The sequence below is a fragment of the Priestia sp. RMT2NF4 genome (assembly GCF_047872835.1).
GTDB lineage: Bacteria > Bacillota > Bacilli > Bacillales > Bacillaceae_H > Priestia > Priestia zanthoxyli.
Map to the genome: position 1 here is coordinate 57,672 of NZ_JBLQZO010000004.1, position 115,343 is coordinate 173,014.

Genomic DNA, 115,343 nt, shown 5'->3' on the forward strand with positions numbered 1-115,343 from the left:
TAGAATTTTATCTCTATATATAAATCACTTACTACCCTTGAAATAAACTTACTAGGATGACATCTTGACCTTCTTTTGCGTAGTCGTCCATGTACCGCGACTTGGGCTGCGAACTAAATCATTATATGCTAACACATTCAAGTCACGCTGAATGGTTCTTGGTGTAATACCAAATTCGTCTACGAGCTCTTGCGTTGTAACTGTTCCATTTTTACAAATGAACATATAGACCGATTTGATACGAGTTAGCATTCGATTAGTTGAAGGTTTCAAAAAACCACTTCCTTATTCGTTTTTCGTAAGGCACAACTTCTTTATAACTCTGAGATGTCAAGCACTATTTCAGTCCTTATTCTTATTGTACACAAAATCGACAGAAAAATAAAAGAGAAAACGCAAATTAACACAATATTTACAAAAAATGATATAAATATGTAATCCTTTCGTAACATCTCCTTCCTCTATTTGCACATTTTTTATAGTATATGTAAACAATAAACAAATAGAATCCGTTTTTATCGATTGTGCCTACAAATTATTTCCCGGAATTTTGACTCTGTAAACCTTTGATATGAAAGGAAAGAGACAATTATTTCTTTCTATATAAAGGTATGATAAAGTTAAATTTACCAATAGTAATGATAGATACAATCTGTAAAAGCAGGCAAAGGAGGCACACAGATGACAGCAATTAATTGGAAAGAGGAAGTGCAAAAAAGAGAAGCTGAAATTCTAGCTGAGACGCAGCGTTTTTTGCAAATTAAAAGTGTTTTGACAAGCACAGAAAAAAAAGAAGAGCCATTTGGACCTGGAGTTGCTCAAGCGCTTCACTTTCTTTTAAACAAAGGAAAAAATGACGGGTTTTCCGTCAAGAACGTAGACGGATATGCAGGTCATATTGAAGCGGGAGAAGGAAAAGACCTTCTTGGCATTTTGTGTCACGTAGACGTCGTTCCTGAAGGAGACGGGTGGTCGGTTGATCCATACGGCGGTGAAATAAAAGACGGGAAAATTTTTGCTAGAGGAGCAATCGACGATAAGGGCCCGACGATGGCTGCTTATTATGCGATGAAAATTGTGAAAGATTTAGGGCTTCCTCTATCTAAGCGGGTTCGAATGATTATTGGAACGGATGAAGAAAGTGACTGGAGATGTGTGGACCACTACTTCAATCATGAAGAGATGCCAACGATGGGATTTGCGCCGGATGCGGATTTTCCTATCATTTATGCTGAAAAAGGCATTACAGATGTAGAAATTCGCCAGCAGCCCATTGAAGGAACAAAGGGAAGCGTCCAGCTTACATCATTTGTCTCTGGGCGACGCTACAATATGGTTCCTGATCTTGCAACAGCTGTTCTTGAATTCCATAGTGAAACGGATATTAAAAATAAATATGATCAATTTTTAAAAGATAAGTCTTTAAAAGGTTCAATAACCGAAAAGAGCGGTGCGTATACACTTACTCTAGAAGGAGTTTCAGCACATGGAAGCGTGCCTGATAAAGGGAAAAATGCTGGGCTTACACTTCTTCGCTTTTTACACACATTAGAACTTGATGAACAAGCTAATCAGTTTGTAGGTTATGCAAATGCGTATTTAGTCCAAGATGCACTAGGAGAAAAAATGGGCTTAAATCGCAAAGATGAGGTCACGGGTGATTTAACGATAAATGTGGGAATCATGTCTTATAATCAAGAAGAAGCGGGGCACTTTGGCTTAAATATTCGCTATCCTGTATCAGCTCATATTGACGATATTATTGATACGATTAAAGAAAAAAGTGAATCTTATCAAATGACTATCAAACATTTTACAGATTCTAAACCACATCACGTCGATCAAAAACATGAGCTTATTCAAACGCTTCAAAAGGTTTACCAAGAACAAACAAATGAAGAACCTACGCTTATTTCAATTGGAGGAGGAACATATGCCAGAGCATTAGAAGCGGGTGTGGCATTTGGACCTCTTTTCCCAGGCCGTGAAGAAGTAGCGCACGAAAAAGACGAGTACATGGTAATTGAAGATTTGCTTCGTGCAACAGCTATTTATGCACAGGCTATTTACGAATTGGCTAAATAAAAAGAGGTTGAGACATAACGAAACGAATCCAATTTAAAGGTGAATAACTAGGATACATGAGCTGGACTGTTTGTGACACCGCAGTTGATTTCCATGCAAGGCTTCGCTTTCCGCGGGCGGCCGCTGAGTCTCCTCGTCGCCTGGGCTCCTGCGGGGGCTCACCTGTTCTGCTTTTCCCGCAGGAGTCTTCGCCTTGCCCTCCAATCAACTGCTAGAAGTAACGAAACCGATGAACCTACATTCACCATCACAAAAAAACGAACCATGAATCAAACATGTTGATCAATGGTTCGTTTTTCATTTGGGCTAAAATCCTTTTGTTCCAGCCTCTTTATTATTCATATGAGAATAGGTCGCTTGATAAATAACGTTCACCTGTATCGCAAGCAATACATACGACCACTTGATCAGGAGATAATTTTTTGGCTACCTCGATAGCAGCATAGCACGCAGCGCCAGATGAAGGACCGACTAAAATCCCTTCTTCAGAAGCTAGGCGTCGCGTAATATCGTAGGCTTGTTCATCTTTAATTTTTAAAATTTCGTCGTAAACCTCTATGTTAAGCGTATCAGGAATAAATCCAGGGCTTGTTCCTACAAGCTTGTGCTTTCCAGGTCTTCCTCCAGATAATACAGGAGACCCAGCTGGTTCCACAACATGAACGGTCATATTTGGGTAGTTTTCTCTTAGGACTTCACCTGTGCCCGTGATCGTTCCGCCTGTTCCAGCAGTAGCAACAAAAGCAGATAGGTCTTTTCCTAAATCGTTCATTGCCTCAATAATTTCCTTAGCAGTCGTTTTTCGATGTGCGTCAGGGTTTGCATTATTTTCAAACTGCATGGGCATAAATGCATTTGGAATTTCTTTTGTAAGCTCTTCTGCCTTGCGGATTGCGCCAGGCATTTTTTCATCGCCAGGTGTTAGAACAACTTCAGCACCATATGCTTTTAACAAGTTAATTCGTTCTTGAGTCATCGTATCGGGCATGACTAAAATAGAACGATACCCTCTTGCTGCTGCATTCATAGCTAAGCCAATACCTGTATTTCCGCTCGTTGGTTCAATAATGGTGGAATTTTCATTGAGCAAGCCTGCTTTTTCAGCTTCCACGATCATATTAAAAGCAGCACGGTCTTTTACACTACGGCTCGGATTAAAAAATTCTAGTTTTAAGTAAACGGATGCTCCATCTGCTGGTTGAAGACGATTCAATTTAACAAGAGGTGTCTCGCCAATCAAATCAGCCATATTGTTAACAACTTTCATTTTTCTCATCCTTTTCTTATAAAAATTCTCTGTATTATTTCTATGATAACACAATTTCTTATTTTTTAAGCACATGACAAATTTTCAGAAAAACCTCTCTATTTGATCCAGAAAACCTTTAAAATAAATCTAGCTCTTTTTGAACATGACAAATTGGGGAAAGATAATGAAAAGAAAAGGAGGGATTTGATGAAAAGTGATCAACACTATTTTATTGGAATCAACGTGCCAGTCTCCATTGCATATCAGGCAGAAAATTGGGCAAAAGAATTAACACCTTTTCCTTTTAAACAATGGACATACCCTGACGATTATCATATAACACTACAATTCTTAGGATTTGTAGATAACAAAAAGGAAAAGCTGATTAACCGCTTAAAAGAAGTAGCCTCCCGTCATTCAAGTTTTTCACTGCAGACCGTTCAGTACGATGTGTTCGGTGCGTATAACAAGCCTAGAGTGCTTTATGTAAGCCTTAAGCCAAATGATAAGCTTGTGAATCTACAAAGGGATATACAAGCTGTATGGGGAGACCTAAGCGGCTTATACGAAAAACGTCCTTATCGTCCTCATATTACGATTGCAAAGAAGTGGGGAGGGGAAGCCGGGCTTTCGGAAGAGCAGTTAAAGCAAACGTCGGTTGAAGAACAGTTTCAAGTAAGTTCATTTGCCCTTTTTGAAGTTCATCCTGCTAGCAAACCTAAATATAAAAAAATACTATCTTTTTCATTGCAGTCACAGTAGCATATGAACATACAAGCATGGAGAGAGGTTATTTAAAGATCACTCTTATTAAAGGAAAGAAAACGCCGATGATAATAGAGAAACAATCGGTGAACCAAGTGTTAGAGGAATTTTAATTAGGGGATTGATGTAAACGTGGCGCAGCTACTTAAGGTGCAAGATTATATTTCCCGTTATGAAAAAGACGTTTATCACTACACGTCTCAGTTTAATCATTTAAAAAAACATAATTGGAAGAAAGCGAAGCAATTGTTTGAACAAGGGCTATTACATGGCCCTCCTGTAAAAGAAGAAACAAAAGCTCAACGTTCATTTTTGCAAAAAGCAAAAGAGCGGTTTAAAAGGAAAAAAGAAACGCTTGAAGTGGAAGAAGCGTTCTCTAGCGATAGCGTGGAAAATCAAGAGCTATTGAGGTTTACAACTCTTCCACGAACAGCGGAAGATTTGAAAATATTGTTTTTAGAAAATGTATTTGATCTTCAAATGAAATGGGCTACATCCACTTTATTTGAGTTCTCGCAAGCAGATCGTAAATATTACCATGATGAAGCTCTCCGTTATTTTATTCAGCGCTTTCCTGATACGTATCTCGTGATGTACAAGCCTGTTTTCCTGATTAATAAAGCTCCGGTAGAAGGGGATATCATTATTGTTACTCCAACGGAAACCCTCTGTATTTGTTTAATAGAAACATATAAAAGTGCTGTTTTTCAGTATTCAAAAGAAAATTTTTGGACAGAGTTAAGAGGAAGAGATCAAAAAAAGATATTAAATCCGTTAATTGGGTTAAATCGAATGGAGCAAATTGTCCGAAGTATCTATCGTACTCACGATATTGAACATAGCGTAAAGAAAATATTACTAAGCAGAAATGGATACATTGACTACGCTGCGGAGCCTTATCAGGTTGAATTTGTAGATGCTAGAAAGTATGAAGAATGGTTTTATGAACTTAGGAAATCTAAAGCGCCTTTAAAGTTTAAACAGATGAAAGCAGCTCAGGTACTGCTCGAACACAGCCAGAGTATTTATTTTGACCGGGAATTCGAAGCAGATGAATAATCCGAACATTCATGCTATGAAAGTGCTTTCGTTTTTGCGTTTGCTACATATAATGCTACTAAAGAGGTAATTGGCATAAGGAGGAGAAAAGGATGACTGGTGATAATAAGTTTCAGGCTTATTTAGATCAAATAGATCGTATTACTGTTTTAGTTCCAACTTCTTATCATGAAGGTCAAATTGATTTTTTTGTGATTAAAGGTGCACAAATGCATGAGACCATCTCTATTGAAAACGTACATGAATTAGAAGGTTTTATCAAATATGAAGGTAAGGTTGAAGAGAGCATAGAAATTGGACATTCGTACGTTATCTGTGATAATCACGGGGAGAAAGTTCCGTTGCAGGTAGGGGCTGTTATACGAACAAAAGAGTTTGATGAAAGATTTTATTATAATCAAAATGATTTGGGTGCAGCCTTTTATTCAGATCATATTATGATAAAAGTCTGGGCCCCGACTGCATCAGCAGTGGTTTTAAAATTAATACATGCAAATAGCGGAGAAGAAGAACTGTACGTTATGACTCGTCAAAGAAAAGGCGTATGGGAAAAGGAACTTCCCTTAGATAAAGAAGGGTATTATTATCGATTTTTAATAGATGTAAACGGTCGGACAAATGAAGCGGTGGACCCTTATGCCGTTGCAGCTACAGCAAATAGTGAATACGGAGTTCTGATAAATCTTCATACAGCCTATGTTCATCCCCATGAAAAGCCGCCTTTCCTTCAGCCAACGGATGCCGTTATTTACGAAATGCATGTTCGAGACTTTTCTATTCATCCTTCAAGCGGGATAGAAAAAAAAGGTACGTACCTAGCTGTTACTGAATCAAGCGGTCAGCCAGGTAAACCAACAGGCCTCCATTATTTAAAAGAGCTAGGAGTGACCCATCTTGAATTTCTTCCTATTAACGACTTTGGCGGAGTAGATGAATTAAATCCTCATGCTTCTTATAATTGGGGGTATAATCCATTGTTGTTTAATGTGCCGGAAGGAAGCTACTCTGCTGACCCTTCAAATCCCACCACTCGTATTGTTGAAGTGAAGCAATTAATATCAACGCTTCATCAACAGGGATTCCGTGTTATTATAGATGTAGTTTATAATCACGTATTTGTACGAGAAGAATCACCTTTTGAAAAAATTGTTCCGGGCTATTATTTTCGACATGATGAGTTTGGGATGCCTTCGAACGGGACGGGAGTAGGAAATGATTTTGCTTCTGAACGGAAAATGGCGCAAAAGTTTATTATCGATTCAGTATTATTTTGGATAAAAGAGTACGATGTTGATGGTTTTCGTTTTGACCTCATGGGGATTTTAGATATAGAAACGATGAAAATCATTCGGGAAAAAATAAATGAAATTGATTCTACTATTTTGGTGTTTGGCGAAGGCTGGGATTTAAATACGCCTCTTCCCCACACTCAAAAAGCAATGATGGCGAATGCCCGCCAAACACCTCAAATCGGCTATTTTAATGACCGCTTTCGAGATTCTGTAAAAGGAAGCACGTTCGATGTGTATGAAAAAGGTTTTATCAGCGGGAATATTCATCAAAAAGAAGCAGTGCAATCTGTGATAGCGGGTAGCATTTTGGATAAAGAAGACAGTCCCGCTTTATTTATAAATCCAGCACAGTCAATTAATTATGTTGAATCACATGATAATCATACGCTGTGGGATAAGTTAACGAATTCAAACGGAGAAGAAGACGAAGACACTCGTAGAAGTCGTCATCGCCTTGCTACTGCTATTGTGCTTCTTTCACAAGGCATACCGTTTCTTCATAGTGGTCAAGAGTTTTACCGCACTAAAAAAGGCGTAGAGAACAGCTATAATTCACCCGATGATATTAATGCACTCGATTGGAATCGAAGAAGGGAATTTTCTTCTGATGTGAATTGGGTTCAAGAGCTGATTCGTATTCGCAAACAGCACGATGCATTTCGCTTGGGGGATGCTTCAGCGATTAGGCAGCATGTCTCTTTTCTAAACACGCCGAAATCCGTTATTGGCTATTGCTTATCAAACGTATTGGCTTACGGTCCGTGGAAGAATATTATTGTGTTTTTTAATCAAGGCCTAATGGAAGAAAAAGTAGTTTTGCCAGAAGGACCATGGAAAATAGCACTTGATCATTGTAAAGTATATAAAAATGGGTATCCTACTATAGAGGATAATGCTATAAATGTTCCAAAGCTTAGCGTTCTTATTTTATTTCAAACGTAATTATTGTCTTCAACCACTTGACGAAAAAAGTGTGATGGAGATAATATTTATAAAGGATGGCTATTGATACATATCCTCAATAGCCGTCTTTTTTATTTACTAAGAAAATAACGTCATGATGTCTTAATAGATTGCTTTATTGAGTGAAATTTTTAAACGAAATGTGTGTGTTGAAATTGAAGGTGAATTGGTTGGAAGATATATTAGGAAGCGAATGGGAAATTACTCCTGCTGGCGGAGCGACAGGAGAAGCTTATTTTGCAAAATTTCAAGACCGAAAGCTTTTTTTAAAGCGTAATTCATCACCTTTTTTAGCAGTATTGTCAGCTGAAGGAATTGTACCGAAGCTCGTGTGGACAAGACGAATGGAAAATGGAGATGTGATCACAGCTCAGCACTGGCTAGATGGTCGAGAATTAAAACCAAAAGATATGAATTCGAGTCGAGTGACAGAATTGCTTAGTAAAATTCATCATTCAAACGAGTTATTAGATATGTTGAAAAGGTTAGGGAAAACACCGCTTCTTCCCGGAGACGTGCTAGCCGATATTCTAGAGAACGTGGACGAGCGACTTCAAAAAGAGAGTATTGTAGAGCAGGGAATCAGCTATTTACAAGCAGAGCTTCCGTCCATTCAGACAGATAAATATGTGGTATGTCACTGTGATGTGAACCACAATAACTGGATGCTTGGAGAGAATACGCAGCTATATTTAATCGATTGGGACGGAGCGATGATTGCAGATCCTGCTATTGATTTAGGTTTATTGCTTTATTGGTACATCAATCCATCTCAGTGGGAAGAATGGCTTGAGCATTATGGGGTTGAACTAACTGAGAACTTGAAAACGAGAATGAAGTGGTATGTGATAAGTCAAACCATTTTATTCATTGAATGGCATCGTTCGAAAAATGAACATTCTGAAATGAATTACTGGCTTGAATATCTTCGGATGTTGCTCGTCAACGACATTCAAGCACAGTAGCAAAGGTTATGACAAGGTAGATAGTTCTTGGACCCATTGTGATAAATTTTGTTGATTGGTTTGAATATGTTCGTCTAAATGAGCAGCACTTTTTGCATCTTGCGTGTATTTATAAACGTTTTGTAGTGTTGCTTGTACGTCTGTGCTAGCATATCCTTTTGCTAACATTGATTGAATTAAACGTTCAACCTGTTCACATTCCGCAACCGTTCCGCAGCAATCACTTTGATGATTAGATAAAATATCTTTTACTATATTCATTTGGTGTTCGGCATTTAAAGGCATTAAGCATCATCCTTTCTCGTATGATGCTCTTATTTTTTTCTATCTAAACACAATTATGCATGAAAATGTCGGTTGTTTCGAATAACCGACATTTTCAATGCGTCAAAATAAATTAAAGAGGTGCAACATGAGATTACGAAACAAACCTTGGGCAAAAGATAAAATTGCTGAAAATCCCCAATACGTGGTTCCAAATCCAGCGGAGTATAAAGGAAACTGGAAAGAAGTTTTTGGAAATGAAAATCCTCTTCATATTGAAGTAGGAACAGGAAAAGGCCAATTTTTAGTAGGGATGGCTAAACAAAATCCGCATATCAACTATATTGGAATTGAAATGTATGAAAGTGTCATCTTAAGTGCTCTAGAACGATTGATTGAAGAAGAGCTTCCAAATTTAAAGTTGTTGAATGTAGATGCTAACCATCTTAGTGAGTTTTTTGCAAAAAATGATGTGGGTCGCGTTTATCTCAATTTCTCTGATCCATGGCCAAAAAAGAGACATGCCAAGCGCCGCTTAACATACAAAACGTTCTTAAGCATGTATGAAAATCTGCTGGTTGATGGTGGAGAAATTCACTTTAAAACAGATAATCAAGGGCTATTTGAGTATTCATTGACAAGCTTTTCAGAATATGGACTTCTTCTCAAGTACATTAGCTTAGATTTGCATAAAAGCGATTTTGAAGGCAATGTTATGACGGAATATGAAGAGAAATTTTCACAAAAAGGCAGCCGCATTTACCGCTGTGAAGTAAAATACCTGAATGAAAAAGACTGAGTTCCTCAGTCTTTTTTTGTTCAAAAAGAGAAGGGGATAGTGATAAAATAAAAAGGAATATAATGGAGGTGTAAAATGGAAACGCTAACAATAGGCGAATTAAAAGTTACATGGCTTCGTGGAGGGAATAATCATTTAGATGGAGGGGCAATGTTTGGTGTTGTTCCAAAAGAGCTTTGGACAAAAAAATATCCCATTTCAGACGGGAATCGAATTCCCATGAGGACTGATCCTTTGCTCGTTCAAACTGAAAAACACCTCATGTTAATTGATGCAGGTATAGGAAATGGGATGTTGGATGAGAAAAAAAAGCGTCATTTTGGCGTAACGGAAGAATCATTTATTGCTGAAGACTTACAAAAGTTAGGGTTCACGTGCGAAGATATTACTCATATCATTATGACGCATCTCCACTTTGATCATGTGTCAGGCTTAACAAAATGTATCAACGGAAACTTTTCCTCTGCTTTTCCAAATGCAAGAATTTTTGTTAGTGACATCGAGTGGAATGAAATGAGGAATCCTAATATACGTTCTAAAAATACGTATTGGAAACAAAATTGGGAATTTATTCAGCATCAAGTAATAACATTTAGCGACAAAGATGAAATTGTGCCTGGAGTAACGGTTCATCATACCGGCGGTCACAGCGATGGTCATGCTGTAGTTATATTAAAAGGAAACAATGACATCTTAGTGCACATGGGCGATCTTTTGCCAACACATGCACATCAAAATGTCTTATGGGTAATGGCATATGATGACTATCCAATGACTTCGATTGAACAAAAGCAGCAGTGGTTAGCTTATGCCTATGAGCATCAAGCTTGGCTAAGTTTTTATCATGATGCTTTTTATCGAGCTGTAAAATGGGATAACAAAGGAGAAATAGTTGACGAAATTAAACGGGTGTATTCAGCGTCAATTCAATAATAGCACCGCTTTTTTTATCAATGAAAAACTCGTAATGTTCCTGTTTTGCATCACGTGTTCTGATAATTCCACCTGTATAACCATAAAAAGAGAGACCATGCTTTTGAATGACCTTAGTCGTCGTTTCAATCCATGAGCCGTCGATTGCCCCATTTTGTTTAAAAGCGCTTTTAACAATCGTAAGGGCTTCCGATGAGGAAATTGACGACGTTCTTTTTTGAATAATATAAGCGCTTGCAAATCCGACTGCAGCTCCTGCTATTAGTTGAGTCCATTTCACGTTATTCACCTGCTTTTTAAGGATATGTTTTCATCATTATATCAAATTGTCGAATGCTTTGTTAAGTTGAGTCATAGAAGAGAAGGACGGAACTAGCAACTATTTCCGGTTTTCGATACAATAAAGAAAATGATACATAAAGGAGAGTATATATGAACAATGAAACGCTATCTCTATTTAAAACATTAACGGAGTTACCAGGTGCCGCTGGAAACGAACATCAAGTACGTTCATTTATGCGCTCGCAAATTGAACCCCTTGTAGATGAAGTCATTCAAGATGGGTTAGGAAGTTTATTCGGCGTTCGCTATAATGAAGAAAAAGGTCCTAAAGTAATGGTAGCAGGACATATGGACGAAGTAGGATTTATGGTTACGTCTGTAACTGATAAAGGAATGCTTCGTTTTCAAACTCTAGGAGGATGGTGGAGTCAAGTACTTCTAGCTCAACGCGTCCATGTTGTGACAAAAAAAGGTCCTATCACCGGCGTAATTGCTTCTATCCCTCCCCATTTATTAGACGAATCACAGCGCAACAAGCCAATGGCCATTAAAAATATGATGATTGATGTGGGCGCAGATAGCAAGCAGGAAGTAGCAGAAATGGGCATTCGTCCTGGCGATCAAATTGTACCGATTTGTCCGTTTACGCCAATGGCAAATGAAAAGAAAATACTGGCAAAAGCATGGGATAACCGCTATGGGTGCGGACTTGCGATTGAATTATTAAAAGAAGTAAAAAATGAAAAATTGCCAAATATCTTATATTCTGGAGCTACTGTTCAAGAAGAAGTAGGACTTCGCGGTGCTCAATCAGCTGCGAATATGATTAAACCGGATTTGTTTTATGCACTAGATGCTAGTCCTGCTAACGATACGTCAGGCGATAAAAATGCATTTGGACAATTAGGAAAAGGCGTATTACTTCGTATCTTTGACCGTACGATGGTCACACATAGAGGAATGAGAGAATTTATCTTAGATACAGCTGAGACAAACAGCATCCCTTATCAATACTTCGTTTCTCCAGGAGGTACGGATGCAGGGCGCGTTCATACTTCTAATAACGGAGTTCCTTCTGCAGTGATCGGCGTATGTTCACGTTATATTCATACCCATGCATCTATGATTCATGTGGATGACTATGCAGCTGCAAAAGAATTATTAGTCAAACTTGTACGCTCTACAGACCAAACAACGCTTGATACGATTAAACAAAACGGATAAAGAAGAACAAAGCAGCTGCTTTTGCGGTTGCTTTGTTTCATCATGACAGGAGAAAAAAATGAAAATTGCAATCGGAACGAAGAACCCAACAAAAGTAAATGCAGTAAAAAAAGTATTTGGAGATACTTTTACATATGTAGAGGTAGACGTGCAGTCCGGGGTGTCACCACAGCCTTTTTCTGATGAAGAAACCATCCAAGGAGCGATTAACCGCGCGCGTGCTGCTGTCAAAGAGACAGGTGCTGATATTGGCATTGGACTTGAAGGAGGGGTACAGGAAACGCCTCATGGCTTATTCCTTTGCAACTGGGGAAGTCTTGTTACCTCTAAGGACCTTGAACCGATTTTAGGTGGAGGAGCTCGTATTCGGCTTCCTGAAGCGGTAGCCGATATGCTTCGTCATGATAAAAAAGAATTAGCCGAAGCTATGGAAGTGTATACAAACCAAAAAAATATTCGAAAAAAAGAAGGAGCAATCGGCATTTTCACCAATGGGAATTTAGATCGGACTTCTATGTTTTATCAGGTTGTTTTAATGCTAAAAGGACAGCTGGATTTTAGGACAAATCAAGCTGTTCAATAGGAAATTTCTTTGTAACCCTTTATAATAGAAAAGCATCAGTGTATGATAGTTGCAACAACTCATATACTATGTTTTGATGTAGAAGGATTAAAAAATGTATGGGGCTTTAGCCGTTTAAATACGAAAGTAAAAGAAAAAGTGGAGGAAAGAAAAATGGAAAAAATGCAAACAATTGAACAATACAAAGAAATTATTAAAGAAGGAAAACATATCATGATGTTTTCAGCAGACTGGTGCCCAGATTGCCGAGTAATCGAGCCTGTGCTTCCAGAAATTGAGGCGAATCATAGCGAGTATACATTTCATTATGTCGACCGCGACGACTTTATCGATCTTTGTGCAGAATTAAGCATCTTTGGCATTCCAAGCTTTGTCGGTTACAGCAACGGAGAAGAAACAGGGCGTTTTGTCAGCAAAGACCGTAAAACAAAAGAAGAAATTGAAGAGTTTATTAACGGCTTAAATGCATAAATCAAGTGAAGACTGATAGCGATCTACAGCTATCAGTCTTCATACATAAAAATGAGAAAAGGAGGCGTAAATATGGCGAAAATGAATAGTCAAAAGATGAGAAAACTACTAGAAGAGCGATTAACGGGTGCGGATTGGTCATTTTTATTTGATCGTGAAAAAGATACGCTGCGCGTTGAACATCAGGAAACGAAAAAAGGTGTAACCATTTCTTTACCCGGGCTAATTGCAAAATGGGAAGAAAAAAAGGAAGCGGCTCTAGATGAAATGGTATATTATATAAAAGAAGCTCTTCGTGTTATGAACGATGAACAGCAGGTAACGGGAAAAGAAAAGCGCATTTATCCAGTTATTCGCTCAACGTCTTTTCCGGATAAATCGAATGAAGACGTGCCGTTGATTTATGATGAACATACAGCTGAAACACGCATTTATTATGCGCTTGATTTAGGCAATACATATCGTCTATTAGATGAGAAACTAATTCGTAAGGAAAATTTAGATCTATCCGCAGTGCGGGAAATGGCTAAATTTAATCTTCGCTCTTTGCCGATTTCACATAAAAAAGATACGGTAGCAGGCAATGACTTTTATTTTGTAAATCAGAACGATGGATACGATGCAAGCCGAATTCTTAACGAGGCATTTTTGCAAGATTTTGCTTCTAGTGTTTCGGGCACAATGGCTGTAGCAGTACCTCATCAAGATGTGCTGATTCTAGCTGATATCCAAAACGAAACGGGTTATGATATTCTTGCGCAAATGACCATGAGCTTTTTTGCAAGTGGACGTGTACCCATCACAGCTCTTTCATTTTTATACGAAAACGGTGAGCTAGAACCTATTTTTATTCTAGGAAAAAATCGCAGTAAAGGACGGGACTAATTATGAATCTTTTTTATAATAAAGAAGGTATCGGCGATACGTTAATCGTCAAGCTAGAAGATATTGCAATTGAAAATCGCACGTTTGAAACAAAAAGCGACGTTGTGCGTATCTTTGATCAAAAATCAAATACAACGGCTGGCTATAACATCTTTCATGCTTCTTCTAAGTTAAAAGTAGAGGGAAATGGTTCTCTTGAATTAACAGAAGAAATGGTGGAAGAAGTAAATCGTGTACTTAGCGAAAGCGGTTTTGAAGGTAAACTTGAAGTGGATTTATCTCCTAAGTTTGTAGTTGGATATGTTCAAGAAAAAGAAAAGCATCCAAATGCAGATAAGCTAAACATCTGTAAAGTAGATGTTGGCACAGAAACACTTCAAATTGTATGTGGAGCACCAAATGTAGACGTAGGTCAAAAAGTCGTCGTAGCAAAAGTAGGAGCGGTTATGCCAAGCGGTATGATCATTAAAGATGCAGAGCTGCGCGGTGTACCTTCTTCAGGCATGATTTGCTCTGCTAAGGAGCTGGCGCTTCCGAACGCTCCTCAAGAAAAAGGGATTTTAGTACTTGAAGACAAATATGAAGTAGGTCAGCCTTTTCAAGCATAAAAGCAGAGTGTGATACTAATTTATAGGGCAAAAGCAGGATGTTTTTTTACACGTATATTTCAAAGCGTTACAGTTGCTGAAAAGCAATTGTCAATTCTTAAAAAGGTTTGATAAAATTAAAAGCCACTAGTATAGACTAGTGGCTTTTTTCGCGTTTAATTATGAGTGCTAATTAAACATGAAAAAATATTTTTGCAAAGAGGAATTTTACTGTATAAATAAGGGAAGCAAAATAGTAGATTTTATAGTAAGAGTTCAAGCATACGTGATAGAATGATAAATGAAAAGATAGTATATATATCCATCTCAGAGAATACTTTGAGGCCAAAGGTAAATAAAGGATGCATGGATAGCTTTTTGTAGATGTCGCAGCACTGCGATATAAGAGGCTAAACGAAGTAAGATAGTCTGATAGAAAGAGTGATAAAAATGGGTTTTGTACGAAAAGTAATGGATTATTTACTAGGATACGAAGTGAAAGAAATCGTTGTAGACGAACATGGAAATACAACGGAAGAATACCCTTTAAATAGAGAAAAAACAATTCCTAAAAAGAAGGCTACTAAGCCTAAACAAATGCAGTCAGTTCATCAAAAGCCAGTGATGAAAGCAGCGCCAAAACCTTCTGTTCCACACTCGGCCAGAACGCAAAAGCGGAATTACAGTGAAGAGCAGCAAGATGTTCATACAAAAGTAGCTTATCAATACCCAAAAGGAACGTTTCGTTTCCCTTTAATTGATGATACGGGAGAAGCAAAAAAGGCAGCAGCTCCTAAAAATGAACCAAGGCCTGTAGCAAAAAAGGCACCGGCTCCGTTTTATCAAGAGCCTGTTCGCAAGTCGGCGCTAACGCAGCCTAAGTCAGTATCTCAGCCGTTAAAAGCGGTATCTGAAAAGAAAGAAGCGATTCCGCAAGTAAGAAAACGTCCGTTCCGTCCGACTGAAATCCCTTCACCTGTTTATGGGTTTAATAAGCGGCCTTCTAATGTTGTACAAAACGGAAGTGAGGAAGTAGTAGAATATGAGCTTCCGAGTACACAGTTATCAAAAGCAGCGTTTGAAGATGAAATTTACCGACGAGCGATGAATACGTCTGTTGTAGAGCCGTTAAGAAAACCAGTTTCTAAGCCTATAGCGGAAGAAGCACAGATTCAAGAAACGGAAGAAATGATGCAACTGTCTTCTCAGCGTTTTGCTCAGTGGAAGCAATATGAGGAGAATCAAAAAGAGAAGATATCATTTCCTGAAGAAAAGCCAAGTTCTTCAGTAGCCGTAAAAGAACAGGAAGAGGTTCCAACTTTTGAAGAATCACATGCGGTCGAACCGTTAGTGGCAAAAGAGAAAGCTACCGACTGGGATTTGGCGGAAGAAACAGCAGTAGCTGAAGAGGCTCCAATTTCAAAGGAAACGCCTCCGTTTGAATCATCCGTTTCTTTCCAACAAGAGATCGGAAATGAAGCTGAAGAGGCAGAAGCAGAAACGTTGATGGAAGAAAGCCCAGCGTTTTTACAAGCAGAAGAAGTAGAAGCACTAAAGCCTAGAAAGAGAGAAGAAGTTCCAGCCGCTGAAAAAGAAAGTGACGTCATTCTAGAAGAGCCAACAAACAGTGTTCATGTTGAAGCAGAACATGAGCTGAATTCTGAAAGTTTACATCCATCGCAACCCGCAGCTGATGAATGGCAACCAGAAGCGGTATCCGCTGTTGTGCACCGAGAGCTTGAAAATTCAGTGATAAAAGAGGAAGAGAGCAGGATGCAAGAAAGTCAAGAGTTACAAGGACAAGTACAGCAAGAGTCAGCTGTAGAACCTCTTGTACCTGCAGAACAGCCAGGGAATGCTGAACGAGCTCGCGGTAAGCGATTAGTGCCTTTTAACGTAATGATGCTGAAAAAAGACCGCACAAAGATGGATAACAGCGCTCGAGAAAAAAGTCAGCCGTCCCAAGGTTCATACCAAACGCCGAAGGCAGAAGCTCTGCAAAAAAAAACGGAAGTAAGTAGGCAAGAAGAAGTTCACGGTGAAAAAACCGAAGAAGCGGTTCCGCAGGCTTCATTAAAATCTGAAGAACCTGTAAATGTAAAAGCTTCTTCTCCTTATACATTTCCTGGAATGAACTTGCTTAACATTCCTCCAGCTGCTATTGAAGAAGATAATCAATGGGCGGATGAGCAGCGTGAGCTTTTGGATATGACATTAAAAAACTTTAACGTTCGAGCTAAGGTCGTAAACGTCACGCAAGGTCCTACCGTAACCAGATTTGAAGTACATCCTGAACCCGGTGTGAAAGTGAACAAAATTACGAATTTAACAGATGATATTAAACTGAGCCTAGCCGCGCGTGATATTCGAATTGAAGCGCCAATTCCAGGGAAAAATACGATTGGAATTGAAGTGCCAAATCGTCAAAGTAAGCCGGTGTTAATTCGCGAAATTTTGAGGCATCCTTCTTTTAGAAAAGATAACTCTCCTTTAACGGTGGCGTTAGGGTTAGATATTTCAGGAACGCCGGTTGTGACTGACTTGAACAAAATGCCTCACGGTTTAATTGCTGGAGCGACGGGGTCTGGTAAAAGTGTGTGTATTAATACCATTATCGTCAGCTTGCTTTATAAAGCTGCGCCACACGAAGTCAAGCTTATGTTAATTGACCCTAAAATGGTTGAGCTAGCTCCTTACAACGGCATTCCGCATTTAGTCAGCCCGGTTATCACGGATGCGAAAGCAGCTACTACAGCTTTAAAGTGGGCAGTAGAGGAAATGGAGCGCCGTTACGAACTGTTTGCACATGCGGGCGTACGTGATATTACAAAATACAACGAACGTGTAAAAGAACATAATGAAAAAAGCGGGGAGCTGCCGTATCTAGTTATTATTATTGATGAACTTGCCGACTTGATGATGGTATCTCCAGGGGAAGTAGAGGAAGCTATTTGCCGTATTGCACAAAAGGCAAGAGCGTGTGGCATTCACTTGTTGCTTGCAACGCAGCGTCCTTCCGTAGATGTTATTACAGGCTTAATTAAAGCAAATGTGCCAACGCGTATCGCATTTTCTGTTTCTTCGCAAGTTGATTCACGTACAATTATCGACACAGGAGGAGCAGAGAAGCTATTAGGTAAAGGTGATATGCTGCTTCTTGAAAACGGATCTTCTAAAAGCGTTCGAATTCAAGGGAACTTTGTTTCAGATGAAGAAATTGATCGCGTTGTAGATCATGTCAAAAAGCAAATGAAGCCAACATACTTATTTGATCAAGAAGATTTGTTGAAAAAGCAGCAAAGCTTTGCTTCAAATGAAGAAGATGAGCTTTTCTATGAAGCATGCGAGTTTGTGCTAGACCAAGGCGGTGCATCTACTTCCAGTCTGCAAAGACGCTTCAGAATGGGGTACAATCGCGCAGCGCGCCTAATTGATATGATGGAGCAGCAAGGAATTATTTCAGAAGCAAGAGGAAGCAAGCCGAGAGATGTACTCATTACCGAAAACGAGCTTCAGGAAATGGAAAGTCAAACAGCCACTTCTACATTTTAAGCTGTTTTTCTGCATGTAGGTTAAAAAAAGAGGCTATGCAAAATCAGCAGGATACAGCTTTATGTGAGCTAACGCTCTGTCACTGTATCCGCCGCCTCTTTTTTTCCTCCTTTAAGTTCGTTTATACAGAATTTGAGTAGGGATTTTGGAAGAAATCCATCAGGAAAAAAAGGAAAAGGTTTGTCAGAACTAGTAAAATGATTTACTATATGTAAGGATAATGTGTGTTTTGCTTTTTTAGCATGTGATAGTTTGCTATCATTTCTCACCAGCTGAAACATATGAGCTGAAGGCGTTTAAAGAGGACAAACCAAAATAATTAGAGTACGAGTGAAGAGTAATGACAGAAGAAAATCATGAACTGATTAACTTTAATGAAATTCGTGAACAAAAGCAGCTTCAGTCTGATAATGCTATTTGCGACTTTTACAATCAATATTTCTTTTTTGTGAACCGCTATACGAATATACGAGAAAAAGTGCGGGCTTCACATCTATTTAAAGAGTTAGTAAACTTGCCTCATGAGGCGGCTCTATCTGATTCCCATGAACAATTATTTTTTCAGTGGTTTGCATTTGAATATGTAACCATTCAGGGGAAAACCCTGCTGCAGCTGTTTTTAGCTGATCAGGCGAAGCAGAAAACAGAGTCGTTTTTAATTCAAGGAGCCTTTTTTTTGACGAGTGTACTAGAGCCAATTATTGTGTCTAAAGTACCTAATTCGTTTTTCTTAAAAGGATATACCCCATTGACAAATGAGCAGGTTATCATCAAAGATGTAAGAGGAAGATTTGCAAATTTAGAGGAACAACAAGTAATTTGGATTCGAAAAATAAAATCAATCGGATATGACGTGTTAATTGACTCTTTCTTTTTAGGACATAAACAACGCATTGAACAGTTAGTAACCCAATATAATGACAAAAAAAATGCAATGACATGGCGATCGTTTTTAAAACAGCAGGCTATATACTATGTGATGAAGCCAAAATAAAAGGCCGTTTCGCAAGGGAAGAGAGTAGAAATGGAGTCATGGAGTTATGTTATAAGAAGTGATATAATGTACGAATGTTATCGTGAAATCAGCAATCAAACGACATTTATATACGTTTGTAAGAGCAATTCTAGATAACCGTCATATACTGTCTTACAGATAGACGAATGTTGGAGGTTCTTTATATGACAGTTTACCATTTTGTAGGTATTAAAGGAACAGGAATGAGTGCGCTTGCGCAAATCCTAAACGATATGGGCTTTCAAGTTCAAGGATCGGATATTGAAAAAGAAATTTTTACGCAAAAAGCACTAGAACAGCAGGGAATTCCTGTTTTACCATTTGATAAAAATAATATTAAAGACGGCATGACTGTAATTGCAGGAAATGCTTTTCCTGATACGCATGAAGAAATTGCAGAAGCAGCTTCAAAAGAAGGAGTCAAGCTTGTACGCTATCACCGTTTCTTAGGTGACTTTATGAAACAGTATACGAGTGTAGCCGTAACAGGAGCACACGGAAAAACATCCACAACGGGTATGTTAGCGCATGTGATTCAAGGAGCTGAACCTACTTCATATTTAATTGGAGACGGTACGGGTAAAGGTGTAAAAGACAGCAAGTATTTTGCGTTTGAGGCATGTGAGTATCGCCGCCACTTCTTATCTTATACGCCAGACTATGCAATTATGACGAATATTGATTTTGATCACCCTGATTATTTTGCCAATATCGATGATGTATTCAGCGCGTTCCAAGAGATGGCACTTCAAGTCAAAAAAGGAATTATTGCCTGTGGTGACGATGAACATCTTCAGCAAATTCAAGCGAAGGTACCTGTTCTTTATTACGGATTAGGCGAAGAAAATGATTTCCAAGCACGTAATATCGTAAAAAGCACAACAGGCACAACATTTGACGTGTTCGTTCGAAATACATTCCACGCATCATTTGAGATTCCAGGGTATGGCGACCATAACATCTTAAATGCACTTTCCGTTATTGCACTTTGTCATTATGAAGAAATTGACGTTGCTGTGCTGCAAGAGCGTTTTAAAACATATCAAGGTGTAAAGCGTCGTTTCAGCGAAAAGAACGTTGGCAAACAAGTGCTAATCGATGATTATGCACACCATCCAACGGAAATTAATGCAACGATTTCAGCTGCTCGTCAAAAGTATCCAAACCGTGAAGTTGTGGCTGTTTTCCAACCGCATACGTTTACGCGTACACAAACGTTCTTAGAGGACTTTGCAGCAAGCTTACAGCACGCTGATAAAGTATATCTATGTGACATTTTTGGATCAGCCCGTGAGCATCAAGGTAAATTATCAATTGAAGATCTACGAAGCAAAATCAGCGGAGCTGAATTAATTAATGAAGAAACAATTGAATCGTTAAAAGACCATAATGAAGCTGTATTAGTATTTATGGGTGCTGGAGACATTCAAAAGTTTGAAAAACTATATCAGCAAACCGTATCATAAAAAAAAGGCACTCTCCTGAGTGCCTTTTTTTTATTTCAAAACTCATTTTAAATTTTCAGGGTTTAACGCTTTTAATTCTTCAATGACAAATAGCCCGTCTTTACGAATCAACACGTCATCGAAATAAATCTCACCGCCACCGTATTCTGGGCGCTGAATCATCACCATATCCCAGTGAATATTTGACTTGTTTCCGTTATACGCATCTTCGTAGCACTCGCCAGGAGTGAAGTGGAAGCTTCCGTCAATTTTTTCATCAAATAAAATGTCTTGCATTGGATGTTGAATATACGGATTTACGCCAATCGCAAATTCGCCAACAAAACGAGCGCCTTCATCTGTATCAAAAATGCCGTTGATGCGTTCTGTATCATTAGCGGTTGCTTCAACAATTTTACCGTTTTTAAATGTTAAGGATACATTCTCAAACGTAAAGCCTTGATAGTTAGAAGGAGTGTTGTAAGAAATTGTTCCGTTTACAGAATCACGTACAGGAGCCGTGTATACTTCACCGTCCGGAATATTCATTTCTCCGGCACACTTCACTGCAGGAATATCTTTAATAGAGAACGTTAAGTCTGTATTCTCACCCGTTAAACGCACTTTGTCCGTACGGTTCATGAGCTCAACTAAAGCATCCATCGCTTTGCTCATTTTGCCATAGTCTAAGTTGCATACATCGAAATAAAAATCTTCAAATGCTTCTGTACTCATTTTAGCAAGCTGCGCCATTGAATCGTTTGGGTAGCGAAGAACGACCCATTTTGTTTTTGGAACGCGAATTTCTCTATGTACTTTTTTACCGATCGTATTCCCTTGGATTTTCATTTTATCTGCCGGAACATCTGATTGTTCAAAAATGTTTGAACCAGAACGTAAGCCAATATAAGCATCCATTTCTTTCATCACATTTGCTTCGAAGTCTGCCATCATATTGTACTGCTCTTCTTGTGCACCGTTTAAAAGAGCTCGGTCTACCGAATGATCTTTTAGCAGTACAAACGGGTAGCCACCGGCCTTGTACGCTTCATCTACAAGTGCTGTCACAAGCTCGCGCTGAAGTCCAAAGTTTTCGATTAATACTTTTTCTCCTTTTTGAAGGCGAACAGAATAATTAATTAAATTTTTAGCTAATGTTGCAATTCTAGGGTCTTTCATAAATAGTGCCTCCTTAAAATAACAATGATTGATGATTCACTTTCCATTGTACCCCACTGAGCTTATTTTGTTTGTTTTTATGCTTTAAAATCCTTTTTTTCTTTAGGAAGGGAAATAACTCATATATCGCGAAATAATGTAGCAATCTTCCCTTTTTATGAATAAATGCAGAGAGAATATGGTAAAGTTAAAGAGTCTATAGGGAATAGAAGGTTTAATTGTTTATAAAATTGGGAAAGTAGTTATAACAAGAAAGATGAAAATAGGAGGTGCCTTGCACAGATGGTTATTATTCTTTATTTAAGCGCTGCTATTGTTGCCATTGCGATTTTTTACCTGGTGGTTTCCGTGTCAAAAACATTGAAATCCGTTCAGCACACATTAAATTCAGTGGCAGGTACTTTAGACGGTGTAGAAAAGCAAATGACAGGAATCACAGCTGAAACAACTGCACTTTTACATAAGACTAATCTGTTAGCTGAAGATATTCAGCGTAAATCCGAAGCGCTGAACACAGTCGTGGATTCTGTTAAAGGCGTAGGTGACTCAATCCAAGACCTAAATAAGTCGATTAAAAGCGTATCATCAAGCGTTTCAGAGAAAGTAGAAGAAAATAAAGAAACTGTTGCTCAAGTCGTTCAATGGAGCAATGTTGCATTAGACGTATGGGAACGTATAAAATTAAGAAAACAGAAAAAAATTGACGCGGAGCCTGTACCTGTTGAAGTAAAAGAAAAAGCGGTTCAACGCTCACGCTCATTTTCATAAGGATGAACTTTAAAGGAGGAGACGCATATGTCAAACAAACCAAATAAACCAAACAACACTTCAAATAAAGGCTTTTTAGTAGGAACAGTGATTGGAGGAGTTGTAGGAGCTGCAACGGCATTATTACTTGCTCCAAAATCAGGTAAAGAGTTCCGTTCGGATTTAAATGAGCAGGCAGCTTACGTTCGTTTAAAAACAGAGCAAGCGAAAAACAGCGCTGTTGAAAAAGGACAAGGGTTTGCTCAAACGGCTAAAGAAAAAACGGCTGGTTTATCACAAACATTATCTGAGCAATCTTCACAAGTAGTAGACAAAGTGAAAAACTTCCGTAAAGTAGATCCTGAACACGAAGCATTACCTCCAACGAGCTTAGAAGTGCTTGCTGATGAAGTGGAGTCTCAAAGCAACGAAGACGTTCAACAGAAGCTAACAGAAGCTCAAAAAGCATTAGATGAAGTGGAAAGCACAGTGCCACGACCATAATAAAGAATCAAAAGCGTTTACCCTATAGGGTGAACGCTTTTTTTGTATGTAATTTAGGTTGGGTAACGGCAAGTAAATGTTAGTTTCATCAGAGGGATTTTAATTTAACAAGTTCTTTTCTTTCTATGCTGAAAATAACTTCACCTTATAAATAAATTCATTAGCATTATACATAAAGCTGAGCACTCTTTTTGTATGGAAACGGTCAAACCATGTAAACTTAAGAGTAAGTACAGAAAGGGTGAAAAAAATGAAAAAGATTTCAACAGTTGAAGAGTTCGAACAAGTTATTAAGGAAAACCATCGCTTTTTATTTTTAAAGCACAGCACGACGTGTCCAATTAGTGCAGCTGGTCATGAGGCATTTTCAGCGTTTGCTTCTAGTCATGAAGACATTCCTTCTTATTATCTTCATGTGCAAGATTCACGAGACGTATCCAACTATATTGCTGAAACGTATGGAGTGAAGCATGAATCACCTCAAGCGCTTCTGTTTGAAGATGGAAAAGTGAAGTGGCACGCTTCTCACTGGAACATTAACGAAGAAGAATTAGCGAAAAATGTAGCTCATTAATTGAAAGAGGCTGGTACAAAAGCAGTTTAGGTGAAGGAAGATCCGAACGATTAATCGTTCGGTTTTTTTTGTAAGCTGATTGCGGTTTCATCCACTTTTTCGTACAATAGATGTAGTTTAGCACATAAAAGCAGAGAAGCCCCTTACATATATCCTCCATCACCTATCATCTTATGTAGTAACCCTGCTAAACGGATTTTTTAAAATCAGTGAAAGGGTGGACGTACATGACGAATTCAGATCTTCAGCATTTGCGATCTCAAATTGACGAAGTAAATATGAAACTGTTAAAGCTTATTAATGAGCGAGGCGAGCTTGTTCAAGAAATAGGAAAATTAAAAGGAATGCAGTCAACCAAACGGTTTGACCCTGTTCGTGAACGAGCAATGCTTGATGCGATTTTAAGCAAGAATGAAGGACCGTTTCAAACATCTACGCTTCAACATATTTTCAAAGAGATTTTCAAAGCTCATTTAGAGCTTCAAGAAGATGATCATCGTAAAGCACTTCTTGTATCCCGTAAAAAGAAGCCGGAAAATACAATCGTTACGGTAAAAGGAGAAACAATTGGTGACGGACTTCAGCGTTTTGTAGCAGGACCTTGTTCCGTTGAAAGCTATGAGCAAGTAGCAGCCGTAGCAAAAGCCGTAAAGCAGCAGGGTGTGGGGATGCTTAGAGGCGGAGCCTACAAGCCAAGAACATCTCCTTATGATTTTCAAGGCCTTGGCTTAGAAGGACTACAAATTTTAAAAAGAGTAGCTGACGAATATGATTTAGCCGTTATTAGTGAAATTGTCGACCCCGCTGATATTGAAACAGCTGTAGAATACGTAGATGTGATTCAAATTGGTGCTCGTAATATGCAAAATTTTGAGCTGTTAAAAGAAGCGGGTGCGGTGAAGAAGCCTGTCTTATTAAAGCGGGGCTTAGCCGCTACGATTGATGAGTTTATTAATGCTGCTGAATACATTGTATCAAAAGGAAATGATCAGCTGATTTTGTGTGAACGAGGAATTCGTACGTATGAGCGAGCAACGCGAAATACGCTGGATATTTCAGCAGTTCCCATTTTAAAACAAGAAACTCATTTACCTATTTTAGTCGACGTCACGCATTCAACAGGAAGACGAGATTTGCTTGTTCCAACGGCTAAAGCGGCTCTTGCCATTGGTGCGGATGGAATTATGGCAGAAGTTCATCCAGATCCGGCGGTAGCACTTTCTGACTCAGCTCAGCAAATGGATATTCCGCAATTTACAGAATTTATGAAGCAGCTAAAACCTATATGTAACTTAAATTTATAAAAAAACGTAAAAAAGAAAAATTCGTATACTTTTATGACAAGTTTGAGGCACTTAATGGTTTCAAGCTTGTTTGCCTTTCGTTATAATAAAGATAAGCGAAATTATCACGTATTTTGAAAACAGTCGATAACTTTTGTCAAAATAGGAAAGAATAAGTGCAAATCCAAAAAACAAGAATTTATGAAATTCTCGTGAAACTTGTCGGAAAAAGGCGGTAAATACGTTGCGGTGAAGCACATAGTATCGTATAGTAGTTACAGATATTCGCTATCATTCTGTGAGTGCATATGATATAAATTCGCGATTCACTTTTTTTATTTACTTACTATACACCGTCTTTTACATTGTTACATATAAACTGGTAAAATTGTCTTTGCACACGTAATAATAAGGGCATAACAGGAATGATTTAGATGCATACAGGGTATCTAAGCTGTATGTAAGAGTGAAGGAGCTAGAAATAGCCATTCTATAAAGGAAGATGGATTTATATACGTAAATACAAGAAATGAAATAAGGATAAAATAAACGAAATGTTTTTCGATAAGGAGTGTTTGTTGTGAACGTAACAATTTATGATGTAGCAAGGGAAGCAAGCGTGTCGATGGCAACGGTTTCTCGTGTGGTAAACGGAAATCCAAATGTAAAACCATCAACTAGAAAAAAAGTATTAGAAACAATTGAAAGACTAGGCTATCGTCCGAACGCAGTAGCGCGTGGATTAGCCAGTAAAAAAACAACGACAGTAGGAGTTATCATTCCTGATATTTCAAATATTTTCTATGCAGAGTTAGCGCGTGGAATCGAAGATATTGCAACAATGTACAAGTATAATATCATCTTAAGTAACTCCGACCAAAATCAAGATAAAGAACTTCATCTTTTAAATAACATGCTTGGTAAACAAGTAGACGGAATCATCTTCATGAGTGGGAATGTAACGGAAGAACACGTAGAAGAGTTAAAAAAATCACCGGTTCCAGTTGTACTTGCAGCATCAATCGAATCAACTAACCAAATCCCATCTGTAACTATTGATTATGAACAAGCAGCTTTTGATGCAGTGCAATCACTAATTGACAGCGGTCATAAAAATATTGCATTCGTTTCAGGTACGCTAGAAGAACCGATCAATCATGCGAAAAAAGTAAAAGGGTACAAGCGTGCTCTTACTGAAAGCGGATTGCCTGTACGCGATTCTTATATTGTAGAAGGAGACTACACGTACGATTCAGGTATTGAAGCAGTTGAAAAACTATTAGAAGAAGATGAAAAGCCAACTGCTATTTTCGTTGGAACGGATGAAATGGCATTAGGCGTTATTCACGGGGCACAAGATCGCGGGTTGAATGTACCAAACGATCTAGAAGTTATCGGTTTTGATAACACAAGACTTTCAACAATGGTTCGTCCTCAGTTAACATCTGTTGTACAGCCAATGTATGATATTGGTGCAGTAGCGATGCGTCTCTTAACGAAATACATGAACAAAGAAACGGTAGACAGCAGCATTGTACAGCTTCCTCACCGCATCGAGTTCAGACAATCAACAAAATAATACCTGTGAATGAATAAGAACGAATCCAAAGTTCAGACACGGGGAGATAGAATATGAAAAAAATTGATATGCTCACACCTATAGGGATACTAATTGGTATCTCTATGGTTGTGTTTGGGGTTATTTCAAGTGGAGGAATGAGCGGTTTTTTAGCTTTTATTGATGTGCCATCGATTTTAATTGTACTGGGAGGCGTTTTTGGTACGCTGTGCGTGAGCTTTCCGTTAAAACAATTAAAAAATATGGGAAGAGTAGGGAAACAAGCGTTTCAATCGAAAGAAATAAACGTAGAAGAAATTGTAGGAACATTTGTACATTTATCGGAAAAAGCGCGTCGAGAAGGGCTTCTATCGTTAGAAGCAGAGCTTGAACAAATCGATGATTCATTTGTGAAAAAAGGTATTTTGCTAGCCATTGATGGAGTAGAACCAGAAATGATTCGAGAGCTGCTTGAAGCTGAAATAGCTGCAGTAGAAGAAAGACATATGAGAGGTCGAAGTATGTTTGAAAAAGCAGGCGATTATGCCCCCGCTTGGGGAATGATTGGGACGCTCGTTGGGCTAGTGCTAATGCTTAAAAGCCTTAATACCCCTTCATCGCTTGGGCCTAACATGGCAATTGCTCTTTTAACGACTTTCTACGGGGCGCTGCTTTCAAACTTGTTTTTTCAGCCAATCGCAGCTAAATTAGCTGGTAAAACGGAGCATGAGCTTTTTGTTAAAGAAGTGATTATTGAAGGTGTCATCGGCTTGCAGGCGGGGCAAAATTCTCGCTTTGTGCAAGCAAAGCTAAAAGTATTTGCCCCTGTTGAAAAACGAAAGCTGGAAGAAAAGAGAGAACACGTTCGTGAAGCGTAGAAGAAAAAGGTATTCGGCACAGTCGCCAAAATGGATGGTAACATTTGCTGATTTGGTGACGTTAATATTAGTTTTTTTTATTTTACTATTTTCAATGTCTAGCGTTGATAATCAAAAGTTTCAGACCGTTGTCAATTCGCTTACAAGCGGTGGCTCATTAGCTTCTGTAGAAAAGAGCCAGCAGTCTCAAAAGCTGGATAACATTTTAGCGAAAGTGCAAAATTACCTGAAGGAAAATAAGCTTCAGAATGTTATTACTGCTAAGCGAGATGAACGCGGAGTTGTGCTTATTTTACAAGAACAGGTGCTGTTTGAAACAGGACAGGCAGACATTTTGAAGAAAGGTACCCCTTTCCTGGATGAATTAGGAAGGTTATTCAGTACTATTCCAAATGATATTAAAGTAGAAGGTCATACCGATAATCGACCTATTCACACCTATCGTTATCCATCTAATTGGGAACTATCGGCAGCGCGTGCCAGCGGCGTCATACGTTATTTAACGAACCACTTTTCTCTTTCTGCTAACCGCTTTGAAGCACTTGGATACGGAGATACAAAGCCGCTTGTTCCGAACACGTCTAATGACAATTTACAAAAAAATAGACGCGTCGAAATTATTATTTCAGATCCCGAAGCACAGTGAAAAAGGCCATACGTTTGTATAGCCTTTTTTTAAGAATGAGATGTATGAGAACGAATAGGATAAAGAGCGCGCTCAAGAGTTTGAGCGTTTTTTTCTGTTATTTCTGGTTTTCTTGGAATTGGCTGATAGATATTAGGTTCATCATCCCACTGCGTGCAAATGGGGTGAGGCGATACTTTTGTCCATTTTTCAAGCCATGATAGAGGAAGCATGCCTTCTGCCTTTCGTTCAATCATTTCAAGCCAAATGAATGACCAAGCCCGAGGAACAACCCGCCAAATATCATAACCTCCTCCGCCAACCGCAATCCATCTTCCCTGACAGTATTCATGGGCAATTTCATGAGCAATTTTAGGAATCTCACGGTATATTTTCGTGGTGCCGCATAAATGAGTGAGCGGATCGTAATAATGAGAATCGGCTCCATTTTGTGTCAAGATAACATCTGGTTTAAAAAAAGCAGCTACTTCTTTTAAAGAGGTCTTATAAACGTCGAGCCAAGACTCATCTTCCGTATAAGCATCAACAGGCACATTAAATGAATAACCATAGCCTTCACTGTGCCCGCGTTCGTTAACGTTTCCCGTGCCTGGAAACAAGTAGCGTCCCGTTTCATGAATGGAAAGAGTACAAACGGAAGGATCGTCATAAAATGTCCATTGCACGCCGTCACCATGGTGAGCATCTGTATCGACATAGAGGACGCGCGCGTTGTACTTTTGCTGCATATATTTGATGGCTACCGCGCTATCGTTATAAATACAGAAGCCGGAAGCTTTTCCTCGAAAGCCGTGGTGCAATCCTCCTCCTAAATTTAGAGCATGCTTAGCTTTTCCAGTCATCACATAATCTACAGCCGTAAGTGTACCCCCAACTAAAAACGCACTGGCTTCATGCATGTTGGGAAACATAGGTGTATCTTCTGTTCCAAGACCAAAATCTGCTGCTTTTTCAACAGAAAGCTCGCCGCTTCCTGCTAATTTTACCGCTTGAATATAGCTAGTATCATGGACAAGCTGAAGTTCTTCATCAGATGCCATCCGCGGTAATACAATATCTTGATTGCCTAAAGCGCCAAATTCCCGTAACAGTTCATATGTTAGTTGAACACGAAGCTGGTTAAACGGATGATTATTGCTGAATTTGTACGAAAGAATATCATCTGAATAAATAAATACAGCATTACTAGTCATTACGTCATCTCCGGTAATTTAGGCCATAGCACCTCATAGCCGTTTTCTTTTAATGTATTTATACTAATCAATGGATTAATAGCTTGAATGCGAAGCACAAGGATTTTATATCGTTCATCTACATCAGGGTAGACAAGTACGCTTAAGATGTTTGTTCTCTTTGAACCAAAGAGGGATGTAACTTCAGCGAGCACGCCAGCCTTATTTTCTACTTTTATTTCAATTTGTGAACCTGGCTTATTAGTGCCAGTAAGCTGAATAAACGTATGTAGTAGATCTCTTTCGGTAACAACTCCTACTAACCGCTTGTTTTTTGTGACGGGAATACAACCGATTTGGTGTTCATAAAAAATGCTTGCAATTTCTTCAACAAAATCAAGAGGGTGAGCTGTAATGACTTCTGTTTTCATAATCATCCGCACGGGTTCGGATAGAAGAGCAGATGTATAAGTATTATCTAAAATAGATGGACTTGCATCTCTTACGTCTCGATCAGAAATGATGCCAACTACGTGATGAAGGTCATTAACGATAGGAATATGTCTAATCTTATGTGTATCTAAAAGTTTCATAGCTTCAGCAATCGTATGGTCGGGGGTTAAGGTAACGAGATCGGTTTTCATCATCTCTTCAACAATCATCAGACACAGCTCCTTTTCTTAAAGGTCAGCTCAATACATAAAGCGATTTCGAAAGCGCAGGCTATCAAATTCTTGTATGCTTTCTTGAGGGACTCTGCTCCCGATTCTTACCATCAAACAATTAGCAGGGTGGGAGCTAATCTCCGGATCATCTGTGGCAAACCACGTCAGTCCGCCTTTATTCATCATTTTCTCCATAATTTTGCGGTAATCCCACACATTTAGCCCTGTTCCTTTTAAATCCCAATGCCAGTAGTATTCTGTCGTAATGACAATATAATCTTCCATTGCATCATCCATCATAGATACGATAAGCAAGTTTTTTCCAACAGCGTAGCTGCGAAACGGGGCAGCTACCTCTATAGCTCCTAATTCGATTAAATTCTCCATATTTCCTTCCGACCATCGTTCTAGAGGATCGGGATATAAAAAGGTGACATAACCAATGATTGTATGATGATGACGAGCAATAATGATTCTACCTTCAGGCAAGTTGGCAATCTCGATCAATGCTTCTTTTTGCTGTTCAGGTGGACGAAAGGCCGTTAGTTGCTCATGAAAATCAAGTTGTTGCAAGGTTTGTGAGGAGACAGGTCCTTCAATAACAATTGCTCCAACCGCTGTTTTTAGTTCTTTCATATTGTATGTTTGGGAATGTTTCACATGAATCACCACCTTCAAGCAGTCTTATCTGTATTATAATACAAAAAAAACTCTACATTAAAGCGTTTTCAAAAAATTAAATAAAAGAAAAGGAGTTTTTTCAAAAACATAGAATAGGAAATTAAAAGAGATTCTTGTTAATTCGACACTTATATAACAAAGGTTGTCATATAACAAGGGAGACTATTATCCCAATTCCGACAAATAATTTTTATAAAATTGTGAAAAGTCTATTTTTGTTATATAATAGGTTTGTAAATTTTATACATAAGGGGGAGTTTGTGATGAAGGTGGAAGCGCTTCCTGTAATTGAAGGGGTATACAACTTACAGGACTACGATAAAACGTATCAAACCTTTGACTGGTCACAAGTGGAGAAGGAATTTTCATGGCATGAAACAGGTAAATTAAATGCAGCTTATGAAGCAATTGATAAGCACGCAAACTCTACGCGTAAAAATAAAGTTGCGCTTTATTATCGAGATGCGCAGCGCAATGAAAAATATACATTCAAAGAAATGAAAGAATGGTCAAACAAAGCCGCAAACGTGCTAAAACAAGCAGACGTAGAGAAGGGAGATCGTGTGTTTATCTTTATGCCTCGCTCTCCGGAACTTTATTTTGCATTGTTAGGCGCGGTGAAGCTTGGCGCTATTGTTGGGCCTTTGTTTGAAGCATTCATGGAAGGTGCAGTAAAAGATCGTTTGCAAGACAGTGATGCAAAAGTGTTAATTACAACGCCTGAACTGCTGAGCCGCGTTCCGGTGAAGGATTTGCCAGCTTTAAAACACATTCTCCTTGTAGGGGAAAATATAGCAGAAGAAGGCATTCAACTAGATTTTCTGAAGCGATTAGAAGCGGCGAATAAAGAGGTGGAGATTGAGTGGGTAGATAGAACAGATGGTATGCTGCTTCATTACACATCAGGTTCAACTGGAAAACCAAAAGGGGTGCTTCACGTTCATAATGCAATGCTTCAGCATTATCAAACTGCTAAGTGGGTGCTCGACTTAAAAGATGACGATGTGTATTGGTGTACAGCAGATCCGGGTTGGGTAACGGGAACTTCCTACGGAATTTTTGGTCCTTGGCTTGCTGGAGCAACAAATGTGATTGTAGGAGGACGCTTTAGTCCAGATGCATGGTATCAAGCACTTGAAGATTTTGGCGTAACGGTTTGGTACAGTGCGCCTACAGCATTTCGTATGCTAATGGGTGCTGGCGATGACTTAGTTAAACGCTATGATTTAAGCAGCCTCAGACATGTATTAAGCGTGGGAGAACCATTAAATCCTGAAGTGGTACGCTGGGGAATGAAGGTTTTCCAAAAACGTATTCATGACACGTGGTGGATGACTGAAACTGGAGGTCAGACGATTTGTAATTACCCGTCTATGAAAATTAAACCAGGATCTATGGGAAAACCTATTCCGGGTGTACAAGCAGCAATCGTTGACGATCAAGGACAAGAGCTTCCACCTTATCGAATGGGTAACTTAGCAATTAAAAAAGGCTGGCCATCTATGATGCATGCAATTTGGAACAACAAGGAAAAGTATGAGTCATACTTTATGCCAGGCGACTGGTACGTATCAGGTGATTCCGCGTATATGGATGAAGACGGTTATTTTTGGTTCCAAGGCCGAATTGATGACGTTATTATGACCGCAGGAGAACGAGTTGGTCCATTTGAAGTAGAAAGTAAGCTTGTTGAACACCCTGCTGTAGCAGAAGCGGGTGTCATTGGTAAGCCTGATCCTGTGCGTGGGGAAATTATTAAAGCGTTTATCGCACTTAGAGATGGGTATGAATCTTCAGATGAACTGATTGAAGATATTCGTCAATTTGTGAAAAAAGGGTTAGCTGCTCATGCAGCTCCACGTGAAATCGAGTTTAAAGATAAGCTACCTAAAACACGAAGCGGTAAAATTATGCGTCGCGTTTTAAAAGCGTGGGAATTAGATTTGCCAACGGGCGATTTGTCGACGATGGAAGACTAAGGAGTAAACGTTTCAATCTTTGTATGGAAAATAAGTGATTTTTATAAAGTTCAAACAGCCAGCTGTTTGAACTTTTTTTTGGACTTGAATTTTAAAATGAAATCATTCATAATTGTGGGGTGTAAACTTTTAAATAAAATAAACTGCAGTGATAGGAAGAAGTAATACTTGTCTCCCTGTTTAAGAGAGCTGATGGTTGCTGAAAATCAGTACATAGACAAATATGAAATACGTCCTTGAGCATCTTTTGTGAACTTACAGTAGCAAAAGACGGGTAGACCGTTACATCATTTAAGTGGGAAATAATTTATTTCCAAATAGGGTGGTACCGCGATATTTTCGTCCCTTCTTTTTTAAGAAGGGGCGTTTTTTATGTTGTTCAACAAATTGTAACGAGCAATTAGATAAAGGAGAGAATATAACATGGATATTTTACAAGATCTTGAGTTTCGAGGGCTCATTAATCAACAAACGGATGAAAAAGGTTTAAATGAACTTTTGAGTAAAGAGTCTGTTCGTTTGTACTGTGGATTCGATCCAACAGCCGACAGCCTTCACATCGGCCACATGCTTCCTGTTTTAATTTTGCGTCGCTTTCAACAAGCTGGACACCAACCGATTGCATTAGTTGGTGGAGGTACGGGTCTTATTGGAGATCCAAGCGGTAAAAAAGCAGAGCGTACGTTAAATGAAAAAGAAACGGTTGCTATGTTTAGTGAGCGTATTAAAGGTCAGCTTTCACGCTTCTTAGATTTTGAAGAAGGTGAAAATGCAGCGGTTATTGCGAATAACTATGACTGGATTGGCACGTTAGATGTTATTACATTCCTACGAGATATCGGTAAAAACTTTGGTATTAACTACATGATGGCAAAGGATTCTGTTCAATCTCGTATCGAATCAGGCATCTCATTTACGGAATTCAGCTACATGATTTTACAATCATATGATTTCTTGAACTTATACCAAACGTATAACTGTAAGCTTCAAATTGGCGGCAGCGACCAATGGGGAAATATTACAGCTGGCTTAGAATTAATTCGTAAATCAGAAGAAGATGCAAAAGCATTTGGATTAACAGTTCCGCTTGTAACAAAAGCAGACGGCACGAAGTTCGGTAAAACAGAAGGCGGAGCAATTTGGTTAGACGCTGAAAAAACAAGTCCGTATGAATTCTACCAGTTCTGGATTAATACAGATGATCGTGATGTTATAAAATATTTAAAATACTTTACATTCTTATCACATGAAGAAATTAATGAATTAGCAGCATCTGCAAAAGAAGCGCCTGAAAAACGCGAAGCACAAAAAGCACTAGCAGCGGCGATGACTACGCTTGTACACGGTGAAGAAGCTCTTGAGCAAGCCATTCGTATTTCGCAAGCTTTATTTAACGGAAGTATTTCAGAGTTAACAGCAGAAGAAATTAAGCAAGGATTCAAGGATGTTCCTTCTTACACGCATACAGGTGAAGATATTGGTTTAATCGATTTACTTGTAGAAAGTAAAATCTCTCCTTCTAAACGTCAAGCGCGTGAAGATATTTCAAACGGTGCGATTTACTTAAACGGTGAGCGTGAGCAAGATTTGCAAAAAACAGTAGGAGCAGAAGACCGTATTGAAGGTCAATTTACAGTAATTCGTCGAGGCAAGAAAAAATATACGCTTATTCAATACGCATAAAAAAAGGCCGAAAGGCCTTTTTTTGTATAAAGACAGTAAAAAAGCCGCTCCATAGGGAACGGCTTTTTACTATTAACGAGAGTAGAACTCTACGATTAGTGCTTCGTTGATTTCAGCAGATAATTCAGAACGCTCAGGTAAGCGAGTGAATGTACCTTCTAATTTCTCAGCGTCTACTGTTAAGTAGTCTGGTACGAAGTTGTTAACTTCAAGCGCTTCTTTCACGATTGAAAGGTTGCGAGATTTTTCGCGAACACCGATCACTTGACCAGGTTGTACACGGTAAGATGGGATGTCAACGCGTTTACCGTCAACTAAAACGTGACCGTGATTAACTAATTGACGAGCTTGACGACGAGTGCGTGCAAGACCCATACGGTATACTAAGTTATCAAGACGAGCTTCTAAAAGAATCATGAAGTTCTCACCGTGCTTACCAGTTAATTTACCAGCAGCAACGAATAAGTTACGGAATTGACGCTCAGTTACACCATACATGTGGCGTAATTTTTGCTTTTCTTGTAATTGTAAACCGTACTCAGAAATTTTCTTACGTTGACCTGGGCCGTGTGGACCTGGAGCGTAAGGGCGTTTTTCTAATTCTTTACCTGTACCACTTAGAGAAAGACCTAAGCGACGAGAGATTTTCCAACTTGGACCTGTATAACGAGCCATGATGACTCCTCCTTGTTTGTGTTTTTATTTTATGCAAAACAAAAACAGACACATTCTAGCGATATGCTCATTTTGTTTTCATGTACCATCGCTCTAGCAGCAGAGAGTTACACGATACACCATCTTTTTAAAAGAATTGCTACTTCTGTAAAACAACCTTTTAATGAGGAACAAAATGAAAAAACATAAAGAAGATTGTATAAGCTGCAATATTTCACACAACGAGTATTATAGGTGTTTCCTCGTATAAAGTCAAGGAAGATTGAAGATTAAAAGAATGTAAAAGAAAGGATATATTCATTTGAAGTATGAAAAGAGAAGAAAGAACGTAAGAAAACGGTGGTGATGGCTAATCAAACGTTTGTTTAATAAGCAAAAACCGCTGATTTGCAGCGGTTTTTTTTGCTTATTCATATTTAAAGAAAAGAAGTGAGTTCTTTGACGAATTCTTCAAGATACTGTTGATCGATTTCATCAAAGCGATTTTTGATTGGACTGTCAATATCAAGAACACCTAAAAGCTGACCGTCTTTTACAATTGGTACAACGATTTCAGATTGAGAAGCGGCATCACATGCAATGTGGCCAGGGAAGGCGTGAACATCTTCAATTCGCTCTGTTTTTTGATTTTGAGCTGCTGTACCGCATACGCCTTTTCCAAGTGGAATACGAACGCAAGCCGGCAGTCCCTGGAAAGGTCCAAGCACTAACTCCCCGTCTTCCATTAAATAAAAACCTACCCAGTTTACTTCATTTAAAAATTGATTTAGCAAAGCTGAAGCATTTGCTAGATTAGCAATCGTATTGCTTTCTCCTTCTAATAAGGCGCGTAATTGCTTAATTACTAATTCATAATCTTTTTGTTTTGAGCCGCTGTAGTTTTCGACATTAAACAATGTATTCTCCTCCATTCAACATAAGATTTAATGAATTTTTATCAGGAAACGTCAGTTTTAACGCTACTTTGTCGATAAAAGATTACAGGAACTAAAAAGCCTATCACGAATTATGTAGAGAGGCTACTAAAATCCTTTTTAAATACTGTAACGATTTCTACACAATTTTGCAATCATATGTGTTTTGTAAAAATAAATCGAAATGAGGTGTAGATAGATGGCTGTACAGTCAAAAACGAAAGAGAAAATTATTGATGCGGCTGTTTCTCTTTTTAACGTAAAAGGTTTTGATGGTACGTCGGTGCGGGAGATTGCAGGAAAAGCGAAAGTGAACGTAGCGAATATTTCATATTATTTTCATAGCAAAGAAGGATTACTTGAAAGTTTAGTGATTTCTTATTTTGAAGGTTATATTGGGGTGCTGGAGCAAGCATTCCAAGAAATGAAAAAGCTGTCTTCAACAGAAAGTATGATCGTAATGATTCGAGCTATCTTACATTACCAGCACGAAAATAGGCATATTGCCCGTCTTGTATATAGAGAAATCTCTCTTGACACGATTTTAATTCGAGAAGTTATGACTACGTATTTAACCAAGGAAAAATACTACTTAAAAACAATTCTTGAAAGAGGGATGAAAGAAAAGGAGTTTCGAAAGCTGCACGTTTCCTTTACAATCATTGAGCTTAAGGGCATGCTCTCTATGCCTTATCTTCATCCTCAGTATCTAAGTGAAGTTCTTCATATATTGCCTCACGAACCGTATTTTGTTCAGCAATATGCGATTGAGCTTGAGCAATGGGTGCACACAACGGTATGTTTGCCATATGAACGGACAAACAAACTGCGCGTTCAATTATCCTAAATGGAGCTCTCCATAGCCTTGGCCTAAATCCTTCGCACAGTGGGCGTCTGACCCATATACGAGAGGGATTTTTTTCTGTTGGGCTGCCTTTACGACAAAGGGAGCTGGATACGCTTCCTTGCACAAAGGTTTAAACAACCCTGCACCATTATAATCCAACGCCAGATCTTTCATTTTTATTTCATCGAGTATTGATAAAATAATAGGGGAAAGTGTGTCTTCATATGGAAAGCGAGTTTGAAATTTATGTACGAGTGTCATATGACCAATGCGCTTGGGCTTATAAACGCCTAAATTGGCCTGTACAGAGCGTAATACCGTGTTGTAATACTTATCATATACTTTGCTTACGCTGCCGAATTTCTGTACAATATGTGCAAATACGTCAGCGCTAAAATCTAGGCAGTCATATTCTTCTTCATATTTTAAGAAGTGAACCGAAAGGATGCTGTCATCAAGATAAGGACCATATTCGTTTAAGAACTCTGTTGTTTCGTGTTCAAATCCTTCAATAAAGTCAACTTCCAATCCGATATTAATACGAATATCGCGCTCAAATTCTTTTTTTACTTGCTGTACGTTTTGAATGTAGCGATCAAGTTTGTCAGGAGCCATTCCGCTGTCTCGATCAGGCGTCGGATCAATGAAGCTTTTTGGTAACGGAGCATGCTCTGTAAACGAAATCTCGCCAAAGTTCAGGGAAATCGCCTGTTCAACATATTGTTGCAATGAATCAGGCGAACCGTGTGGGCAAAATGGAGTATGAATATGTTTGTCAACTTTCATAAAAAATGCCTCCTTTTTTCTTCTTTTTCCATTGTAACGACACAAAGTGACTCCATGCCAATATTTTGTATAAAAAAATTTAATTTTTTGCTCAAAAGTTGGGCTTTACATGGTATCATAAAAACATTGACGCAAAAAAATTTAAAGGATTAAATTCACCCTTTTTATAAATAAGAAACTTGTCATGTAGAACGCACTGTAAGGGGGCTTAGTATGGAATTCATTATAGCACTAATCATACTCATTATCGGATTAGTTGTGTACGGAATGTTTTCACGTAAAAAGATTTATCAAGAAATTGATCGCCTGGAAACGATCAAAGTCGAATTAGCAAATACGCCAGTTGCAGAGGAAATTTCAAAAGTAAAAGAATTGAACATGACAGGTCAAACTGAAGAGCTATTTGAACGTTGGCGTGAGCAGTGGGATGAAATTATATCAACTAATCTCCCCAAAATTGATAAAGAACTGTTTGAAACGGAAGAAGCAGCAGATAAATACCGATTTAAAAAAGCGAAGCAGTTATCTATACATATTGATCAAGCCTTAGAACAAACCAAGATAGATATTGAAAACATACTTACTGAACTTCAAAATTTAATTGGTAGCGAACAAGATAATCGATATGATATTGAGGAATTAAATCAGCTTCACCGCCATGTGAAGAAAAAATTGCTCGCACATCGGTATTCCTATGGAAATGCTGAAAAAACGTTAGAATACGCAATTAATACATCTAAAGAGCAGTTTAAAAAATACGAGGAAGAGACGATTAACGGAAACTATCTTCAAGCACGTGAGATTGTTCTTCAATTAAAAACTGATTTAACAGCTATTGATTCGTATTTAGAACAAATTCCGAAAGTGTTAGTTGAGTGTCAGACCACTCTTCCTGTTCAATTCAATGAGCTGCTTGACGGGTTCCGCGAAATGAGTGAGCAGGGATATGTGTTAGATCATCTGCAAGTAGAAGAAACGGTAGAGCTTTTAAAACAAGAAACTGCTGAAATTATTGCAGATATTGAAGAATTATATGTGGAAGAAGCGATTACAAAACTAGATGATGTTAACGAACGCTTAGAGCAGTTATATGACTCACTTGAGCATGAGGTTTTCTCCTATCATAAAATGAACCGTGAATCTCATACGGTATCTAACTTCCTTCGTATGCTTCAAGAACGAAACCGTGAACTTCGTGAAGAAACGCTATTTGTACAGCAGAGCTATCATTTTAAAGAGCGCGATTTAGACGTATATTACAAAATGGATCGCGAACTAAAACGATTAACTAACTTGTACTATAATATTTCGGACAAGGTAGCGGAGCACAATTTAGCCTACAGTGTGATCCAAGAAGAACTCGAAGACGTTTCCAAACAGCTTAATCAATTAAAAGAATCTCAGGAATCCTATAGCGATATGCTACAAGCTCTTCGCAAAGATGAGCTCTCAGCTAAGGACAAAATAGAAGAACTGAAAGCTCAGTTGATTGAAGCACGACGCCTTATTCAAAAAAGCAACCTTCCCGGTGTTCCTGAAGAATATAAAGTGCAGCTTGAAAAAACGGTTCATATCTTAAATGAAGTAACCGCTAAGCTGAAAGAAAAACCGCTTAATATTCAAGCTGTTCAATCTTTACTTGAAGATGCTGTTGGTTTTGTTCAAGATACATTTGATGAAACAGAGGCAATGTTAGAGGAAGCGCGACTCGTTGAAAGAGTGATTCAATACGGGAACCGTTATAGAAGTACTCATCACTCGATTGCACAGTCTTTAGAAGAAGCAGAAGAAGCATTTCGTCATTATGAATACAAAGAAGCGTTAAAACAGGCATCTGCAGCTATTGAGCAGGTGGACCCTGGTGCGCTTGATCGCATACAGCGTATTGTATCTTCACAGAGTTAAAAAGCTCGTGTCCTTTGGACACGAGCTTTTTTATGATGCTTTTCTTTGTATACTATCCGTGTGATGTGTACCTCTTGCAATGCTAATAATATAGCCTATGAAGGCAGCAGCAACTGTTGGAATAAGCCAGCCAAGGCCTTGGCTATAAAGGGGCAAATAGTTTTTGAAAAAATCGTCTATGCTTGTTAAGATAATTCCTGCTGCTTTTAACCCGTCAAAAATGCTCAGAATCGAGCTAATGATTACGGCTGTCACATATACTTCTCGACCGAACGAAATGGCTCTTTCAATTAATGATAAAGCAATTAGCGTAATGGCAATAGGGTATACAAAGGTCAAAATAGGTATGGAAATAGAAATTAATTGAGTAAGCCCTACATTTGAAATAACAGCACTAAACAGCATTAAAATGACAACAAATGTTTTATATGACATGCTTGGCACCAGCTGCGTGAAAAATCGTGCGCAAGCAGAAGTTAATCCGATGGCTGTCGTTAGACAAGCAAATGTAATAGCAAGTCCTAAAATAATGGTGCCAAACGAACCGAATAATGTTGTAGCTACAGCTGTTAAAATAGCTCCTCCATTTTCTTTCATACCAATTGCTTCTACGCTTGAAGCGCCGACATACGCGAGAGAAAGATAAACGATAGCTAACCCAGCAGCAGCAATCAACCCGGCTTTGATACATACCGAAGCGAGTGTTCGTTCGTCCGTTACGCCTTTTTCCTTAATACTGTTGATAACAACGATGCCAAATACGAGAGCTGCAATTGTATCCATTGTCAAATATCCATCAATAAAGCCGCCCGTAAATGGAGAGGCTATATATTTGGCGTGAGGTTCTTGAAAAGAACCCATAGGTGTCATTAAACTTTTGATAGCTAAAAGAGCTAATACTGCGAGCAGTAAAGGAGTTAGAATTTTTCCTATGCGATCAACAATTTTAGTTGGATTCAATGATAAATAAAGTGTTAGTCCAAAGAAAATAACGGTATAGACCATTAAAGGAATCTTGCTTGCAACCGCATTTTCTGATAAAAATGGGGTCACACCGATTTCAAACGCTACTGTATCCGTTCTGGGTATACCAAAAAAAGGGCCAATTGCTAAGTAAAGCAATATAGTAAAAGAAATCCCGAAAATAGGGTGAACTTTTTTAGCTACTTCGGTAAAGTTTCCATTGCTTTTAGAAACAGCGATTATCCCCATAAGCGGAAGTCCTACACCTGTAATGAGAAAACCGATAATGGAACTCCAAGTGTGTGTTCCGGCTTGCTGTCCGAGCAAAGGAGGGAAAATCATATTTCCCGCTCCGAAAAAGAGAGCAAACAGCATAAGACCGATGGCGAGTATTTCTTTGTTAGTGAGTGCTTTGGTTTTCATAATGCCTCCTAGTGTTTCTTATGTTGATGATTAAATTTTCTGACTTTTTAAAAACTAAAAGTACGTGATACATACTACCACATTTATGGAATCATATATAGGTTTTTTTGAAAAAATCTAAATATTTTATCAATAATAAAAGGAACGCCTAATTTAAAAAAATACCAAGGTGTGGTATGATAATACGTTGTTCCGAAAAAATGAAGAAGGGGGCGCGCATCCTTGATTTATTTAGATAATAGCGCTACAACAAAACCCTATAATGAAGTCATAAAATCTTTTACCAAAGTAGCTACAACTTATTATGGCAATCCATCGTCCCTCCATCAATTTGGCGTACAGGCGGAGAATTTGTTGAGCCGTTCACGTGAGCAAGTAGCAGAATTGCTGCACGTATCGTCAAATGAAATTATCTTTACATCAGGAGGAACGGAAGGGAATAATTTAGCTATTAAAGGCGTAGCGATGCAATATAAAAGCCGAGGTCAGCATATTATTACGACAAATATTGAACATGATTCTGTTCATGAACCATTTAAGCAGTTAGAAGCACTAGGGTTTCATGTGACGTATGTTCCGGTAGATTCAAATGGATTTGTGTCACCTGCGGCTATTGAATCAGCTATTACGGATGAAACCATTTTAGTATCCGTTATGCATGTAAATAATGAAATTGGCACCATTCAGCCAATTGAAGAAATTGGACAGATGCTCACGAACTATTCGAAGGTGCTTTTTCATGTCGATCATGTGCAGGGGATTGGAAAAGTTCCGCTTTCTTTAGCAAATCATAAAATTGATTTATGCACATTATCAGGACACAAAATTCACGGCTTAAAAGGAACGGGGATTTTATATAAACGGAATGGAGTTCAGCTTCATCCGTTGCTTAGCGGAGGCTCTCAGGAAATGCAGCATCGATCAGGCACGGAAAATGTTCCGGGAATCGTAGCATTTGCTAAAGCACTTCGTTTAACACTTGAACCTGCAGCTCAGAATCAGCAAAAAATGCAGAAAATAAAAGCAGAACTGATGGACAAACTTTCTGCTCACGAAAGAATCACGATTAATACGCCGAATGAGCATTCAGCTCCCCATATTATAAATTTTACAGCGCAAGGTATTAAAGGTGAGGTTTTTGTTCACGCTCTTGAAGAAAAAGGAGTGTTTGTATCAACTACATCTGCCTGCTCATCAAAACGAAAAAAGCCAAGTAAAACGCTTTTAGCTATCGGTAAAAATTACGAAGAAGCCGATCAGTCCATTCGTTTGAGCTTGTCAGGATTAAATGACTATAATGAAGTAACGCCCATTATAAATGCTATTTTCACAGTAATTGAAGATCTAAAGAAAGTAATGAGGTAAATAACTATGATATATAACCATATTTTAATTCGATACGGAGAAATTTCCACTAAAGGACAAAATAGAAAAAAATTTGTTGCGCAGCTAAGAAAAAATATTGTAACGGCTCTTAGTGCATTCCAAAACATTCACGTAAAATACACAAGAGACCGCATGTATATTCACTTAAATGGTGAAAATCACGAGCCTATCATTGAACGTCTTCAGCAAATCTTTGGTATTCAAAGTTTTAGTTTAGCATTAAAAGTTGAAAATGAACTTGAAGCCATTCAAGAAGCAGCGCTAGAAGCAATGAAAGAATTTGATATAGAAGGAAAAACGTTCAAAGTATCTACTCGAAGAGCGTACAAACAATTTCCTCTTGATACAAACGAATTAAATTATGCAGTAGGAAGTCATATTCTACGAAATACAGAGCATCTACAAGTAAATGTAAAAGAGCCAAGCGTAAATGTACGAGTAGAAGTGAGAAGTGAAGCAACGTATATTACATGTTTTGATTATCGCGGAGCAGGGGGTCTTCCAGTTGGTACGAGTGGAAAAGCGATGCTCATGCTTTCTGGAGGAATCGACAGCCCGGTTGCAGGATACTTAGCTATGAAGCGCGGTTTAGAAATAGAAGCGGTTCATTTTTATAGTCCGCCTTTTACAAGTGAACGTTCTAAGCAAAAAGTAATTGATTTAACGCAAAAATTAACGGCTTATCACGAAAAAGTAAAGCTGCACATTGTACCGTTTACAGCTGTGCAGCAAGCGATTCAAAAACAAATTCCAGAGAATTATACGATGACTTCTACACGTCGTATGATGCTTCGAATTACGGACCTCATTCGTGAAAAAAATGAATCGTTAGCTATCGTAACTGGAGACAGCTTAGGGCAAGTAGCTAGCCAAACTGTTGAGAGCATGTATGCGATTAATGAAGTGACGAATACGCCAATTTTGCGTCCGCTTGTGACAATGGATAAAACGGAGATTGTTGAAATTGCCCGTAAGATTGATACGCATGAAATTTCGAATCGTCCGTATGAAGACTGCTGTACCATTTTTACGCCAAGCTCACCTAAAACGAAGCCAAAGCGTGAAAAAATCAATCGATACGAACAATTTTATGATTTTGAAACATTAATTCAAGAAGCGGTAAATAATGTAGAAACGCTTGAAATGACTGCTTCTTCGGCTACAAATACGGCAGAGAACGTCGAAGATTTGTTTTAAAAGTAAAATTTCATAAAATTACCAAAAGAGATCATGTATGAAGCCATGTGTTTTGACACAATCTATATTCAACAAGGAGGTGAAAACACATGGCAAACACAAACAAATTAGTAGCTCCTGGTTCAGCAGCTGCTATCGACCAAATGAAATACGAAATCGCTTCTGAATTCGGTGTAAATCTTGGACCAGAAGCAACAGCTCGCGCTAACGGATCTGTTGGTGGAGAAATCACTAAACGCTTAGTTCAACTAGCTGAGCAACAACTTGGTGGTAAATAAGTCATATTAACTAAATAATGATGGCTAAAAAGAGTGGGGGAAACCCCACTCTTTTGTCTTGTTTGTTTTGTCACGTATAATAGAGAAAAGGTCAAGCTTTATAAAGTAAAGGAGATGTTGGCGATGGGAACTTTATTTTACGGCGGCAAAATATATACGATGCGAAAAGAAGATGAACATGTAGAAAGCGTATATGTTGAAAAAGGATTTATTGAAGATATAGGTGCAGAAGAAGAGTTAAGAATCAAATGGGGTCCTGCAATTGAAAACGAAGTACACCTCAAAGGATATACAATGTACCCTGGCTTTGTAGATAGCCATCTTCACTTGATTGGTCACGGTGAAAAGCTTCTTCGGCTTGATTTGTCTCAAGCTACTTCTCGGGAAGACGTGTTGAGGCGTGTTCGACAAAAAGTAGAGAGTACACCAAAAGGAGAATGGGTGATCGGGGAAGGCTGGGATGAAAATCAGTGGGAAGATTCCTCATTGATTCAGTATCAAGATCTTGATCAGCTTTCAACTGAACATCCTATTATGTTGAAGCGAGTTTGTCGTCACGGATTAGTAGCGAACGGAACAGCTCTTAAAATAGCCGGAATTACAGCTGAAACACGTGATCCGGAAGGAGGCATTATCCAGAGGGATGAAGCTGGAAATCCTACCGGTTTTTTGGCTGATCAAGCGCAAGAATTAGTAACGGCTCATATTCCTCAAGTATCAGAAGCATACATTCGACAAGCGCTTTCAGTAGCCATTAAAGATTGTGTTCGGCACGGATTAACGGGTGGACATACGGAAGATTTAAATTATTATGGAGGCTTTCTGCGTACATATCAAGCATTTCAAGACGTTATTCATAAAGAAAAGCAGCTGTTTCGTGCTCATTTACTTGTTCATCATGAAGTTGTAGATGATATGTATACATACTGTGAAGAAAAGAAAGACACATCCGATTTTATCGAAATAGGACCAATGAAGATTTTTGCTGATGGTTCGCTTGGCAGTCAATCTGCGCTTTTAAGCTTTCCCTACAAAAGCGACCCTTCTACAAGAGGTGTAGCTATTCAATCACTAGATGAATTAAAGCAGCTAGTGAGGAAAGCGAGAGAATTGGGCATGACCGTTGCAATTCATGCGATTGGTGATTTAGCGTTTCAATATGTAGTAGAAAGCATCGAGCAATATCCTCCTCAAACAGGGCAAAGAGATCGTATCATTCATGCGCAGATTTTACGAAAAGATTTAGTTGATCGTGTAAAAAATCTTCCTGTTGTATTGGATATTCAGCCTCGATTTTTAGCCAGTGATTTTCCATGGGTCATTGAAAAAATTGGAGAAGAGCATTTGGATTATTGCTATGCGTGGAAAACGTTATTGGACGAGGGCGTTATGTGTGCAGGGGGATCGGATGCGCCTATTGAACCTATCAATCCAATGTTAACGATTCATGCAGCGGTTTCAAGAAAAACTTCTCCAAACAGCTCGGTCGTTTACATACCTTCTGAGCGACTGACTGTATTTGAAGCTGTTCAGCTGTTTACGTTAGGAAGCGCGCAGGCCATTCATCATGAGCATAAAAAAGGATACGTTCAAAAGGGTTATGTAGCTGATTTTACCGTATTAGAAAGAGATCTGTTTGAGATACCTGCAGATGATATTCCAGGGGTACGGGTGCAGATGACTGCTATTGATGGAGAAATTGTATATCAAAAATAAAAAGCGCCCAAGGGCGCTTTTTGTTATAGAAATGTACGCTTAACTCGTTGCCAGAAAGAGTTATCTTTCAGCTTAACCGTTTTAATTTGACGGTCGCTTAAACGAATTTGAACTTGATCAACTTGACGTGCATTTAATGCTTCGTTATCTATTCCAATAATTGGATTGTGGTTGTTGTCATTGGATAGTTTTAAAGTGAGCGTATGCTCAGCGCTTAGGATGAATGAAGATCCTAATGTACGATAGTTATTATTATTTAACGATGCCAATTCGCTGACTTGCATACAAGGAATTAACGGATCAACTACGGCTCCATTTACCGATTTATTATAAGCCGTACTGCCTGTTGGTGTTGAAATAATCATCCCATCCCCACGGAATGTTTCAAAGTGATTTTCGTTAATAAAAACATCTAGACTGAATGTTTTTATAACACCTGATCGAATGGAACATTCATTTAAGCAATAAAAAGAAGTTCCTTGATCAATTTGAGTTTGTAAAACGGGAAATCGACGTACTTCTATATTTTCTGTTGTAATAGCTTCAATCATTTTATCCGTTTCATCAATATGAAAATCGCAGTAAAAGCTTAGCTGATCTGAAGTTGTGACACCAGCATATAAGCAGTCATCTCGAAAGCCAGATTGACGGACAGCCTGCAAGAAAGCTCCGTCACCGCCAATACTTACAATGATGTTAGCGCTGTCGAAATGGTCTACTACATGAAAATCATATTGTTTTGCAAGTTCAATAAGTGGACTTACGAGCGCCTTTGTTTCCTGGTTTTTTGGATGAAAGAAATAAACGTTGCGACGATTTGGCATAGATAGTTCCCCCTTGTTTGTCTGATATGTAAAATATTAGCGATAAAGTAAACTTTTTAAAAAAAGTTTGTTACAATAATTATAGCATTATTGCTTTAAAAATTAAAAGAATAATCTTTTAATTCTGACACCTAAAAAGGAGGATTTTCATGAACAAAAAAAGGTGGATTGCTCTTTTGATTGCGGCCTGCTTATTCATTTTCTCTGCGATTGTTAATGTTGGTTTTTCAGTCAAAGAAGAAAAAGATGACGGTCTGGCAGGCATATTTGGAGGAGACGACAGTGAACTATCAGAAACAGTTATCGAAAAAGGGAATGCAGCTAAGAAAATTGCAGTACTAGAGGTCAATGGAACGATTCAAGATACAGGAAGCGGTTCCTCTCCGCTTATGTCTCAAAATGGTTATAACCACCAAGCATTTTTAAAGCAGCTAGAGGCTGCAAAAAATGATAAGGCAGTTAAAGGAGTCATTATTAAGGTGAATTCACCGGGCGGGGGCGTCGTTGAAAGTGCTGAAATACATAAAAAAATTGAAGAGCTGAAGAAAGACACGAAAAAGCCAGTTTATATTTCAATGGGATCAATGGCTGCTTCAGGAGGCTATTACATTTCAACAGCTGCTACTAAAATCTATGCAATCCCTGACACTTTAACAGGTTCACTAGGTGTAATTATGCAAAGCGTTAACTATGGCAAGCTGGCGGATAAACTAGGAGTAGAATCTGTTGTTATTAAAAGCGGGGCTCATAAAGATATTATGTCTCCAACAAGAGAAATGACCGGAGAAGAAAAAGAAATTATGCAAACACTTGTAGACAACTCGTATGATGGTTTCGTCAATGTTATCTCTGAAGGACGTCACCTTTCTAAAGAAAAAGTGCGTTCTATTGCAGATGGACGAGTGTACGATGGACGTCAGGCTAAAGAGCTGAAGCTGGTCGATCAACTAGGCTATTTTGAAGATACGGTAAAAGGAATGGAGAAAGATTACAAGTTAAAAGGTGCACAAGTAATTCAATACAATCAAGGATTCGGACTGCCTTCTTGGCTTTCAATGAGCATGCAAAAAGTAATTGGTGGAGATGAACAAGTTACCGCAATGTTAAAAACATTTGCGCAGCCAAGCTCTCCGCGCTTGATGTATTTATATGCAGAATAGAGGTGGGAACATGGAAAATCAATCTCATTCAACCGAATCAAACGACACTATAAAACATGAGCCAGCGGTAAGTGCTCCAATAGGTAGTGAATTCCATTATGCAGGCTTTTGGATGCGCTTTTGGGCATATCTTTTGGATCTAGCTGTAGTAGCTAGCTTGAACTCCCTGCTGATCAAACCCATTTTCCATTTAGCAGATATTCCTCAAGGGGATGGATTTTTTTCTCCCTATACGATTGTGACGGTGATTATCTTTTATGGTTATTTTGTTTTAATGACCAAGTATTTTGGACAAACGCTTGGAAAGATGGTGTTTGGGCTTAAAGTAGTATCACTGAAAGACTCCACTTTAACTTGGCCTGTTGTGCTGTTTCGTGAAGGAATTGGACGTTATATTTCTAAAACAGTTTTTTTACTTGGCTATTTGTTAGTTGCTTTTTTACCTAAAAAGCAAGGAGCGCATGATTACTATGCAGATACAACCGTTATACATGAAGGTACAATAAGCAGATAATAAAAAGAGGCTGGGGCAAAAGTATTTAGACGAATTGAAAAACGAACCATTGATCAAGGTGTTTGATTAGTGGTTCGTTTTTTTTTGGTTATGGTAAACGTAGGTTTCATGTGTGTAGGTCTTTCTAGCAGTTGATTGGAGGGAAAGCGAAGCCTTGCACGGAAATCAACTGCGGTGTCGCAAGCGGTTAAGCTCATGTATACTATTTGTTCGTCTTTAAATTGGATTCATTTCGTTATGTCTCAACCTCTTTTTATTGTTTTCATAAGGTTTAATATTCTGTGTTTTGGAGATAATGTGAAGCTAAGAAGGAGTGAAGGATGTGCTATGGCTTTTATGGATATTGCTAGCACTTTTAATTGTTATTGTACTTATTGTATGGACAAACATCACGCTATTTGTAGAGCTTCATCATGTCCGAGATAACGATTATTACAGAGTGAGACTCAGGGCTTGGTTTGGTCTTATTCGCTATACATATGAAATTCCGGTAGTGAAAGTAAAAAAAGATTCTCCTCGTTTGCTTGTTGAAAAGAAGAAAGGAATGGGTGATCAAGGAAAAGAAGACGAGAATTCATGGAGTGATTATTCTGTAGAAGACGGGTTAAGCATGTTAGAAAATGCGAAGCAATTCCTTGAACAGGTAGTCGGTTTTCATAAAATTTTTCGTCGTTTCTTACAGAAAGTGACGGTAAGGGATATTAAATGGCACAGCCGTTTCGGCTTAGGTGATGCTGCGTTAACAGGCGTACTTACCGGGGCGGTATGGTCTGCAAAGGGGGGCATAGTTGGTATAATCAGCCGTTATATGAAACTAAAAGATATGCCTGTAATGAGCGTTACTCCTGTATTTCAACATCTTTGGTCAGAAACGGTATTTGAGTGCATAATTTCTTTTCGAGTTGGTCAAGCTATTCTAGTAGGTTTACGGACCTTGAGATACTGGCGGCATACGTCCAAAAAGCGTCGCAAAAGATGGAAGTCGTCAAATAAGAACAAGACACACTCTGTGAAAACATAAGGAGGTTATCTTAATGGCAGAACATCCAATTAAAAGTTTAATGTCGACAGCTATGGAAAATTTAAAGGAAATGATTGATGTTAATACAATCATTGGTGATCCCGTAGAAACACCTGATGGCAGCGTTATTTTAACTGTCTCAAAAGTAGGTTTTGGCTTTGCAGCGGGCGGAAGCGAGTTTGGAGTAGAAGGGCATGCGCCATCTTCTCCGGGGCAGCATCAGCAAGAATCAGGTCATCCATTTGGCGGAGGTAGCGGTGGCGGTGTATCAATTACGCCAATTGCCTTTTTAATTGTGAGTGGAAGCGGAATTAAAATGCTTCACCTTAATGAAAGTACACATTTATATGAAAAGATTTTAGATACAGCACCTCAAGCAATTGAACGCGTGCAGCAAATGTTCAAGCGAAATAACCATCAGCAGGATCATCATAATCAACAAAATCAGCATCATGACGGTGCAAATGATTTTAATTTGTAGGGATAAAATAAAGCTTTGCTTGCTTCTTTGAACGATAAAAGAAGCAAGCAAAGCCTTTTTTTATTGGGCATGTTTTCTAGCATATAGCGTTATAGTATGTATGTCATTTAATTGCAATATAGAGACAGACAAGCTAATATGAACAGTGTACATACTTATTTAAAGGAGGAATTATTCGTGACTAAATTTAAAGGTAACGATGTAACATTATTAGGAAATCAAGTAAAGGTTGGAGACAAGGCGCCAAACTTTACCGTTTTAGCAAATGATTTATCAGAAGTAACGCTTGACAGTACAAAGGGTTCTGTTCGCCTAATCAGTGTAGTTCCTTCTATTGATACTGGAGTTTGTGATGCGCAAACTCGCCGCTTCAACGAAGAAGCAGCTAAATTAGATAACGTAAAAGTATTAACAGTGAGCGTAGATTTACCGTTTGCTCAAAAGCGCTGGTGTGGTGCTAATGGCATTGATAATGTTCAAACATTATCTGACCACCGCGACTTATCTTTCGGCGAAGCATATGGTGTAGCTATTCAAGAATTACGCTTATTGGCTCGTTCAATCTTTGTAGTAGACTCAAATGACAACGTAACGTATGTTGAGTACTTACCAGAAGTAACTGAGCATCCGAACTACGAAGCAGCAATCGAAGCAGCTAAAGCAGCTAAGTAAGATTGTCGATGGCGTTCGGCAGAAGGCGGAAAACAATGTTTTTCGCCTTCTTTGTGTTTTAAGAAGCTTTTATGATAAAATATGATGTTCCAAATAGGACGTTTACTCATTTATATAGATATCATTTCATTACACAGGAGGCAGAATATGAGTCAATTAGCTAGTATGGAAAAGCTATTTGGTGTAATTGATCAAACAGCTATTATTTTAAGAAAAGAACTAAACTGCGTATATTTAGAAGCAGTAGCTGAAACGGGAGAAAACTTGTTTCAAGGAACTATTTTGCAAGAAGAGCTAGATGAGGTAACCAAAAAACGTTTAAAAAAAGAATACGATTCAATCACGCTTGATCATTTTGAAAAAGAAACGATTCGAAAAGCATATCAGCTAGCTATTTTAAAAGGGATGAAAGAAGCAGTTCAGCCTAACCACCAAATGACCCCTGATGCTGTAGGACTATTTGTCAGCTACTTAGTTGGAAAATTCATGGCAGGAAAAGATAAGTATACGCTTTTAGATCCAGCAGTAGGAGCTGGAAACTTATTAACAACCATTTTAAATACACACGCTGCGTCAATTGAACATGTATACGGTGTAGATGTGGATGATTTATTACTTCAACTGACATATGTAAATGCAAACTTACAGAAGCACGGCGTTCAATTATTTAATCAAGACAGCTTACAGCCACTTTTTATTGATCCTGTTGATTTAGTTGTCTGTGACCTGCCGGTTGGTTATTATCCAAACGATGAAGGGGCAAAAGAGTATAAAGTAAGAGCTGAAGAAGGTCATACCTATGCTCATCACTTATTCATTGAACAAAGCTTGCGCCATGTAAAAGACGGAGGATACGTAGTAGCTCTTATTCCAAATAACTTGTTCGAATCTGAACAGTCTCATTTATTACAGCCGCTGCTAAAAGAGGAAGCAATCGTTCAAGGAATCGTTCAGCTGCCGCTTTCAATGTTCAAACAAGAGCAGGCTGCTAAGAGTATTATCATTCTTCAAAAGCAAGGAGAAGGGGTAACGGCACCTGAGAACGCGCTGCTTGTGAATTTGCCGAAGTTCAGTAATCGAGAAGCAATGAGTGATATTATGGCTCAAATGGACCAATGGTTTCGCATTAATAAAAAGTAAGTCTTTTTCGAAAATAATGAATATTTGCCGGTAGCGTTTTCATGATGTATAGCTCTTGAAATCTATTGTCGTGAATGATTAAATGAATAAGGATAGAAATCGTGTCGAAATGCATAGAATATTGTAGAGATTACACTTTTATGTTCTGTTCGTTATGTTTATGATGCACGTATAATAAAGAAGGAGCTGTTTTTTTATGTCAAAAATCATGGCAATCAACGCCGGCAGTTCTTCACTTAAGTTTCAATTATTTGAAATGCCAAGTGAGACGGTATTAACAAAAGGTTTAGTAGAACGAATTGGTTTAGATAACGCTGTTTTCACGATCTCGGTAAATGGTGAAAAACAAACGGATATTACAGAAATCCCTGACCATGCTGTTGCAGTTAAAATTTTAGTTGAAAAGTTACTTTCTCAAAACATCATTCAATCATACGATGAAATCACTGGTGTAGGTCACCGTGTCGTACACGGCGGAGAGAAATTTGCTGACTCTGTTTTAATCACAGATGAAACACTAGCGGAAATTGAAGCTTTATCTGATTTAGCACCGCTTCACAACCCAGCAAACATTGTGGGAATTAAAGCGTTCCAAGATATTCTTCCAAATGTTCCAGCTGTAGCAGTCTTCGATACAGCATTCCATCAAACAATGCCAGAAAAATCATTCTTGTACAGCTTACCGTACGAGTACTATGAAAAGTATGGCGTTCGTAAATACGGTTTCCACGGCACATCTCATAAATATGTTTCTGAGCGTGCAGCTGAGCTTCTTGGACGCCCAATTGAACAATTACGCTTAATCTCTTGTCACTTAGGTAACGGTGCAAGTATCGCTGCAATTGAAGGCGGAAAGTCAATTGATACATCAATGGGCTTCACACCATTAGCTGGTGTAGCAATGGGAACTCGTTCAGGTAACATTGACCCTGCATTAATTCCATTTATTATGGAGAAAACAGGAAAAACTGCTGACGAAGTATTAAATGTATTAAATAAAGAAAGTGGTCTTTTAGGTGTATCTGGTATTTCTAGTGACCTACGCGATCTAATCAAAGCAAGCGCTGAAGGCAATGAACGCGCTGAAACAGCACTTGAAGTATTTGCTAGCCGTATTCATAAATATATCGGTTCTTATGCTGCTCGTATGTCTGGTGTAGATGCAATCATCTTCACAGCAGGTATTGGAGAAAACAGTGATGTTGTACGTGCTCGCGTTCTTCGTGGTTTAGAGTTCATGGGCGTTTATTGGGATCCAGCTTTAAATAGTGTACAAGGAGAAGAAGCATTTATTAGCTACCCTCATTCTCCAGTTAAAGTTATGGTTATTCCTACAGACGAAGAAGTTATGATTGCACGTGACGTTACTCGTTTAGCGAATATTTAAGTTCATAAAGTGCCTCTTCAATGCATGAATTCTCATAAATTGTCAGGCAAACTAACGAAAAGCTGATTTCCTTGTTAGGAAATCAGCTTTTTTATATAGCGTAAGGAGCTGACGGTTGAAAGAAGGTTTACAACGTATAGAAGAAAGAAATAATATAGGAAGCAAAATGTAACGGATGCATTATTTGTTATAATAAAAATAAAACTACTTATTTCTTGAAAGGGTGACATGATGATATTAACGAATCGCGAAGAACAGCTTTTGGAAGAAATCTATAAATGGGAAGAGAGCTTACAGAGCGTAGAAGCAACTGAGATGGAGTTATTGTACGAAGAATGGTTAGAAAAAGGGCTTAACTTAATTCCTGCTTCTGTTCGTGAGACCTATTTACATAAAATTGATGAGGGACTCTTTCAGTTAACTGCATTAATTCAAGGTACGGAAATGCAAACTCAAGCGACAAAACGAATTATTGAAACCGCCCGTGTATTCAAAGAAGATATCACAGATCTGTCAGAAATGAATTCCCTTCAAGTAGATCAGCTTTCTTATATATGCGAACAGCAAATGGCCAAGCTGCGGTTGTATGCGCTGAGTCAAGGAGCACTTTCAGGAACCGGCCAATCGCTGCTAGTCGGTATTGATATACCCGCTGTTTTATGCATGAATATTCAAGCGGTGCAACAGGCAGCAATGAGCTACGGCTATCATATCCAGACTCCTTCAGAGCTTATGCTAACGCTAAAAGTTTTTCATGCAGCAACGTTACCTAGACACCTTCAGGCTGAGGGGTGGCATCAATTAAAGAGTGAGCTAAGCCAAGAATTTGACCCGTATTTTTATGAAGGTGTTGATCAAATTGTAGATAAGACGTGGCTGCAAAAAATTGTTGTGCAAATTGGAAAAACGCTAGCTATATTTGCTGCGAAGCAAAAAGTTTATAATCGTTTGCCAATTGTGAGTATGATGGTTGGCGGAGGGATGAATTATCGAATGGCCAAACAAGTGACAGATTATGCGAAGCGCTTTTACCAATACCGCTATTTGCTGGATAAGAAAAACGAGTCTCATTAATTTTTCATGAGACTCGTTTTTTTGTCTATCCGTGAACTTTTTCTGATATTTCCTCATTTGTTCGATACCAAAGCCACAAATCATTAATAATAGAAGCAAGTTCTCCTATCTCGCTATTTAATTCACAGGAGCGGATAAAATTAGTCTCATCTTCTAACGCCGCTTGTTTTTGATTAATCCTCTTTTCTACAGATTGAATTTTGTCTGGAATTTGCCCTCGAATGGATTCCCATGTTAGGAGGATATCCTGCTGAACTTTTTCAGAATAGAATGTCCATTCTCTTTCAAGAGCAGGAATTTTTATACCGAGTCTGTTGTCATAAGTAAAAAAGCGCTCCATTTTTTCACCTCTTCCCTTCCATTTTATACAATGACAAAAGCCAGAGCTACTTTAAGTGAAAAATAAATCATTTATACTTGATTTATGCATATAAATATACAATGCATTTAAGGCAGGAATATTCATTCACGTCTATTTTTACAGTATTTTAAAAGCTTTTATCCTATTAAATTAAAAAAAACGTGAATTTATATACTTTTTTTTGAATAACTATTGAAAATAGATTAAAAAGTTGTTAAAGTAATAGTAGATTAAATGAATAAAAATTAAAACGGTTGTATTAATATATATATAATTTGTAGGAGGAATAGATGATGAGTAATCCAAAAGTTGTTTTAGCATATTCCGGAGGTTTAGATACATCAGTTGCAATTAAATGGTTACAAGAAAAAGGGTACGATGTGGTAGCTTGCTGTTTAGACGTAGGCGAAGGAAAAGATTTAAAATTCGTTAAAGAAAAAGCCTTAACAGTTGGAGCGGTATCGTCATATGTGATTGATGCAAAAGAAGAATATGCTAATACATTTGCATTAGCAGCACTTCAAGCACACACGTTATATGAAGGAAAATATCCATTAGTATCTGCACTATCTAGACCGCTAATCGCTAAAAAGCTTGTAGAAGTAGCAGAACAAGAAAATGCAGTAGCTGTCGCACATGGATGTACGGGAAAAGGAAATGACCAAGTGCGTTTCGAAGTATCAATTAAAGCATTAAATCCACACTTAGAAGTTTTAGCTCCTGTTCGTGACTGGAAATGGTCTCGTGAAGAAGAAATCGAGTATGCAAAAGAAAAGAATATTCCAATTCCAATTAACTTAGACAGCCCATTTTCAATTGACCAAAACTTATGGGGAAGAAGTAACGAGTGCGGCGTTCTTGAAGATCCTTGGGCAGCTCCACCTGAAGAAGCATATGACCTAACGGCTTCTCTTGAAAATACTCCGGACACAGCCGATGTAGTAGAAATTGAATTCGTTGAAGGTGTTCCAGTAGCATTAAATGGTCAATCTTATACGCTAGCTCAGTTAATTCTAGAATTGAATGAAATTGCAGGTAAGCACGGAGTGGGACGTATTGATCATGTAGAAAACCGTCTTGTGGGAATCAAATCACGTGAAGTATATGAGTGTCCAGCTGCTATGACATTAATCAAAGCACACAAAGAGCTTGAAGATTTAACATTAGTGAAAGAAGTCGCGCACTTCAAACCAGTGATTGAGAAAAAATTAACAGAAGTTATCTATGAGGGTTTATGGTTCTCTCCATTAACAAATTCCCTGCTTGCATTCTTAAAAGACACGCAGCAATATGTGAACGGAACAGTGAGAGTAAAACTATTTAAAGGGCATGCTATCGTAGAGGGACGTAAATCTCCTAATTCTTTATACAATGAAAAACTTGCAACATATACAAAAGAAGATGAATTTGATCACAATGCAGCAGTTGGTTTTATCTCATTATGGGGTCTTCCAACACAAGTGAGCAGCATGGTAAATCAAAAGAAGGTGACAACGGTATGACCAAACTTTGGGGAGGGCGTTTTACGAAACGCCCTGAACAATGGATTGACGAGTTCGGTGCGTCCATTTCATTTGATCAGCATCTTGTAGAAGAAGATATTGAAGGCAGTTTAGCACATGTAACAATGCTTGAGAAATGCAGCATTCTTTCTGGAGATGAAGCGTCACAAATTAAAAAAGGCCTTCAAACACTGCTTGAAAAAGCTAAGAAGAAAGAATTAACATTTTCTGCTCAATATGAAGATATTCATTTGAATTTAGAAAAGCTATTAATTGATGAAATTGGTCCGGTTGGAGGTAAGCTTCATACGGGTCGAAGCCGTAATGATCAAGTTGCTACAGATATGCACTTATATTTAAAAAAGCATGTTCAGCAAATTGTAGGACTGATCGAAAATCTAGAAGATGTGCTGCTTACAAAAGCAGATCAGCATGTCGAAACTATTTTTCCAGGCTACACACATTTACAGCGCGCGCAGCCGGTTTCTTTTGCTCATCATCTAATGGCTTATGTTTCAATGTTTAAGCGTGATGCTGAGCGTTATGCGGAATCACTAAAGCGTATTGATTTATCTCCTTTAGGAGCAGGAGCTTTAGCTGGTACGACATTTCCAATTGATCGTCATTACAGCGCGGAGCTTCTAGGCTTTAATGGAATTTATCAAAACAGTATGGATGCTGTCAGCGACCGTGACTTTATTTTAGAGTTTTTAAGCAACAGTTCTATTTTAATGATGCATTTATCTCGTTTTTGTGAAGAGTTAATTTTATGGTCTAGTCAAGAGTTTCAATTTATTGAAATGGATGATACGTATGCAACTGGCAGCAGTATTATGCCTCAAAAGAAAAATCCTGATATGGCAGAGTTAATTCGTGGTAAAACAGGACGAGTATATGGTCATTTATTTAGCTTGTTGACTGTGTTAAAAGGCACGCCTTTAACATACAACAAAGACTTGCAAGAAGATAAAGAAGGCATGTTCGATACGGTTACAACGATTGAAGGCTGCTTAACAATCTTTGCTGGCATGATTGAAACAATGACAGTAAAAACAAATGTTATGGAAAAAGCTACGAAACAAGATTTTTCAAATGCAACGGAGTTAGCTGACTATCTTGCTGCAAAAGGTATGCCGTTTCGTGAAGCACATGAAGTGGTTGGGAAACTAGTTCTCGTTTGTATTCAGAAAAATATCTACCTAATGGATTTGCCGCTCGAGCAATATAAAGAAGCGTCAGATTTATTTGAGGAAGACATCTACCATGTATTAAGTCCAAAAACAGCTGTTAATCGCCGCAATAGCGCGGGAGGAACAGGGTTTGAACAAGTGAAAAAAGCAATTCAGCTAGCTAAAGATGAATTGCATGAAAAAGCTTCAATATAAAACAGTTTTCAAAACGTCCGCAGAAAATTCTGCGGGCGTTTTTTGATGTGAGATAAATGGTATAACTAGAGCAATTAAGAAGAAAATAGAAAAGATCATGTAAGGGATTATGAAATAAAGTTCACATTCGTAAAGAAAATAGAGTGAAAAAGGAGAAGTGACATATGAAAGACAAAAAACATCCGCAGCATGTATATGAATATGATTTTGAAGGAGAAAAAGAGACATCAAGACAGCTAATGGATTCTTATTCAAGCGGCGTTATTGGCGATGCTATGGCTTCTGTAGTTGAAAATCCAGAAGCACAGAGTGATAACGAACTATATGAATAACTACATGCATATACTGTATATAGACTAAGAAAAGCAGGATTATGCTGAGCTCTATCGAAAGGTAACGTCATAGTAAATCCGGTTTTCTAAAGGATTTGGTGTGGCGTTCTTTTTTCAGTTAATCACTGATATAAGAAAAGAGGGATAAAGGTGAAAATTGGAGTGCCGAAAGAAGTAAAAAATAATGAAAATCGCGTGGCTATTACTCCAGCTGGTGTTACAGCTTTAGTTAACGGTGGGCATGATGTATATATTGAAACACAGGCAGGAGAAGGCTCTGGATTCCATGATGAAGATTACACAAATGCAGGAGCTTCTATTGTAAATACTGCAAAAGAAGCATGGGATGCTGAAATGGTTATGAAAGTAAAAGAACCGATTTCAGAAGAATACGGATATTTTCGTGAAGGACTTATTTTGTTTACGTATTTACATTTGGCAGCTGAAGAAGCGTTAACGAAAGCATTGATTGATAAAAAGGTAGTGGGTATCGCTTATGAAACGGTACAGCTCCCAAATAAAAGCTTGCCTCTGTTAACGCCGATGAGCGAAGTTGCAGGAAGAATGTCTTCTCAAATTGGAGCTCAATTTTTAGAAAAAACCAAAGGTGGCAAAGGGATTTTGTTAAGTGGAGTGCCAGGCGTGCAAAGAGGAAAAGTAACAATTATTGGAGGAGGAGTAGCGGGAACCAACGCTGCTAAAATTGCGGTCGGATTAGGGGCTGATGTCACAATAATTGATTTAAACGCTGATCGCCTTCGCCAGCTGGATGATTTGTTTGGTAAAGAAGTGACAACATTAATGTCAAATCACTACAATATCGCACAATCTGTAAAAGAGTCAGATTTAGTGATAGGAGCGGTCCTCATACCAGGAGCTAAAGCGCCAAAGCTTGTCACCGAGGAAATGGTTCAAACGATGTCAAAAGGGTCAGTTGTGGTTGATATTGCCATTGATCAAGGCGGAATTTTTGAAACAACTGATCGTATTACCACTCACGATAACCCGACTTACTCGAAGCATGAGGTCTTGCATTATGCTGTTGCTAATATGCCAGGGGCTGTTCCCCGCACGTCGACCTTAGCGCTGACCAACGTAACGGTTCCTTATGCTCTGCAAATAGCAAATCAGGGATATAAAAAAGCGTGCTTAAAAAACCCTTCCCTTCTTCAAGGCATCAACACCCTAAATGGGTTTGTCACTTACGCGGCTGTTGCAGATGCACACGGTCTAACTTACGCTGATGCAACAACTTTATTAGAGCAAGCATAATAAGGCATGTTTTTGCGCAGTTTGTGATATGATAGCCGCGTATTCACTTGTTTTGTAACCAAAACAGACGGGTAGAATATAGAAAAGGTTAGTGTAAAAGGAGAGAATATATGATGCACGTTTCTTATCATGGACATTCTGTTGTTAAAATTGAAACAAAAGGAAAAACAATTTTAATTGACCCGTTTATCACTGGAAATGAATTAACAGATTTACATGCTGAAGATGTAAAAGCAGATGTGATTTTACTGACTCATGGCCATAATGATCATGTAGGCGACACGGTGGAAATTGCTAAGCGCAGCGGTGCACTTGTTGTGGCAGTAGCAGAATTAGCTACATATCTTAGCTGGCAAGGCTTAAACGTACATCCAATGAGCATAGGCGGAGCCTATACATTTGATTTTGGTACGGTAAAATTGACACAAGCTTTCCACGGTTCAAGTTATACAGAAAATAATGAGAAAATTATTTATACAGGAATGCCGGCTGGTTTGCTTTTAACGATTGAAGGAAAGACAATTTATCATGCTGGAGATACGGCTTTATTTTCTGATTTAAAGTTAATTGGTCGCCATGAGCCTGACGTAGCATTTCTTCCAATTGGAGATAACTTTACAATGGGACCTGAAGATGCGGCTATCGCAGCGGAATGGGTGCAGGCAAAGCTTGTTGTGCCAATTCACTACAATACATTTCCTGTAATTAAGCAAGATCCTCATCAATTTGTTGAGTCTTTATCTGGTATTGAAGGAAAAGTATTAAAAGTTGGAGAAGGATTGGATCTTTAATCATAGAGGATGGGACAAAACGATTTCAGTTAAAGTTAAAAAAGAACGAGTAATCGATAATATCGATCACTCGTTCTTTTTTTATTGTTAAGGTGAACGTAGGTTTCACATTTGTTCATCTTTAGATTGAATCGATGCAGTTATGTCTTAATCTCTTTTTATTTGCAAAGAAACGTTCTGCTTTTTTTACTTTCCCGCATACGATAGTAATAATAAGGAGGGAGAGTTATGGAAAAAAATCGAGTTATTTTATCGCTTTTACTATGCGGAGTGATGCTTTACTATGCAATGCCGCACTTAGTGTTAACAACTGCGAGTTTGCAAGGGATTTTTAGTATAAGCTGGCTTACCTTTGCTCTTTTTGTAGCCGGAGGCAATTTGTCATCACTACTTTATGCACCGCGCCGTAAAAAGGCAGGTATTCAAAAAAATAGTGCGAGAAAGCCTTTGCGTCAAAGAGGTTAGATTGAATCCATTTCACTTCCCCCGTATAATAAAAGAAAAGACATATGAAACGTAAAAACGTTTTAGAAGGGTGAAGTACACGTGGCGACAAAACATGAGCAAATTTTACAGTATATCGATTCGCTTCCAATTGGTGAAAAAATTTCAGTGCGCCAAATTGCCAAAGAACTGACTGTCAGTGAAGGCACGGCGTACCGAGCAATAAAAGACGCGGAAAATAAAGGATATGTTTCAACGATTGAACGAGTAGGGACTATTCGAATTGAACGAAAGAAGAAAGAAAACATTGAAAAGCTCACCTTTGCTGAAGTAGTAAACATTGTAGATGGACAAGTGCTGGGCGGACGTGAAGGTTTGCATAAAACGTTAAATAAGTTTGTTATTGGAGCGATGAAGCTTGATGCTATGATGAGGTATACCGAGGCCGGAAACCTTCTTATCGTAGGGAATCGAGTAAACGCTCATGAATTAGCCCTTGAAGCAGGCGCAGCCGTTTTAATTACGGGCGGCTTTGATACGGAAGAATGGGTTAAGAAGCTTGCGGATGATCTTAAGCTTCCTATTATTTCAACGAGCTATGATACATTTACAGTTGCAACGATGATTAATCGGGCTATTTATGATCAGCTGATAAAAAAAGAAATTGTGCTTGTAGAGGATATTTTAACACCCGTCTCTGAAGCGGTTAGCTTGCAGTTAACCGATACGATTGAAAAATGGCACGAATGTAACGATCAAACGCACCACAGTCGTTTTCCTGTAGTAGATCAGCATATGAAAGTTCATGGTATGGTTACCTCAAAAGATGTTATTGGATATGATCTTTCCACTTCGATTGAAAAAGTGATGACGAAAAATCCGATGACCGTTCACGGGAAAACATCGGTCGCTTCTTCCGCTCATATGATGGTATGGGAAGGGATTGAAGTGCTGCCTGTAGTGGACGATTACCACCGACTAGAAGGCATTATCAGCCGTCAAGATGTCTTAAAAGCGCTGCAAATGATTCAGCGTCAACCACAGGTAGGAGAAACCATTGATGACATTGTAACGAATCAATTTATGGACGTACAAGAGACAAAGGAAGCACCTGTCTATCGCTGTGAAGTAACGCCACAAATGACAAATTATATGGGAACTATTTCATACGGAGTTTTTACTACTATTGTGACGGAAGCTGCCAATCGTGTTCTGCGCTTATATAAAAAAGGTGATTTGGTTATTGAAAACATTACCGTTTATTTTATTAAACCGGTTCAAATTGAAAGTGTAATTGAAATTCGCCCTAAGCTATTAGAACTTGGTCGGAAGTTTGCTAAATTAGATGTAGAAGTCTACAACGCCGGAGTTGTAGTAGGAAAAGCGATGATGATGGCTCAGTTATTGGACAGAGTATAAAAAAAGAAGCTGGGACAAAAGTATGTTAGACGAAGTGAAAAACGAACCATTTATCAACCATGTTGATGAGTGGTTCGTTTTTTTTGTTAGGGTAAACGTAGGTTTCACCTGTTTAGATTCTTCTAGCCGTTGATTGGAGGGCAAGACGAAGACTCCAGCGGAAAGCGAAGTCTTGCACGGAAATCAACGGCGGTGTCTCAAGCGGTTCAGCTCATGTCTCCCATTTGTTCGTCTTTAGATTGGATTCCTCTCGTTATGCCTCAGCCTTTTTTACATTTGATCTGCTTCTTTTATTGCATAAGGCTGATAGTACTTATAAGCTTTGACACCTGCTATTATGCTACCTGAACCGAATAATACAAATAATATGCCGATGATAAGCGAAAGGTTTGTTTCGTAAATAAACCATTGATTGATCCCAAAAAATAATACAAAAGAGCCAAGACAAATACTCGACTTAGCGGAAATCCACTTTCGTTCCATTGGGCGTTTTGAACGTACGTATTTTACTTTTAAATACATGTAGAAAACAAAGGACACAACGATTAAAATCATAAAAAATGGCACAGACGCCCCTCCAGTCCGGTGTATTTCTATCCGTAATGTTTCTAGATGCTAGTAATGCGTAGTGTTGAAAGTGTTTACAGTAGTATCTATTATTTTACAGGTCAATAACAGAAAATTCTACTATTGATTGATTCTTCTTTTAAAAAGGAGAAGAGATATGATTTAATAAAGATTATGGATACAGCGCTGTGGAAATATAAGTGCATGTGGTACGTACATAAAACAAGAACAGTATTGACAGGAGAGAGAAAATGAAAGCACAAATATTAGAAGCTATTAAGCAGTTTGACACCATCATTATTCACAGGCACATTCGTCCAGATCCAGATGCATACGGATCTCAGTGCGGATTAGCGGAATTGTTAAAAACATCTTTTCCGGAGAAGAAGGTATACGTAACGGGAGAAGAAGCGGAGTCGTTAAAATTTTTATACCGTATGGATGATATCGCCGATGACACCTATGAAGATGCGCTTGTCATCGTTTGTGATACGGCGAATGAAGCGCGTGTATCAGATCAGCGCTACGCAAGTGGAAAAATGATCATTAAAATCGATCACCATCCGAATCAAACTCCTTACGGTGATTTACTTTGGGTTGAGACGTCTGCTTCTTCAACAAGTGAAATGATTTATGAATTTTACTTGGAAGGAAAAGAAAAGGGGTTAGCTCTTAATGATGAAGGAGCAAAGTTAATTTTCACTGGTATTGTCGGTGATACGGGCCGATTTTTATTTCCAAATACAAAGCCGAAAACGTTTTGCTATGCAAGTGAATTGATTCAATATGGCTTCAATTTTAAGGATGTATATGATCAGCTATACAAAACAAAAGAAAACGTCGCTCACTTACATGGATATGTGCTGCAAAACTTCACGATGTCTCCAGCGGGAGTTGCTCACATGAAAATTCCGAATGAAATTCTTCGCAAATATGATGTGACACCTGCTGATGCCTCTCAGCTAGTCGGCTCGTTAGGACAAATTGATGGAGTGAAAACGTGGGTATTTTTTGTAGAAGAAGAAAATCAGATTCGGGTCCGCCTGCGTTCAAAAGAGCTTGTGATTAATACAATTGCTAGAAAATACAACGGAGGAGGCCATCCTCTTGCGTCCGGCGCTTCCATTGACTCATGGGAAGAAGTAGAGCCTTTACTACTTGATTTAGAAGAGCTCTGCAGTCAGGAGTAATCTGTAAAATAAGCCGTTGATTTTAAATCAGCGGCTTTTTATAGTACTTTTTCCATCTTTTTAATTCGAACTTCAATCGAAAGCGTTGTATAAAAATAAATTTGATGAACTTCAACTTCATAAATCGTTTTATCGAATTCGTATTTTTTGTTTTCAATTGCTTTTTTTAAGATATCCCTGCTTCGATACGCACTTTCAATATCTTGGGCAATTAAGTGCTGCGCTTCTTCGTCGACGCTTTTTTGAATATTGTATTCCACCACAGAGTTTACTTTATAACGATGGCCGTTCACTAATTTTACTTTCACATTTTGAATAATCAAATGCTGCTTCATTTCCTTGTTTAATGCTTTTACATCTTCTTGCCATGCGCTAATTTGCAAATTTGCTTTTTTTAGCTTATCATTAGCAATTCGAATCTCCTCTAGCTCTCTATCTCTTGAAACGCCGTAAATTGTTAAAAACACTCCCCAGCTGACAATTGCTCCAATGACAATACCGGCGAAAAAACGCTGCCAGTCGGAGCGCTTGAACATTCGCTCGCTGGGTACTCTCATACAAAGTGCTCCTGCGTTAACCACTTGATGATCAGAGCCCCGGTCTGAGCTCCTCCCATAGCGGATAGAATTAAAAGAATTTGTTTGAATACATCTTTTGTCGCTCCTTCAAAGAGTCCTCGCTCAAAGCTGTAAAACGTATCAAATGTTCCTCCGATGGCTCCGACAATTGCCCAGATTTTTAAGCTATTGCTGAGGGTATGCATAACGTACAGGGGAGATTTTCCAATTAAGAACCCCGCAAATGCTCCGATTAATGAACCGCCTAAAATAATACCTAATGAAGTAAAGTAACTCCAAATGAAAAGAGACATAAAAGGCTCTTTTGTCATGACGCGTCCTCCTTTACTATTTTATTGATAACTCATGCTTCCTACATATATATGGACAAACGTTCAGAGTTATGTAATTTGTCTACGCCCGCAACAAAATTTATAATGAGAATAAAGAATTAAAGAAAGGTGGGAAGTCCTGTGCCTTTTGTTCACTTACAGCTTCAAAGTTCTTATAGCTTACTAAGCAGTTCCGTTCGTATTCATGAACTTGTAGAAACAGCTAAAAAAATGAACTATGAAGCGATTGCTTTGACCGATGAAAATGTAATGTACGGAGTCATTCCTTTTTATAAAGCCTGCGTGAAAGCGGGGATTAAGCCGATTATTGGGCTTACACTATCAATTTTGGAACATGAAGAAAGCGAGCAAGCGTATCCTTTAGTTTTGCTAGCAGAAAATGATAAAGGCTATGAAAATCTATTAAAACTAAGCAGTTTAGTTCAAACAAAGGAAAAACACGGTGTAAAGAAAAAATGGCTCCAGCATTATAGCAGCGGGCTGATTGCTATTACACCTGGCGTAAGGGGAGAAGTAGAAACTCTGCTAGCAGAAAACAAGCTTCAAGATGCAAAGCGAGTGCTTCAATTCTTTAAAAAAGTATATTCTCAGTCTTTGTATATATCTATACAGCGCCACGGACAGGATGAAGCTTTGATAAATCAGCAGTTAACGGAGCTTGCTGCTGAAGAAAATGTCCCGCTCGTAGCAACGAATCAAGTGAAGTATTTAAAAAAAGAAGATCGGGTCGCATATGATTGCTTAGCGGCTATTCGAGACGGAGAGAAATTACATAGCGGTGAACAGGTGCAAGAAGAAAGCAGCGAGTACTATTTCAAATCACCTCATGAAATGGAAGTTCTCTTTCATGATCAGCATTTTTTAATAGAAGAAAGTATAAAAATCGCAAGACGATGCGAGCTTAAAATTTCTCTAGGCGTCATGTCTATTCCAAAATACCCTGTTCCTCCGTCAGTTACATCATCAACCTACTTACGCACTCTTTGCGAGAAAGGACTGCAAGAAAGAGTTCAAGTGATCACGGAACAATACCAGAAACGCTTAGATTATGAGCTGAACATTATTGAAAGTATGCGCTTTAGCGATTACTTCCTTATCGTGTGGGATTTTATGAATTATGCTCATGAACATGGTATTTTAACAGGTCCAGGTCGTGGCTCAGCGGCGGGCTCACTAGTTTCATACGCCTTACGAATTACAAATGTTGATCCAATTCAGCATCAGCTTCTCTTTGAGCGCTTTTTAAATCCTGAACGTATTTCGATGCCTGATATTGATATCGATTTTCCTGATAATAAACGGGATCAAGTCATTCAGTATGTGGCTCAAAAATATGGAGCGCTGCATGTAGCTCAAATTATTACATTTGGAACATTAGCGGCTAAAGCAGCCGTACGTGATGTAGGAAGAGTGATGGGATTTGATCAAGAGGCGTTAAATAAAATGTCTAAAGCGATTCCAACTAAACCAGGTACAACGTTAAAAAGCGCTCTTCGTGATTCAAGAGTTCTTCAAACTTATTTAGCAGAAAATGAAGCCGGAAAGCAATGGTATAACATTGCCATGAAGATAGAAGGACTGCCAAGGCATACTTCCACACACGCAGCAGGCGTTGTGATCAGTGAGAAGCCGCTGACGCAATCTATAGCTGTACAAGAAGGACATGATGATGTATATCTGACTCAATATCCAATGGAAGCTCTGCAAGACGTTGGGCTTTTGAAAATGGACTTTTTAGGTTTGCGTAACTTAACCATTTTAGATCACATTTTAAAGAAAATTGAGCGGGACATGAACCAAAAGCTGTCACTGTCTCGTATTCCATTTAACGATCAGAAAACTTTTGAACTGCTGAGCAAAGGAGATACGACAGGGATTTTTCAGCTAGAGTCAGATGGAATGAGAAGGGTTCTTCAGCAATTAAAACCTACAGAGCTAGAAGATATTGTAGCAGTTAACGCGCTGTATAGACCCGGTCCGATGGAAAATATTCCAACCTATATTAAGCGCAAGCACGGAGTGGAGAGCGTCATATATGACCATCCCACGCTTCAAGGCATTTTACAATCCACCCATGGCGTTATCGTGTATCAGGAGCAAATTATGCAGATTGCTTCAAAGATGGCTGGCTTTTCTCTTGGAGAAGCAGATTTATTGAGAAGAGCAGTTAGTAAAAAAGAACGATCCGTGCTTGATCGTGAACGAGCACATTTTGTTCAAGGAAGCGAGAAGAAAGGATATGACCTATCCGTTGCTAATCGAGTATATGACCTTATTGTGCGCTTTGCTGATTATGGCTTCAACCGGAGCCATGCCGTTGCTTACAGTATGGTGGCCTATCAGTTAGCTTATTTAAAAACACATTATCCGCTACAGTTCTTTTCAGCGTTGTTAACGAGCGTTATTGGAAACGAAGGGAAAATTGCTCAATATATTAATGAACTCAAAAGAAAAAAAATACAAGTTCTCCCACCTTCTATTAACAAAAGCATGTATTCGTTTAATGTAGAAGGTGAAAGAATAAGATATAGCCTTGCAGCGATTAAACATATTGGTGCGGCAGCCATGCAGGAAATAACAGAAGAGAGAAAGAAAAAAAGATTTGAAGACTTATTTGATTTTTGTGCACGTGTTTCACCAAAAGCCGTGAATAAAAAAGCGCTTGAAGCTTTGATTTTGTCCGGAGGCTTTGATGAATTTGGAGAAAATCGAGCAACTTTATTAGCAACCATTGATGTAGCATTTGAACATGCAAGCTTGGTCCTCCCTGATGATGATTTTGGATTTGGAGCTGAATTTTCGTTAAAGCCTAAATATATGGAAAAAGAGGAACTGAAAATAGAAGATCGGCTTCAGTATGAAAAAGATATGCTAGGTTTTTATTTATCAAGCCACCCTGCTTCTCAGTATGAAGCACTGAATTCCTTTTATTCTGTTGTTTCTCTTCACGATATGAAAGAACACGCTTCAGGAAAAGCGGTCTCTCTTTTAGTATTTGTGTTGGAAATTCGCGTCATTCGCACGAAAAAAGGAGAGCAAATGGCCTTTTTGCGCATTACGGATGAAAGTGGAGAAGGAGAAGTTGTTGCATTTCCCCGCGTATTTGAGCAGAATCGTCTGCTGTTTGAACAAGGTAAGGTTTTACTGATACACGGAAAGATAGATGAAAGAAATGGGCAGCAGCAAATTGTTTGTCAACGTGCTGAAGCTGCTAGCGAAGCGGTTCAAAAATTACCGTCAGAAGAATTGTACTTACGTATAGAAACAAAGCAAGGTACGGAAAAGTTGCTTCATACTATTTATCAGCATTTTCAGTCTCATAGAGGGAAAATCCCCGTGAAAATTTATTATGAGGCAGAACGTCAATTGGTCAAGCTTCCTGTTCACTATTCTGTTGAACGAAGCGATGAGTTGATCAAAACGTTAAAAGCAATGCTTGGAGAGAAGCACGTTGTGTTCAAGAAGATATAGTCTTTACAGATTTCATGTGATGTTATATGGTAAAATAGTTAAAAAAGTGGTCTGACCACCGTTTTTTTATAAAATATACGAATTAGATGCGTTTTTCTTGAAATGAAATGCAATTGGATTTATAACATCATATGAGTGTGGGAAAGAACATGGTTCAGGCACAGTATTTGTTATCATTTTGTTTATTGGGAGTGAAATTCATTGTCTTTACGTGAAGAAGCATTGCATATGCACCGCATTAACAAAGGTAAACTAGAATCAAAGTCCAAAATTCCTGTTCGAAACGCAGAGGATTTAAGCCTTGCTTATTCCCCTGGTGTAGCAGAACCTTGCAAAGAAATATATGATGATGTAAACAATGTATATGAATATACGATGAAAGGAAATATGGTAGCTGTTGTATCTGATGGCACTGCCGTATTGGGCTTGGGCAATATAGGCCCTGAAGCTGCTCTGCCAGTAATGGAAGGGAAAGCTGTCCTTTTTAAAAGTTTTGCCGGCGTAGATGCATTCCCAATTTGTTTAAACACGACAGATGTGGACAAAATTATAGAAACTGTTAAATTGCTAGAACCAACTTTTGGAGGCGTTAATTTAGAAGATATTGCGGCTCCTAACTGTTTTGAAATTGAAGAGCGGTTGAAAAAGGAAACAAATATCCCGGTTTTTCATGATGATCAGCATGGGACGGCTATTGTTACGGTAGCGGGTCTTCTTAATGCCCTGAAGCTGACAGGAAGAAAAATGTCACAAATCAAAGTAGTAGCGAATGGAGCAGGAGCTGCTGGCATTGCTATTATTAAATTATTATACAGCTATGGAGTGCGCGATATTATTATGTGTGATTCCAAAGGAACGATTTATGACAAGCGTCCTCACGGCATGAACCGTATAAAAGATGAAGTTGCAGCCTATACAAATCGAAGCAAAGTAGAAGGTACGTTAGCCGATGCGTTAGAAGAAGCTGATGTATTTATTGGAGTTTCGGTTGAAGGAGCACTCACATCGGAAATGATTGGAAAGATGAATCCAGACCCAATCATTTTTGCAATGGCAAATCCAGTGCCTGAAATTATGCCAGAAGAAGCTAAAAAAGCTGGCGCGAAAGTAATCGGCACCGGACGTTCAGATTTTCCTAATCAAGTGAACAATGTCTTAGCGTTTCCGGGGATATTCCGAGGTGCACTGGATGTGCGTGCTACTCATATTAATGAAAAAATGAAAATGGCTGCAGTTGAGGCCATTGCTAATTTAATTACGGAAGAGGACTTGAATACAGACTATGTAATTCCAGGGCCATTTGATGCACGAGTGGCTCCGGCAGTAGCCGCAGCTGTTGCAAAAGCAGCTATGGAAACAGGCGTTGCCCGAATAAAAGTAAAGCCAGAAGCCGTAGCTGAAAATACACGCCGTTTAGCGATTATTGAATAAGGTTACATCAACTGTTCTTTGACAGGCATGATGCTTCAAGCATGCCTGTTAAAGTAATGTAAAGTGAGTGGTAATAAACTTGAAGAATGAACGTTCAAAAGTATATGTAGAAATTCTAAAACAAATTCGCCAGCTAATGGAAGATGATCGTTTAACTACGGGTGATAAAATCCCGTCAGAACGAGAGCTTTCTGAACGGTTAGGCGCAGGACGTTCTTCCGTTCGAGAAGCGCTCAGAGCGTTAGAGCTAATTGGGCTGATTGAAACTAGAAGAGGTGAAGGTACGTTTATTAAAGAAGTGGGAGATCATCAATTTATTGATTTATTAGCTACTTTTTTAATACAAGACGGCAAAACAAAGTCAGACTTAATTCAGACGAGATATATTCTGGAAAAAAGCTGTTTGTTTTCTGTTTTAGCGGAACAGAACAAAATCAATGTTTCAAAAGTAATTCAAAAGCAGAATGACGATCGCTTAAAGAACTTGTTTGACTATTTGTTTTCTTTGCAGGCTAATCGGCTATTGCACCGAATTTGGCTGATTATTTGCCGCTTTTCTCAAACCTTTCAACAAAACTCAGCGCCAAGCGACACTCTTATAAATGAATTAGTAGAGGCGCTAGTTAAAAAAGATGAAGCAGCTGTATTAAATCTTCACCATCAGTGCTACAAACAAGTGTGAAAGAAGGAATTTGTCGAAAGAGACATGCCATCTTTCTACACAAAATCAAACCGTCATCTAGTAAAGTAAATAGCAACTAATAAAGTGAAGCGAATAATTCATCCAATTTTTTCTTATATGTCGCTTGTTTTTGCGTTTGAGACGGGCTTTCATAACGTGTAAAGTAGAAGAAGAGGAAGAAGAAAGGTTCTTATGTTAAAGAAAAGAACCAAAAGGAGGTTACACCTTGTTACGAGATTTATTTACAAAAAACACTAAAACTCCAAAAAAACGAAAATATGCTACGATTCCTTCTGAGCATATGAGACAAGATGTACCTGAAGGGATTATGACCAAGTGTAAAAAGTGTAAGAAAATCATGTATACAAAAGAGTTAAATAAAAACTTAAAAGTATGCTTAAACTGTGGATATCATCATCAAATGACAGCACCAGAGCGTATTGAAAGCTTGATTGACAGCGGTACGTTTGTTGAATACGACAAAGATATGACGTCAGAAAATCCTCTTGGATTCCCGGATTATCTTGAAAAGCTCGAAAAAGATCGTGAGAAAACTAATTTAAGTGAAGCGATTGTTACGGGTGAAGGAGATATTGAAGGAATTAAAGTAGTGGTTGCTGTTATGGATTCACATTTCCGTATGGGAAGCATGGGCTCTGTAGTAGGTGAGAAAATTACTCGCGCCATTGAAAAAGCAAAGGAAATGCATGTCCCATTCCTTATTTTTACAGCTTCAGGCGGTGCACGTATGCAAGAAGGTGTTCTGAGCTTGATGCAAATGGCTAAAACTAGCGCAGCCCTTAAAATGTTCAGTGACGAAGGCGGCTTAATCATTTCGATCATGACACATCCTACTACGGGAGGAGTGTCAGCAAGCTTTGCTTCGCTAGGCGATTATAATTTAGCCGAGCCGGGCGCGTTAATTGGCTTTGCTGGAAGACGTATTATTGAACAAACAATTAGAGAAGAGCTTCCAGAAGATTTTCAGACGTCTGAATTTCTGTTGAAGCATGGTCAATTAGATGGAGTTATTGACCGTCACGATTTAAAAGACACGTTAACAACTATTTTAGATATACACGTAGCAGGAGGTGACATCGAGTGGTAAGTGAATTAGAGTTTGAACGTCCAATTGTTGAGTTACGCGACAAGATTGCAGAACTGAAAGAGTTTGCTAAAAATACAGAAGTGGATTTATCTAGCGAAATTGATAAGTTGGAAAAGCGCTTAGAAAAAGTAGAAAACGATATTTACAATCATCTAAGCCCGTGGAACCGTGTTCAAATTGCTCGTCATCCTGAGCGTCCTACAACACTCGATTATATTACTCGCTTGTTTACAAACTTTTTAGAGTGTCATGGCGATCGCTTTTATGGAGATGATGAAGCAATCGTAGGAGGAATTGCCAAGTTTAATGGCGTGCCTGTTACCGTGATTGGACATCAGAGAGGTAAAGATACGAAAGAAAATATTCGTCGTAATTTTGGTATGCCTCATCCTGAAGGCTACCGTAAAGCACTGCGTCTAATGAAGCAAGCGGAGAAATTTAACCGCCCAATTATTTGCTTTATTGATACAAAAGGAGCTTATCCAGGAAAAGCGGCAGAAGAACGCGGACAAAGCGAAGCTATTGCGAAAAATCTTTTCGAAATGGCTGGCTTAACTGTACCTGTTATTTGTATTGTCATTGGAGAAGGAGGAAGCGGAGGAGCCTTGGCATTAGGTTTAGGAAATCACCTTCATATGCTTGAGAACTCGACGTACTCAGTTATTTCTCCAGAAGGAGCGGCTGCCATTCTTTGGAAAGATTCTTCTCTTGCGAAAAAAGCTGCTGAAACGATGAAGATTACAGCACCAGATTTGAAAGAACTGGGTATTGTAGATGAAATGGTTTCAGAGGTAAAAGGCGGAGCTCATCGAGATATCGATGCACAAGCTGGATACATGGAAAGCATTATTAAGAACTCATTGAAAGAACTGATGAATTTATCAAAAGAAGAGCTAGTGGAAGAGCGTTATTTAAAATACAAAAAAATCGGACAATTTGCAGCTGAAAACGATGCCATTACTATAAAATAAAGAAACGTGCACTCTTGAAAAATAAGGGTGCGCGTTTTTGTGCGGTTTGTATAGCCCTTCTCTATTGTGTTTACAAGTTCTTCGTGGTATTTTATAGACAGCAAAAACCTTTAAGTAAAAGTAGAAAAAGAGTGTTTTTAAAAAAATTCCTATGGTTATTAGCAGCTGTGCGAGCGTTTGTCTTTTCTCTAAAACGTGAGATATATAAGACAAATCAGGCAGCAAGTATTGCTGTATGAATTGCAGGGAATAGTAAAACAAGAAGCAAACGATGAAGAAATTCATCGTTAAAGTGCTGTGTATTTGTTTGCTATTTGATTCAGCGCTATGTAGGTATTTCATAAGTTACACGTAAAGCAAGGTGAACAGGTTAAGGCAACAAAATATTTGTTCACAGCCTGCTTGTAAAAGGTTAGTAAAGGAAATAGCTGTTTGCTCTACCTAAAGAGTAAATAGTAAATATATAGGAGGAAATTTGAATGCGTAAAACTAAAATTGTATGTACTATTGGACCAGCGAGTGAAAGTGTAGAAAAATTAGTTGAACTAATTAACTCAGGCTTAAACGTTTGTCGCCTAAACTTCTCTCACGGTGACTTTGAAGAGCATGGTGCACGTATCGTTAACATTCGTGAAGCTGCGAAACAAACAGGTAAAACAGTAGGTATCTTACTTGATACAAAAGGACCTGAAATTCGTACAAACACAATGGAAAATGGTGCAATTGAGTTAGAAGAAGGCGCTGAAATCATTGTTTCTATGACAGAAGTAGTGGGAACAACTGAAAAATTCTCAATTACATATCCAGGTCTAATTGATGACGTACACGTAGGATCAAAAATCCTTTTAGATGACGGTTTAATCGGTCTTGAAGTACTAGACATCAATAAAACTGATGGTGAAATCAAAACGAAAGTACTTAACCCTGGTACATTAAAAAATAAAAAAGGTGTAAACGTGCCAAACGTAAGTGTAAACCTTCCTGGTATCACTGAAAAAGATGCAAACGATATTGTATTTGGTATCGAACAAGGCATTGATTTTATCGCTGCTTCTTTTGTGCGTCGTGCATCTGATGTATTAGAAATTCGTGAACTACTAGAAAAACACAATGCAGCTCACATTCAAATCATCTCAAAAATCGAAAACCAAGAAGGCGTAGATAACATCAAAGAAATCCTTGAAGTTTCAGACGGCTTAATGGTTGCTCGTGGTGACTTAGGAGTAGAAATTCCTGCTGAAGAAGTACCATTAGTACAAAAAGATCTAATCAAACAATGTAATGCACTTGGCAAACCAGTTATTACAGCTACACAAATGCTTGATTCAATGCAACGCAACCCGCGCCCGACTCGTGCGGAAGCAAGTGACGTTGCCAATGCTATTTTTGATGGTACAGATGCAATTATGTTATCTGGTGAAACAGCTGCGGGTTCTTACCCAGTTGAAGCTGTACAAACAATGCATTCAATCGCTTCTCGTGCTGAGCAAGCTCTAAACTACTCTGAGATTTTACAACAGCGCAGCAAGCAAGTTGGCCCATCTATTACAGATGCAATCGGACAATCTGTTGTACACACAGCGCTTAACTTAAACGCTAGTGCAATCGTAGCGCCAACAGAAAGTGGTTATACAGCGAAAATCGTTTCTAAATATCGTCCGCAATCTCCAATCGTAGCTGTTGCAGCAAACGATTCTGTTGCACGTCGTCTTTCTCTAGTATGGGGTGTTACACCAGTTGTTGGTGAGCGCGTAAGTACAATTGACGATATGTTAGATCACGCTGTAAATGACGCAGTAAAAACAGGCGTTGTAGCACACGGTGATTTAGTTGTTATTACTGCTGGTGTTCCAGTTGGAGAATCAGGTGCAACGAACTTAATGAAAGTTCAAGTTGTAGGTGACGTTCTGGCTAAAGGACAAGGAATTGGTCGTAAAGCAGCAGTTGGTAAAGTAGTTATTGCTAAAACTGCTGAAGAAGCAAATGCAAAAATGACTGAAGGTGCTATCCTTGTTACAAACAGCACAGATCGCGATATGATCAGTGCAATCGAAAAAGCAGGGGCTCTTATTACGGAAGAAGGCGGTCTAACAAGCCATGCAGCTGTAGTAGGATTAAACTTAAGCATTCCTGTCATTGTAGGTGTAGAAAACGCAACAAGCGTATTCTCAGAAGATCAAGATATTACAGTTGATGCTTCACGTGGTGTTGTATACAACGGACACGCAAGCGTACTGTAAGAAACACGTAGATGATTGAAAAAAAGAGAAGGGGAAATCCTTCTCTTTTTGTTTAGGCAATTCAATAAGCGAAGAGGTGATGATGGTGAGGAAGCTTCTTCCGCTCCTTCTTATTGTACCTGCTGTTGAGGTAATGATTTTGATTTATTCAAGTCATCTCATTGGTGTAATGTCAACATTTTTACTGATTATTGCTACCAGTTTTATTGGTGCGTTTCTAGCGAAAAAACAAGGAACATCTCTTTTTCAAAAAGCACAGCGTCAGATGAGCCAAGGACATGTTCCAAGCGGTGAAATCCTTGATGGTATGTGTGTACTATTTGGCGGTTTGTTTCTACTGTTTCCAGGCTTCTTGACAGATGTTGTAGGCTTTATCTTTTTACTGCCGTTTACACGCAAAATCGTTAAGCCTTTCCTTTTAACGTGGCTAAGAAGATTTTTTCAAGGACGTAATCGAATGACGATTATTCGTTAACTAGAAAGTGTGTGAAAGAAGCTTCTTTCACACACTTTTTCATTTTCCTATAATAAACTGCCACGTTTCTTTAAAAACCCCCGTTGTATGAAGTGTTTTTAGAATAACAAGAATAACAGGGCCAACTATTAATCCAAAAAATCCAATCAATTGATATCCTACAAATAAAGCAATTAATGTAGCAAGAGGGTCAAGACCAATGCTCGATGACAGAATCTTGGGCTCCATAATTTGTCGCTGCACAAGTACTACAGCATATAGTACCGAAAGTCCTACAGCAAATGACACATTATCTGTTGCAAACGCATAAATCATCCAAGGAACAAAAACCAGTCCTGTTCCGAGGTAAGGAAGAATATCTACTAAGCCGATTAATAAAGCGACTGTAATAGCATAATCAACCTTAAGAACAAGTAAACCAAAAAGAACGATGATGGTGGTAATCGAAATAAGCGTAAGCTGAGCTTTAATAAAACCAAACAGTGCATTTTTAAGCTCCATAACAACTGTCTGTCCATTTTCTCTTACTTTTTTAGGAATAAACACGCTGCTTTTAGCCATCAGCTTGTACCAATCTTTACTAATAAAAAAAGTAGCCAGCAATGAAAAAATAATCACAGTAGCTGCATTAGGCAATACGGATAAAAATACTGGGATGCTTTGCAATACATTTTGCAGAAAATCGCCCACCGTTTGAGCGATATGGTTGCCTACCCCTTTAATGTTCGATAAAATAGTTGCTTGCTGACCGGTATTTAAGTTATTAAACATAGAAGTAATGCGTTCATAAAACGGAAGTATTTGTTCTGTAGCAATATTTTCAATAAATATGACCACTTCTTTGAAATTTGTGGGAACAACTTTCGCTAAATACGTACTTCCTGCAATAATTTCTGTGATAAGTAACGTAATAAGTCCAGCCAAAAGAGAGAAGATAAGAACCATTGACAGTAAAACAGCTAAGTAGCGTGGTAAGCGCAGCTTTAATTCAAATAGATTAACCATAGGATTTATAAAAAAAGCGATGCAGCAGGCGATAATAAATGGATAGAGGAGAGAAGAGACATAATAACTAAGAAATACAGCTGCTGCAATAATTACCAACACACAAGCTAAGCGAAATAGGCGATGTAAATGAAGCTTGTACACAATAAATAGAGGCCTCCTTGTAAACGATAGTCAACAAAAGAAAAAGCTACTCATAAAATAGTTACGTAATACGCTTTAGAATTATCACAATAAAAAAAGAAAGGATGAGTAAAATGTTTTCACAACCGATGCTTTTTTTAGCTGTTTTACTCGTAATTGGATTAGTGGCTAAAAATCAATCATTAATCATTGCAGTTGCATTTTTACTTATTTTAAAATTAATCGGGTTAGACAGTAAGTTTTTTCCTTTTCTACAATCAAAAGGAATTAATATTGGGGTAACGGTGATTACAATTGCCGTTCTTGTGCCAATTGCAACAGGAGACATAGGGTTTAAACAATTAGGAGAAGCTGTGAAATCTTCTTATGCCTGGATTGCTCTAGGAGCCGGCATTGCTGTAGCAATTATTGCCAAATATGGGCTTACGCTCTTGGAAGATGATCCGCATATTACGACCGCTTTAGTTTTTGGCACAATTCTTGCTGTGGCGCTGTTTCAAGGGGTAGCAGTAGGTCCGTTAATCGGTGCTGGAATTGCTTATTTATTTATGAAATTAACTGAACTTTTTTCGTAGAAATTTTTGTATAATAATAATTTTTTTAAAATTTCTTCTCTCTTTTGATTCACAAAAGTCAGATAATTGTTTATAATATATTTTGAGGCCGCATCTTTTTACATACAATTGTATGTTTTACCTATAGGGCTGTAACAAAGCAATGACACATGCAGATGTTTTAATTTTGTGTGTTATTGAAACAAATGGAAATGTAAGCATTTTCTTTACGTGGGGTGAAGGAATGTTCTTCCAAGATATATATTCAAAAGAGGCGCTTCGTATATCATTTAATGTCTAGTTGAGCAGAAGCTCAATTTTGTTTTTCACGTTTTACACAGAAAGGTATGGGGAATTTTTTCTGTAAAGGAGTGGAGATTTATGACAGCAACTCGAGGTCTAGAAGGGGTAGTCGCTACAACGTCAGCAGTAAGTTCAATTATTGATGACACTTTAACATATCAAGGCTACAATATTGATGATTTAGCGAATTATGCAACATTTGAAGAAGTGGTGTATTTACTATGGCACGGAAAATTACCTAATAAAGAAGAATTATCTGTGTTTTCTAGATTACTAGCAGAAAACGCTAAATTACCCCAAGAAGTCTTAAATCATTTCAAAACTTATCCAATTCAAGATGTTCATCCAATGGCAGCTTTAAGAACAGTCGTATCACTATTGGGGTTGTACGATCCTGAAGCTGATTTAATGGATGAAGAAGCAAATTATCGCAAAGCTGTTCGTTTGCAAGCACAATTACCAACAGTGGTGACGGCTTTTTCAAGAGTTCGCAACGGATTAGAGCCAATTGAGCCAAACGAAAATTATAGCATTGCCGCTAACTTTTTATATATGTTAACCGGCGAAGAGCCAACTGATATCCAAGTAGAAGCGTTTGATAAAGCACTTGTCTTACACGCTGACCATGAGCTAAATGCTTCAACTTTTACAGCGCGTGTCTGTGTGGCAACGTTATCCGATATTTATTCAGGGATTACAGCCGCTATTGGGGCGTTAAAGGGTCCTCTTCACGGGGGAGCGAATGAAGCTGTTATGAAAATGTTGTCTGACATTCAAACAGTTGAAAACGCAGAACCTTACATTCGCGAAAAGCTCGCGAAAAAAGAAAAGATTATGGGATTTGGACATCGTGTGTATCAGCAGGGTGATCCTCGTGCCAAGCACTTGAAAGAAATGTCTGAAAAACTTACAAAACAAGCAGGAGATACAACGCTATACGATATGTCAGTGAAAATTGAGGAAATCGTAACAGGCGAGAAGAAGCTTCCGCCAAACGTTGATTTCTATTCAGCTTCTGTATACCACAGCTTAGGTATTGATCACGATTTATTTACTCCGATTTTTGCCGTAAGCCGCGTATCAGGATGGATTGCTCACATTTTAGAGCAGTATTCAAACAATCGTTTGATTCGTCCAAGAGCTGATTATATCGGTCCTGGAAAACAAACGTACATTCCGCTTGAAGAGCGCAGCTAAACAATGTGACGAAGGTGCTCACGTTCGTTGAGCACTTTTCCATAAGTGAAAGTAGACAATTTTTTAAGGAGGTCATTCTCATGACAAAAGGTGAACAAATTTCTGTAGCAAACGGCGTTTTAAACGTACCAAATAACCCAATTATTCCATTTATCGAAGGTGACGGAATTGGTCCGGATATCTGGGCAGCAGCTTCCCGCGTATTAGAAGCAGCAGTTGCAAAAGCATACAGTGGTGAAAAAGAAATCGTTTGGAAAGAAGTATTAGCAGGTGAAAAAGCATTTAATCAAACTGGCGAATGGTTACCGGAAGAAACGTTAGATGCAATTCGCGAATACATAATTGCAATCAAAGGACCATTAACGACACCAGTAGGCGGTGGAATTCGTTCTCTAAACGTGGCATTGCGTCAAGAATTAGACTTATTCACATGCTTACGTCCTGTTCGCTACTTTGACGGCGTACCTTCTCCAATTAAGCGCCCAGAAGATACAGATATGGTTATCTTCCGTGAAAATACTGAAGATATTTATGCTGGTATTGAATATGCGAAGGGTTCTGAAGAAGTACAAAAACTTGTTTCATTCCTACAAACGGAATTAGGCGTAAATAAAATCCGTTTCCCTGAAACTTCTGGATTAGGTATTAAGCCTATTTCTTCTGAAGGAACAGAGCGTCTTGTGCGTGCAGCAATCAACTATGCGATTGAACAGGGCCGCAAGTCTGTTACGCTTGTACACAAAGGTAACATTATGAAATATACAGAAGGCGCATTTAAAAATTGGGGCTATGAGCTAGCTGAAAAAGAATTCGGCGATAAAGTATTTACTTGGGCTCAATATGACCGCATCGTTGAAAAAGAAGGTGCACAAGCTGCAAACAAAGCTCAAGCAGAAGCGGAAGCAGCAGGAAAAATTATTGTAAAAGATTCTATTGCAGATATCTTCTTACAACAAATTTTAACTCGTCCACGTGAATTCGATGTAGTAGCAACAATGAACTTAAATGGAGATTACATTTCAGATGCATTAGCAGCACAAGTTGGCGGTATCGGAATTGCTCCAGGAGCAAACATCAACTATGAAACTGGACATGCTATCTTTGAAGCAACTCACGGTACAGCACCTAAATATGCTGGTTTAGATAAAGTAAACCCATCTTCTGTATTATTATCAGGTGTGTTAATGCTTGAACACCTTGGCTGGAATGAAGCAGCGGATCTAATCATGAAATCAATGGAAAAAACAATTGCTTCAAAAGTAGTAACATATGATTTCGCACGTTTAATGGACGGCGCAACAGAAGTGAAGTGTTCAGAGTTTGCTGATGAATTAATTAGCAATCTAGGAAAACAAGTAACAGTTTAATAGCTATTCATTTAGGGGAGGAATTATAATGGCAAATATGCGTAAAAAAGTATCTGTTATCGGAGCGGGCTTTACGGGAGCTACAACTGCTTTTTTAATTGGTCAAAAAGAATTAGCTGATGTTGTATTAGTTGATATTCCGCAATTAGAAAATCCAGCTAAAGGTAAAGCGCTGGATATGTTAGAAGCAAGTCCTGTACAAGGCTTTGACGCTAACATTACAGGAACAGCCAACTACGAAGACACAGCTGATTCTGACATTGTCATTATTACAGCTGGTATCGCGCGTAAGCCAGGTATGAGTCGCGATGATTTAGTCACAACGAACCAAAAAATTATGAAGTCTGTTACTCAAGAAGTTGTTAAATACTCGCCAAACTGTCACATTATCGTGTTAACAAACCCGGTAGATGCTATGACGTACACAGTATTTAAAGAATCTGGTTTTCCTAAAAACCGCGTAATCGGTCAATCAGGCGTATTAGATTCTGCACGTTTCCGTACGTTCGTAGCGCAGGAGTTAAACATTTCAGTGAAAGATATCACAGGTTTTGTACTTGGTGGACATGGCGACGATATGGTACCTCTTGTACGCTACTCATATGCTGGTGGTATTCCTCTTGAAACGCTTATTCCAAAAGCGCGTCTTGAAGCAATTGTTGAAAGAACACGCAAAGGCGGCGGCGAGATCGTTAACTTATTAGGCAACGGAAGTGCGTACTACGCTCCTGCTGCTTCTTTAGTGGAAATGACAGAAGCGATCTTAAAAGATCAGCGTCGTATTTTACCAGCGATTGCTTACCTAGAGGGTGAATATGGTTATAACGGCATCTACTTAGGTGTTCCGACCGTATTAGGAGCTGCAGGAATTGAGCAAGTAATTGAATTAGAACTTACTGATTCTGAAAAAGCTGCGTTAGATCAATCAGCAAAATCAGTCAAAACTGTCATGGGTGTATTAGCTTAATACAATAAAGTAGGTTTGAGTATAGGTTTTTATAGATATTCAAACAATAGTCACAAGGAAAATTCGAGGGAAACCTCGAATTTTTCTTGTATATAAAGAAAAACTATTACTTTATACAAAAGGTGGAATGATGATGGTATTAGGTAAAAAACAAAAAATAGGTCGAAGTATTGAAGATATAAAAGTTGGAGAAAAATTAACGCTAACTGAACGAATTGAAGATAAAGATATCTTATTGTACTTAGGGCTGACAAATGATTCTAACCCTTTATACATTCAGCATGATTATGCATCTCAGACACCTTTTAAGAAACCTATTGTGCCAAGCATTATGATTACCGGTATTATGACAGCAGCCATTTCAAAGTACTTGCCCGGACCTGGAAGCCATGTTGCAGAACATACGGTTGCCTTTCCCCAAAAAATTCATCATTATAGTACGATTGAATTTTTATTTGAAGTCACAGAGGTAGATGTTTCTTCTAAAACTGTTACGATTGAAGTAGAAGCGGTCAATGAACAAAAAGAGAAAGTAGTAACGGCTCGGTTTCTTGTGTATCCGCCGCTTAGACTTCCATCAGTAGAGACACATGACTTTGAAAATTTTTAAAACGCCCTAAATATTGATAAATATAGAAGAAGCTCTTTAGCCATATTTTCTGAAAATGTTGAAATGTATTGGAGAACGAGGCTAAAACATTGTATGATAAGAGAAGATAAATAGAAAATAATATCATTTGGGTGAAGCTGCGGTTTAATTTAACTAGATGGAGGCTTATATCGTTAATATGAGTAAGAAATTATTAGTCGTAGATGATGAACAATCAATTTCAACATTATTACAATATAATTTACAACAAGCTGGCTTTACAGTAGAAACAGCTGAAGACGGGGAAGAAGGATACAACAAGGCATTAGAAGGAAAACCTGATTTAATTGTGTTAGACTTGATGCTTCCTAAAATGGATGGAATTGAAGTTTGTAAAAAGCTTCGTCAGCAAAAAGTGATGACGCCTATTTTAATGTTAACTGCAAAAGACGATGAGTTTGACAAGGTATTAGGGCTAGAACTTGGCGCAGATGACTACATGACGAAACCATTTAGTCCTCGAGAAGTAGTAGCCCGTGTAAAAGCCATTTTACGCAGAACACAAATTATTGCTCAGGAAAATGAACAGGAGGAAGATGGCGAACGCATCATGATTGGTGATTTAAAAATTCTTCCAGATCATTATGAGGCCTACTTTAATCAAGAGCAGCTTGAGCTTACTCCGAAAGAATTCGAGTTATTATTATATTTGGCAAAATACAAAGGACGGGTATTAACTCGTGATCAGCTGCTGAGTGCAGTGTGGAATTATGATTTTGCCGGAGATACGCGAATTGTAGATGTGCACATCAGCCATCTGCGTGAGAAAATTGAACATAATACGCGAAAACCGGTTTATATAAAAACGATTAGAGGATTAGGATATAAGCTGGAGGAACCAAAGGTAGATGAATAAATTTCGTTCAAGGCTACTTTTGGCTCTATTAGTACTTATTATTATTGTATTAGTAGGTCTTGGCCTGCTGCTGGGGCAGTTGTTTAAAAACTTTTATTTTCAAACGTTTCAAGAGCGAATGGAAAAAGAAGCAAAGCTTGTGGAAATGTACATTAGTGAAGAAGGCATCACAAGTCCTGCTTTAAAATCTAAAGTTGATCAAATCAGTCATTCGCTAAGTGTACGAACGACTGTCGTTCAAAAAGATGGAAAAATATTAGTTGACTCAAATCCAGGTAGCAAGCAGCAAAGAATCGAAAAAAGTATTGTAATCCAACAAGTATTAAAAAAGCAGTTAAACAGCAAAAAAAGCTTTGATCAAATTAAAGAAGATTACGACTTATATTACTATGGTATCCCGCTTATTATAGAAGGTAAGCAAGAGGGATTTGTTGTTTTGAGTACATCGTTTGATTCATTAAAACAAGTAAATCAGCAAATCTGGGGGCTTCTTATTGGAAGCTTAGGTCTAGCTTTGATTGTGATTTTACTCTTAGGTGTAAAGATTATGGGGCGCTATACCCGTCCTATTGAATCGGCAACCAAGGTGGCTATGGAACTTGCAAAAGGGAATTATAAAGCTCGTACATATGAAGATTATGTAGATGAAACAGGGATGCTGAGTCAGTCTATTAACGCACTTGCTCGTAATCTGCAAGAGTCTATCACTAATCAAGAAATGCAGCAGGACAGGCTGCGCACGCTAATTGAAAATATGGGAAGCGGTATGCTTCTTATCGATAGTCGAGGCTATATAAACTTAGTGAACCGAGCTTATAAAGAGCAGTTTCATATACATCCGGACGACTTCCTTTATCACTTGTATTATGAGGTATTTGAGCACAAAGAAATCATTAAACTTGTGGAAAAAATATTTATGACCGAAGTAAAGGTTCGAAAACAAGTCGTTTTGCCTTTAAATATTGAACGAAGATATTTTGATGTTTACGGAGCGCCGATTATTGGCTTAAACGATGAATGGAAAGGCATTGTGCTTGTTTTCCATGATATTACCGAGCTGAAAAAACTAGAACAAGTGCGCCGTGACTTTGTAGCGAATGTGTCTCATGAACTAAAAACACCTATTACGTCCATTAAAGGGTTTAGTGAGACATTGTTAGACGGTGCCATGGAAGATCCAAAGCTGCGAGAGCAGTTTCTATCTATTATTCTAACGGAAAGCCAGCGCATGGAGAGCCTGATTCAAGATCTTTTGGATTTATCTAAAGTTGAACAGCAAGGTTTTAAACTAAGCATTCATTCAGTAGATTTGAATACCCTTCTCTATGAGGTCATAACAGTGCTATCGAACCGAGCGAATGAAAAAGAAATCACTCTAACGTTAGATACGCTTCCTGAAGAAGCGTGGATTGATGGTGACAGTCAGCGCCTTATGCAAGTGTTCGTTAACTTAATTGGCAATGCGCTCATGTATACAATGCCTGGAGGAACCGTTCACGTTTCGCTTGAAGAGGAAGAAGAAACGATTACGGTTCATGTTCAAGATACAGGTATCGGTATTGATTCTGATGAAATTTCACGTATTTTTGAGCGTTTTTACAGAGTAGATAAAGCAAGAAGCCGCAATTCCGGAGGAACAGGTCTTGGATTAGCAATTGTTAAACATCTTGTTGAAGCTCATAAAGGGGAAATTGAAGTGAAAAGTGAAGTCAATAAAGGGACAACTTTTTCGGTGAAGCTGCACAAGTATTTGCCGCAGATGTAAAATGTTTACGTTCCTTTTACAATTTATTTAATGTAGCTTAATAATTAATTGATACAATTTTTCATGGAAACCCCTTCATCCAAGGAGCCAATATGTAAGGCGAAAATAGCTTTAACCGTGCTATTTTCGCCGATTCTTTTTGACAATTTCTATCCATTCACATGCTACACCGCCTAAAATAACCAGGCGGTGTTTTTTATTTTATGATGTATAGATCTTATCACCATATGAAAATAAAACGTTGAATTCAAGAGTACTTTTTGTCCTTAAAGCTTATTGTTTGCTAAAATAAAGGTAAGATAAGAAGAGAGCGAAATGGAGGAACATGAATGACACAAAAACTAGTATTAATTGACGGGAATAGTATTGCCTACCGTGCATTTTTTGCTTTGCCGCTTTTAAACAATGATAAAGGAATACATACAAATGCCATATACGGCTTTACTACAATGCTGACACGTATTTTAGAGGAAGAGAAGCCAACGCATTTACTGGTGGCTTTTGATGCAGGGAAAACAACGTTTCGTCACAAAACATTTACAGAATATAAAGGAGGCAGACAAAAGACGCCTCCTGAACTTTCAGAGCAGTTTCCCTTTATTCGTGAGTTATTAGATGCATATGGAATTAAGCGCTATGAACTGCCTGAGTACGAAGCAGATGATATTATCGGTACACTTTCAAAACAAGCAGAACAAAAAGGAATGGCCGTGAAAGTCATTTCCGGTGATAAAGATTTACTTCAGCTTGTGTCAGAGCATGTAACCGTAGATATTACGAGAAAAGGAATTACGGATGTGGATTCCTATACGCCTGCAGCCATTGATGAAAAATATGGAATCACGGCTGCGCAAATCATTGATATGAAGGGTCTTATGGGAGACAGCTCAGATAATATCCCAGGTGTGCCTGGAGTTGGAGAAAAAACAGCCTTAAAGCTATTAAAAGAGTTTGAAACCGTTGAAAATGTATTGCAATCTATCGATCAAGTCAGCGGTAAAAAATTAAAAGAAAAGCTAGAAGATAATCGTGAATCAGCCATCATGAGTAAAAAGCTTGCAACTATTTATTGCGAAGCGCCTCTTGAAGTATCTGTAGAAGATGCGAAATATGACGGGTTTGAATCTTCAAAGGTCATCTCTTTATTTAAAGAGCTTGGGTTTAATTCTCTGCTTGCTAAATTTGGTGAATCAGCAGAAGAGGAAGCAGATTTTGAAGAACTGACGTTTGAAATAGTGCAGGAAGTTCACGATGATATGTTAACAAGCGAAGCAGCTCTGATCGTAGAAGGTTATGAAGAAAACTATCATCACAATCAGCTGCTCGGTTTTGGAATCAGCAACAAAAACGGCCACTATTTTATTGATAAAGACACAGCTCTTTCATCTTCCAAGTTTACAGCATGGCTAGAAGATGAAGATGTAAAAAAGACGGTATTTAATGGAAAACGTACGATTGTATCGTTAAAATGGGCGGGGCATGAAATTAAAGGAATTGAACATGATGTAATGATTGCTTCTTACATCTTAAATCCCGCTGAAGCAAATGATGACCTAGCGACAATTGCAAAATTAAAAGGATATCATCAAGTGCAATCAGATGAAGCTGTGTATGGAAAAGGAGCTAAGCGAAGCATTGCGGAAGCTGCTCAGCTAGCTGAGCATGTTATAAGAAAAGCAGCCGCCGTAGCTTATTTAAAAGAAGTGTTGGAAAAAGAATTGGTTGAAAATGAACAGTTTGAGCTGTTTGAAAAGCTTGAAATGCCTCTTGCCATTGTCCTTGCCGATATGGAATATCAAGGGGTGAAAATTGATCGGGCGCGTTTGGATGAAATGGGCGAAGATCTTCGAGAACAGCTTGAAAAAATTGAAGCGAAAATCTACGAATACGCTGGACAAGAATTCAATATTAATTCACCAAAGCAGCTAGGAGTTGTTCTTTTTGAAAAAATGCAGCTTCCAGTCATAAAGAAAACAAAAACAGGCTATTCCACATCAGCTGATGTATTAGAGCAATTAGCTAGCGCCCATGATATTATCCCAGAGATTTTACAATACCGTCAGCTAGGAAAATTACAGTCTACGTATATCGAAGGGTTAAAAAAGGTTATTCATGAAAGCGATGGAAAAGTTCATACCCGCTTTAATCAAACGTTAACTCAAACGGGAAGGTTAAGCTCAGTAGATCCTAACTTGCAAAACATCCCGATTCGTCTTGAAGAAGGTAAAAAAATAAGAGGTGCGTTCGTGCCTTCACAGCCTGATTGGTTAATATTTGCGGCGGATTATTCACAAATTGAGCTGCGCGTACTGGCTCATATTGCAAATGATGAAAAGCTAATTGATGCGTTTAAGCATGACTTAGATATTCATACGAAAACAGCGATGGATGTGTTCCACGTCGAAAGAGAAGAAGTAACGTCGAATATGCGCCGTCAGGCTAAAGCAGTTAATTTTGGAATCGTCTATGGCATCAGTGATTACGGTTTATCGCAAAGTTTAGGAATTACAAGAAAAGCAGCGGCTACTTTTATTGAACGCTATTTAAAAAGCTTCCCGGGTGTACAGGAGTATATGGATACGATTGTGCGCGATGCAAAAGAAAAGGGATACGTAACAACGCTCTTGCACCGCCGCCGTTACTTGCCTGAAATCACGAGCCGAAACTTTAACCTCCGCAGCTTTGCTGAGCGTACAGCTATGAATACGCCTATTCAAGGGACAGCAGCTGACATTATTAAAAAAGCAATGATTGAAATGGATAAGCGCTTAAAAGATGAAAATCTTCAGGCTAAGCTGCTGCTTCAAGTACACGATGAGCTGATTTTTGAAGCCCCAGAAGAAGAAATTAAAATTTTAGAGAAAATCGTACCAGAAGTAATGGAGCATGCTTTAGAGCTAGAAGTTCCGTTGAAAGTAGATTATTCTTACGGAAAGACTTGGTACGAAGCAAAGTAGTGGAAAAAGGATGTGACAAACGTGCCAGAATTACCAGAAGTTGAGACCGTCAGACGTACGTTGATTGAATTAGCCAGTGGTAAGACCATTGAGCGTGTAACCGTTAAATGGCCTAATATTATCAAACGTCCTGAGCAAGTTGAGCAGTTTTGTGACGCGCTTGTTGGACAAACCATTCGAGATGTTGAACGCAGAGGTAAGTTTTTGAAAATTGTACTCGATGATTATACGATGGTTTCTCATCTGCGTATGGAAGGAAAATATGCTCTCCATGAAAATGCAGACGAACCAGATAAGCATGTACACGTCTTTTTTCACTTCACCGACGGAACAGAATTACGATACCGGGATGTAAGGAAATTTGGTACCATGCACTTATTTAAAAAGGGAGAGGAAGATCTGTTTCCTCCTCTTATTGGCCTTGGACCTGAACCGTTTGACGAAACATTTAATCCAAGTCAGTTAAAAATGCGAATCGGCAAAACCTCTCGAAAAATCAAGCCGGTTTTACTCGATCAAAATGTCGTGGTTGGGCTAGGGAATATTTATGTAGATGAAGCACTATTTCGCGCAGGGATTCACCCTGAACGAGTGGCCAGCCAATTAACAGACGAAGAGTATGAAAAATTGTACGAAGAAATTGTAGCGACCCTTCAAGAAGCGGTGAAACAAGGGGGCAGCACAATTCGCACGTATGTAAACACACAGGGGCAAATAGGCATGTTTCAGCAGCAGCTTTACGTGTACGGAAGAAAAGGCGAATCCTGTAAAATTTGCGGTACCCCAATTGAAAAATTTGTTGTAGGCGGTAGAGGAACACATATCTGCCCAAATTGTCAGCCGGCTAAAAAATAACAATGGATGGGCTCCTTTCATATACTACGTATAGACAGAAAGGAAAGGAGTCCTCTCATCATGATAACATTTTCTTTACTTATTCTTGCTTTTGCCGTAAGTCTTGACAGCTTTAGCGTTGGCCTGACATACGGACTTCGAAAGGTGAAAATCCCGCTGAAATCCATTTTTATTATTTCATGTTGCTCAGCATTTTCTTTAATGTTTTCTATGTTTTTAGGAAAGGTACTTACGCATCTATTTTCAGTGGATGTACTAAATAAAGTAGGCGGAGGTATTCTTGTTCTACTTGGAATGTGGATTTTATACCAGTTTTTTTGTCCGGCAGATTCATCTCGAGTGAAAGAAGAAAAAACATTAGTGAAAATTGAAATTAAGTCAATTGGCTTAGTCATTAACGTATTGAAAAAACCAACGGCAGCAGATTTAGATAATTCAGGTTCCATCACTGGGATTGAAGCATTTATACTTGGAATTGCATTATCTCTTGATGCATTTGGAGCAGGGTTTGGAGCAGCTTTATTAGGTTATTCGCCGTATGCTTTAGCAATTGCTGTAGCTCTTATGAGTTCACTTTTTTTAAGTGCTGGCATACAGTTTGGCAAAGTTTTTTCACGTTTATCATGGATGAAAATGTTTTCCTTTTTACCGGGAGTTCTGCTTATTATTTTAGGTATTTTTAGATTTTAAATAAAGCGATAAAGGAGAGGCCAATGTCAATTGTAATTGGATTAACGGGCGGAATTGCTAGTGGAAAAAGTACGGTAACCGGAATGCTGAGAGATATTAATATTCCAGTAATCGATGCTGACCACATTGCAAAAGAAGTCGTCGAACCAGGAAAAGAAGCATATAACCAAATTGTAGAGACGTTCGGCCGTGCCATTCTTCACGAAAATGCGGAGATCAATCGAGCGGCTTTAGGGGGAATTGTGTTTTCTCAAGAGGAAGAACGTAAAAAGTTGAATGCAATTGTACACCCTGCGGTAAGAAAAGAAATGCTTTCTCAAAAGGAAAGGTATATCGAGGAAGGATACGATGCTGTGGTATTAGATATTCCGCTGCTGTTTGAAAGTGATTTGACGCATTTAGTCGATAAAGTAGTGGTTGTATATGTCGATGAGCCTGTGCAGCTAGAAAGGTTAAAATCTCGTAATGATCTCTCGACGAAAGATGCCTATGCACGTATCCACGCACAGCTGCCTTTGATTCAAAAAGTAGCCTTAGCCGATGCGGTGATCAATAACAACGGACCTGTAGAGGAAACAAAACAACAGCTTTTAAGTATATTAGCCCTATGGCTAGATTAAAGAGGCTGAGATAAACGTATGTTAGCTGAAGGGAAATCCGAACGAGCTTGATTCTTGAGGTAGAATCAAGCTCGTTCGGATTTTTTTATTGAGAATATTTACGAGCTTCTAAAAAAGAATGTGTTAAATATCTGTTCTCGCTATATACATATAGTAAAACTTAATTAAAATAATTTATTAAAAAAAATTAATATTATTCACTTTTTAAATATTTATGTTATACTATTCAATATAAAAAGTTAAATAGTATAACACATATAGAGAGGGGTATAGCCATGAAAGCACGTATTGCCATTAATGGTTTTGGGAGAATAGGAAGAATGGTTTTTCGCACAGCGATTATAGAGGAGAATTTAGATATTATTGCTATAAATGCATCTTATCCAGCAGAAACATTAGCACATTTAATCAAATATGACTCTATACACGGACCATTTAATGGAGATGTTAAATGTGATGATGATGCGCTAATTGTTAACGGTAAAAGAATCCAGCTATTAAATTCACGCGATCCGCTGAATTTGCCTTGGAAAGAGCTTGGGATTGATTTAGTTGTTGAAGCAACAGGGAAATTTAATTCAAGAGAAAAAGCGCAGTTACATATTGAAGCAGGTGCTAAAAAAGTTGTCTTAACGGCACCGGGTAAACAAGAAGATATTACTATTGTGATGGGCGTAAACGAACGAGAGTTTGATGTGAATCAGCATAACATTATCTCTAATGCCTCTTGTACGACAAATTGTCTAGCTCCAGTTGTCAAGGTGTTAGACGAAGCGTTCACAATTGAAAACGGTTTAATGACGACCGTTCACGCATATACAAATGATCAAAAGAATATTGATAACCCGCATAAAGACTTGCGAAGAGCCCGTGCGTGTGCTCAATCAATTATTCCTACAACAACTGGAGCAGCCAAGGCGCTTTCATTAGTTCTTCCTCATTTAAAAGGAAAGCTTCATGGAATGGCGCTGCGCGTTCCTACGCCGAACGTATCGCTTGTCGATTTAGTTGTGGATGTAAGGAAACCTGTGACGATGGAAGATGTTAATCTAGCGTTCATTAAAGCTGCTGAAGGACCATTAAAGAATATTTTAAATTTAACAATGGAACCACTCGTATCAATTGACTTTAATACAAATCCTCATTCAGCGATTGTAGATGGACTATCGACTATCGTAATGGAAGATCATAAAATTAAAGTGTTAGCTTGGTACGATAACGAGTGGGGCTACTCTCAGCGCGTAGTCGATTTGGTAAGATATATTGCTGCAGAAATGCGTAATGGATCAAAGATAAGAGTAAGCTAAGAAAGCTATAGATTGCTTTTTAAAAAAAAACAGGGAGCTATCGCCCTGTTTTTTTTGTTTTTATTCAAAAGAATAGGGAAAAGCAATAAGATAATCATGCAAAGGAGTGTTTCTTTTCCTCAATTTTAATAAAAAAATGAATAGTCGTTTAGCAGCTTTTACACACTGTCTCACGAGAATACAGGGGTAATTTGTATAGGTCTATCTGCGGGAACAATCTTTAATAAAATCAAAACACGTATTGCAAAATAAATGTAAACAAAGTATACTATGTTTCGTGAACTTCTTGTGTACCTTTCGGTGATGTGGCTACTTAAAGGGTTAGGACCTCTTTGGACTAACTTTCCCCCGTGGTAGTTAACATGCTATATGGCGAAAGAACTTCATGTTTAACGATTAAAAATTGTTAAAGGGGGAAATATCATTATGGAAACAATGGGTCGTCATGTCATCTCAGAATTATGGGGATGCGATTTCGATAAGTTAAATGATATTGATTATATTGAAAAAACGTTTGTTGATGCAGCTTTAAAATCTGGTGCGGAAGTTCGCGAAGTAGCGTTCCATAAATTTGCACCTCAAGGTGTAAGTGGCGTTGTTATTATTTCAGAATCACATTTAACGATTCACAGCTTCCCAGAGCATGGTTATGCAAGTATCGATGTTTATACTTGTGGTCATTTAGATCCTACAATCGCAGCAGATTATATTGCAGATGCTCTAAGTGCACAGACACGTGAAACAATTGAATTACCACGTGGAATGGGTCCTGTTCAGGTAAAACAAACTAAAGCGAATGCACTTTAATAGTGTCGATTGATTACGTAAGTTAAGAGGTGTATTACACACCTCTTTTTAGTATATAAATTTTTAATATGCAAAAACAAAGGGGATAACAACATGGGGGTAGTACAAGTAGTTAAATCTTTATTTTCTAATCATGTAGAAACAAGCGATCGTCATTCAGATCCGACTCTAAAAACGCATTATTACAAAACAACGGCTGGGAATGCATTTAAGCAAGTTCATGAAATGTTGAAGCATATGCAAGGGATAGAGATACTTGCTGCGTATGAAGAGCGAGGAGAAATTAGCTTAAACGTTGTAAAAGGAAGAAAAGCTTTTGTTGTGATTACCATTATTAGCGTACGTCCTCTTGAAACCGCTATCGATTTTTCTGCTACAACAGAGTCAAAAGTGGTGCCAGTTGATTTTGGTTTTAGCAAAGAACTTGTACGTACGCTTTATAAGAGCTTTGATCAAAAACTTATTCCTCTTTCTTCGTAAGTTCCTTATCATTTTTGAATTTCAGGAAATAAAATGGGGAAATTCCTTTTCCTTTACTTGTATTCAAGCCTTGTTTTCTATAAGATGGAATAAAGTAAATCCTTTAATATAGCATCGTGTTTGATAAAGGAAATGATGATGACAATCATAATAAATGGCGAATAGCCGGCTAACATAGATGAAAATTAACTTATATGAGAGAAAATAAAAAGAAAAACAAGGTTTATTATTGGAGCTGAGAATATGAAGTGCCCATCCTGTCATTACAATGGAACGAGAGTGCTGGACTCGCGCCCTGTAGAAGAAGGCCGCTCTATTCGTAGAAGACGTGAATGCGAAGAGTGTCACTATCGTTTTACAACTTTTGAGAAAGTAGAAGAACTTCCGTTAATTGTTGTAAAAAAAGATGGAGCGAGAGAAGAGTTCAGCAAAGACAAAATCCTTCGAGGGTTAATTAAGGCGTGTGAAAAACGCCAAGTAAGCTTAAAACAACTGGAAGATACCGTACACGATATTGAAACAGAGCTGCGCAGTCAGGGTACATCAGAGGTGCAGTCAGATGTGGTAGGAGAAATGGTGATGGAGCGATTAGCTGCTATCGATGAAGTCTCTTATGTTCGATTTGCTTCGGTATACCGACAATTTAAAGACATCAATGTATTTATTGATGAATTAAAAGATTTAATTAAGAAGGAACGACTGTAAAAGAGCTATTGAAGTATTCTTTAGGCTCTTTTTTTGTCATTTCTATTACTTTAAAAGTAGGTAGGGAACGACATGAAAGAACAACATTGGAAAGAAATGATACCGGTCGATCGTTATGTTGTTCGTTCGAGCGGCATACTGCAGGAATACGACCGAAAGATTTTAACAATGCTCTATCAGCCGTTGGTGGGTACGACGTGTTTTGGTTTGTATATGACGCTATGGAGCGAGCTGGAACAAGATCGTTTATGGGGAAAAGAGTCTACGCATCATCACCTAATGTCAATGATGCAAATTAATTTGAAAGCTATTTACCATGAGCGGTTAAAATTAGAAGGTATTGGTTTGTTAAAAACATATATTAAGGAAGAAGATGATGTTCGTGTGTTCATTTATGAGCTCATTCCTCCTCTTACGCCCCATCAGTTCTTTAACGATGGCGTGTTAAATGTATATTTATATAACCGACTAGGAAAATCCATCTTTCAAAAAATAAAAAATTATTTTTCGGATTCACTCGTGGATGATCAATCGTTCAAAGATGTGACGCATTCATTTAACGATGTATTTAAATCAGTTAAAGCAACGGAGCTGGCTCCAAGTTTTCAGTCTGAAAGCAAGGATGTATTTTCTCCTGATGCTCAAACGGACTTTATAGATTCTTCAAACCGTGCTTCTATTGAGATGAGCCCGGATTCCTTTGATTTTGATTTATTTTTAGCAGGCCTAACAGATTCAATGATTTCGAAAAGGTCCATTACATCTAAAGTAAAACAAGCGATTGAAAAGTTAGCTTTTTTATATGGCATTGATCCTCTTCAAATGAAAAATGTAGTGCTCGATTCGCTAAATGAGAATGATCAAGTTGATATTGAATTGCTTAGAAAAGCAGCACAGTCCTTTTACCAATTTGAAAATGGAGAAGCACTTCCCAATCTAAGCGAACAAATTCAGCCTCCTATGCTTCGTACCATGCAGGAAAAGCAGCCTCAGACTAAGGAAGAGCAGCTCATTCAACAGCTAGAAGTCACCTCTCCTCGACAGCTATTGATCGAGTTTTCAGGGGGGGCAGAGCCATCAAAAGCAGATTTGCAAATGATTGAAGAAGTGATGTTTAATCAAAAGCTTTCACCAGGGGTAGTAAATGTTCTGATTTACTATGTTATGCTAAGGTCCGATATGAAATTATCTAAGAGCTATGTAGAGAAAATTGCTGGACACTGGGCGCGCAAAAAGGTACAAACTGTTCAAGATGCCATGAATTTAGCTAAAAATGAACAGAAAGAATATCAGAACTGGACCGAGGCAAAGCAAAATAAAAAAACGGCCGGACGAAAAATTGTGCGTAAAGAAATGGTGCCAGAGTGGTTGAGCGATGAAGAAAAAGAAGAGAAAAAGCAGCCTTCAAAAGAAGTGGATGGATTTGAAGAAGAAAAACGAAAGCTACAAGAAGAGCTCAAGCAGTTAGATCAAGAGCTAAAACAAAAGCATAAAGAATAAAAAGCAGGTATGATAGAGATGAGGTGAAAAAGATGAAGCCTATCAATGATTCACTAAATCAGTTAGTGAACAAAAAGGATTTTAAAGCACGTTTAGAAGCATTAAGAAACAGTATTCTGTCTAATCCCGAAGTTAAAACGTTTCTGCAAGAGCATCGCCATGAGTTAGATGAGCAAATGGTCGACCGAGGCTTGATGAAGATGCATGAATTTATCGATCAGAGCAAATGCTGTGATAAATGTCCTTCTCTGCAAAGCTGTGTCAATATGGTGAAGGGGTATCACCCTCAGCTGGTTGTAAAAGGCCGTAATATTGATTTACAGTATGAACGCTGTCCTAGAAAAGTACAAGAAGATGAGCGAAAAGAACAAGAATCTTTTATTCAGTGTATGTACGTGCCCAAAGAAATTTTACAGGCAACGATGTCTGATATTGAAATTGAGCAGGGAAGATTTGAAGCCATTAAATTAGTAAGAGATTTTGTGCGAGAATATGAGCCAAATAAGAAAATGAAAGCTTTATATTTACACGGTTCGTTTGGTGTGGGGAAGACGTATTTTCTTGGAGCAATTGCCAATGCGTTAGCCGAAAAGAAAGTGAAATCTACGATTCTGTATGTCCCGGAGTTTTTGCGTGAGTTAAAAGGTTCGTTTCAAGATCAAAGCTTCAATGAGAAAATAGAGTATGTCAAAAAAGTACCGGTTCTTATGCTTGATGATCTCGGAGCAGAATCTGTAACGAGCTGGATGCGAGACGATGTGCTCGGAACCATTTTACAATTCCGCATGCTCGAAAATTTGCCGACATTTTTCAGCTCGAATTTAAATTTTAAAGAGCTTCAACATCATTTGACTTATACCCAACGAGGCGAGCAGGAAGAGCTCAAAGCCGCTCGTGTCATGGAACGAATTAAGTCTCTAGCCATTCCCGTTGAAATGAATGGAGAGAATAAACGAAATAGATGAGCAGGTCGTTTTACATTTCTTGTAACGACTTGCTCATTTTTTTGCATGTTGCCCCATATACATTAATAAAGCGTGTCCAAAGGGGGGCTATGAGGAATGAAAATATTCTTTAAATATGTAGAAGACGCAGTCATTGTATATGAGTCTTTATGCGCGAAGCGAAGCGCTTTATCATATGGTTCACAGTGCTTGAAGTTGGTGAATAATCAGCTTTTAGTTATTGATGAGACATACAATCGAGAGGCCATTTTACAAGACATGGTGATACCGGTATTAACGCACGTGATTTTAAAAAAGAAAGAAAAAAAGATGATGGTAAACATATTAAAAGAACAATTTTTCTATTCAGAAGAGGAAGAACAAGATTTGCTGCTTCAAATTATGGGGGGGATTATGGAAGGAGAGAGAGGCGAAATTCCGCAAAAAACATTTTCCCTTCCAAGAGAATTACTTATCCGCCAGGCTCTTCAAGACTTCTTCATTCATAATGTAACATTCACCTTTGAGTCTTTTCTCCAATTCCGTTTAAAAGAATATCAAGAGCGGCTGCGCTATTATGCTGAGCTGGCGATTGATGAATATAAGCTTGAACAAGACTATCAAATTCTTATTCATCAGCTGCGTCAAGCAGCTAATGAAAGACAGTCATCTACAGGCGATGTGTATGTAATGCATTTGAATAAAAACAAGTTTGTATTGTACGACCAAAGCAGTAGATATGTTCCGGAGCGTGAATGTGCAGCCCTAGCAGAGGCCTTTCTATCTGAACAAGAATCAGTATACATAGACTCAACTATCATCGCGCCTTTGCTGAGTTTATCTCCAGCTGCTATTCATCTGTATAGCGACCAGCATGATCATGGTTTTGTTTATACCATTCAAAATATTTTTCAAGAAAAAGTGATGTTATACGAAAAAAATGAATTTCCGTTTGATCAAAAGCAAAATATAACGTGAAAGGTTGATTTCTATTTTGAAAATGAATATAATAAATGCATATTGAAAAACAGCTATATGTCACAAGTTATGATGAGGACATGAGTGTATATTTACGGTTTATAGAGAGGGAGATCTAGGCTGAAAATCTCCTAACACGGAATATATTCTTACCACCTCTAAACTTCAGTAGTAAACGAGCAGCGTCTCTAGTAATTACTGACGGAATTTCCGTTATAAAACCTCGAGCCGCTTCGGGTTATTTGGGTTATCCAAGATACGAAGAGGAAACAAGGGTGGTACCGCGTGTATACACAACTCGTCCCTTTTTATAAGGGACGAGTTTTTTGTTTTTACAAAAAGTTTATTAGTTATGTTAAAGGAGTGGAAAGTTGTGTCAGAAGTAATCAAAATGACATTTCCTGATGGAGCTGTTAAAGAGTATCCAAAAGGATCATCAACAGAAGATATTGCGGCTTCTATTAGCCCGGGATTAAAGAAAAAAGCATTAGCAGGTAAAGTAAACAGCGAGCTGCTGGATTTACGTACGCCAATCGAACAAGATGGCAGTCTTGAAATCATTACGCAAGATGCTCCTGAAGCGCTTGAAATTATGCGCCATAGTACAGCGCATTTAATGGCTCAAGCAATCAAACGTTTATACAAAGATGTAAAAGTACAGCTAGGTGTAGGCCCGGTTATCGAAAATGGGTTTTACTATGACATCGATATGGAAGAATCAATTACTCCTGAAGATTTAGGTAGAATTGAAAAAGAAATGAAAAAAATCGTTAATTCAAATATTGAAATTGAACGAAAAGAAGTTTCTCGTGAAGAAGCCATTCAACTTTTTAAAGAAGTTGGCGATGAACTAAAGCTTGAATTGATCGATGCGATTCCAGCAGGTGAAAAGGTGACGATTTACCAACAAGGCGAATTCTTTGATCTTTGCCGAGGTGTGCACGTGCCGTCAACAGGTAAAATTAAAGAGTTTAAACTATTAAGCGTAGCAGGTGCTTATTGGCGCGGAGACAGCGACAATCAAATGCTGCAGCGTATTTACGGTACAGCATTCTTTACAAAAGCAGATTTAGACGAGCATCTTCGTCTTCTTGAAGAAGCAAAAGAACGTGACCACCGTAAACTTGGTAAAGAGTTAAACTTATTTACAAATTCTCAAAAAGTAGGACAAGGTCTGCCTTTATGGCTTCCAAAAGGTGCGACGATCCGCCGTATTATCGAGCGTTATATCGTAGATAAAGAAGTAAGCCTTGGTTATCAGCACGTTTACACGCCGGTGCTTGGAAGTGTAGAACTTTACAAAACGTCTGGTCACTGGGAGCACTATCAAGATGACATGTTCCCTGCAATGGAAATGGATAACGAAGACCTGGTTCTTCGTCCAATGAACTGTCCTCATCACATGATGGTGTACAAACAAGGTATTCACAGCTATCGTGAGCTTCCAATCCGTATTGCTGAACTTGGAACAATGCACCGCTACGAAATGTCAGGAGCATTATCAGGACTTCAGCGCGTTCGAGGCATGACGTTAAATGATGCACATATCTTTGTACGTCCGGATCAAATCAAAGAAGAATTTATTCGTGTGGTTCGCTTAGTTGAAGCGGTTTATAAAGATTTTGGATTTGAAAATTATTCATTCCGTCTATCTTATCGTGATCCTGAAGATACAGAAAAATACTTCGATGATGATGCAATGTGGGAAAAAGCACAAAGCATGTTAAAAGATGCAATGGATGAGCTTGACCTTGATTATTATGAAGCTGAAGGCGAAGCGGCATTCTACGGTCCAAAACTAGATGTTCAAGTTAAAACAGCTCTTGGTAAAGAAGAGACGCTATCTACGGTTCAATTGGATTTCTTACTTCCTGAACGCTTTGATTTAACGTATGTAGGGGAAGACGGAAAACAGCATCGACCTGTTGTTATTCACCGCGGCGTGGTGTCAACAATGGAACGTTTTGTAGCTTTCTTAATCGAAGAATACAAAGGAGCTTTCCCAACGTGGTTAGCACCTGTACAAGTTCAAGTGATTCCGGTATCACCTACGGTTCACCTTGAGTATGCAAAAGAAGTGCAAGAACAGCTTCAGCTTGCGGGTATTCGCGTGGAACTTGATTCTCGCGATGAGAAAATTGGCTATAAAATCCGTGAGGCTCAAATGCAAAAAATTCCTTACATGCTTGTTGTAGGGGATAAAGAAGTAGAAGATAAAGCAGTAAACGTACGTAAATATGGTGAGCAGAATTCAGAAACAGTGGATTTCCAAGCCTTTTTACAAAATGTAAAAGCAGAAGCATCTCGTTAATGAAAAAAGCAGAGAATTGAAATTCTCTGCTTTTTTATCTAACATTTATAAAAAACTGTTGCATAAATGGTTTTCCTTTGATACAATAACTTTTGTTGTGAAAAAAGAACGAAATCATTGACTTTTGTCTTTGTTGATACTATAATAGCTTAAGTAATTGAATACTTGTTTATACAGAAGAAGAAGCACCCGCTTCTCACCTGAGTGACGCATAAAGCAGTTAGCAGGTACATCGTATCTTAATTAAAACGATAGAAGTGTGGGTGCAGTATGTACTCACACTTTTTTGTGTGAGTTAATAATCGGTCTAAGCAAGCGTATTCGCTCATTAAACCTTGGAGGTGGCTACTTATTAGCAAGGACATGATGGTAAACGAGGGCATTCGAGCTCGCGAAGTTCGTCTAATTGATCAAAATGGTGAACAATTAGGAATTAAATCAAAAAATGAAGCATTAGAAATTGCTTCACGAGTAAATCTTGACTTAGTAATGGTTGCTGCAAATGCGAAACCGCCGGTATGTCGTATTATGGACTACGGTAAATTCCGCTATGAGCAACAACGTAAAGAAAGAGAAGCTCGTAAAAACCAAAAAGTTGTAAACTTAAAAGAAGTTCGTTTAAGTCCAACAATTGATGAACATGATTTTAACACTAAACTTCGTAACGCACGCAAGTTCCTTGAAAAAGGTGACAAAGTGAAAGCGTCTATTCGCTTTAAAGGTCGTGCCATTACTCATAAAGGGATTGGCCAAAAAGTACTTGAACGTTTTTCACAAGCTTGCGAAGATGTAAGTTCAGTTGAATCGGCTCCTAAAATGGAAGGCCGCAGCATGTTCTTAGTCTTGGCACCTAAAAACGAAAAGTAATAGAACGAGGAGGAACACCCCATGCCAAAAATGAAAACACATCGTGGCGCTGCAAAGCGTTTCAAAAAGACTGGAAGCGGTAAATTAAAACGTGCTCGTGCTTACACAAGCCATTTATTCGCTAACAAATCTACAAAACAAAAGCGTAAATTACGTAAAGGTTCTTTAGTAAGCAAAGGTGACTTCAAACGTATCCGTCACTTATTAGATAACATTAAGTAATTTGGGTTGAGATAGAAACAATACAGGAGGTAAACAATTATGCCACGCGTAAAAGGCGGTACAGTAACACGCAAACGTCGTAAAAAAGTTTTAAAATTAGCTAAAGGTTTCTTCGGTTCGAAGCATAGATTATATAAAGTTGCTAATCAGCAAGTTATGAAATCTCACATGTATGCTTATCGTGACCGTCGTCAGAAAAAACGTGACTTCCGTAAATTATGGATCACACGTATTAATGCAGCTGCTCGTATGAACGGTCTTTCTTACAGCCGTTTAATGCACGGTTTAAAATTAGCAGGTATTGAAGTTAACCGCAAAATGCTTGCTGACTTAGCTGTAGCTGATGAAAAAGCATTTGCTGAATTAGCAACTGCTGCTAAAAAAGGCTTAGATAAGTAATGAATATAAAGTCTCGTCATCTTTAGATGATGAGGCTTTTTTGCTATCGGAGGACATATCATGAATGAACTGCTGCTTACCTATTTTATTGTTATTAATATAATAGGGATAGGAATGATGTATAGAGATAAACAAAAAGCGAAAAGACATGAGTGGAGAATTGCCGAAAGCACACTGTGGACGGTAGCTGCTATCGGAGGAGCCATTGGAGGACTGATTGGTATGTATTGCTATCGTCATAAAACGAAGCACACATCGTTTACAGTAGGTTTTCCTATTCTTGCCGCTCTTGATTTACTTTTCTTTTTTGTTATCAGCTGAGCACAAATGATTTTGTGCTCAGTGTAAAAATTCTCGAACGGGGCTTTTCCAGCGAATAGGAGCATTTGGATACATGTTGTGTACGTGATTTTCCAGCAGCTTGAAATCTTGTTTTTGCAGTTCATGCAATCGAGATGGATCTGTTAACACCATTGTAATCGACAAAGACTCTGGTTCATTGGGATTGCTGTATTTTTCTCCTTCAAATAAAATACCTTTATACGTTAGTAGAAAATTTTTGCGGATATTCGTTTTTTCGTCAACGACAAAAAATTGCTGATGTTCCTGAGCTGCTACAAGCTTCCGCTTTGGACTGCGAAAATGCTGAACCAGCTTTAATAGTGTGTAAGCAACAAGCGCGAAAATGAACACGCGAACGATAACAATAACAAACATAACGCTCCCTCCTTTACAAGGCACAGTTTTCTTACTTTACGTTTCAGTCTCTAAAAAGTTTCACGATTTTTGATATAATTTCTTTATTGGTTTAAAAAGAAGAAGATATACATAATTACAGGAGTGATTACATTGAATTTACAACAGCTATTTACCATGCAGCGCCAGCTGGATCAGCATATAGAGGACAAGCATCAGCTTCATAAGGAAGACTTGGTTCCAAGAAAACTTTTAGCTCTGCTTGTTGAAATGGGAGAGCTGGCAAACGAAACGCGCTGCTTCAAATTTTGGAGCGTTAAACCTCCGGCTGAAGATGCTGTTATTTTAGAAGAATTTGTGGACGGCGTACATTTCATTCTTTCTTTAGGTATTGAAAAAGGATACGATGATTTAACTGAGCTGCCAAAAGTAAAAGCAGCTGGTTCAAAAACAACACAATTTTTACAGGTATTTGCACAAGTTTCTGCTTTCGAGCAGGACCTGTCAAAAGAAAACTATGTGAACATGTTTGCATCTTACATGACGCTTGGCGATATGTTTGGTTTTTCTGCTGAACATATTGAAGAGGCGTACATGTCAAAAAATGAAGTGAATTTTAAACGCCAAGAACAAGGATACTAGAAATAAAGGGATGGGAAATTTTACTTCAACCTCTTTTTAGCTATAATAGAGGTATACATATGAAAGGGGTAATCCATATGACAAAGTTAGATGAAACATTGACGATGCTTAAAGCACTAACAGATGCAAAAGGAATTCCTGGAAATGAGCGTGAACCGCGTGAGGTTATGAAGAAATATATTGCACCTTATGCAGATGAAGTAACGACGGATGGGCTAGGCAGTTTGATTGCAAAAAAAGTAGGCAACGAACAAGGGCCTAAAATTATGGTAGCCGGTCACTTGGATGAAGTTGGTTTTATGGTGACTCAAATTGATGAACGCGGCTTTATTCGTTTTCAAACGGTAGGCGGATGGTGGTCTCAAGTTATGCTTGCTCAACGCGTAACCATCGTGACATCTAAAGGAGAGGTAACGGGGATTATTGGCTCAAAGCCACCTCATATCTTGCCTCCAGAAGTTCGCAAAAAGCCAGTTGACATTAAAGATATGTTCATCGATATTGGTGCTTCTAGCAGAGAAGAAGTAGCGGAGTGGGGAGTAAAACCTGGTGATCAGGTTGTACCTTATTTCGAATTTACGGTTATGAACAATGAAAAGATGCTGCTAGCGAAAGCCTGGGATAACCGTATTGGTTGTGCAATCGCTATCGATGTATTAAAAGCTTTAAAAAATGAAAAACATGAAAATGTTGTGTATGGTGTAGGAACGGTGCAAGAAGAAGTTGGACTCCGAGGTGCAAAAACATCTGCTAACTTTATTGAACCAGATATTGCATTTGCTGTTGATGTCGGTATCGCTGGAGATACACCTGGTGTTTCTGATAAAGAAGCCTCTTCTAAAATGGGGCAGGGTCCGCAAATCATTTTATATGATGCTTCCATGGTCTCTCATAAAGGACTTCGAGATACAGTAGTAGATGTGGCAGATGAATTAAATATTCCGTATCAATTTGATGCAATTGCTGGAGGCGGTACGGACTCGGGTTCTATCCATATTTCAGCTAACGGGGTGCCAGCACTTTCGATTACAATTGCAACTCGTTATATCCATTCTCATGCAGCAATGCTTCATCGTGATGATTATGAAAACGCAGTTAAATTAATTGCGGAAGTCATTAAGCGCTTAGACCGAGATACGGTTAACGCCATTACGTATAATTGAAAAAAGCTCATTCTCCTAGGGGAATGAGCTTTTTGTTGTACATAGGAAAAGGTTATTTATTTTAAACCGTTTTCAAGCGTTGTCAGAATTTCTTCTTTTTCTGATTCCGGAGACTTTTCCCAAAGCACTTCAAATAAAACACCAAGTCCAGGGAGCATTTTTTCTTCACCGCTTTGAATAGCGTCAGAAATTGTAGCCTCAAGCTCTTCTTTTGAGTTTCCTGAAACGTTTGCAATAACAGCATTTCGTAAATTAAGATCCATCATTTTCACCTCAGCTATCGTAAAGTTACCAATAGTTTTTGTTTTCTTTGCGATTTCTATGTACAATAAAGTGAAACTTATCTAATGATTATTGAACAAAATGTAATCGAACTATTTATTTTTGTATAGATAAAGGAGTTATGTTTGTGAAACAAATTGATTCAGTTAAAAATCCGCAGGTAAAAGCGTGGAAAAAACTGCATAATAAAAAAGACCGTGATAAGCAGGGCCTTTTTATGGTAGAAGGCTTTCATTTAGTCGAAGAGGCTATCAAAAATAAGGATTGTGTAAAGGAACTAATTATACGCGAATCGACCGAAGTGCCCGCACAGTGGGATATAGACGGTATCGAAATAATCGTTGTAAACGAAGCAATTAGTAAGTTATTATCTGACACAGAAACACCTCAAGGAATTATTGCCGTGTGTTTTCAAACAAAGCATGCGGAAATTATTCATACAGCACAGAAAGTATTGCTTTTAGATGCCGTGCAAGATCCAGGTAACCTAGGCACCATTATCCGAACCGCTGATGCTGCGGGAGTGGAGGCTATTATCATTGGAGAGGGCAGCGTGGATGTGTACAACCCAAAAGTCGTTCGTTCAACGCAAGGAGCTATTTTTCACCTTCCAATTGTAAAAGGCGATTTACTCGAAATAATTTCATTGTTAAAAGAAAGAGGAATAGCAGTTTACGGCACGTCGTTACAAAATGGAAAGGTCTACACACACGTAAAACCTTCAAACGAATTTGCGCTGATTGTGGGAAATGAAGGAAACGGCGTAAGCGAGAAAGTGTTGGAACAAACGGATCAGAATCTGTACATTCCCATCTATGGAAAGAGCGAGTCGTTAAATGTTGCCATCGCTTCTGGAATCTTACTTTATTATTTACGCGGAATGTAGTTGCATCGAGAACGTGTTTTCACTATAATAATACAATAGTTACATATGTAAAAAACGATGAAAGAGAGCAGTAGCTTATGTCCGTTTATGCAGGGAGAAAATGCCATGACTGAAAGCATTTTTATAAATGTAATAAGTGAATTCACCTCTTGAGTTGACACTTAGACCATCTTACATAGATGTAAAGGTGTTCCGGAGATTCCGTTAACTTGAATGAAGTGAACTGTATACGTCTGTGTATATAGTTAACAAGGGTGGTAACGCGACTAATCCTCGTCCCTTTTTTGGGAGGAGGTTTTTTTATTTGTCATTTTTTACGTTAAAAGGAGGAATAAGTGATGAAAGAACGTTTACAAGAACTTCAACAAGAAGCAATTGCAAAAGTCGAAGCAGCAAGTGCTTTAAAAGAATTAAACGACGTACGCGTAGCTTATTTAGGAAAGAAAGGCCCTATCACAGAAGTACTTCGCGGTATGGGAAAACTTTCAGCTGAAGAGCGTCCTGTAATGGGAGCACTTGCAAATGAAGTACGTGAAGCGATTGCATCTAAAATTGAAGAAAAACAAACGGCGTTAGAAGCAGCCGAGGTAGAGCGTAAACTTGCTTCAGAAACAATTGACGTAACGCTGCCGGGACGCCCGGTTAAAGCAGGTACGCATCACCCGCTCACAAGCGTGGTTGAAGAAGTAGAAGATTTATTCTTAGGAATGGGCTATGAAGTAGCAGAAGGACCAGAAGTAGAGCAGGACTACTATAATTTCGAAGCGCTGAACTTGCCAAAAGGTCACCCAGCACGTGATATGCAAGATACGTTCTATATTACGGAAGAAACGCTTCTTCGTACGCATACATCAACTGTTCAAGCTCGTGTTATGAACAAGAATGAAGGCAAAGGACCTGTTAAAATTATTTGCCCAGGTAAAGTGTACCGCCGCGATGACGATGATGCTACGCATTCACATCAATTTATGCAAATTGAAGGTCTTGTAGTAGACGAAAACATTCGTATGAGCGATTTAAAAGGCACGCTTGAAGTATTTGTGAAAAAGATGTTCGGTGCAGACCGTGAAATTCGTCTTCGTCCAAGTTTCTTCCCATTCACTGAGCCGTCTGTAGAAGTAGACGTATCGTGTGCAAAATGTGGAGGTAAAGGCTGTAATGTATGTAAACAAACAGGCTGGATTGAAATTTTAGGAGCCGGTATGGTTCATCCAAATGTTCTTGAAATGGCTGGATACGATTCAACTAAATATCGTGGTTTTGCTTTTGGAATCGGTGTAGAGCGTATTGCTATGTTAAAACACGGCGTGGATGATATTCGTCATTTCTATACAAATGATGTTCGTTTCTTAGATCAATTTAAACAAGTATAAAGGAGGGACTACGATGTTTGTATCTTATCGTTGGTTACAAGAGTATGTTGACTTATCAGGCGTAACGGCAGAAGAGTTAGCTGATAAAATCACAAAAAGTGGAATTGAAGTTGAAGGTGTAGAAAACTTAAATAAAGGCATCAGCGGAGTGGTAATTGGTCACGTTGTAGAACGTGAACAGCATCCAAATGCGGATAAATTAAGCCGCTGTCAAGTAGATCTTGGCGGAGGAGAAATCGTTCAAATCGTGTGCGGAGCACCTAACGTGGCACAAGGTCAAAAAGTAGCGGTTGCAAAAGTGGGAGCTGTACTTCCAGGTAACTTTAAAATCAAGCGTGCTAAGCTTCGCGGTGAAGAATCGAACGGTATGATTTGTTCTCTTCAAGAGCTTGGCATTGAAAGCAAGCTTGTGGCAAAAGATTATCAAGAAGGCATCTTCGTCTTCCCAAGTGATGCTGAAGTAGGAGCGGATGCGCTAGATGCATTAAACTTAAACGATGAAGTATTAGAACTAGGGCTAACACCAAATCGTTCAGACTGCTTAAGTATGTTAGGTGTAGCACATGAGGTGGCTGCTATTTTACGTCGTGAAGTGAAGTATCCGTCAGTAAACGTGCAAACGTCTGATGAGCAAGCAGCTGATTATATTTCCGTTAAAGTAGAGGCAAAAGAAGACAATCCCCTTTACGTAGCGCGCGTTGTGAAAAACGTAAAAATTGCTCCGTCACCATTATGGATGCAAACGCGTTTAATGGCAGCTGGTATTCGACCTCATAACAACGTTGTTGATATTACCAACTATATTTTGCTTGAATACGGCCAGCCGCTGCATGCTTTTGACTATGATCGTCTTGGTTCAAAAGAAATTGTTGTACGTCACGCGTCAGAAGGCGAGAAGTTTGTAACGCTTGACGATCAAGAGCGCGTATTAAAAGGCAATCAGCTTGTTATTACAAACGGCAGTGAACCGGTAGCCCTTGCAGGTGTAATGGGGGGAGCAAACTCTGAAGTAAAAGACGATACGGTAAATGTTCTTATTGAATCAGCTTACTTCAAAGGTTTAACAGTTCGTCAAGCTTCCAAAGACCACGGTCTTCGCAGTGAGGCAAGTGTTCGTTTTGAAAAAGGAATTGATCCTAACCGTACGCGTGTAGCTGCTGACCGCGCAGCAGAATTAATGGCTGAATACGCTTCAGGTGAAGTGGTAAGCGGTACTGTAGAAGTAGATACACTAACTGTGGAACCTGCTGTTGTAGCTGTGTCACTTGGACGTATTAACAATGTGCTTGGTACAGAACTGTCGATGGAAGAAGTACAAGATATTATGAACCGTCTTCAATTTGAAAGCAAAGTCGAAGATGAAACCATCGTTGTAACGGTACCGACTCGTCGAGGCGATATTACAATTGAAGAAGATATCGTGGAGGAAGTAGCGCGCATGTATGGCTATGACAACCTTCCTACAACGCTTCCTGTAACAGTGGCAACTCCAGGAAAATTAACAGAGTATCAGCTTGGACGCCGTAAAGTTCGCCGTTTCTTAGAGGGAGCAGGGCTAGCGCAAACAACAACCTATTCGTTAACGAGCGCTGAAAAAGCTACTCAGTTTGCACTCAATGCAACAAGTACGATTGGTTTAGCAATGCCGATGAGTGAAGATCGCAGCATCCTTCGTCAAAGCTTAGTGCCTCATTTACTTGAAGCAGTGAAGCACAATAATGCTCGTCAATCGGATTCTATTGCGCTATACGAAACAGGCTCAGTGTTCTTATCTAAAGGTGAAGGGGAATTACCGGATGAGCAGGAGCGCGTAGCTGGTGCAATCACGGGTCTATGGCATGCTCACGGCTGGCAAGGTGAAAAGAAAGTCGTTGATTTCTATGTGATTAAAGGTGTACTAGAAGGGTTATTTGCACAGCTTGGTTTAGAGAAACGAATCTCATATGCTCCCGTTAAAAAAGACGGTATGCACCCTGGACGTACAGCGGCTGTATGGTTAGATGAAAAAGAAATTGGATACGTGGGTCAAGTTCATCCTGTTGCTCAGAAACAGTATGGCCTTCGTGAAACATACGTGTTTGAATTACACCTTCAAGAGCTATTAGCTGCAGATGTCGAAGAAGTTCGTTATTCAGCTATTCCAAGATTCCCATCTATTACACGTGATATTGCACTTGTTGTAGATAAAAACGTTCTTGCAGGAGAAGTTCAGCGCGTCATCTATACGACGGGCGGAGAACTTTTAAAAGACGTGACAGTATTTGATCTATATGAAGGCGAGCGTATGGAAGAAGGCAAGAAATCTGTAGCTTTCTCTTTACGTTACTTAGATCCTGAACGTACATTAACAGATGAAGAAGTAGCAAAAGCACATGGTGCAGTTTTAGAAGCTGTTGAAAAAGAATTTGGTGCAACGCTTCGTTCATAAGAATAAAAAAAGAGATGTGGATTTCCACATCTCTTATTTTTTAGCTAATTTTAAAGCTTTTTCTGTATTAGCAAAATGGATTTTAGCTAAAGAGTTCAGCGCATTGACGCCATGTTTTTTAATAATTTTAGCAGCGGCTATATCAACTTGTGCTCCAGCTCCGCGAGGAATGACCATCCCCGTCTTTTCCGTTAGTAAATCCATTTGTTTTAAAAATGCGTATCTGGCAATAATGGAAGCAGCGGCTACAGATAAATGAACGCTTTCTCCTTTTGTACTGAAAAAGACATTTTCTTTGATAATCTCTTTTTCCTTTACGATGTGTTTATAATAGGTGTTTTTTTCAACAAACTGGTCAATTAAAATCGCATCAGGTTTTTCAGAATCCAATTTTTTTAACACGTTGGATAAAGCTTTGTTGTGCAACAGAGCTTTCATTTTACCTTGTGACATGCCTTTTTCTTGAAATGCATTATACTTTTCGTTATGTAAGACAAGCAAACTGTAAGGAATAAACGAAACAAGCTGCTTGGCAATTTCAATGATTTTAGCATCCGTTAACTCTTTTGAATCTCGTACTCCTAATTTTCTTAACAAAGGAAGCTGCTCTTTTTGAACATAGGCAGCAACTACGGTCATGGGACCAAAATAATCTCCCGTTCCTACTTCATCAGAACCAATGACCGATAGTGAACTGAAGTTTGATGGGAGGTGTGAGACGGGAGCCTTTTTAGCAGCATCTAAAGGACCTCCCCACTTAGCTGCTTCTGTTTCAGCTTCTTTTCCTTGAAAAAGTACTTTTCCAGAGCGGTATGCAGTGATAGAACAGCCGGGAGTTTTAGCCGAAAAAATACTTCCCTGCGGCAATTTAGGCTGCAAATAGGATGTGTAATGAAGCTTCATTTTAGCTATCTGATCAGCTGATACCTTAATAACAGCATGTGACATAATGCTTCACTCCTTTCGGGGTATTTTAGTTTACTTTATAAGCACTATCCCTTATGATAGCTTAAATATAGATATGTTTCCATTGAAGTCTTCTTCGTGGTATGATAGGGATTAGGATTTTTCGTGGAACGGAGGATTTTCTCGTGTCAAGACAAGATAAAACACGTGCGACAGTTGACATCTTTGGTCAGCAGTACAGCATCGTCGGTAGCGAAAGTACAAGCCATATTCGACTTGTCGCCTCTATAGTGGATGAAAAAATGCGTGAAATCAGTACTAAAAACCCTTCTTTAGATATCAATAAATTAGCAGTATTAACAGCTGTGAATGCTGTACACGAATATATAAAACTGAAAGAAGACTATGAGAGACTTGAACAAAAACTTTATGGAAAAGAGGAATGACTGAGTCAATGCTTAATATCATTTTAATTATATTGCTTCTTTTAGGCTTTGTAACAGGTCTTAAAAGGGGATTTATTTTGCAGCTCATTCATATTGTCAGTTTTGCGGTTTCGTTTATCGTCGCTTATATGTTTAGTGGAGATTTGGCAAGCCGACTTCGCTTGTTGATTCCGTTTCCAGACAATATTCAGCAGCAAAGTGTCGCATCGTTTGTATTTGATTCTGGAACGATAGAAGACGCTTTTTATCGAATGATTGCATTTGCGATTTTATTTTTTGCTACTCACATTGTACTTCGCCTTGCAGGCTCTGTTTTAACGGCTTTAACCGAACTGCCAATTCTGCGCCAGTTAAATAAATGGGGCGGAGGTGCACTTGGATTCGTTGAAGTGTATATCATCGTTTTTATTTTGTTATACATTGGAGCCGTGATTCCTGTAAGTGAAATTCAAACGCCAATTCAACAGTCTTCAATTGCAATCAATATCGTACAAAATACTCCATACTTATCGTCTGCCATTCAAGATTTGTGGACTCAGTATGGTGTAATGTAATGAAATTACAATAGCTTGTTGAGAGGGTGTGTCGAAAGTGTCATAATACTTTTGAGATACCCTCTTTTTTTATCGCAGTCTGTTCTGCGGTTTTCACGGAGATAAAAGTATGTCTAGATAAAAATTTGAGAGAGTACATATGTCACTCATCATGTTTTGAAAGTTTCGTTATTATGATAATAGGCTGGTGAAAAGAGATGAATAAAAAGGATATTATTAAATTGTTAGAAACAATTGCTACATATATGGAATTAAAAGGAGATAACCCTTTTAAAATTTCTGCTTTTCGAAAAGCAGCTGCAGCGCTAGAAACGGACGAGAGAACGCTGACAGAGATTGAGGATTTTACCAAGCTCCAAGGGATTGGTAAAGGAACGGCTGCAGTTATTACAGAGTATATGGAAACAAATGAGTCAAGCGTACTAGAAGAACTAAAGCAAGAAGTTCCTGAAGGACTTATTCCTCTGCTTAAGCTGCCGGGGCTTGGAGGTAAAAAAATCGCTAAATTATATAAAGAGCTAGATATTAAAGACATGGAATCACTGCATCAGGCCTGTATGGAAAATCGAGTGCAGGGACTAAGCGGTTTTGGTAAAAAGACGGAAGAGAAAATTATCGCTGCTATTGAAGAGTTTGGGAAACGTCCTGATCGTTTGCCTCTTGCTTTTATGCTTCCAATAGCGGAAGAAATTTTAGAAGTCCTTAAACATATGCATAGCATTGAGCGTTTTTCTCAAGCAGGGAGCATTCGCCGCATGAGAGAAACTGTAAAAGATCTTGATTTTATTATTTCAACAGCTGAGCCTCATGCTGTCCGTGAACAGCTAGTATCGCTGCCAAATGTGAAGGATGTCATTGCAAATGGAGATACAAAAGTATCGGTAACGTTAGCCTATGAGTACGATGTGTCCGTGGATTTTCGTCTTGTAGAAGATAAAGCGTTTGCCACGACGCTTCATCATTTTACAGGATCAAAAGATCATAATGTGCGCATGCGTCAATTAGCAAAAGAACGCGGTGAAAAAATTAGCGAGTATGGCGTTGAAAATGCGGAGACAGGCGAAGTTATGACATTTGAGTCTGAACAAGCATTCTATGAACATTTTGGGCTGTCTTTTATTCCGCCGGAACTTCGTGAAGATGGAACGGAAGTAGATGCATTTATAAAACCTCAAACGCTTGTGACCTACGGTGCGGTAAAAGGTGATTTGCATATGCACTCCACGTGGAGCGACGGAGCGTATTCAATTGAAGAAATGGCGGAAGCATGTCGCGCGCGAGGCTATGAATACATGGCGATTACAGACCACTCTCAGTATTTAAAAGTAGCTAACGGTCTAACGCCTGAACGCATTCGCAAACAGCGTGAAGAAATTAATCGTTTAAACGCACAGTTCTATGATTTTACAATACTAGCAGGAATTGAAATGGATATTTTGCCCGATGCAACACTTGATTATGATGATGAAATGCTAGCTGAGCTAGATTTTGTTATTGCGTCCATTCACTCTAGTTTTTCACAATCACGCGAAGAAATTATGAATCGTTTAAAGCAAGCGTTAAATAATGTTCATGTAGATTTAATCGCTCATCCGACCGGTCGTTTGATTGGTCGCCGCAACGGATATGATGTAGATATTGATATGCTAATTGAATTAGCTAAGGAAACAAAAACGGCTCTTGAACTAAACGCGAATCCAAACCGTTTAGATTTAGCCGCTGAGCACATAAAAAAAGCACAAGAGGCAGGAGTTAAAATTGCAATTAATACAGATGCTCACAATCTAGACATGCTAGAGCATATGGAAATTGGAATATCTACGGGAATTAAAGGCTGGCTTAAACCAGAAACGGTATTAAATACGTATAGCCTCAAAGAATTAACCGCCTTTTTAAATCGACATAAATAAGCAACAGGAGGAATCAGTTTTGCAATCACGTATTTTCCATGTACTAGAGTTTAATAAAGTTAAGGAACAGCTTCAGAAAAAAGTAGCTTCTTCTTTAGGCCGAGAAAAAGTAGCGAATTTGATTCCCTCGACTCAGTATGAAGAAGTAGTCAAATGGCAGGAAGCAACAGATGAAGCTACAACCGTGCTGCGATTGCGTGGCAACGTACCGCTAGGAGGCATCTTTGACGTTCGACCTAGCGTAAAGCGCGCTGAAATTGGAGGAACGCTAAGCTCTAATGAACTTCTTGATGTAGCAAGTACTATTTATGCTGCAAGACAAGTCAAGCAATTTATCGAGCAAGTAGTAGAAGACGAAGATTTACAGCTTCCAATTATAATTGAACATATCGAAAAACTAATGCCTCTTCCTGAGGTAGAACAAACAATTAAAATGAGCATTGATGAGAATGGCACAGTACTAGACGGTGCAAGCGACCAGCTAAGAGGCATTCGTCAAAAACTTCGCTCGACGGAGTCTCGTATTCGCGAAAAGCTAGAAAGTCTTATTCGCTCCTCGTCTGCTCAGAAAATGTTGTCAGATGCGATTGTTACCATTCGAAACGAACGTTTCGTTATTCCTGTTAAGCAAGAATATCGCAGTGCGTATGGAGGTATTGTGCACGATCAGTCTTCATCTGGAGCAACTTTATTTATTGAGCCACAGGCGATTGTGACGTTAAATAATGAGCTTCAAGAAGCAAAAGTAAAAGAAAAACAAGAAATTGAGCGTATTCTTATTGCTCTAACCGTTCAGGTAGCGGAAGTGGCAAATGAACTCCGTCAAAACGTTTATTTGTTAGGTGAGCTGGACTTCATGTTTGCTAAAGGGCGCTATAGCCATGAGCTAAAAGCTTCAAAACCTAAAATGAACGACCGAGGCTATATTAAGTTAGTGAAGGCAAAACATCCTCTTATTGCCCAGGAAGATGTCGTTGCAAATGATATTGAGCTAGGTGATCAATATACGTCTATCGTTATTACAGGACCAAATACCGGCGGTAAAACCGTAACGTTAAAAACACTTGGGTTATTCACATTGATGGCTCAAGCAGGTTTGCAGATTCCTGCGCTGGATGGATCGGAAATGGCTGTGTTTAAACACGTATTTGCTGATATTGGAGATGAGCAGTCCATTGAACAAAGTCTGAGTACCTTTTCATCTCATATGGTCAACATTGTAGATATTTTACAAAAAGTAGATCATGAAAGTCTGGTCTTGTTCGATGAATTGGGAGCCGGAACAGATCCCCAAGAAGGTGCAGCGCTTGCGATTTCGATTTTAGATCAAGTATATGAAAGAGGCGCTCGCGTAGTTGCGACTACTCACTATCCTGAATTAAAAGCGTACGGCTATAACCGTGAAGGAGTGGTCAATGCTAGCGTAGAGTTCGATATTGAAACATTGAGCCCTACTTACAAGCTGCTGATTGGTGTACCGGGTCGAAGCAATGCTTTTGAAATTTCAAAACGTTTAGGTTTAAGTGCAGAAGTAATTGAACGTGCCAAAGGCTATATTGGCTCAGAAACAAATAAAGTAGAAAATATGATCGCTTCTCTTGAAGATAGCCGCCGTCAATCAGAACATGAGCTAGAAGAAGCTGAACAGCTAAGAAAAGAGGCTCAGAAGCTTCATAAAGAATTACAGAGTCAGATTATTGAGTTTAATGAAAAACGAGATAAGCTGTACGAAAAAGCTGAAGAAAAAGCTCAAGCCACAGTTCAAGCAGCATCTGAAGAAGCAGAGAAAATCATTAGCGATTTGCGTAAAATGAGTCAAAAAAATCATGCGCTTGTAAAAGAGCATGAATTGATTGAAGCACGTAAGCGTCTAGAAGATGCAGTTCCAACTCTTGAAAAAAGTAAAAAGAAACCGGCTGTGCCGAAAAAACAAGAGCGCACTCTTCAAGCTGGAGATGAAGTGAAAGTCTTAAGCTGGGGACAAAAAGGAACGCTTGTGGAACGAGTAAGTAATAATGAATGGCAAGTGCAAATGGGAATCATGAAAATGAAGGTGAAAGAAAAAGATCTCGAATATATTAGTTCCCCAAAACCTGTAGAAACAAAGCCGCTTGCTACGGTAAAAGGAAAAGATTATCATGTAAATCTAGAACTGGATTTAAGAGGAGAGCGCTATGAAAATGCGCTGATTCGAGTTGAAAAATATATTGATGATGCTTTGTTAGCCAACTATCCGCGCGTTTCGATTATCCACGGTAAAGGAACTGGAGCTCTTCGTAAAGGTGTACAGGAATATTTGAAAAATCATCGTTCTGTTAAAAATATTCGTTTCGGAGAAGCTTCTGAAGGAGGTTCTGGCGTTACGGTTGTGGAATTTAAGTAAAAGAATGCTGAGATAAAGGTGTCAGTCGATGCGCTGAACAAGCATATATGAAGATGGAAAATCCGACATGGCTCATGAACTATGTTGGGTTTTCTATCTCTTTTAAGAACGATGCAAGTAAAGGAAAGAGACCTGTCAGTTCATTAGGTGGAGTGTAATATAAATTAGGAGTGATGCAAAAATGAGGGATTTTTGGAAAGACCCGTATATTGAATCCGCCGCTTATTACAGCGTGGTTGTCTTGAGCATTGTCGTCTTTCTTGTTGTGTTTGAGCTCGTTACTAAATATAAGAATTGGGAAGAGATTCAAAAAGGAAATATGGCTGTTGCGATGGCAACAGGTGGGAAAATATTTGGATTAGCTAATATTTTTCGCTATTCGATTGAGCACAACGACAATTTGTTAAGAATGCTTGGATGGGGAATATATGGGTTTGTTCTTTTACTAGTCAGCTATTTTATTTTCGAATTTTTGACGCCGAAATTTCGAATCGATGATGAAATTGAACAAGATAACAGAGCCGTTGGGTTTATTTCACTTGTTATTTCAATCGGTATGTCCTATGTAATAGGAGCAGGGATAGGATAGGAGAGAGTCATGGAGAAGTTAGCGAAAATTTTACTCATTTTATGCGGAGTGTTTATGCTTATTGGTCTTATCTATTTATCTATATAGCTTTTCCTAACATTGTGATGACAGCAAAAAAGCTGGCCTTAAAGCAGGTCAGCTTTTTTAATGATTACTTCCATACATCTTCAGCAATTGCAATCACGTGCTTTACTTTATCCCACTGCTGTTCTTCAGTTAGTAAATTTCCTTCTTCTGTAGAAGCAAATCCGCACTGGGGACTCAAACAAATTTGATCAAGAGAAACAAATTCTGCCGCTTCAGCAATTCGTTTTTTCACTGCTTCAGGATCTTCTAAATCTCCAAATTTTGATGTGATAAGACCAAGGACAATCTGAAGGTCATTTCGCTTTACATGTCGAAGAGGTTCGAATCCTCCTGAGCGTTCATCATCAAATTCTAAAAATAGTCCATCTACGTTTAACTGACTGAAAATAGCTTTTGACGCATTTTCATATCCGCCGCTTGCTGTATAAGTAGATTGGAAATTCCCTCTGCAAATATGCATTGTAATAACCATATCATCTGGCTTATGCGCAATGGATTCATTGATCGCATCCGTAAAACGTTTCAGTAATTCTTGGGGCGTAAATCCTTTTGACGCGATTTGTTCTTGTCCTTTTTCTGAGAAAAAGACCGCCCACGCAGTATCATCTAACTGTAAATAGCGGCATCCAGCATCATAAAATGCTTGAATGGCTTTTTGATATGTTTTAACTAAATCAGCAAAAAATACATCCGTATCCGAGTAAGCAGACTCTTCAATATGACCTCTGAAAAACAGCATATTGGGACTTGGAATGGTGAACTTAGCCACGTGTTCTTTTCCGGCCGCTTGATGAAGAAATTTATAATCTTCAATCATAGGGTGGTGATTAAAATCTAGTTTTCCAGTAACTTTTATACCGTGAGCTTTTGTTTGGACCCCGTGAAACTGAATTCCCGACTCTGCTTCGTAAAGTTCTACGCCCACAAGTTCTGATAGAAAATCAAAGTGCCACCACGCACGGCGAAACTCACCGTCTGTTATGGCTTTTAATCCAATTTGTTTTTGCTTTTCTACGAGCTTACTAATTTCTTCATCTTCAATTGCTCGAAGCTGTTTCTTTGTCATTTCCCCGTTTTCTACCTGTAATCGTGCTTGCTTGATACGCTCAGGACGCAAAAAGCTTCCAACGTGATCTGCTTTGAACGGTCCTTTAGTCAATGTTGTTATCAATTTATACAGCTCCTTAAAAAAATCTAATTTTTATTATATACAAAAAATTCGGATAATGTACAGGGATAAATCCAATTTTTATTTATTACGCTGCAGGATGAAAGAGTGATTAGACAGGAAAGAGAACATTCAATAACGATTGCATCTAAAAAAAGAATGAACTATAATTTTAATTAGAAAATTCTAATTTTTTATTTTTTTGAGGGAGAGGATACGTGTGGAATCCACCGAAAAGATATGGCTTTCTCAATACCCAGAGGAAATATCTGCTACGCTTCATTATGAGCAAAAAAATTTAGCACAGCTTTTTGAAGAAGCAGTTCAAAAAGCCCCTAAAAAAAACGCAATCTATTTTCTAGGGAAAAAAATGACGTTTTCCCAACTGCATCAAGATTCTTTGAAACTGTCATCTTACCTTATTGAACTGGGATTAAAAAAAGGGGATAGAGTAGCCATTATGCTTCCAAATTGCCCTCAAGCTGTCATTTCCTTTTATGCTGTTCTTCTTGCCGGAGGAGTAGTCGTTCAAACAAACCCTTTGTATACGGAAAGGGAGTTAGAGTATCAGCTGAATGATTCAGAAGCGACCATGATTATTGCACTCGATTTGCTATATCCGCGTGTAGTAAAAATGAAAGCGTTAACAAGTGTAAAACACGTAGTCATCACCTCTATTCAAGACTATCTCCCTTTTCCCAAAAACATAATCTATCCATTTATTCAGCGCAAACAGCAGAAGATAAGCGTGGATGTGAGTCATACGGAGACTACTCATTTATTTAAACGCATTATAAGTGAATCCTCTCCAGCAGTATGTAATGCTGAGGGAATTTCAGACGAAGATATCGCGATTTTACAATACACCGGGGGAACAACAGGTTTTCCAAAAGGAGTCATGCTTACTCATAAAAACTTGGTAGCCAATGCAACGATGTGTTCACATTGGTTATACCGCTGCAAGCATGGAGAAGAAAAAGTGCTTGGAATTATCCCGTTTTTTCATGTGTATGGTTTAACAACGGTTCTTGTTCTATCGGTTTTGCAAAACTACGAGATGGTGCTTCTGCCTAAATTTGATGCAAAAACGACGCTCAAAACCATTCATAAGCAGCAGCCTACTTTATTTCCAGGTGCTCCGACAATTTACATCGCATTATTAAACCATCCTGATTTAGCAAAATACAACCTATCTTCTATTGATTCATGTATGAGCGGTTCGGCTCCTCTTCCTGTGGAAGTGCAGGAGCAGTTTGAAAAGCTCACTGGAGGTAAACTAGTGGAAGGATATGGATTGACGGAAACCTCTCCTGTTACTCATGCTAATTTTCTTTGGAAAGAGAGAATACCAGGAAGCATTGGAGTGCCTTGGCCAGACACAGATGCCAAAATTCTCTCGTTTGAAACAGGTAAAGAAGCTGCTGTAAGCGAAGTAGGAGAAATTGCGGTTAAAGGTCCTCAGGTCATGAAAGGATATTGGAAGCAGCCTGAAGAAACGGA

The 115,343-nt window shown here is 38.6% G+C and carries 110 protein-coding genes and 4 other annotated features (1 of these 114 only partly in view); of the genes, 87 read left to right on the plus strand and 23 right to left on the minus strand.

Annotated elements, in window-relative coordinates:
* Positions 1-51: 51 nt before the first annotated feature.
* Positions 52-273, minus strand: a complete 222-nt coding sequence (locus tag ACMX9J_RS17870) for a DeoR family transcriptional regulator (RefSeq protein WP_013059517.1) — start codon at positions 271-273, stop codon at positions 52-54.
* Positions 274-681: 408 nt separating this feature from the next.
* Here ACMX9J_RS17870 and pepV point away from each other — a divergent pair, with 408 nt between their 5' ends.
* Positions 682-2,085, plus strand: a complete 1,404-nt coding sequence (pepV, locus tag ACMX9J_RS17875; RefSeq protein WP_028411834.1) for a dipeptidase PepV — start codon at positions 682-684, stop codon at positions 2,083-2,085.
* Here pepV and ACMX9J_RS17880 read toward each other — a convergent pair.
* Positions 2,078-2,293, minus strand: a complete 216-nt coding sequence (locus tag ACMX9J_RS17880; RefSeq protein ID WP_176343380.1) for a hypothetical protein — start codon at positions 2,291-2,293, stop codon at positions 2,078-2,080. The two genes, pepV and ACMX9J_RS17880, sit on opposite strands and share 8 nt — an antisense overlap.
* A gap of 126 nt (positions 2,294-2,419) precedes the next feature.
* On the minus strand, positions 2,420-3,352 hold the full coding sequence (gene cysK / locus ACMX9J_RS17885; protein ID WP_033579594.1) for a cysteine synthase A: 933 nt from the start codon (positions 3,350-3,352) through the stop codon (positions 2,420-2,422).
* A 189-nt stretch (positions 3,353-3,541) separates the two neighbouring features.
* Here cysK and thpR point away from each other — a divergent pair, with 189 nt between their 5' ends.
* From thpR to ACMX9J_RS17905, 4 genes are all read left to right on the plus strand, one after another.
* Positions 3,542-4,096, plus strand: coding sequence for an RNA 2',3'-cyclic phosphodiesterase (gene thpR / locus ACMX9J_RS17890; RefSeq protein WP_028411832.1), 555 nt, complete (start codon positions 3,542-3,544; stop codon positions 4,094-4,096).
* Positions 4,097-4,231: 135 nt separating this feature from the next.
* Positions 4,232-5,158 carry a hypothetical protein gene (locus tag ACMX9J_RS17895; RefSeq protein ID WP_416226071.1) on the plus strand — a complete coding sequence of 309 codons (927 nt, stop codon included), beginning with the start codon at positions 4,232-4,234 and terminating at the stop codon, positions 5,156-5,158.
* A 92-nt stretch (positions 5,159-5,250) separates the two neighbouring features.
* Positions 5,251-7,392 carry a type I pullulanase gene (gene pulA / locus ACMX9J_RS17900; protein WP_033579596.1) on the plus strand — a complete coding sequence of 714 codons (2,142 nt, stop codon included), beginning with the start codon at positions 5,251-5,253 and terminating at the stop codon, positions 7,390-7,392.
* A gap of 161 nt (positions 7,393-7,553) precedes the next feature.
* Complete coding sequence (locus ACMX9J_RS17905) at positions 7,554-8,378, plus strand: phosphotransferase family protein (protein ID WP_176344694.1); 825 nt, start codon at positions 7,554-7,556, stop codon at positions 8,376-8,378.
* A 6-nt stretch (positions 8,379-8,384) separates the two neighbouring features.
* On the opposite strand, the gene ACMX9J_RS17910 is transcribed toward ACMX9J_RS17905, so the two are convergent.
* Positions 8,385-8,663, minus strand: a complete 279-nt coding sequence (locus tag ACMX9J_RS17910; RefSeq protein WP_028411828.1) for a YtzH-like family protein — start codon at positions 8,661-8,663, stop codon at positions 8,385-8,387.
* Between the two features lie 127 nt (positions 8,664-8,790).
* Between ACMX9J_RS17910 and trmB the strand changes: the two genes are divergently transcribed.
* Both trmB and ACMX9J_RS17920 read left to right on the plus strand, forming a co-directional pair.
* The gene (gene trmB / locus ACMX9J_RS17915; RefSeq protein ID WP_028411827.1) at positions 8,791-9,441 is read left to right on the plus strand and encodes a tRNA (guanosine(46)-N7)-methyltransferase TrmB; all 651 of its coding nucleotides are present in this window, start codon (positions 8,791-8,793) and stop codon (positions 9,439-9,441) included.
* 75 nt (positions 9,442-9,516) lie between these two features.
* Positions 9,517-10,374, plus strand: a complete 858-nt coding sequence (locus ACMX9J_RS17920; RefSeq protein WP_028411826.1) for a YtnP family quorum-quenching lactonase — start codon at positions 9,517-9,519, stop codon at positions 10,372-10,374.
* On the opposite strand, the gene ACMX9J_RS17925 is transcribed toward ACMX9J_RS17920, so the two are convergent.
* Positions 10,343-10,654, minus strand: coding sequence for a PepSY domain-containing protein (locus ACMX9J_RS17925; protein WP_028411825.1), 312 nt, complete (start codon positions 10,652-10,654; stop codon positions 10,343-10,345). The two genes, ACMX9J_RS17920 and ACMX9J_RS17925, sit on opposite strands and share 32 nt — an antisense overlap.
* Before the next feature lie 152 nt (positions 10,655-10,806).
* Between ACMX9J_RS17925 and ACMX9J_RS17930 the strand changes: the two genes are divergently transcribed.
* The 8 genes from ACMX9J_RS17930 (at position 10,807) to murC (ending at position 20,439) form a co-directional block, all read left to right on the plus strand.
* A complete protein-coding gene (locus tag ACMX9J_RS17930) occupies positions 10,807-11,880 on the plus strand; it encodes a M42 family metallopeptidase (RefSeq protein ID WP_013059506.1) in 1,074 nt (357 codons plus the stop codon).
* A 58-nt stretch (positions 11,881-11,938) separates the two neighbouring features.
* Positions 11,939-12,463: a DUF84 family protein gene (locus tag ACMX9J_RS17935; RefSeq protein WP_033579598.1), complete on the plus strand. Its 525-nt coding sequence runs from the start codon at positions 11,939-11,941 to the stop codon at positions 12,461-12,463.
* A 153-nt stretch (positions 12,464-12,616) separates the two neighbouring features.
* Positions 12,617-12,934: a thioredoxin family protein gene (locus ACMX9J_RS17940; protein WP_013059504.1), complete on the plus strand. Its 318-nt coding sequence runs from the start codon at positions 12,617-12,619 to the stop codon at positions 12,932-12,934.
* A gap of 72 nt (positions 12,935-13,006) precedes the next feature.
* Entirely contained in the window at positions 13,007-13,819 is an 813-nt protein-coding gene (locus ACMX9J_RS17945; RefSeq protein ID WP_014457994.1) for a DUF1444 domain-containing protein, read from the plus strand.
* Between the two features lie 2 nt (positions 13,820-13,821).
* The gene (ytpR, locus tag ACMX9J_RS17950) at positions 13,822-14,427 is read left to right on the plus strand and encodes a YtpR family tRNA-binding protein (protein ID WP_416226072.1); all 606 of its coding nucleotides are present in this window, start codon (positions 13,822-13,824) and stop codon (positions 14,425-14,427) included.
* Positions 14,428-14,856: 429 nt separating this feature from the next.
* The gene (locus ACMX9J_RS17955; RefSeq protein WP_176343382.1) at positions 14,857-17,958 is read left to right on the plus strand and encodes a DNA translocase FtsK; all 3,102 of its coding nucleotides are present in this window, start codon (positions 14,857-14,859) and stop codon (positions 17,956-17,958) included.
* Between the two features lie 340 nt (positions 17,959-18,298).
* Positions 18,299-18,952: a hypothetical protein gene (locus ACMX9J_RS17960; RefSeq protein WP_028411819.1), complete on the plus strand. Its 654-nt coding sequence runs from the start codon at positions 18,299-18,301 to the stop codon at positions 18,950-18,952.
* A gap of 185 nt (positions 18,953-19,137) precedes the next feature.
* On the plus strand, positions 19,138-20,439 hold the full coding sequence (gene murC / locus ACMX9J_RS17965; protein WP_013059499.1) for a UDP-N-acetylmuramate--L-alanine ligase: 1,302 nt from the start codon (positions 19,138-19,140) through the stop codon (positions 20,437-20,439).
* A gap of 42 nt (positions 20,440-20,481) precedes the next feature.
* Here the strand turns inward: murC and ACMX9J_RS17970 are convergent, their stop codons facing one another.
* Complete coding sequence (locus ACMX9J_RS17970) at positions 20,482-21,597, minus strand: aminopeptidase (RefSeq protein ID WP_028411818.1); 1,116 nt, start codon at positions 21,595-21,597, stop codon at positions 20,482-20,484.
* Positions 21,598-21,879: 282 nt separating this feature from the next.
* Between ACMX9J_RS17970 and ACMX9J_RS17975 the strand changes: the two genes are divergently transcribed.
* From ACMX9J_RS17975 to motS, 7 genes are all read left to right on the plus strand, one after another.
* Entirely contained in the window at positions 21,880-22,365 is a 486-nt protein-coding gene (locus ACMX9J_RS17975) for a DUF948 domain-containing protein (protein ID WP_028411817.1), read from the plus strand.
* Positions 22,366-22,392: 27 nt separating this feature from the next.
* Positions 22,393-22,848, plus strand: a complete 456-nt coding sequence (locus ACMX9J_RS17980) for a YtxH domain-containing protein (protein WP_013059496.1) — start codon at positions 22,393-22,395, stop codon at positions 22,846-22,848.
* A 250-nt stretch (positions 22,849-23,098) separates the two neighbouring features.
* Positions 23,099-23,422 (plus strand): bacillithiol system redox-active protein YtxJ, encoded by a 324-nt coding sequence (ytxJ, locus tag ACMX9J_RS17985; protein WP_416226073.1) that lies wholly within the window; start codon positions 23,099-23,101, stop codon positions 23,420-23,422.
* A gap of 227 nt (positions 23,423-23,649) precedes the next feature.
* On the plus strand, positions 23,650-24,726 hold the full coding sequence (locus tag ACMX9J_RS17990; protein ID WP_049166256.1) for a bifunctional 3-deoxy-7-phosphoheptulonate synthase/chorismate mutase: 1,077 nt from the start codon (positions 23,650-23,652) through the stop codon (positions 24,724-24,726).
* 559 nt (positions 24,727-25,285) lie between these two features.
* Positions 25,286-26,284: a catabolite control protein A gene (gene ccpA, locus ACMX9J_RS17995; RefSeq protein ID WP_013059493.1), complete on the plus strand. Its 999-nt coding sequence runs from the start codon at positions 25,286-25,288 to the stop codon at positions 26,282-26,284.
* Between the two features lie 53 nt (positions 26,285-26,337).
* Positions 26,338-27,141: a flagellar motor protein MotP gene (gene motP, locus ACMX9J_RS18000; protein ID WP_049166255.1), complete on the plus strand. Its 804-nt coding sequence runs from the start codon at positions 26,338-26,340 to the stop codon at positions 27,139-27,141.
* Positions 27,131-27,787: a flagellar motor protein MotS gene (gene motS, locus ACMX9J_RS18005; protein WP_028411813.1), complete on the plus strand. Its 657-nt coding sequence runs from the start codon at positions 27,131-27,133 to the stop codon at positions 27,785-27,787. Before motP ends, motS begins: the two co-directional genes overlap by 11 nt.
* Before the next feature lie 29 nt (positions 27,788-27,816).
* Here the strand turns inward: motS and ACMX9J_RS18010 are convergent, their stop codons facing one another.
* The 3 genes from ACMX9J_RS18010 to ACMX9J_RS18020 are packed head-to-tail and all read right to left on the minus strand — an operon-like array spanning position 27,817 to position 30,284.
* The gene (locus ACMX9J_RS18010; RefSeq protein ID WP_028411812.1) at positions 27,817-28,980 is read right to left on the minus strand and encodes an acetoin utilization protein AcuC; all 1,164 of its coding nucleotides are present in this window, start codon (positions 28,978-28,980) and stop codon (positions 27,817-27,819) included.
* Positions 28,980-29,621: an acetoin utilization AcuB family protein gene (locus ACMX9J_RS18015; RefSeq protein ID WP_028411811.1), complete on the minus strand. Its 642-nt coding sequence runs from the start codon at positions 29,619-29,621 to the stop codon at positions 28,980-28,982. The genes ACMX9J_RS18010 and ACMX9J_RS18015 overlap by 1 nt, the downstream gene beginning before the upstream one ends.
* 30 nt (positions 29,622-29,651) lie before the next feature.
* Entirely contained in the window at positions 29,652-30,284 is a 633-nt protein-coding gene (locus tag ACMX9J_RS18020; protein WP_028411810.1) for a hypothetical protein, read from the minus strand.
* Positions 30,285-30,568: 284 nt separating this feature from the next.
* On the opposite strand from ACMX9J_RS18020, the gene acsA reads away from it, so the two are divergent.
* Both acsA and tyrS read left to right on the plus strand, forming a co-directional pair.
* Positions 30,569-32,284, plus strand: a complete 1,716-nt coding sequence (gene acsA, locus ACMX9J_RS18025; RefSeq protein WP_249887152.1) for an acetate--CoA ligase — start codon at positions 30,569-30,571, stop codon at positions 32,282-32,284.
* A 139-nt stretch (positions 32,285-32,423) separates the two neighbouring features.
* Positions 32,424-32,634, plus strand: a binding site (T-box leader).
* A 73-nt stretch (positions 32,635-32,707) separates the two neighbouring features.
* On the plus strand, positions 32,708-33,967 hold the full coding sequence (tyrS, locus tag ACMX9J_RS18030; RefSeq protein WP_028411808.1) for a tyrosine--tRNA ligase: 1,260 nt from the start codon (positions 32,708-32,710) through the stop codon (positions 33,965-33,967).
* 72 nt (positions 33,968-34,039) lie between these two features.
* On the opposite strand, the gene rpsD is transcribed toward tyrS, so the two are convergent.
* Positions 34,040-34,642: a 30S ribosomal protein S4 gene (rpsD, locus tag ACMX9J_RS18035; RefSeq protein WP_013059485.1), complete on the minus strand. Its 603-nt coding sequence runs from the start codon at positions 34,640-34,642 to the stop codon at positions 34,040-34,042.
* A 416-nt stretch (positions 34,643-35,058) separates the two neighbouring features.
* Entirely contained in the window at positions 35,059-35,538 is a 480-nt protein-coding gene (locus ACMX9J_RS18040) for a GAF domain-containing protein (RefSeq protein ID WP_014458011.1), read from the minus strand.
* Positions 35,539-35,755: 217 nt separating this feature from the next.
* Here ACMX9J_RS18040 and refZ point away from each other — a divergent pair, with 217 nt between their 5' ends.
* Positions 35,756-36,403, plus strand: coding sequence for a forespore capture DNA-binding protein RefZ (refZ, locus tag ACMX9J_RS18045; RefSeq protein WP_013059482.1), 648 nt, complete (start codon positions 35,756-35,758; stop codon positions 36,401-36,403).
* Here the strand turns inward: refZ and hisJ are convergent.
* Positions 36,395-37,189 carry a histidinol-phosphatase HisJ gene (gene hisJ / locus ACMX9J_RS18050; RefSeq protein WP_047749742.1) on the minus strand — a complete coding sequence of 265 codons (795 nt, stop codon included), beginning with the start codon at positions 37,187-37,189 and terminating at the stop codon, positions 36,395-36,397. The two genes, refZ and hisJ, sit on opposite strands and share 9 nt — an antisense overlap.
* Before the next feature lie 213 nt (positions 37,190-37,402).
* Between hisJ and ezrA the strand changes: the two genes are divergently transcribed.
* Positions 37,403-39,094, plus strand: coding sequence for a septation ring formation regulator EzrA (ezrA, locus tag ACMX9J_RS18055; protein WP_028411807.1), 1,692 nt, complete (start codon positions 37,403-37,405; stop codon positions 39,092-39,094).
* 30 nt (positions 39,095-39,124) lie between these two features.
* On the opposite strand, the gene brnQ is transcribed toward ezrA, so the two are convergent.
* Positions 39,125-40,480, minus strand: a complete 1,356-nt coding sequence (gene brnQ, locus ACMX9J_RS18060; protein WP_033579604.1) for a branched-chain amino acid transport system II carrier protein — start codon at positions 40,478-40,480, stop codon at positions 39,125-39,127.
* Between the two features lie 222 nt (positions 40,481-40,702).
* On the opposite strand from brnQ, the gene ACMX9J_RS18065 reads away from it, so the two are divergent.
* The 4 genes from ACMX9J_RS18065 (at position 40,703) to ACMX9J_RS18080 (ending at position 45,057) form a co-directional block, all read left to right on the plus strand.
* Entirely contained in the window at positions 40,703-41,845 is a 1,143-nt protein-coding gene (locus tag ACMX9J_RS18065) for a cysteine desulfurase family protein (protein ID WP_416226074.1), read from the plus strand.
* A gap of 6 nt (positions 41,846-41,851) precedes the next feature.
* Positions 41,852-43,063 (plus strand): tRNA uracil 4-sulfurtransferase ThiI, encoded by a 1,212-nt coding sequence (gene thiI / locus ACMX9J_RS18070; RefSeq protein ID WP_028411805.1) that lies wholly within the window; start codon positions 41,852-41,854, stop codon positions 43,061-43,063.
* Positions 43,064-43,152: 89 nt separating this feature from the next.
* Positions 43,153-43,341, plus strand: coding sequence for an alpha/beta-type small acid-soluble spore protein (locus ACMX9J_RS18075; protein ID WP_028411804.1), 189 nt, complete (start codon positions 43,153-43,155; stop codon positions 43,339-43,341).
* 123 nt (positions 43,342-43,464) lie between these two features.
* Positions 43,465-45,057, plus strand: coding sequence for an amidohydrolase (locus ACMX9J_RS18080; protein ID WP_416226075.1), 1,593 nt, complete (start codon positions 43,465-43,467; stop codon positions 45,055-45,057).
* Positions 45,058-45,080: 23 nt separating this feature from the next.
* Here the strand turns inward: ACMX9J_RS18080 and ACMX9J_RS18085 are convergent, their stop codons facing one another.
* On the minus strand, positions 45,081-45,881 hold the full coding sequence (locus ACMX9J_RS18085; protein ID WP_028411802.1) for an NAD kinase: 801 nt from the start codon (positions 45,879-45,881) through the stop codon (positions 45,081-45,083).
* Between the two features lie 149 nt (positions 45,882-46,030).
* Between ACMX9J_RS18085 and sppA the strand changes: the two genes are divergently transcribed.
* From sppA to ACMX9J_RS18125, 8 genes are all read left to right on the plus strand, one after another.
* On the plus strand, positions 46,031-47,041 hold the full coding sequence (gene sppA / locus ACMX9J_RS18090; protein WP_028411801.1) for a signal peptide peptidase SppA: 1,011 nt from the start codon (positions 46,031-46,033) through the stop codon (positions 47,039-47,041).
* A 10-nt stretch (positions 47,042-47,051) separates the two neighbouring features.
* Positions 47,052-47,555 (plus strand): RDD family protein, encoded by a 504-nt coding sequence (locus ACMX9J_RS18095; RefSeq protein ID WP_033579607.1) that lies wholly within the window; start codon positions 47,052-47,054, stop codon positions 47,553-47,555.
* Positions 47,556-47,877: 322 nt separating this feature from the next.
* Entirely contained in the window at positions 47,878-48,576 is a 699-nt protein-coding gene (locus tag ACMX9J_RS18100) for a DUF2953 domain-containing protein (protein ID WP_047749746.1), read from the plus strand.
* Between the two features lie 13 nt (positions 48,577-48,589).
* Positions 48,590-49,057, plus strand: a complete 468-nt coding sequence (ytfJ, locus tag ACMX9J_RS18105) for a GerW family sporulation protein (protein ID WP_028411798.1) — start codon at positions 48,590-48,592, stop codon at positions 49,055-49,057.
* A gap of 138 nt (positions 49,058-49,195) precedes the next feature.
* Positions 49,196-49,729 (plus strand): thiol peroxidase, encoded by a 534-nt coding sequence (tpx, locus tag ACMX9J_RS18110; RefSeq protein ID WP_045291207.1) that lies wholly within the window; start codon positions 49,196-49,198, stop codon positions 49,727-49,729.
* Positions 49,730-49,876: 147 nt separating this feature from the next.
* Positions 49,877-50,869, plus strand: coding sequence for a class I SAM-dependent methyltransferase (locus tag ACMX9J_RS18115; RefSeq protein WP_416226076.1), 993 nt, complete (start codon positions 49,877-49,879; stop codon positions 50,867-50,869).
* A gap of 196 nt (positions 50,870-51,065) precedes the next feature.
* Entirely contained in the window at positions 51,066-52,256 is a 1,191-nt protein-coding gene (locus tag ACMX9J_RS18120; RefSeq protein ID WP_013059468.1) for an acetate kinase, read from the plus strand.
* A gap of 228 nt (positions 52,257-52,484) precedes the next feature.
* Entirely contained in the window at positions 52,485-53,330 is an 846-nt protein-coding gene (locus ACMX9J_RS18125; protein ID WP_416226077.1) for an EcsC family protein, read from the plus strand.
* Between the two features lie 25 nt (positions 53,331-53,355).
* Here the strand turns inward: ACMX9J_RS18125 and ACMX9J_RS18130 are convergent, their stop codons facing one another.
* Positions 53,356-53,670 (minus strand): hypothetical protein, encoded by a 315-nt coding sequence (locus ACMX9J_RS18130; RefSeq protein WP_099331323.1) that lies wholly within the window; start codon positions 53,668-53,670, stop codon positions 53,356-53,358.
* 314 nt (positions 53,671-53,984) lie between these two features.
* Here ACMX9J_RS18130 and ACMX9J_RS18135 point away from each other — a divergent pair, with 314 nt between their 5' ends.
* From ACMX9J_RS18135 to ACMX9J_RS18165, 7 genes are all read left to right on the plus strand, one after another.
* Complete coding sequence (locus tag ACMX9J_RS18135; RefSeq protein ID WP_033579611.1) at positions 53,985-55,193, plus strand: argininosuccinate synthase; 1,209 nt, start codon at positions 53,985-53,987, stop codon at positions 55,191-55,193.
* Positions 55,190-56,578: an argininosuccinate lyase gene (argH, locus tag ACMX9J_RS18140; RefSeq protein WP_014458026.1), complete on the plus strand. Its 1,389-nt coding sequence runs from the start codon at positions 55,190-55,192 to the stop codon at positions 56,576-56,578. Before ACMX9J_RS18135 ends, argH begins: the two co-directional genes overlap by 4 nt.
* A gap of 164 nt (positions 56,579-56,742) precedes the next feature.
* A complete protein-coding gene (locus tag ACMX9J_RS18145; RefSeq protein WP_013059463.1) occupies positions 56,743-56,910 on the plus strand; it encodes a hypothetical protein in 168 nt (55 codons plus the stop codon).
* Positions 56,911-57,060: 150 nt separating this feature from the next.
* Positions 57,061-58,182, plus strand: coding sequence for an alanine dehydrogenase (gene ald / locus ACMX9J_RS18150; protein ID WP_014458028.1), 1,122 nt, complete (start codon positions 57,061-57,063; stop codon positions 58,180-58,182).
* 113 nt (positions 58,183-58,295) lie between these two features.
* The gene (locus ACMX9J_RS18155) at positions 58,296-58,973 is read left to right on the plus strand and encodes a metal-dependent hydrolase (RefSeq protein ID WP_033579823.1); all 678 of its coding nucleotides are present in this window, start codon (positions 58,296-58,298) and stop codon (positions 58,971-58,973) included.
* Between the two features lie 228 nt (positions 58,974-59,201).
* On the plus strand, positions 59,202-59,438 hold the full coding sequence (locus ACMX9J_RS18160) for a hypothetical protein (protein WP_034271480.1): 237 nt from the start codon (positions 59,202-59,204) through the stop codon (positions 59,436-59,438).
* 81 nt (positions 59,439-59,519) lie between these two features.
* A complete protein-coding gene (locus ACMX9J_RS18165) occupies positions 59,520-60,836 on the plus strand; it encodes a CBS domain-containing protein (RefSeq protein WP_028411790.1) in 1,317 nt (438 codons plus the stop codon).
* Between the two features lie 270 nt (positions 60,837-61,106).
* Here the strand turns inward: ACMX9J_RS18165 and ACMX9J_RS18170 are convergent, their stop codons facing one another.
* Positions 61,107-61,403, minus strand: coding sequence for a YtpI family protein (locus ACMX9J_RS18170; RefSeq protein WP_028411789.1), 297 nt, complete (start codon positions 61,401-61,403; stop codon positions 61,107-61,109).
* 251 nt (positions 61,404-61,654) lie between these two features.
* Here ACMX9J_RS18170 and ACMX9J_RS18175 point away from each other — a divergent pair, with 251 nt between their 5' ends.
* The gene (locus ACMX9J_RS18175) at positions 61,655-62,593 is read left to right on the plus strand and encodes a DHH family phosphoesterase (protein WP_033579614.1); all 939 of its coding nucleotides are present in this window, start codon (positions 61,655-61,657) and stop codon (positions 62,591-62,593) included.
* A gap of 38 nt (positions 62,594-62,631) precedes the next feature.
* Here ACMX9J_RS18175 and ytrI read toward each other — a convergent pair whose 3' ends face one another.
* Positions 62,632-63,150 (minus strand): sporulation membrane protein YtrI, encoded by a 519-nt coding sequence (gene ytrI / locus ACMX9J_RS18180; protein WP_014458035.1) that lies wholly within the window; start codon positions 63,148-63,150, stop codon positions 62,632-62,634.
* Positions 63,147-63,482 (minus strand): YtrH family sporulation protein, encoded by a 336-nt coding sequence (locus ACMX9J_RS18185; protein WP_013059455.1) that lies wholly within the window; start codon positions 63,480-63,482, stop codon positions 63,147-63,149. The genes ytrI and ACMX9J_RS18185 overlap by 4 nt, the downstream gene beginning before the upstream one ends.
* A gap of 141 nt (positions 63,483-63,623) precedes the next feature.
* Here ACMX9J_RS18185 and dnaE point away from each other — a divergent pair, with 141 nt between their 5' ends.
* The 7 genes from dnaE to ACMX9J_RS18220 all read left to right on the plus strand — a co-directional run bounded on the left by dnaE (position 63,624) and on the right by ACMX9J_RS18220 (position 73,881).
* A complete protein-coding gene (gene dnaE, locus ACMX9J_RS18190) occupies positions 63,624-66,974 on the plus strand; it encodes a DNA polymerase III subunit alpha (protein WP_416226078.1) in 3,351 nt (1,116 codons plus the stop codon).
* Between the two features lie 201 nt (positions 66,975-67,175).
* On the plus strand, positions 67,176-68,405 hold the full coding sequence (locus ACMX9J_RS18195) for an NAD(P)-dependent malic enzyme (protein ID WP_028411786.1): 1,230 nt from the start codon (positions 67,176-67,178) through the stop codon (positions 68,403-68,405).
* A gap of 79 nt (positions 68,406-68,484) precedes the next feature.
* On the plus strand, positions 68,485-69,087 hold the full coding sequence (locus tag ACMX9J_RS18200) for a FadR/GntR family transcriptional regulator (protein ID WP_047749768.1): 603 nt from the start codon (positions 68,485-68,487) through the stop codon (positions 69,085-69,087).
* A 226-nt stretch (positions 69,088-69,313) separates the two neighbouring features.
* The gene (accD, locus tag ACMX9J_RS18205) at positions 69,314-70,195 is read left to right on the plus strand and encodes an acetyl-CoA carboxylase, carboxyltransferase subunit beta (protein ID WP_028411784.1); all 882 of its coding nucleotides are present in this window, start codon (positions 69,314-69,316) and stop codon (positions 70,193-70,195) included.
* Complete coding sequence (accA, locus tag ACMX9J_RS18210) at positions 70,189-71,166, plus strand: acetyl-CoA carboxylase carboxyl transferase subunit alpha (RefSeq protein ID WP_416226079.1); 978 nt, start codon at positions 70,189-70,191, stop codon at positions 71,164-71,166. Before accD ends, accA begins: the two co-directional genes overlap by 7 nt.
* 479 nt (positions 71,167-71,645) lie before the next feature.
* Positions 71,646-73,406 (plus strand): pyruvate kinase, encoded by a 1,761-nt coding sequence (gene pyk, locus ACMX9J_RS18215; protein WP_033579617.1) that lies wholly within the window; start codon positions 71,646-71,648, stop codon positions 73,404-73,406.
* A gap of 82 nt (positions 73,407-73,488) precedes the next feature.
* The gene (locus tag ACMX9J_RS18220; protein WP_033579618.1) at positions 73,489-73,881 is read left to right on the plus strand and encodes an FxsA family protein; all 393 of its coding nucleotides are present in this window, start codon (positions 73,489-73,491) and stop codon (positions 73,879-73,881) included.
* Positions 73,882-73,920: 39 nt separating this feature from the next.
* On the opposite strand, the gene ytvI is transcribed toward ACMX9J_RS18220, so the two are convergent.
* Positions 73,921-75,030, minus strand: a complete 1,110-nt coding sequence (gene ytvI, locus ACMX9J_RS18225; protein ID WP_047749773.1) for a sporulation integral membrane protein YtvI — start codon at positions 75,028-75,030, stop codon at positions 73,921-73,923.
* A gap of 113 nt (positions 75,031-75,143) precedes the next feature.
* Between ytvI and ACMX9J_RS18230 the strand changes: the two genes are divergently transcribed.
* The 23 genes from ACMX9J_RS18230 to ACMX9J_RS18340 all read left to right on the plus strand — a co-directional run bounded on the left by ACMX9J_RS18230 (position 75,144) and on the right by ACMX9J_RS18340 (position 98,651).
* Positions 75,144-75,605 (plus strand): DUF441 domain-containing protein, encoded by a 462-nt coding sequence (locus ACMX9J_RS18230; RefSeq protein WP_098626999.1) that lies wholly within the window; start codon positions 75,144-75,146, stop codon positions 75,603-75,605.
* Between the two features lie 360 nt (positions 75,606-75,965).
* Positions 75,966-77,084 (plus strand): citrate synthase, encoded by a 1,119-nt coding sequence (gene citZ / locus ACMX9J_RS18235; protein WP_033579621.1) that lies wholly within the window; start codon positions 75,966-75,968, stop codon positions 77,082-77,084.
* Positions 77,085-77,158: 74 nt separating this feature from the next.
* On the plus strand, positions 77,159-78,451 hold the full coding sequence (gene icd, locus ACMX9J_RS18240) for an NADP-dependent isocitrate dehydrogenase (RefSeq protein ID WP_255906663.1): 1,293 nt from the start codon (positions 77,159-77,161) through the stop codon (positions 78,449-78,451).
* 28 nt (positions 78,452-78,479) lie between these two features.
* Positions 78,480-79,418 carry a malate dehydrogenase gene (mdh, locus tag ACMX9J_RS18245; protein ID WP_013059443.1) on the plus strand — a complete coding sequence of 313 codons (939 nt, stop codon included), beginning with the start codon at positions 78,480-78,482 and terminating at the stop codon, positions 79,416-79,418.
* A 133-nt stretch (positions 79,419-79,551) separates the two neighbouring features.
* The gene (locus ACMX9J_RS18250; protein WP_416226080.1) at positions 79,552-80,028 is read left to right on the plus strand and encodes a MaoC family dehydratase; all 477 of its coding nucleotides are present in this window, start codon (positions 79,552-79,554) and stop codon (positions 80,026-80,028) included.
* 178 nt (positions 80,029-80,206) lie between these two features.
* On the plus strand, positions 80,207-80,923 hold the full coding sequence (locus ACMX9J_RS18255; protein ID WP_013085192.1) for a response regulator transcription factor: 717 nt from the start codon (positions 80,207-80,209) through the stop codon (positions 80,921-80,923).
* Complete coding sequence (gene pnpS, locus ACMX9J_RS18260; RefSeq protein ID WP_028411777.1) at positions 80,916-82,688, plus strand: two-component system histidine kinase PnpS; 1,773 nt, start codon at positions 80,916-80,918, stop codon at positions 82,686-82,688. The genes ACMX9J_RS18255 and pnpS overlap by 8 nt, the downstream gene beginning before the upstream one ends.
* 329 nt (positions 82,689-83,017) lie before the next feature.
* A complete protein-coding gene (polA, locus tag ACMX9J_RS18265) occupies positions 83,018-85,645 on the plus strand; it encodes a DNA polymerase I (RefSeq protein ID WP_034265607.1) in 2,628 nt (875 codons plus the stop codon).
* A 21-nt stretch (positions 85,646-85,666) separates the two neighbouring features.
* The gene (gene mutM, locus ACMX9J_RS18270; RefSeq protein WP_028411775.1) at positions 85,667-86,500 is read left to right on the plus strand and encodes a DNA-formamidopyrimidine glycosylase; all 834 of its coding nucleotides are present in this window, start codon (positions 85,667-85,669) and stop codon (positions 86,498-86,500) included.
* 60 nt (positions 86,501-86,560) lie between these two features.
* Positions 86,561-87,190, plus strand: coding sequence for a sporulation membrane protein YtaF (ytaF, locus tag ACMX9J_RS18275; RefSeq protein ID WP_033579623.1), 630 nt, complete (start codon positions 86,561-86,563; stop codon positions 87,188-87,190).
* 23 nt (positions 87,191-87,213) lie between these two features.
* Positions 87,214-87,810, plus strand: a complete 597-nt coding sequence (coaE, locus tag ACMX9J_RS18280; protein ID WP_033579624.1) for a dephospho-CoA kinase — start codon at positions 87,214-87,216, stop codon at positions 87,808-87,810.
* 275 nt (positions 87,811-88,085) lie between these two features.
* The gene (locus ACMX9J_RS18285) at positions 88,086-89,117 is read left to right on the plus strand and encodes a glyceraldehyde-3-phosphate dehydrogenase (protein ID WP_013059435.1); all 1,032 of its coding nucleotides are present in this window, start codon (positions 88,086-88,088) and stop codon (positions 89,115-89,117) included.
* A gap of 426 nt (positions 89,118-89,543) precedes the next feature.
* Positions 89,544-89,924, plus strand: coding sequence for an adenosylmethionine decarboxylase (speD, locus tag ACMX9J_RS18290; RefSeq protein ID WP_013059434.1), 381 nt, complete (start codon positions 89,544-89,546; stop codon positions 89,922-89,924).
* A 93-nt stretch (positions 89,925-90,017) separates the two neighbouring features.
* Positions 90,018-90,404: a hypothetical protein gene (locus ACMX9J_RS18295; RefSeq protein ID WP_028411774.1), complete on the plus strand. Its 387-nt coding sequence runs from the start codon at positions 90,018-90,020 to the stop codon at positions 90,402-90,404.
* Between the two features lie 243 nt (positions 90,405-90,647).
* A complete protein-coding gene (gene nrdR / locus ACMX9J_RS18300; protein ID WP_013059432.1) occupies positions 90,648-91,109 on the plus strand; it encodes a transcriptional regulator NrdR in 462 nt (153 codons plus the stop codon).
* A gap of 72 nt (positions 91,110-91,181) precedes the next feature.
* Positions 91,182-92,609, plus strand: coding sequence for a replication initiation and membrane attachment family protein (locus tag ACMX9J_RS18305; RefSeq protein WP_033579625.1), 1,428 nt, complete (start codon positions 91,182-91,184; stop codon positions 92,607-92,609).
* Positions 92,610-92,641: 32 nt separating this feature from the next.
* Positions 92,642-93,574 carry a primosomal protein DnaI gene (gene dnaI, locus ACMX9J_RS18310; RefSeq protein ID WP_013059430.1) on the plus strand — a complete coding sequence of 311 codons (933 nt, stop codon included), beginning with the start codon at positions 92,642-92,644 and terminating at the stop codon, positions 93,572-93,574.
* Between the two features lie 96 nt (positions 93,575-93,670).
* On the plus strand, positions 93,671-94,531 hold the full coding sequence (ytxC, locus tag ACMX9J_RS18315) for a sporulation protein YtxC (RefSeq protein ID WP_416226081.1): 861 nt from the start codon (positions 93,671-93,673) through the stop codon (positions 94,529-94,531).
* A 60-nt stretch (positions 94,532-94,591) separates the two neighbouring features.
* Positions 94,592-94,840, plus strand: a binding site (T-box leader).
* A gap of 43 nt (positions 94,841-94,883) precedes the next feature.
* A complete protein-coding gene (gene thrS, locus ACMX9J_RS18320) occupies positions 94,884-96,842 on the plus strand; it encodes a threonine--tRNA ligase (protein WP_406900768.1) in 1,959 nt (652 codons plus the stop codon).
* A gap of 171 nt (positions 96,843-97,013) precedes the next feature.
* Positions 97,014-97,136: a sequence feature (ribosomal protein L20 leader region), on the plus strand.
* 69 nt (positions 97,137-97,205) lie between these two features.
* Positions 97,206-97,709 carry a translation initiation factor IF-3 gene (gene infC / locus ACMX9J_RS18325; RefSeq protein WP_013059427.1) on the plus strand — a complete coding sequence of 168 codons (504 nt, stop codon included), beginning with the start codon at positions 97,206-97,208 and terminating at the stop codon, positions 97,707-97,709.
* Positions 97,710-97,730: 21 nt separating this feature from the next.
* The gene (gene rpmI / locus ACMX9J_RS18330; RefSeq protein ID WP_013059426.1) at positions 97,731-97,931 is read left to right on the plus strand and encodes a 50S ribosomal protein L35; all 201 of its coding nucleotides are present in this window, start codon (positions 97,731-97,733) and stop codon (positions 97,929-97,931) included.
* A 39-nt stretch (positions 97,932-97,970) separates the two neighbouring features.
* Positions 97,971-98,330 (plus strand): 50S ribosomal protein L20, encoded by a 360-nt coding sequence (gene rplT / locus ACMX9J_RS18335; RefSeq protein WP_013059425.1) that lies wholly within the window; start codon positions 97,971-97,973, stop codon positions 98,328-98,330.
* A gap of 60 nt (positions 98,331-98,390) precedes the next feature.
* On the plus strand, positions 98,391-98,651 hold the full coding sequence (locus tag ACMX9J_RS18340; protein WP_028411770.1) for a DUF1294 domain-containing protein: 261 nt from the start codon (positions 98,391-98,393) through the stop codon (positions 98,649-98,651).
* Between the two features lie 18 nt (positions 98,652-98,669).
* Here ACMX9J_RS18340 and ACMX9J_RS18345 read toward each other — a convergent pair whose 3' ends face one another.
* Positions 98,670-99,047: a hypothetical protein gene (locus ACMX9J_RS18345; RefSeq protein ID WP_028411769.1), complete on the minus strand. Its 378-nt coding sequence runs from the start codon at positions 99,045-99,047 to the stop codon at positions 98,670-98,672.
* A 132-nt stretch (positions 99,048-99,179) separates the two neighbouring features.
* Between ACMX9J_RS18345 and ACMX9J_RS18350 the strand changes: the two genes are divergently transcribed.
* Both ACMX9J_RS18350 and ACMX9J_RS18355 read left to right on the plus strand, forming a co-directional pair.
* The gene (locus ACMX9J_RS18350) at positions 99,180-99,668 is read left to right on the plus strand and encodes a dUTP diphosphatase (protein WP_416226083.1); all 489 of its coding nucleotides are present in this window, start codon (positions 99,180-99,182) and stop codon (positions 99,666-99,668) included.
* A gap of 77 nt (positions 99,669-99,745) precedes the next feature.
* Positions 99,746-100,831, plus strand: a complete 1,086-nt coding sequence (locus ACMX9J_RS18355; RefSeq protein ID WP_028411767.1) for a M42 family metallopeptidase — start codon at positions 99,746-99,748, stop codon at positions 100,829-100,831.
* A 56-nt stretch (positions 100,832-100,887) separates the two neighbouring features.
* Here ACMX9J_RS18355 and sspI read toward each other — a convergent pair whose 3' ends face one another.
* Positions 100,888-101,094 (minus strand): small acid-soluble spore protein SspI, encoded by a 207-nt coding sequence (sspI, locus tag ACMX9J_RS18360; RefSeq protein ID WP_013059420.1) that lies wholly within the window; start codon positions 101,092-101,094, stop codon positions 100,888-100,890.
* Positions 101,095-101,234: 140 nt separating this feature from the next.
* Here sspI and ACMX9J_RS18365 point away from each other — a divergent pair, with 140 nt between their 5' ends.
* The 3 genes from ACMX9J_RS18365 to pheT all read left to right on the plus strand — a co-directional run bounded on the left by ACMX9J_RS18365 (position 101,235) and on the right by pheT (position 105,800).
* Positions 101,235-101,999: a TrmH family RNA methyltransferase gene (locus ACMX9J_RS18365; protein WP_176343388.1), complete on the plus strand. Its 765-nt coding sequence runs from the start codon at positions 101,235-101,237 to the stop codon at positions 101,997-101,999.
* 48 nt (positions 102,000-102,047) lie between these two features.
* Positions 102,048-102,283 (plus strand) — a binding site (T-box leader).
* A gap of 54 nt (positions 102,284-102,337) precedes the next feature.
* Positions 102,338-103,372 carry a phenylalanine--tRNA ligase subunit alpha gene (pheS, locus tag ACMX9J_RS18370; RefSeq protein ID WP_014458064.1) on the plus strand — a complete coding sequence of 345 codons (1,035 nt, stop codon included), beginning with the start codon at positions 102,338-102,340 and terminating at the stop codon, positions 103,370-103,372.
* 13 nt (positions 103,373-103,385) lie between these two features.
* A complete protein-coding gene (gene pheT / locus ACMX9J_RS18375) occupies positions 103,386-105,800 on the plus strand; it encodes a phenylalanine--tRNA ligase subunit beta (protein ID WP_416226084.1) in 2,415 nt (804 codons plus the stop codon).
* A 33-nt stretch (positions 105,801-105,833) separates the two neighbouring features.
* Here pheT and rnhC read toward each other — a convergent pair whose 3' ends face one another.
* A complete protein-coding gene (gene rnhC, locus ACMX9J_RS18380; protein WP_416226085.1) occupies positions 105,834-106,748 on the minus strand; it encodes a ribonuclease HIII in 915 nt (304 codons plus the stop codon).
* Positions 106,749-106,891: 143 nt separating this feature from the next.
* Between rnhC and zapA the strand changes: the two genes are divergently transcribed.
* The 5 genes from zapA (at position 106,892) to ACMX9J_RS18405 (ending at position 112,588) form a co-directional block, all read left to right on the plus strand.
* Positions 106,892-107,152, plus strand: a complete 261-nt coding sequence (gene zapA, locus ACMX9J_RS18385) for a cell division protein ZapA (RefSeq protein WP_013059415.1) — start codon at positions 106,892-106,894, stop codon at positions 107,150-107,152.
* Positions 107,149-107,706, plus strand: coding sequence for a CvpA family protein (locus ACMX9J_RS18390; protein WP_014458067.1), 558 nt, complete (start codon positions 107,149-107,151; stop codon positions 107,704-107,706). Before zapA ends, ACMX9J_RS18390 begins: the two co-directional genes overlap by 4 nt.
* Before the next feature lie 197 nt (positions 107,707-107,903).
* Positions 107,904-109,616 (plus strand): DNA polymerase/3'-5' exonuclease PolX, encoded by a 1,713-nt coding sequence (gene polX, locus ACMX9J_RS18395; RefSeq protein WP_416226086.1) that lies wholly within the window; start codon positions 107,904-107,906, stop codon positions 109,614-109,616.
* Positions 109,617-109,635: 19 nt separating this feature from the next.
* Positions 109,636-111,999 carry an endonuclease MutS2 gene (locus ACMX9J_RS18400; RefSeq protein WP_033579629.1) on the plus strand — a complete coding sequence of 788 codons (2,364 nt, stop codon included), beginning with the start codon at positions 109,636-109,638 and terminating at the stop codon, positions 111,997-111,999.
* Between the two features lie 181 nt (positions 112,000-112,180).
* A complete protein-coding gene (locus ACMX9J_RS18405; RefSeq protein ID WP_013059411.1) occupies positions 112,181-112,588 on the plus strand; it encodes a DUF350 domain-containing protein in 408 nt (135 codons plus the stop codon).
* Between the two features lie 151 nt (positions 112,589-112,739).
* Here the strand turns inward: ACMX9J_RS18405 and ACMX9J_RS18410 are convergent, their stop codons facing one another.
* On the minus strand, positions 112,740-113,846 hold the full coding sequence (locus tag ACMX9J_RS18410) for a 5-methyltetrahydropteroyltriglutamate--homocysteine S-methyltransferase (RefSeq protein WP_047749792.1): 1,107 nt from the start codon (positions 113,844-113,846) through the stop codon (positions 112,740-112,742).
* Positions 113,847-114,063: 217 nt separating this feature from the next.
* Between ACMX9J_RS18410 and ACMX9J_RS18415 the strand changes: the two genes are divergently transcribed.
* On the plus strand, positions 114,064-115,343 hold the 5' portion of the coding sequence (locus ACMX9J_RS18415) for an AMP-binding protein (protein ID WP_098626995.1). 412 nt of this gene lie beyond the right edge of the window; only the first 1,280 of its 1,692 coding nucleotides appear in the window; the start codon lies at positions 114,064-114,066; the stop codon falls past the right edge of the window.

Excerpts from the sequence above, each read along its gene's own strand:
- pepV (WP_028411834.1), top strand. The coding sequence starts at position 682 with ATGACAGCAATTAATTGGAAAGAGGAAGTGCAAAAAAGAGAAGCTGAA.
- cysK (WP_033579594.1), bottom strand. The coding sequence starts at position 3,352 with ATGAAAGTTGTTAACAATATGGCTGATTTGATTGGCGAGACACCTCTT.
- thpR (WP_028411832.1), top strand. The coding sequence starts at position 3,542 with ATGAAAAGTGATCAACACTATTTTATTGGAATCAACGTGCCAGTCTCC.
- pulA (WP_033579596.1), top strand. The coding sequence starts at position 5,251 with ATGACTGGTGATAATAAGTTTCAGGCTTATTTAGATCAAATAGATCGT.
- ACMX9J_RS17905 (WP_176344694.1), top strand. The coding sequence starts at position 7,554 with ATGTGTGTGTTGAAATTGAAGGTGAATTGGTTGGAAGATATATTAGGA.
- ACMX9J_RS17910 (WP_028411828.1), bottom strand. The coding sequence starts at position 8,663 with ATGCCTTTAAATGCCGAACACCAAATGAATATAGTAAAAGATATTTTA.
- trmB (WP_028411827.1), top strand. The coding sequence starts at position 8,791 with ATGAGATTACGAAACAAACCTTGGGCAAAAGATAAAATTGCTGAAAAT.
- ACMX9J_RS17920 (WP_028411826.1), top strand. The coding sequence starts at position 9,517 with ATGGAAACGCTAACAATAGGCGAATTAAAAGTTACATGGCTTCGTGGA.
- ACMX9J_RS17930 (WP_013059506.1), top strand. The coding sequence starts at position 10,807 with ATGAACAATGAAACGCTATCTCTATTTAAAACATTAACGGAGTTACCA.
- ACMX9J_RS17935 (WP_033579598.1), top strand. The coding sequence starts at position 11,939 with ATGAAAATTGCAATCGGAACGAAGAACCCAACAAAAGTAAATGCAGTA.
- ACMX9J_RS17940 (WP_013059504.1), top strand. The coding sequence starts at position 12,617 with ATGGAAAAAATGCAAACAATTGAACAATACAAAGAAATTATTAAAGAA.
- ACMX9J_RS17945 (WP_014457994.1), top strand. The coding sequence starts at position 13,007 with ATGGCGAAAATGAATAGTCAAAAGATGAGAAAACTACTAGAAGAGCGA.
- ytpR (WP_416226072.1), top strand. The coding sequence starts at position 13,822 with ATGAATCTTTTTTATAATAAAGAAGGTATCGGCGATACGTTAATCGTC.
- ACMX9J_RS17955 (WP_176343382.1), top strand. The coding sequence starts at position 14,857 with ATGGGTTTTGTACGAAAAGTAATGGATTATTTACTAGGATACGAAGTG.
- ACMX9J_RS17960 (WP_028411819.1), top strand. The coding sequence starts at position 18,299 with ATGACAGAAGAAAATCATGAACTGATTAACTTTAATGAAATTCGTGAA.
- murC (WP_013059499.1), top strand. The coding sequence starts at position 19,138 with ATGACAGTTTACCATTTTGTAGGTATTAAAGGAACAGGAATGAGTGCG.
- ACMX9J_RS17970 (WP_028411818.1), bottom strand. The coding sequence starts at position 21,597 with ATGAAAGACCCTAGAATTGCAACATTAGCTAAAAATTTAATTAATTAT.
- ACMX9J_RS17975 (WP_028411817.1), top strand. The coding sequence starts at position 21,880 with ATGGTTATTATTCTTTATTTAAGCGCTGCTATTGTTGCCATTGCGATT.
- ACMX9J_RS17980 (WP_013059496.1), top strand. The coding sequence starts at position 22,393 with ATGTCAAACAAACCAAATAAACCAAACAACACTTCAAATAAAGGCTTT.
- ytxJ (WP_416226073.1), top strand. The coding sequence starts at position 23,099 with ATGAAAAAGATTTCAACAGTTGAAGAGTTCGAACAAGTTATTAAGGAA.
- ACMX9J_RS17990 (WP_049166256.1), top strand. The coding sequence starts at position 23,650 with ATGACGAATTCAGATCTTCAGCATTTGCGATCTCAAATTGACGAAGTA.
- motP (WP_049166255.1), top strand. The coding sequence starts at position 26,338 with ATGAAAAAAATTGATATGCTCACACCTATAGGGATACTAATTGGTATC.
- ACMX9J_RS18010 (WP_028411812.1), bottom strand. The coding sequence starts at position 28,980 with ATGACTAGTAATGCTGTATTTATTTATTCAGATGATATTCTTTCGTAC.
- ACMX9J_RS18015 (WP_028411811.1), bottom strand. The coding sequence starts at position 29,621 with ATGATTGTTGAAGAGATGATGAAAACCGATCTCGTTACCTTAACCCCC.
- acsA (WP_249887152.1), top strand. The coding sequence starts at position 30,569 with ATGAAGGTGGAAGCGCTTCCTGTAATTGAAGGGGTATACAACTTACAG.
- tyrS (WP_028411808.1), top strand. The coding sequence starts at position 32,708 with ATGGATATTTTACAAGATCTTGAGTTTCGAGGGCTCATTAATCAACAA.
- rpsD (WP_013059485.1), bottom strand. The coding sequence starts at position 34,642 with ATGGCTCGTTATACAGGTCCAAGTTGGAAAATCTCTCGTCGCTTAGGT.
- refZ (WP_013059482.1), top strand. The coding sequence starts at position 35,756 with ATGGCTGTACAGTCAAAAACGAAAGAGAAAATTATTGATGCGGCTGTT.
- hisJ (WP_047749742.1), bottom strand. The coding sequence starts at position 37,189 with ATGAAAGTTGACAAACATATTCATACTCCATTTTGCCCACACGGTTCG.
- ezrA (WP_028411807.1), top strand. The coding sequence starts at position 37,403 with ATGGAATTCATTATAGCACTAATCATACTCATTATCGGATTAGTTGTG.
- brnQ (WP_033579604.1), bottom strand. The coding sequence starts at position 40,480 with ATGAAAACCAAAGCACTCACTAACAAAGAAATACTCGCCATCGGTCTT.
- thiI (WP_028411805.1), top strand. The coding sequence starts at position 41,852 with ATGATATATAACCATATTTTAATTCGATACGGAGAAATTTCCACTAAA.
- ACMX9J_RS18075 (WP_028411804.1), top strand. The coding sequence starts at position 43,153 with ATGGCAAACACAAACAAATTAGTAGCTCCTGGTTCAGCAGCTGCTATC.
- ACMX9J_RS18080 (WP_416226075.1), top strand. The coding sequence starts at position 43,465 with ATGGGAACTTTATTTTACGGCGGCAAAATATATACGATGCGAAAAGAA.
- ACMX9J_RS18085 (WP_028411802.1), bottom strand. The coding sequence starts at position 45,881 with ATGCCAAATCGTCGCAACGTTTATTTCTTTCATCCAAAAAACCAGGAA.
- sppA (WP_028411801.1), top strand. The coding sequence starts at position 46,031 with ATGAACAAAAAAAGGTGGATTGCTCTTTTGATTGCGGCCTGCTTATTC.
- ACMX9J_RS18095 (WP_033579607.1), top strand. The coding sequence starts at position 47,052 with ATGGAAAATCAATCTCATTCAACCGAATCAAACGACACTATAAAACAT.
- ytfJ (WP_028411798.1), top strand. The coding sequence starts at position 48,590 with ATGGCAGAACATCCAATTAAAAGTTTAATGTCGACAGCTATGGAAAAT.
- tpx (WP_045291207.1), top strand. The coding sequence starts at position 49,196 with ATGAACAGTGTACATACTTATTTAAAGGAGGAATTATTCGTGACTAAA.
- ACMX9J_RS18115 (WP_416226076.1), top strand. The coding sequence starts at position 49,877 with ATGAGTCAATTAGCTAGTATGGAAAAGCTATTTGGTGTAATTGATCAA.
- ACMX9J_RS18120 (WP_013059468.1), top strand. The coding sequence starts at position 51,066 with ATGTCAAAAATCATGGCAATCAACGCCGGCAGTTCTTCACTTAAGTTT.
- ACMX9J_RS18125 (WP_416226077.1), top strand. The coding sequence starts at position 52,485 with ATGATGATATTAACGAATCGCGAAGAACAGCTTTTGGAAGAAATCTAT.
- ACMX9J_RS18130 (WP_099331323.1), bottom strand. The coding sequence starts at position 53,670 with ATGGAGCGCTTTTTTACTTATGACAACAGACTCGGTATAAAAATTCCT.
- ACMX9J_RS18135 (WP_033579611.1), top strand. The coding sequence starts at position 53,985 with ATGAGTAATCCAAAAGTTGTTTTAGCATATTCCGGAGGTTTAGATACA.
- argH (WP_014458026.1), top strand. The coding sequence starts at position 55,190 with ATGACCAAACTTTGGGGAGGGCGTTTTACGAAACGCCCTGAACAATGG.
- ACMX9J_RS18145 (WP_013059463.1), top strand. The coding sequence starts at position 56,743 with ATGAAAGACAAAAAACATCCGCAGCATGTATATGAATATGATTTTGAA.
- ACMX9J_RS18155 (WP_033579823.1), top strand. The coding sequence starts at position 58,296 with ATGCACGTTTCTTATCATGGACATTCTGTTGTTAAAATTGAAACAAAA.
- ACMX9J_RS18160 (WP_034271480.1), top strand. The coding sequence starts at position 59,202 with ATGGAAAAAAATCGAGTTATTTTATCGCTTTTACTATGCGGAGTGATG.
- ACMX9J_RS18175 (WP_033579614.1), top strand. The coding sequence starts at position 61,655 with ATGAAAGCACAAATATTAGAAGCTATTAAGCAGTTTGACACCATCATT.
- ytrI (WP_014458035.1), bottom strand. The coding sequence starts at position 63,150 with ATGAGAGTACCCAGCGAGCGAATGTTCAAGCGCTCCGACTGGCAGCGT.
- ACMX9J_RS18185 (WP_013059455.1), bottom strand. The coding sequence starts at position 63,482 with ATGACAAAAGAGCCTTTTATGTCTCTTTTCATTTGGAGTTACTTTACT.
- pyk (WP_033579617.1), top strand. The coding sequence starts at position 71,646 with ATGCGTAAAACTAAAATTGTATGTACTATTGGACCAGCGAGTGAAAGT.
- ACMX9J_RS18220 (WP_033579618.1), top strand. The coding sequence starts at position 73,489 with ATGGTGAGGAAGCTTCTTCCGCTCCTTCTTATTGTACCTGCTGTTGAG.
- ACMX9J_RS18230 (WP_098626999.1), top strand. The coding sequence starts at position 75,144 with ATGTTTTCACAACCGATGCTTTTTTTAGCTGTTTTACTCGTAATTGGA.
- citZ (WP_033579621.1), top strand. The coding sequence starts at position 75,966 with ATGACAGCAACTCGAGGTCTAGAAGGGGTAGTCGCTACAACGTCAGCA.
- mdh (WP_013059443.1), top strand. The coding sequence starts at position 78,480 with ATGGCAAATATGCGTAAAAAAGTATCTGTTATCGGAGCGGGCTTTACG.
- ACMX9J_RS18250 (WP_416226080.1), top strand. The coding sequence starts at position 79,552 with ATGGTATTAGGTAAAAAACAAAAAATAGGTCGAAGTATTGAAGATATA.
- ACMX9J_RS18255 (WP_013085192.1), top strand. The coding sequence starts at position 80,207 with ATGAGTAAGAAATTATTAGTCGTAGATGATGAACAATCAATTTCAACA.
- pnpS (WP_028411777.1), top strand. The coding sequence starts at position 80,916 with ATGAATAAATTTCGTTCAAGGCTACTTTTGGCTCTATTAGTACTTATT.
- polA (WP_034265607.1), top strand. The coding sequence starts at position 83,018 with ATGACACAAAAACTAGTATTAATTGACGGGAATAGTATTGCCTACCGT.
- ytaF (WP_033579623.1), top strand. The coding sequence starts at position 86,561 with ATGATAACATTTTCTTTACTTATTCTTGCTTTTGCCGTAAGTCTTGAC.
- coaE (WP_033579624.1), top strand. The coding sequence starts at position 87,214 with ATGTCAATTGTAATTGGATTAACGGGCGGAATTGCTAGTGGAAAAAGT.
- ACMX9J_RS18285 (WP_013059435.1), top strand. The coding sequence starts at position 88,086 with ATGAAAGCACGTATTGCCATTAATGGTTTTGGGAGAATAGGAAGAATG.
- speD (WP_013059434.1), top strand. The coding sequence starts at position 89,544 with ATGGAAACAATGGGTCGTCATGTCATCTCAGAATTATGGGGATGCGAT.
- ACMX9J_RS18295 (WP_028411774.1), top strand. The coding sequence starts at position 90,018 with ATGGGGGTAGTACAAGTAGTTAAATCTTTATTTTCTAATCATGTAGAA.
- nrdR (WP_013059432.1), top strand. The coding sequence starts at position 90,648 with ATGAAGTGCCCATCCTGTCATTACAATGGAACGAGAGTGCTGGACTCG.
- ACMX9J_RS18305 (WP_033579625.1), top strand. The coding sequence starts at position 91,182 with ATGAAAGAACAACATTGGAAAGAAATGATACCGGTCGATCGTTATGTT.
- dnaI (WP_013059430.1), top strand. The coding sequence starts at position 92,642 with ATGAAGCCTATCAATGATTCACTAAATCAGTTAGTGAACAAAAAGGAT.
- ytxC (WP_416226081.1), top strand. The coding sequence starts at position 93,671 with ATGAAAATATTCTTTAAATATGTAGAAGACGCAGTCATTGTATATGAG.
- thrS (WP_406900768.1), top strand. The coding sequence starts at position 94,884 with ATGTTAAAGGAGTGGAAAGTTGTGTCAGAAGTAATCAAAATGACATTT.
- infC (WP_013059427.1), top strand. The coding sequence starts at position 97,206 with ATGATGGTAAACGAGGGCATTCGAGCTCGCGAAGTTCGTCTAATTGAT.
- rpmI (WP_013059426.1), top strand. The coding sequence starts at position 97,731 with ATGCCAAAAATGAAAACACATCGTGGCGCTGCAAAGCGTTTCAAAAAG.
- rplT (WP_013059425.1), top strand. The coding sequence starts at position 97,971 with ATGCCACGCGTAAAAGGCGGTACAGTAACACGCAAACGTCGTAAAAAA.
- ACMX9J_RS18340 (WP_028411770.1), top strand. The coding sequence starts at position 98,391 with ATGAATGAACTGCTGCTTACCTATTTTATTGTTATTAATATAATAGGG.
- ACMX9J_RS18345 (WP_028411769.1), bottom strand. The coding sequence starts at position 99,047 with ATGTTTGTTATTGTTATCGTTCGCGTGTTCATTTTCGCGCTTGTTGCT.
- ACMX9J_RS18355 (WP_028411767.1), top strand. The coding sequence starts at position 99,746 with ATGACAAAGTTAGATGAAACATTGACGATGCTTAAAGCACTAACAGAT.
- sspI (WP_013059420.1), bottom strand. The coding sequence starts at position 101,094 with ATGGATCTTAATTTACGAAATGCTGTTATTGCAAACGTTTCAGGAAAC.
- ACMX9J_RS18365 (WP_176343388.1), top strand. The coding sequence starts at position 101,235 with ATGTTTGTGAAACAAATTGATTCAGTTAAAAATCCGCAGGTAAAAGCG.
- pheS (WP_014458064.1), top strand. The coding sequence starts at position 102,338 with ATGAAAGAACGTTTACAAGAACTTCAACAAGAAGCAATTGCAAAAGTC.
- pheT (WP_416226084.1), top strand. The coding sequence starts at position 103,386 with ATGTTTGTATCTTATCGTTGGTTACAAGAGTATGTTGACTTATCAGGC.
- rnhC (WP_416226085.1), bottom strand. The coding sequence starts at position 106,748 with ATGTCACATGCTGTTATTAAGGTATCAGCTGATCAGATAGCTAAAATG.
- ACMX9J_RS18390 (WP_014458067.1), top strand. The coding sequence starts at position 107,149 with ATGACTGAGTCAATGCTTAATATCATTTTAATTATATTGCTTCTTTTA.
- polX (WP_416226086.1), top strand. The coding sequence starts at position 107,904 with ATGAATAAAAAGGATATTATTAAATTGTTAGAAACAATTGCTACATAT.
- ACMX9J_RS18405 (WP_013059411.1), top strand. The coding sequence starts at position 112,181 with ATGAGGGATTTTTGGAAAGACCCGTATATTGAATCCGCCGCTTATTAC.